General features: G+C 40.8%; 120 protein-coding genes, 1 other RNA gene and 1 riboswitch (2 of these 122 running past the window's edge). Of the genes, 12 read left to right on the top strand and 109 right to left on the bottom strand.

The window, feature by feature from the left end; translation table 11 throughout:
- Both AUO94_RS15500 and AUO94_RS15495 read right to left on the bottom strand, forming a co-directional pair.
- Positions 1 to 1485: the beginning of a dynamin family protein gene (locus AUO94_RS15500; RefSeq protein WP_058385080.1), read on the bottom strand. 2097 nt of this gene lie to the left of the window's left edge; the window shows 1485 of its 3582 coding nt (coding positions 1–1485); the start codon lies at positions 1483 to 1485; its stop codon lies off the left edge, out of view.
- Between the two features lie 283 nt (positions 1486 to 1768).
- On the bottom strand, positions 1769 to 2527 hold the full coding sequence (locus AUO94_RS15495) for an SDR family NAD(P)-dependent oxidoreductase (protein WP_058385079.1): 759 nt from the start codon (positions 2525 to 2527) through the stop codon (positions 1769 to 1771).
- Here AUO94_RS15495 and AUO94_RS17475 point away from each other — a divergent pair.
- Positions 2515 to 2664, top strand: a complete 150-nt coding sequence (locus AUO94_RS17475; RefSeq protein WP_169793184.1) for a hypothetical protein — start codon at positions 2515 to 2517, stop codon at positions 2662 to 2664. The genes AUO94_RS15495 and AUO94_RS17475 overlap by 13 nt on opposite strands.
- 41 nt (positions 2665 to 2705) lie before the next feature.
- Here the strand turns inward: AUO94_RS17475 and AUO94_RS15490 are convergent, their stop codons facing one another.
- The 8 genes from AUO94_RS15490 to AUO94_RS15455 all read right to left on the bottom strand — a co-directional run bounded on the left by AUO94_RS15490 (position 2706) and on the right by AUO94_RS15455 (position 12284).
- The gene (locus tag AUO94_RS15490) at positions 2706 to 4211 is read right to left on the bottom strand and encodes a carboxypeptidase M32 (protein ID WP_058385078.1); all 1506 of its coding nucleotides are present in this window, start codon (positions 4209 to 4211) and stop codon (positions 2706 to 2708) included.
- A gap of 53 nt (positions 4212 to 4264) precedes the next feature.
- Entirely contained in the window at positions 4265 to 6172 is a 1908-nt protein-coding gene (locus AUO94_RS15485; protein WP_058385077.1) for an ATP-dependent DNA helicase, read from the bottom strand.
- 53 nt (positions 6173 to 6225) lie between these two features.
- Complete coding sequence (locus tag AUO94_RS15480) at positions 6226 to 7359, bottom strand: THUMP domain-containing class I SAM-dependent RNA methyltransferase (RefSeq protein WP_058385076.1); 1134 nt, start codon at positions 7357 to 7359, stop codon at positions 6226 to 6228.
- Positions 7360 to 7611: 252 nt separating this feature from the next.
- Positions 7612 to 7991: RNase P RNA component class B (gene rnpB / locus AUO94_RS15475), an RNA gene on the bottom strand.
- Positions 7992 to 8039: 48 nt separating this feature from the next.
- Positions 8040 to 8333, bottom strand: a complete 294-nt coding sequence (gpsB, locus tag AUO94_RS15470; RefSeq protein ID WP_058385075.1) for a cell division regulator GpsB — start codon at positions 8331 to 8333, stop codon at positions 8040 to 8042.
- 65 nt (positions 8334 to 8398) lie between these two features.
- Positions 8399 to 9646: a ribonuclease H-like domain-containing protein gene (locus AUO94_RS15465; RefSeq protein ID WP_058385074.1), complete on the bottom strand. Its 1248-nt coding sequence runs from the start codon at positions 9644 to 9646 to the stop codon at positions 8399 to 8401.
- A 6-nt stretch (positions 9647 to 9652) separates the two neighbouring features.
- The gene (locus AUO94_RS15460; protein ID WP_058385073.1) at positions 9653 to 11923 is read right to left on the bottom strand and encodes a DEAD/DEAH box helicase; all 2271 of its coding nucleotides are present in this window, start codon (positions 11921 to 11923) and stop codon (positions 9653 to 9655) included.
- Positions 11916 to 12284: a YppE family protein gene (locus AUO94_RS15455; RefSeq protein ID WP_058385072.1), complete on the bottom strand. Its 369-nt coding sequence runs from the start codon at positions 12282 to 12284 to the stop codon at positions 11916 to 11918. The genes AUO94_RS15460 and AUO94_RS15455 overlap by 8 nt, the downstream gene beginning before the upstream one ends.
- Before the next feature lie 324 nt (positions 12285 to 12608).
- Here AUO94_RS15455 and recU point away from each other — a divergent pair, with 324 nt between their 5' ends.
- A complete protein-coding gene (recU, locus tag AUO94_RS15450) occupies positions 12609 to 13220 on the top strand; it encodes a Holliday junction resolvase RecU (RefSeq protein ID WP_058385071.1) in 612 nt (203 codons plus the stop codon).
- A 34-nt stretch (positions 13221 to 13254) separates the two neighbouring features.
- Complete coding sequence (locus AUO94_RS15445; protein WP_058385070.1) at positions 13255 to 15945, top strand: penicillin-binding protein 1A; 2691 nt, start codon at positions 13255 to 13257, stop codon at positions 15943 to 15945.
- A gap of 40 nt (positions 15946 to 15985) precedes the next feature.
- On the opposite strand, the gene AUO94_RS15440 is transcribed toward AUO94_RS15445, so the two are convergent.
- From AUO94_RS15440 to AUO94_RS15370, 16 genes are all read right to left on the bottom strand, one after another.
- Entirely contained in the window at positions 15986 to 16324 is a 339-nt protein-coding gene (locus tag AUO94_RS15440; protein WP_058385069.1) for a YpoC family protein, read from the bottom strand.
- On the bottom strand, positions 16299 to 16979 hold the full coding sequence (gene nth, locus AUO94_RS15435; protein ID WP_058385068.1) for an endonuclease III: 681 nt from the start codon (positions 16977 to 16979) through the stop codon (positions 16299 to 16301). The genes AUO94_RS15440 and nth overlap by 26 nt, the downstream gene beginning before the upstream one ends.
- 12 nt (positions 16980 to 16991) lie before the next feature.
- Positions 16992 to 17693 carry a DnaD domain-containing protein gene (locus AUO94_RS15430; RefSeq protein ID WP_058385067.1) on the bottom strand — a complete coding sequence of 234 codons (702 nt, stop codon included), beginning with the start codon at positions 17691 to 17693 and terminating at the stop codon, positions 16992 to 16994.
- Positions 17694 to 17722: 29 nt separating this feature from the next.
- On the bottom strand, positions 17723 to 19018 hold the full coding sequence (gene asnS, locus AUO94_RS15425; protein WP_058385066.1) for an asparagine--tRNA ligase: 1296 nt from the start codon (positions 19016 to 19018) through the stop codon (positions 17723 to 17725).
- 31 nt (positions 19019 to 19049) lie between these two features.
- Positions 19050 to 20249, bottom strand: a complete 1200-nt coding sequence (locus AUO94_RS15420; RefSeq protein ID WP_269465416.1) for a pyridoxal phosphate-dependent aminotransferase — start codon at positions 20247 to 20249, stop codon at positions 19050 to 19052.
- 5 nt (positions 20250 to 20254) lie between these two features.
- A complete protein-coding gene (locus AUO94_RS15415; protein WP_058385065.1) occupies positions 20255 to 20731 on the bottom strand; it encodes a cell wall elongation regulator TseB-like domain-containing protein in 477 nt (158 codons plus the stop codon).
- Positions 20732 to 20739: 8 nt separating this feature from the next.
- Positions 20740 to 20910: a YpmA family protein gene (locus tag AUO94_RS17120; RefSeq protein WP_071154477.1), complete on the bottom strand. Its 171-nt coding sequence runs from the start codon at positions 20908 to 20910 to the stop codon at positions 20740 to 20742.
- Positions 20911 to 20934: 24 nt separating this feature from the next.
- Complete coding sequence (dinG, locus tag AUO94_RS15410) at positions 20935 to 23694, bottom strand: ATP-dependent DNA helicase DinG (RefSeq protein ID WP_058385064.1); 2760 nt, start codon at positions 23692 to 23694, stop codon at positions 20935 to 20937.
- Between the two features lie 144 nt (positions 23695 to 23838).
- Positions 23839 to 24222 (bottom strand): aspartate 1-decarboxylase, encoded by a 384-nt coding sequence (gene panD / locus AUO94_RS15405; protein WP_058385063.1) that lies wholly within the window; start codon positions 24220 to 24222, stop codon positions 23839 to 23841.
- A gap of 3 nt (positions 24223 to 24225) precedes the next feature.
- Complete coding sequence (gene panC / locus AUO94_RS15400; protein ID WP_058385062.1) at positions 24226 to 25062, bottom strand: pantoate--beta-alanine ligase; 837 nt, start codon at positions 25060 to 25062, stop codon at positions 24226 to 24228.
- A 280-nt stretch (positions 25063 to 25342) separates the two neighbouring features.
- Positions 25343 to 26344, bottom strand: coding sequence for a biotin--[acetyl-CoA-carboxylase] ligase (locus AUO94_RS15395; protein WP_058385061.1), 1002 nt, complete (start codon positions 26342 to 26344; stop codon positions 25343 to 25345).
- Entirely contained in the window at positions 26322 to 27455 is a 1134-nt protein-coding gene (locus AUO94_RS15390; RefSeq protein ID WP_058385060.1) for a CCA tRNA nucleotidyltransferase, read from the bottom strand. The genes AUO94_RS15395 and AUO94_RS15390 overlap by 23 nt, the downstream gene beginning before the upstream one ends.
- The gene (gene bshA, locus AUO94_RS15385) at positions 27452 to 28594 is read right to left on the bottom strand and encodes an N-acetyl-alpha-D-glucosaminyl L-malate synthase BshA (RefSeq protein ID WP_058385059.1); all 1143 of its coding nucleotides are present in this window, start codon (positions 28592 to 28594) and stop codon (positions 27452 to 27454) included. The genes AUO94_RS15390 and bshA overlap by 4 nt, the downstream gene beginning before the upstream one ends.
- An 11-nt stretch (positions 28595 to 28605) precedes the next feature.
- A complete protein-coding gene (gene mgsA, locus AUO94_RS15380) occupies positions 28606 to 29010 on the bottom strand; it encodes a methylglyoxal synthase (RefSeq protein ID WP_058385058.1) in 405 nt (134 codons plus the stop codon).
- A 13-nt stretch (positions 29011 to 29023) separates the two neighbouring features.
- Entirely contained in the window at positions 29024 to 29824 is an 801-nt protein-coding gene (dapB, locus tag AUO94_RS15375) for a 4-hydroxy-tetrahydrodipicolinate reductase (protein WP_058385057.1), read from the bottom strand.
- Positions 29821 to 30159, bottom strand: a complete 339-nt coding sequence (locus AUO94_RS15370) for a nucleotide pyrophosphohydrolase (RefSeq protein ID WP_058385056.1) — start codon at positions 30157 to 30159, stop codon at positions 29821 to 29823. Before AUO94_RS15370 ends, dapB begins: the two co-directional genes overlap by 4 nt.
- 107 nt (positions 30160 to 30266) lie before the next feature.
- On the opposite strand from AUO94_RS15370, the gene AUO94_RS15365 reads away from it, so the two are divergent.
- Positions 30267 to 31133, top strand: coding sequence for a YitT family protein (locus tag AUO94_RS15365; RefSeq protein ID WP_058385055.1), 867 nt, complete (start codon positions 30267 to 30269; stop codon positions 31131 to 31133).
- 41 nt (positions 31134 to 31174) lie between these two features.
- Here the strand turns inward: AUO94_RS15365 and AUO94_RS15360 are convergent, their stop codons facing one another.
- The 36 genes from AUO94_RS15360 to AUO94_RS15185 form a co-directional block, all read right to left on the bottom strand.
- Positions 31175 to 31858 (bottom strand): zinc metallopeptidase, encoded by a 684-nt coding sequence (locus tag AUO94_RS15360; RefSeq protein ID WP_058385054.1) that lies wholly within the window; start codon positions 31856 to 31858, stop codon positions 31175 to 31177.
- Between the two features lie 55 nt (positions 31859 to 31913).
- A complete protein-coding gene (gene lhaT / locus AUO94_RS15355) occupies positions 31914 to 32525 on the bottom strand; it encodes a lipoprotein heptaprenylglyceryl N-acetyltransferase LhaT (protein WP_058385053.1) in 612 nt (203 codons plus the stop codon).
- A gap of 64 nt (positions 32526 to 32589) precedes the next feature.
- Positions 32590 to 33372: a menaquinol-cytochrome c reductase cytochrome b/c subunit gene (locus tag AUO94_RS15350; RefSeq protein WP_058385052.1), complete on the bottom strand. Its 783-nt coding sequence runs from the start codon at positions 33370 to 33372 to the stop codon at positions 32590 to 32592.
- Positions 33373 to 33410: 38 nt separating this feature from the next.
- Positions 33411 to 34085: a menaquinol-cytochrome c reductase cytochrome b subunit gene (gene qcrB / locus AUO94_RS15345; RefSeq protein ID WP_058385051.1), complete on the bottom strand. Its 675-nt coding sequence runs from the start codon at positions 34083 to 34085 to the stop codon at positions 33411 to 33413.
- 21 nt (positions 34086 to 34106) lie between these two features.
- Positions 34107 to 34610 carry a Rieske (2Fe-2S) protein gene (locus tag AUO94_RS15340; RefSeq protein WP_058385050.1) on the bottom strand — a complete coding sequence of 168 codons (504 nt, stop codon included), beginning with the start codon at positions 34608 to 34610 and terminating at the stop codon, positions 34107 to 34109.
- A gap of 140 nt (positions 34611 to 34750) precedes the next feature.
- Complete coding sequence (locus AUO94_RS15335) at positions 34751 to 35203, bottom strand: DUF2487 family protein (RefSeq protein ID WP_058385049.1); 453 nt, start codon at positions 35201 to 35203, stop codon at positions 34751 to 34753.
- 9 nt (positions 35204 to 35212) lie between these two features.
- On the bottom strand, positions 35213 to 35773 hold the full coding sequence (locus tag AUO94_RS15330) for a ReoY family proteolytic degradation factor (RefSeq protein ID WP_058385048.1): 561 nt from the start codon (positions 35771 to 35773) through the stop codon (positions 35213 to 35215).
- Between the two features lie 14 nt (positions 35774 to 35787).
- Entirely contained in the window at positions 35788 to 37041 is a 1254-nt protein-coding gene (locus AUO94_RS15325; RefSeq protein WP_058385047.1) for a tetratricopeptide repeat protein, read from the bottom strand.
- 77 nt (positions 37042 to 37118) lie between these two features.
- Positions 37119 to 38411: a 3-phosphoshikimate 1-carboxyvinyltransferase gene (gene aroA, locus AUO94_RS15320; protein ID WP_058385046.1), complete on the bottom strand. Its 1293-nt coding sequence runs from the start codon at positions 38409 to 38411 to the stop codon at positions 37119 to 37121.
- Positions 38412 to 38427: 16 nt separating this feature from the next.
- Positions 38428 to 39516 (bottom strand): prephenate dehydrogenase, encoded by a 1089-nt coding sequence (locus tag AUO94_RS15315; protein WP_058385045.1) that lies wholly within the window; start codon positions 39514 to 39516, stop codon positions 38428 to 38430.
- Positions 39513 to 39896 carry a chorismate mutase gene (aroH, locus tag AUO94_RS15310; RefSeq protein WP_058385044.1) on the bottom strand — a complete coding sequence of 128 codons (384 nt, stop codon included), beginning with the start codon at positions 39894 to 39896 and terminating at the stop codon, positions 39513 to 39515. Before aroH ends, AUO94_RS15315 begins: the two co-directional genes overlap by 4 nt.
- A complete protein-coding gene (gene aroB, locus AUO94_RS15305; protein ID WP_058385043.1) occupies positions 39893 to 40969 on the bottom strand; it encodes a 3-dehydroquinate synthase in 1077 nt (358 codons plus the stop codon). The genes aroH and aroB overlap by 4 nt, the downstream gene beginning before the upstream one ends.
- Positions 40970 to 40971: 2 nt before the next feature.
- Positions 40972 to 42144 (bottom strand): chorismate synthase, encoded by a 1173-nt coding sequence (aroC, locus tag AUO94_RS15300; RefSeq protein ID WP_058385042.1) that lies wholly within the window; start codon positions 42142 to 42144, stop codon positions 40972 to 40974.
- A 225-nt stretch (positions 42145 to 42369) separates the two neighbouring features.
- Positions 42370 to 42816, bottom strand: a complete 447-nt coding sequence (ndk, locus tag AUO94_RS15295) for a nucleoside-diphosphate kinase (RefSeq protein WP_058385041.1) — start codon at positions 42814 to 42816, stop codon at positions 42370 to 42372.
- Positions 42817 to 42901: 85 nt separating this feature from the next.
- Positions 42902 to 43876, bottom strand: a complete 975-nt coding sequence (gene hepT / locus AUO94_RS15290) for a heptaprenyl diphosphate synthase component II (protein WP_058385040.1) — start codon at positions 43874 to 43876, stop codon at positions 42902 to 42904.
- 17 nt (positions 43877 to 43893) lie between these two features.
- Positions 43894 to 44598 carry a demethylmenaquinone methyltransferase gene (locus tag AUO94_RS15285; RefSeq protein WP_058385039.1) on the bottom strand — a complete coding sequence of 235 codons (705 nt, stop codon included), beginning with the start codon at positions 44596 to 44598 and terminating at the stop codon, positions 43894 to 43896.
- Between the two features lie 5 nt (positions 44599 to 44603).
- On the bottom strand, positions 44604 to 45344 hold the full coding sequence (locus AUO94_RS15280; RefSeq protein WP_237150130.1) for a heptaprenyl diphosphate synthase component 1: 741 nt from the start codon (positions 45342 to 45344) through the stop codon (positions 44604 to 44606).
- Between the two features lie 112 nt (positions 45345 to 45456).
- Complete coding sequence (mtrB, locus tag AUO94_RS15275) at positions 45457 to 45678, bottom strand: trp RNA-binding attenuation protein MtrB (RefSeq protein WP_058385037.1); 222 nt, start codon at positions 45676 to 45678, stop codon at positions 45457 to 45459.
- Positions 45679 to 45700: 22 nt separating this feature from the next.
- Entirely contained in the window at positions 45701 to 46285 is a 585-nt protein-coding gene (gene folE / locus AUO94_RS15270; protein ID WP_058385036.1) for a GTP cyclohydrolase I FolE, read from the bottom strand.
- 345 nt (positions 46286 to 46630) lie between these two features.
- Positions 46631 to 46903 (bottom strand): HU family DNA-binding protein, encoded by a 273-nt coding sequence (locus tag AUO94_RS15265; protein ID WP_006829858.1) that lies wholly within the window; start codon positions 46901 to 46903, stop codon positions 46631 to 46633.
- A gap of 170 nt (positions 46904 to 47073) precedes the next feature.
- Entirely contained in the window at positions 47074 to 47784 is a 711-nt protein-coding gene (locus tag AUO94_RS15260; protein WP_058386878.1) for a hypothetical protein, read from the bottom strand.
- Positions 47785 to 47794: 10 nt separating this feature from the next.
- Entirely contained in the window at positions 47795 to 47998 is a 204-nt protein-coding gene (locus AUO94_RS15255) for a DUF2768 domain-containing protein (protein WP_058385035.1), read from the bottom strand.
- An 87-nt stretch (positions 47999 to 48085) separates the two neighbouring features.
- Complete coding sequence (locus AUO94_RS15250; protein ID WP_058385034.1) at positions 48086 to 49105, bottom strand: NAD(P)H-dependent glycerol-3-phosphate dehydrogenase; 1020 nt, start codon at positions 49103 to 49105, stop codon at positions 48086 to 48088.
- Positions 49106 to 49127: 22 nt separating this feature from the next.
- Positions 49128 to 50438, bottom strand: coding sequence for a ribosome biogenesis GTPase Der (gene der / locus AUO94_RS15245; protein WP_058385033.1), 1311 nt, complete (start codon positions 50436 to 50438; stop codon positions 49128 to 49130).
- Positions 50439 to 50531: 93 nt separating this feature from the next.
- On the bottom strand, positions 50532 to 51566 hold the full coding sequence (fni, locus tag AUO94_RS15240; RefSeq protein ID WP_269465412.1) for a type 2 isopentenyl-diphosphate Delta-isomerase: 1035 nt from the start codon (positions 51564 to 51566) through the stop codon (positions 50532 to 50534).
- A gap of 22 nt (positions 51567 to 51588) precedes the next feature.
- Positions 51589 to 52734 (bottom strand): 30S ribosomal protein S1, encoded by a 1146-nt coding sequence (gene rpsA, locus AUO94_RS15235; RefSeq protein ID WP_058385031.1) that lies wholly within the window; start codon positions 52732 to 52734, stop codon positions 51589 to 51591.
- A 68-nt stretch (positions 52735 to 52802) separates the two neighbouring features.
- Positions 52803 to 53393, bottom strand: coding sequence for a lysophospholipid acyltransferase family protein (locus AUO94_RS15230; RefSeq protein WP_058385030.1), 591 nt, complete (start codon positions 53391 to 53393; stop codon positions 52803 to 52805).
- Between the two features lies 1 nt (position 53394).
- Positions 53395 to 54069, bottom strand: coding sequence for a (d)CMP kinase (gene cmk, locus AUO94_RS15225; RefSeq protein ID WP_177167604.1), 675 nt, complete (start codon positions 54067 to 54069; stop codon positions 53395 to 53397).
- Between the two features lie 84 nt (positions 54070 to 54153).
- A complete protein-coding gene (gene prsW, locus AUO94_RS15220; RefSeq protein ID WP_058385029.1) occupies positions 54154 to 54843 on the bottom strand; it encodes a glutamic-type intramembrane protease PrsW in 690 nt (229 codons plus the stop codon).
- A gap of 81 nt (positions 54844 to 54924) precedes the next feature.
- A complete protein-coding gene (locus tag AUO94_RS15215) occupies positions 54925 to 55893 on the bottom strand; it encodes an asparaginase (RefSeq protein ID WP_058385028.1) in 969 nt (322 codons plus the stop codon).
- 67 nt (positions 55894 to 55960) lie between these two features.
- Positions 55961 to 56929 carry a YpdA family putative bacillithiol disulfide reductase gene (locus tag AUO94_RS15210; RefSeq protein ID WP_058385027.1) on the bottom strand — a complete coding sequence of 323 codons (969 nt, stop codon included), beginning with the start codon at positions 56927 to 56929 and terminating at the stop codon, positions 55961 to 55963.
- A 54-nt stretch (positions 56930 to 56983) separates the two neighbouring features.
- Complete coding sequence (locus AUO94_RS15205) at positions 56984 to 57742, bottom strand: metallophosphoesterase (RefSeq protein ID WP_237150129.1); 759 nt, start codon at positions 57740 to 57742, stop codon at positions 56984 to 56986.
- Positions 57743 to 57820: 78 nt separating this feature from the next.
- A complete protein-coding gene (locus tag AUO94_RS15200; RefSeq protein ID WP_058385025.1) occupies positions 57821 to 58453 on the bottom strand; it encodes a CBS domain-containing protein in 633 nt (210 codons plus the stop codon).
- 69 nt (positions 58454 to 58522) lie between these two features.
- The gene (locus tag AUO94_RS15195) at positions 58523 to 59293 is read right to left on the bottom strand and encodes a LysM peptidoglycan-binding domain-containing protein (RefSeq protein ID WP_058385024.1); all 771 of its coding nucleotides are present in this window, start codon (positions 59291 to 59293) and stop codon (positions 58523 to 58525) included.
- Between the two features lie 79 nt (positions 59294 to 59372).
- Positions 59373 to 60800 carry a RecQ family ATP-dependent DNA helicase gene (locus AUO94_RS15190; protein ID WP_058385023.1) on the bottom strand — a complete coding sequence of 476 codons (1428 nt, stop codon included), beginning with the start codon at positions 60798 to 60800 and terminating at the stop codon, positions 59373 to 59375.
- Positions 60797 to 61822 (bottom strand): YpbB family protein, encoded by a 1026-nt coding sequence (locus AUO94_RS15185; RefSeq protein WP_058385022.1) that lies wholly within the window; start codon positions 61820 to 61822, stop codon positions 60797 to 60799. The genes AUO94_RS15190 and AUO94_RS15185 overlap by 4 nt, the downstream gene beginning before the upstream one ends.
- Positions 61823 to 61928: 106 nt before the next feature.
- On the opposite strand from AUO94_RS15185, the gene AUO94_RS15180 reads away from it, so the two are divergent.
- Entirely contained in the window at positions 61929 to 62180 is a 252-nt protein-coding gene (locus AUO94_RS15180) for a ferredoxin (protein ID WP_006829841.1), read from the top strand.
- A gap of 228 nt (positions 62181 to 62408) precedes the next feature.
- Here the strand turns inward: AUO94_RS15180 and AUO94_RS15175 are convergent, their stop codons facing one another.
- The 11 genes from AUO94_RS15175 to AUO94_RS15125 all read right to left on the bottom strand — a co-directional run bounded on the left by AUO94_RS15175 (position 62409) and on the right by AUO94_RS15125 (position 73576).
- Positions 62409 to 62990, bottom strand: a complete 582-nt coding sequence (locus AUO94_RS15175; protein ID WP_058385021.1) for an ECF transporter S component — start codon at positions 62988 to 62990, stop codon at positions 62409 to 62411.
- Between the two features lie 144 nt (positions 62991 to 63134).
- A riboswitch (FMN riboswitch) is annotated at positions 63135 to 63267 on the bottom strand.
- 76 nt (positions 63268 to 63343) lie between these two features.
- Positions 63344 to 64534 (bottom strand): hypothetical protein, encoded by a 1191-nt coding sequence (locus AUO94_RS15170; RefSeq protein WP_058385020.1) that lies wholly within the window; start codon positions 64532 to 64534, stop codon positions 63344 to 63346.
- Positions 64524 to 65057 carry an RNA polymerase sigma factor SigX gene (locus AUO94_RS15165; protein WP_058385019.1) on the bottom strand — a complete coding sequence of 178 codons (534 nt, stop codon included), beginning with the start codon at positions 65055 to 65057 and terminating at the stop codon, positions 64524 to 64526. The genes AUO94_RS15170 and AUO94_RS15165 overlap by 11 nt, the downstream gene beginning before the upstream one ends.
- Before the next feature lie 46 nt (positions 65058 to 65103).
- Positions 65104 to 66885, bottom strand: a complete 1782-nt coding sequence (locus tag AUO94_RS15160; RefSeq protein ID WP_058385018.1) for an ATP-binding protein — start codon at positions 66883 to 66885, stop codon at positions 65104 to 65106.
- A complete protein-coding gene (locus tag AUO94_RS15155) occupies positions 66878 to 67594 on the bottom strand; it encodes a response regulator transcription factor (RefSeq protein ID WP_058385017.1) in 717 nt (238 codons plus the stop codon). Before AUO94_RS15155 ends, AUO94_RS15160 begins: the two co-directional genes overlap by 8 nt.
- 151 nt (positions 67595 to 67745) lie before the next feature.
- Positions 67746 to 68930: a c-type cytochrome biogenesis protein CcsB gene (gene ccsB / locus AUO94_RS15150; protein ID WP_058385016.1), complete on the bottom strand. Its 1185-nt coding sequence runs from the start codon at positions 68928 to 68930 to the stop codon at positions 67746 to 67748.
- Positions 68927 to 70585, bottom strand: a complete 1659-nt coding sequence (locus tag AUO94_RS15145; protein WP_058385015.1) for a cytochrome c biogenesis ResB family protein — start codon at positions 70583 to 70585, stop codon at positions 68927 to 68929. The genes ccsB and AUO94_RS15145 overlap by 4 nt, the downstream gene beginning before the upstream one ends.
- 13 nt (positions 70586 to 70598) lie before the next feature.
- Positions 70599 to 71159, bottom strand: a complete 561-nt coding sequence (gene resA, locus AUO94_RS15140; RefSeq protein ID WP_058385014.1) for a thiol-disulfide oxidoreductase ResA — start codon at positions 71157 to 71159, stop codon at positions 70599 to 70601.
- 91 nt (positions 71160 to 71250) lie between these two features.
- Positions 71251 to 71982, bottom strand: coding sequence for a pseudouridine synthase (locus tag AUO94_RS15135; RefSeq protein ID WP_058385013.1), 732 nt, complete (start codon positions 71980 to 71982; stop codon positions 71251 to 71253).
- 252 nt (positions 71983 to 72234) lie between these two features.
- Positions 72235 to 72825 (bottom strand): SMC-Scp complex subunit ScpB, encoded by a 591-nt coding sequence (scpB, locus tag AUO94_RS15130; protein ID WP_058385012.1) that lies wholly within the window; start codon positions 72823 to 72825, stop codon positions 72235 to 72237.
- Positions 72803 to 73576 (bottom strand): segregation/condensation protein A, encoded by a 774-nt coding sequence (locus AUO94_RS15125; protein ID WP_058385011.1) that lies wholly within the window; start codon positions 73574 to 73576, stop codon positions 72803 to 72805. The genes scpB and AUO94_RS15125 overlap by 23 nt, the downstream gene beginning before the upstream one ends.
- Before the next feature lie 83 nt (positions 73577 to 73659).
- On the opposite strand from AUO94_RS15125, the gene AUO94_RS15120 reads away from it, so the two are divergent.
- Positions 73660 to 74220, top strand: a complete 561-nt coding sequence (locus AUO94_RS15120; protein WP_062429938.1) for a DUF309 domain-containing protein — start codon at positions 73660 to 73662, stop codon at positions 74218 to 74220.
- Here the strand turns inward: AUO94_RS15120 and AUO94_RS15115 are convergent.
- The 7 genes from AUO94_RS15115 to AUO94_RS15085 form a co-directional block, all read right to left on the bottom strand.
- Complete coding sequence (locus AUO94_RS15115) at positions 74161 to 74520, bottom strand: GNAT family N-acetyltransferase (protein ID WP_058385009.1); 360 nt, start codon at positions 74518 to 74520, stop codon at positions 74161 to 74163. The two genes, AUO94_RS15120 and AUO94_RS15115, sit on opposite strands and share 60 nt — an antisense overlap.
- A gap of 180 nt (positions 74521 to 74700) precedes the next feature.
- Entirely contained in the window at positions 74701 to 76023 is a 1323-nt protein-coding gene (gene lysA / locus AUO94_RS15110; protein WP_058385008.1) for a diaminopimelate decarboxylase, read from the bottom strand.
- Positions 76024 to 76169: 146 nt separating this feature from the next.
- Complete coding sequence (locus tag AUO94_RS15105; protein WP_058385007.1) at positions 76170 to 77474, bottom strand: pyrimidine-nucleoside phosphorylase; 1305 nt, start codon at positions 77472 to 77474, stop codon at positions 76170 to 76172.
- Positions 77475 to 77522: 48 nt separating this feature from the next.
- Positions 77523 to 78710: a phosphopentomutase gene (gene deoB, locus AUO94_RS15100; protein WP_058385006.1), complete on the bottom strand. Its 1188-nt coding sequence runs from the start codon at positions 78708 to 78710 to the stop codon at positions 77523 to 77525.
- Positions 78711 to 78777: 67 nt separating this feature from the next.
- The gene (gene xerD, locus AUO94_RS15095) at positions 78778 to 79680 is read right to left on the bottom strand and encodes a site-specific tyrosine recombinase XerD (RefSeq protein WP_058385005.1); all 903 of its coding nucleotides are present in this window, start codon (positions 79678 to 79680) and stop codon (positions 78778 to 78780) included.
- Between the two features lie 94 nt (positions 79681 to 79774).
- Complete coding sequence (gene fur, locus AUO94_RS15090) at positions 79775 to 80236, bottom strand: ferric iron uptake transcriptional regulator (RefSeq protein WP_008430965.1); 462 nt, start codon at positions 80234 to 80236, stop codon at positions 79775 to 79777.
- A gap of 104 nt (positions 80237 to 80340) precedes the next feature.
- On the bottom strand, positions 80341 to 80892 hold the full coding sequence (locus AUO94_RS15085) for an NUDIX hydrolase (RefSeq protein WP_058385004.1): 552 nt from the start codon (positions 80890 to 80892) through the stop codon (positions 80341 to 80343).
- Positions 80893 to 80971: 79 nt separating this feature from the next.
- Here AUO94_RS15085 and AUO94_RS15080 point away from each other — a divergent pair, with 79 nt between their 5' ends.
- Both AUO94_RS15080 and AUO94_RS15075 read left to right on the top strand, forming a co-directional pair.
- On the top strand, positions 80972 to 81874 hold the full coding sequence (locus AUO94_RS15080) for an aldo/keto reductase (RefSeq protein ID WP_058385003.1): 903 nt from the start codon (positions 80972 to 80974) through the stop codon (positions 81872 to 81874).
- Positions 81875 to 82368: 494 nt separating this feature from the next.
- Complete coding sequence (locus AUO94_RS15075) at positions 82369 to 84846, top strand: S-layer homology domain-containing protein (RefSeq protein WP_058385002.1); 2478 nt, start codon at positions 82369 to 82371, stop codon at positions 84844 to 84846.
- Positions 84847 to 85061: 215 nt separating this feature from the next.
- On the opposite strand, the gene AUO94_RS15070 is transcribed toward AUO94_RS15075, so the two are convergent.
- Together AUO94_RS15070 and AUO94_RS15065 are read right to left on the bottom strand one after the other, a co-directional pair.
- Positions 85062 to 85271: a DUF3886 domain-containing protein gene (locus tag AUO94_RS15070; protein WP_058385001.1), complete on the bottom strand. Its 210-nt coding sequence runs from the start codon at positions 85269 to 85271 to the stop codon at positions 85062 to 85064.
- A gap of 13 nt (positions 85272 to 85284) precedes the next feature.
- Positions 85285 to 86469 carry an acetyl-CoA C-acetyltransferase gene (locus AUO94_RS15065; protein WP_058385000.1) on the bottom strand — a complete coding sequence of 395 codons (1185 nt, stop codon included), beginning with the start codon at positions 86467 to 86469 and terminating at the stop codon, positions 85285 to 85287.
- A gap of 81 nt (positions 86470 to 86550) precedes the next feature.
- Here AUO94_RS15065 and AUO94_RS15060 point away from each other — a divergent pair, with 81 nt between their 5' ends.
- Together AUO94_RS15060 and AUO94_RS15055 are read left to right on the top strand one after the other, a co-directional pair.
- The gene (locus tag AUO94_RS15060; RefSeq protein ID WP_058384999.1) at positions 86551 to 87450 is read left to right on the top strand and encodes a hydroxymethylglutaryl-CoA lyase; all 900 of its coding nucleotides are present in this window, start codon (positions 86551 to 86553) and stop codon (positions 87448 to 87450) included.
- A 12-nt stretch (positions 87451 to 87462) separates the two neighbouring features.
- Positions 87463 to 88404, top strand: a complete 942-nt coding sequence (locus tag AUO94_RS15055; protein ID WP_058384998.1) for an alpha/beta hydrolase — start codon at positions 87463 to 87465, stop codon at positions 88402 to 88404.
- A 67-nt stretch (positions 88405 to 88471) separates the two neighbouring features.
- On the opposite strand, the gene AUO94_RS15050 is transcribed toward AUO94_RS15055, so the two are convergent.
- The 6 genes from AUO94_RS15050 to yneA all read right to left on the bottom strand — a co-directional run bounded on the left by AUO94_RS15050 (position 88472) and on the right by yneA (position 92607).
- Entirely contained in the window at positions 88472 to 88753 is a 282-nt protein-coding gene (locus AUO94_RS15050; RefSeq protein ID WP_058384997.1) for a hypothetical protein, read from the bottom strand.
- Positions 88754 to 88883: 130 nt separating this feature from the next.
- Positions 88884 to 89126: a YneF family protein gene (locus AUO94_RS15045; protein ID WP_058384996.1), complete on the bottom strand. Its 243-nt coding sequence runs from the start codon at positions 89124 to 89126 to the stop codon at positions 88884 to 88886.
- Between the two features lie 130 nt (positions 89127 to 89256).
- Positions 89257 to 91260 (bottom strand): transketolase, encoded by a 2004-nt coding sequence (tkt, locus tag AUO94_RS15040; protein WP_058384995.1) that lies wholly within the window; start codon positions 91258 to 91260, stop codon positions 89257 to 89259.
- A gap of 87 nt (positions 91261 to 91347) precedes the next feature.
- The gene (locus AUO94_RS15035; protein ID WP_058384994.1) at positions 91348 to 91581 is read right to left on the bottom strand and encodes a DUF896 domain-containing protein; all 234 of its coding nucleotides are present in this window, start codon (positions 91579 to 91581) and stop codon (positions 91348 to 91350) included.
- Between the two features lie 58 nt (positions 91582 to 91639).
- Positions 91640 to 92293 carry a YneB family resolvase-like protein gene (locus AUO94_RS15030; protein WP_058384993.1) on the bottom strand — a complete coding sequence of 218 codons (654 nt, stop codon included), beginning with the start codon at positions 92291 to 92293 and terminating at the stop codon, positions 91640 to 91642.
- Positions 92290 to 92607 (bottom strand): cell division suppressor protein YneA, encoded by a 318-nt coding sequence (gene yneA / locus AUO94_RS15025; RefSeq protein ID WP_058384992.1) that lies wholly within the window; start codon positions 92605 to 92607, stop codon positions 92290 to 92292. The genes AUO94_RS15030 and yneA overlap by 4 nt, the downstream gene beginning before the upstream one ends.
- Before the next feature lie 165 nt (positions 92608 to 92772).
- On the opposite strand from yneA, the gene lexA reads away from it, so the two are divergent.
- Positions 92773 to 93393 (top strand): transcriptional repressor LexA, encoded by a 621-nt coding sequence (lexA, locus tag AUO94_RS15020; protein WP_058384991.1) that lies wholly within the window; start codon positions 92773 to 92775, stop codon positions 93391 to 93393.
- Between the two features lie 60 nt (positions 93394 to 93453).
- Here the strand turns inward: lexA and AUO94_RS15015 are convergent, their stop codons facing one another.
- The 7 genes from AUO94_RS15015 to AUO94_RS14985 all read right to left on the bottom strand — a co-directional run bounded on the left by AUO94_RS15015 (position 93454) and on the right by AUO94_RS14985 (position 98641).
- On the bottom strand, positions 93454 to 94188 hold the full coding sequence (locus tag AUO94_RS15015; RefSeq protein WP_058384990.1) for a class I SAM-dependent methyltransferase: 735 nt from the start codon (positions 94186 to 94188) through the stop codon (positions 93454 to 93456).
- A gap of 88 nt (positions 94189 to 94276) precedes the next feature.
- Positions 94277 to 94471: a hypothetical protein gene (locus AUO94_RS15010; RefSeq protein WP_058384989.1), complete on the bottom strand. Its 195-nt coding sequence runs from the start codon at positions 94469 to 94471 to the stop codon at positions 94277 to 94279.
- A 60-nt stretch (positions 94472 to 94531) separates the two neighbouring features.
- Positions 94532 to 94963 (bottom strand): hypothetical protein, encoded by a 432-nt coding sequence (locus AUO94_RS15005; RefSeq protein ID WP_058384988.1) that lies wholly within the window; start codon positions 94961 to 94963, stop codon positions 94532 to 94534.
- 145 nt (positions 94964 to 95108) lie between these two features.
- Positions 95109 to 95297, bottom strand: a complete 189-nt coding sequence (locus AUO94_RS15000; RefSeq protein WP_058384987.1) for a hypothetical protein — start codon at positions 95295 to 95297, stop codon at positions 95109 to 95111.
- A 224-nt stretch (positions 95298 to 95521) separates the two neighbouring features.
- Positions 95522 to 96856, bottom strand: coding sequence for a type I glutamate--ammonia ligase (gene glnA, locus AUO94_RS14995; RefSeq protein WP_058384986.1), 1335 nt, complete (start codon positions 96854 to 96856; stop codon positions 95522 to 95524).
- A 44-nt stretch (positions 96857 to 96900) separates the two neighbouring features.
- Entirely contained in the window at positions 96901 to 97287 is a 387-nt protein-coding gene (locus AUO94_RS14990) for a MerR family transcriptional regulator (protein ID WP_058384985.1), read from the bottom strand.
- A gap of 121 nt (positions 97288 to 97408) precedes the next feature.
- Positions 97409 to 98641 (bottom strand): methionine gamma-lyase family protein, encoded by a 1233-nt coding sequence (locus tag AUO94_RS14985; RefSeq protein WP_082707589.1) that lies wholly within the window; start codon positions 98639 to 98641, stop codon positions 97409 to 97411.
- A 109-nt stretch (positions 98642 to 98750) separates the two neighbouring features.
- On the opposite strand from AUO94_RS14985, the gene AUO94_RS14980 reads away from it, so the two are divergent.
- On the top strand, positions 98751 to 99356 hold the full coding sequence (locus AUO94_RS14980; protein WP_058384983.1) for a trimeric intracellular cation channel family protein: 606 nt from the start codon (positions 98751 to 98753) through the stop codon (positions 99354 to 99356).
- A gap of 350 nt (positions 99357 to 99706) precedes the next feature.
- Here the strand turns inward: AUO94_RS14980 and AUO94_RS14975 are convergent, their stop codons facing one another.
- The 14 genes from AUO94_RS14975 to AUO94_RS14910 form a co-directional block, all read right to left on the bottom strand.
- Positions 99707 to 100408: a potassium channel family protein gene (locus AUO94_RS14975; RefSeq protein WP_058384982.1), complete on the bottom strand. Its 702-nt coding sequence runs from the start codon at positions 100406 to 100408 to the stop codon at positions 99707 to 99709.
- Positions 100409 to 100717: 309 nt separating this feature from the next.
- Entirely contained in the window at positions 100718 to 101017 is a 300-nt protein-coding gene (locus AUO94_RS14970; RefSeq protein ID WP_058384981.1) for a rhodanese-like domain-containing protein, read from the bottom strand.
- 297 nt (positions 101018 to 101314) lie between these two features.
- The gene (hfq, locus tag AUO94_RS14965) at positions 101315 to 101539 is read right to left on the bottom strand and encodes an RNA chaperone Hfq (protein WP_058384980.1); all 225 of its coding nucleotides are present in this window, start codon (positions 101537 to 101539) and stop codon (positions 101315 to 101317) included.
- 10 nt (positions 101540 to 101549) lie between these two features.
- A complete protein-coding gene (miaA, locus tag AUO94_RS14960) occupies positions 101550 to 102506 on the bottom strand; it encodes a tRNA (adenosine(37)-N6)-dimethylallyltransferase MiaA (RefSeq protein ID WP_058384979.1) in 957 nt (318 codons plus the stop codon).
- Positions 102499 to 103419, bottom strand: a complete 921-nt coding sequence (locus AUO94_RS14955) for an alpha/beta hydrolase (RefSeq protein ID WP_058384978.1) — start codon at positions 103417 to 103419, stop codon at positions 102499 to 102501. The genes miaA and AUO94_RS14955 overlap by 8 nt, the downstream gene beginning before the upstream one ends.
- Positions 103420 to 103490: 71 nt before the next feature.
- A complete protein-coding gene (gene mutL / locus AUO94_RS14950) occupies positions 103491 to 105305 on the bottom strand; it encodes a DNA mismatch repair endonuclease MutL (protein WP_058384977.1) in 1815 nt (604 codons plus the stop codon).
- 4 nt (positions 105306 to 105309) lie between these two features.
- Positions 105310 to 107835: a DNA mismatch repair protein MutS gene (gene mutS, locus AUO94_RS14945; protein ID WP_058384976.1), complete on the bottom strand. Its 2526-nt coding sequence runs from the start codon at positions 107833 to 107835 to the stop codon at positions 105310 to 105312.
- 435 nt (positions 107836 to 108270) lie between these two features.
- On the bottom strand, positions 108271 to 108699 hold the full coding sequence (locus AUO94_RS14940; RefSeq protein ID WP_058384975.1) for a YlbF/YmcA family competence regulator: 429 nt from the start codon (positions 108697 to 108699) through the stop codon (positions 108271 to 108273).
- Between the two features lie 289 nt (positions 108700 to 108988).
- Positions 108989 to 109786 (bottom strand): TIGR00282 family metallophosphoesterase, encoded by a 798-nt coding sequence (locus tag AUO94_RS14935; RefSeq protein WP_058386876.1) that lies wholly within the window; start codon positions 109784 to 109786, stop codon positions 108989 to 108991.
- Between the two features lie 65 nt (positions 109787 to 109851).
- Positions 109852 to 111408, bottom strand: a complete 1557-nt coding sequence (gene rny, locus AUO94_RS14930; RefSeq protein ID WP_058384974.1) for a ribonuclease Y — start codon at positions 111406 to 111408, stop codon at positions 109852 to 109854.
- Positions 111409 to 111768: 360 nt separating this feature from the next.
- Positions 111769 to 112839 (bottom strand): recombinase RecA, encoded by a 1071-nt coding sequence (gene recA, locus AUO94_RS14925; RefSeq protein ID WP_058384973.1) that lies wholly within the window; start codon positions 112837 to 112839, stop codon positions 111769 to 111771.
- 174 nt (positions 112840 to 113013) lie between these two features.
- Positions 113014 to 114267 carry a competence/damage-inducible protein A gene (locus AUO94_RS14920; RefSeq protein WP_058384972.1) on the bottom strand — a complete coding sequence of 418 codons (1254 nt, stop codon included), beginning with the start codon at positions 114265 to 114267 and terminating at the stop codon, positions 113014 to 113016.
- Between the two features lie 24 nt (positions 114268 to 114291).
- The gene (gene pgsA, locus AUO94_RS14915; RefSeq protein WP_058384971.1) at positions 114292 to 114870 is read right to left on the bottom strand and encodes a CDP-diacylglycerol--glycerol-3-phosphate 3-phosphatidyltransferase; all 579 of its coding nucleotides are present in this window, start codon (positions 114868 to 114870) and stop codon (positions 114292 to 114294) included.
- Positions 114871 to 114920: 50 nt separating this feature from the next.
- Positions 114921 to 115343: the 3' portion of a helix-turn-helix domain-containing protein gene (locus AUO94_RS14910; protein ID WP_237150128.1), read on the bottom strand. It continues 444 nt past the right edge of the window; the window shows 423 of its 867 coding nt (coding positions 445–867); its start codon lies off the right edge, out of view; the stop codon is at positions 114921 to 114923.

The raw sequence follows: 115343 nt of genomic DNA, 5'->3' as shown, positions 1-115343 counted from the left end.
CATATCAATTTCCGTGTTAGCGTCATCTGTCAAACCTTCAAACTTTTCTTCTTGCGCTTTTTTCCAACCATCCGTTTCACGAATGAACCAACGCTGAACAGCCGTTGAAATACTTTTGGCAAAGTTTAGTACGGCATCCCCTGTTACGGAAGCTCCTGCTGGCGTTTGCTCTTTTACAACAGAAAACGGCACAGTAAAGACGATGTCATCAATTGCTAAAGATTCACTATCACTCAATAAATTAGCATCTTTCAACGAAGACTTCATCAACTTTTTTATGTGAGTGGTAATTTGAGACGAAACCGTCGAGTCAAGTCGCTCTTGTACGTCTTGCTGTCTTTTTTGGCGTTCTTCTTCAGTCTTTTTGCCACTGAACAGCATGCCAACTTTGAAGTTCGGTTGAACAGATTCCAAGTAGCTCGTTAGCGCATTACGTAGTTCATAAGGCATGATATTCGAGTTTTCCAGTAGTTCTTTGCGATTCTTTTCAAATGTCGCCTGCCAGCTTTCAAAATCCTGTACAGACATTCTACGAGATACTAATGCATGTTCTTTTTTCAAATCCTCACGCATTTCCCATTCTTGTGGATCTAGAACAGCTGAAAATGCATCCAGACGTTCTGCTTTTTCATCTTCTAAGTACTTAATGTGCTCATCTTTTAGCTGACTTAAAGCAGAAGCAGAAGCTTCGCTAACATGACCTTCCCAGTTTTGCATAGTTGAAGACACTAAAGACTTGACCTGTTCAAAATCATTCCCCGGAAACTCAAAATCTTTTAAAGACGTGAAGAAAATACCTTTAGGAACGACTCCCCAAGCTGCAAACGAATCGTGAACAGATTGTTGAAAATCCACAAAGCTCATTTCACTGTTCTGATGCTTATCAATTTGATTAACGATTAAATACAATTCCGTGTATTTCTGCAATTCTTTCGTGAAATTAAAATTCAATTCGGATTGAACATGGTTATAGTCCATCACATAAAAGACCATATCTGCCACGTGAAGAGCCGATTCTGTTGATAACCGGTGAGCGTCATCCGTTGAGTCAACGCCTGGTGTATCCATAACTGTGATGCCTTTTGGCAAAACAGAAGCCTGGTGCCCAATGTCAATTTGCGTAACTTCTCCGCTCTTACAAAATTCCTTTACCGCATTAAAATCGTAATTCTCAGGAAAGTAAACCGGCTTTTCGTTTCGCATATTCACAATCGCAAAATCCGTATCCGCTTTTTGGACATTAACGATGTTAGCACTGGTCGGAATCGGACTAGATGGCAACAAAGTCTCACCCGTTAATGCATTAATCATCGATGACTTGCCAGAGGAAAAATGTCCGGCAAAGCCAATGATAAAATTATTTTTCAAGATTTTTTTTGCAAATAAATGAGCTTTGGCCTCGCGTTCGGTATCTTCGTTATCTTTAAAAATCTGATAAAGGTGGGCCGTTTCAAGTAATTCTTTATGATGATCAACAACTGTCATTTAGAAATCTCCTTCTCCGCATACTATTATCTATCATATCATTTTTACGTGCGAACGAAAAACATCCTTCTCAATTTAGAGAAGGATGTTGCAGACTGCAGACAAAGTCTTATTAAACTAAATAGTGATGTATAATCTCCAACTGTGCTGGCCACTTTGCTTTTTGTGGGCTCAGCGCGGAGTCCTTGGCAACTAGCGCGACGTCCTGTCGCGCCAGTTGCATGACCCACATGCAGATAAAAAAATGAGTAAATATTCTTTTGTCTACAAGCTGTTGGTTTTCTTATGAAAATCCGTGGATAGACATGCCACCATCGACAAAAAGCGTTTGTCCAGTAATATAACTTGCTGCGTCTGAAGCCAAAAATACTACTGGCGACGCTACTTCTGGTAATTCTCCAACACGTTTCATTGGTGTTACTGCTAGGATGGAATCCAAGTATTCAGGATCACTTAGAATTTTTTCTGTTAACGGCGTTTTAAAATACCAAGGTCCGATCGCGTTGACACGAATATTTTGAGGTCCCCATTCCATCGCCATGACTTTGGTCATCTGAATAATGGCAGCTTTTGAAGCTGCATATATAACGCCAGTCTTCAAAGCACGGTCGCCTCCGACTGAGCTAATATTAATGATTGAACTGCCGCTGTTCATTTTTTTAACAGCTTCTTGTGAAAACATAAAGACACTTTGTGCGTTAGTATCCATGATTTTATGCCATTCCTCATCCGTTGCATCAGACAATGAAGAACGGATATTCATTCCGGCATTATTCACTAAAACGTCGATTGCTCCAAATTGCTGCACTGTTTTTTCAACTGCCGCTTGAATCTCAGTACGTTTTGTAATATCAGCAATCGTATAAGCCGTACGATCGTTGCCAATCTCCTGCTGCGTGTTTTGCAAATCTGTTGCTGTCCGGGCGACCAACATGACGTTCGCGCCTGCTTCTGCAAGTGCCACGGCAATCGCTTTTCCGATTCCTTTACCAGCACCTGTAACAATGGCTGTCTTACCTTCTAAACTGAATGATTTTAACATCGCTTATCGCCTCCGCTCTCATTATAATCAAAACATTCGCTATTTGTCCTGTTCTATATGAAATTGGCGTTTTCAAACCACTTCAATCAGCAGTGGAGCAGAAAAACATTGAAGGCATTGCCAGTCATCATGATTAAAAAAAGCAAAAACCGCCACGAAAATTCGCGGCGGTTGATGATTACATAGTGAGTTGATAAATTTTTGAATATTTTTCTTCAAGGTATTCCGCTAAATAATCTGCATTTAAGCCTTCCCCTGTAACGTCTTTTAAAATATCCATTGGCTTTTTAAAGGCACCATGACGATGGATATGACGAGTTAGCCATTCACGAATGGGCTCAATGTTTTGCTGCGCCAATAATTCATCGTAGTTTGGCAAGTCTTTTAGCATGGCGTTTTTAAACTGTGCTGCATACATATACCCTAGTGCATAAGAAGGGAAGTAACCAAAGCTTCCTCCCGCCCAGTGAACGTCTTGCAACACGCCTTCTGCATCATTCGTAGGTCGTACACCTAAATATTCTTCGTATTTATCATTCCACAGTTCTGGCAAATCACTTACTTGAAGGTCTCCATTAAACAAGCCTTTTTCAAGTTCGTAACGCACCATAATATGCAGTGCGTATGACAATTCGTCTGCTTCAATGCGAATTAATGACGGTTTGGATTCATTGATTGCACGAACATAGTCGGTCAGATTAACCTTGCTAAATTGGTCTGGCGCATATTCTTTCAATAAATTAAAGTTTTGCTGCCAAAAATATTCATTTCGTCCGATAAAGTTTTCGCAAAACAACGACTGTGATTCGTGCATGCCCATAGATGCACCAGTTTCAATAGGAAGACTTGCCAATGCTTCTCCGAGATTTTGCTCGTACATTGCGTGGCCTCCTTCGTGAATTGTACCGAACACAGCTGTTCGGAAATCATTTTCGTCATACTTCGTCGTCACCCGGATATCTTGGCGATTAATAGAAGTCATAAATGGATGCACCGTCTCATCCAGTCGACCGGCTTCAAAATCATAGCCTAACTGCTCGAGCATTTGACGGCTAAAATCTTGTTGTGCTTGTTTTGGAAAATAGTCGTATAAAAACGCCGTTTCCGGTTTATTCGATGAGGCTGCAATTTTTTGCAGCAATGGCACAATGCGTTCACGAAGTTTGCCGAACACTTCATCTAGAATTTCAGTCGTCATACCAGGTTCGTATTGATCGAGTAGCGTATTGTAAGGACTGCCGTTTTTCTCTCCCCAGTAACCGATCATTTTTTTTGTTGTACTAACTAGTTCTTCTAAATAGGGAAGAAACAACGAAAAATCCGAATCCGACTTAGCTGTTTCCCATACCGATTCTGCTTCAGATTTTAATACAACAAATTTCTTGTATTCCTCGGGAGGAATTTTTTTGCTTAAATCAAATTCTTTCCGCGCTTCTTCTACTGAACGACGGATAAATGGATCTAATGTTGCTTGTTCTGCTTCCAAAAGAGACAATAACTCACCGAATTCATCTGAAGTCGATAGGCTAAAAGCGGCTGCTGATAACGTGCCAATGCTTTCAGAACGTAGCTTTGTTCCTTTTTTGGGCGCACCTGTCCGCATATCCCAGTGCAATAACGCAATAGCTTCTTCGTAGCCTTTTATCTTACTAAAATGTTCAGTAAACTGCTTTTCAAGTGACAAACAAATCCCTCCAATGGTTGTTGAAATAAGTGTATCATAAGAAAACTGCTAACTTAAAAGTTTTGAGCCGGAACTGGCAAAATTGTTTCCCATAAATGTTCGACACGCAGTTCATCTTCGTTTAACAGTAAATGAATTTCGCCATGATCTTTAGACGTTCGGATCAAACGACCAATGCCTTGTTGAAGACGAAGCTGCATGAAAGGTAAATCGATTTCTTCTAACGGATTGTGGCTGAATTTGCGTTTTGCATCAAAAACAGGGTCTTTTGGTGGGAACGGCAAATCGACCATAATCACTTTCGTTAATGCTTCACCCGGTAGGTCGAGTCCTTCCCAGAGATGATAGGAACACAACACTTGGAATTTGCCATCTTGGAATTCTTTAACGACCGTCGACAGTTCACGATCGCCTTCAAATTCGATTGTATAGTGATGATCTAAAGGCAGAGATTTTTTGAAATTGTCCATATCGAATTTTGATGTAAACAATACCAATGTTTGGTCTCCTGTACTAAATAAATCATAGACACGCTCAAACTTCTGTTGCTGCTCTAGTGGATGTTTAAAGATTTTCATAACATCCTCGTAATCAAATGGAGACGATACTGAAAACGATTGGAATTTGTCGATGCCGAGACTATCTGACAGATAAGTAAAATCTTTTTGAATCGATAATGTAGCGGAAGAAAAAACAATTGGGGTTTTTCCATCAAACAATTTTTCGTCCAAAATATCAGTAACAAGACGCGGCATAATAATCAATGTCTCGATCTCGTCTTTTATTTCTAACCACGTTACAGCATCACCTTCTTCTACAAACAAACGCATCGAGAACGTATATTGTTCAAAATACTCTTCTGCTAAGCGCAGTTCATATTCAGGAATTGTAAACAATTCTCCTTCAAAAACGAATTCCTCCATCATTAAATCAATGTGGCGAACGAGCATGTTCCCGACTTTGACTAGTTCTGGATCTTTGGTAATCGCTTTGCGGTCTTCATCACTTTTTACTGTGTGAATGCGTAGCAAACGGAAAAATTCATTGTGAAGATCGATTGTTTGCTCAATCATGTTCAAGGTTTTTTCACGCATTCCATCAGAAAGAATACTTTCTGTCACGTCTTGAAGAGTGCTTTCTTGCACTTCATAAGTCAGTGCACGCTGCGCGGAGAATTCCAATAAATGACCCTCATCTAAAACAATTTGAGAGAATTCAGGAAGCAGTGGCGTCTGTCCTTCGCGTTTACGTGCTTCTTTTGTCCAAATATGCTCCATTAAGAAATCATGTGAACAAATGACCAAATCTGTTGCCTGCCGGTAATGATTGCGGTGGATGGTCTGCCCGCATTTATTGCGCATATCGCACGCATTACAGTTTTGAACCGGATGGTAATTTACTTGCTGCCATTCTTCATCCGTCACTTCTGGGTAACTTGAGCGTTCTCCGTACGGATAGGTATTTTGCATAGAAAACGTCTTATTAACGAATTCTGGCAAACTGTCTTCGATGTCATAAAGAAAATCAGCATCGCTACGCTTTTTTGCACCTTCTAAACGCTGCAAACATAAATACTGATCACGTGATTTTGCTAACCGGACATCGAGATTCAAGTCAAATAGATCATTTAAACGATCAACGTCTCCGCCTTTTTTCACCAATTGCTCGATTAACGTCTCATCTGCACATGAAATAAGTGCAGGTTTGCCCGTATAACGTGCGTAGGCGATGGCTGGCAATAAATAAGCCATCGTTTTACCTGTACCAACTCCTGCTTCTGCAAACAGCACTGATTTTTCTTTTAATGCTTGTTCAATTTGGAAAGACATAAAAACTTGCTCATCACGCAAATCGTATCCTTTTTCAGGCAGTATGTCATAAAATATATCGCCAATCCAGTCATTGAGTGATTCAAAGAACGTTTTATCCTTAGTTAAAGGGAATGGTAGTGGTTGTCTCATAAACTCTCCTCACAGAGAAACGGAAGAGCCGATGCCCTTCCGTTTCGTCTCATTTATTTTTTAGAACGTTCTCCCCAAAATTGGAAAAGATCCGTACGGATAAATCCATTAAATAATTTACGTTTTTTCGTTGCAGGTTGTCCGTAAAGTGTTTCAAAACGCCCCATCGATGACAGCATATAAACAGACCAAGTTGTGTGTTTTGCAAAGACACGTCCCATGTCTGCAATCATTTCTTCAATAATTTCAATTTCACCAATACGCTCTCCGTACGGTGGATTCCCTACAACAACGCCATTTTCTTCTGTTGCAACAAAGTCTTTGACCTGTCGCTGTTCAAAGTGAATCAAGTCTGAAAATCCAGCTTCGCGAGCATTTTCTTCTGCAATTGTCAGCATGCGGCGATCGATATCTGTCCCTGTAATGTTCAAGGGTTGATCATAATTTGCCAACTCTTCTGCTTCTGCACGGACTTCATCCCAAATTTCTTGTCCAATCCATGGCCATTCTTCGCTATCAAAGTCACGGTTGTAACCAGGCGCTAGATTTTGACCAATCATCGCTGCTTCAATAGCAATCGTACCTGAACCACAAAATGGATCTACGAAAGGACGATCAGGCGTCCATCTTGACAATTTCACAAGTGCTGCAGCCAATGTTTCTTTTAGAGGCGCTTCACCTTGATCTAAACGATAGCCGCGTTTATGCAAACCAGCTCCGCTCGTATCAATCGATAATTGAACTTTATCTTTTAAAATCGATACTTCAATTTTAAAACGAGGCCCTGTTTCATCTAAAAATGAATTGTGATGATAAGCTTTTTTCAAGCGCTCAACAATTGCTTTTTTAACGATTGACTGACAGTTTGGCACACTGTGCAAAGTAGATTTTACTGATTTCCCTTGAACTGGAAATTCAGCATCGAGTGGCAGAAATTTCTCCCACTCGATTTCTTTTGTGCGTTCAAACAACTCATCAAACGTGTAAGCATTAAATTCACCGGCAATAATTTTCACACGGTCAGCCGTACGCAACCATAAATTGGTTTTGGCGATATCTCGCTCATTTCCTTCAAAAAATACTTTGCCGTTCTCGGTTTCTGTTTCATAGCCTAATTCTTTTACTTCGTTAGCTACGATAGACTCAAGGCCCATTGCAGCTGTTGCGAGCAATTTAAATGTTGTCATAATGACTCCCTCTCCAGTTGTTCACTATTTCAGTGTTTGTTTTGTTTACCATTACAGCGTTATCGATTTATACAGTGTTTGTAAAATCTTAAATTGTACTATGTCATACCATTTAATAATAAGCGCCTTTCGATAGGCATCAAATTAAACAGCAGAAAATCTATAAATTTCTACTAAGCATTCATCTCATAATATGAAGAAAGGCTCCCCTGACAGGAGAGCCTTTAATAAGCATTTTAAGACCATGTGAAATTCTATAAGCCATGTTTTGTTTCCACGTACTCAAGCGGTTTGCACCTCGTACTAGTGGACAGCAACCATCTATCTGCAAACTTACGTCTGCCTCTTCATCAGTTCATTTCCTTCAGAAAAGTGCCCCTACCATAATTTGGGTTTCTCGCTCACGGGGTTTACCTCGTTCCACCTGTATAATTTCTTATACAGCTCCGTCACTGTGGCACCTTCAGGGTATTTAGGCCGTATCCGAAGACTTAGGCGTTCTACCCGCCGTCAGCTATTGCTAGCTGCCTCAGCTTATTGTTTCACTGAGCGCGATCACTACGGTCATCTCAGAACCGTGCGAGCATGGACTTTCCTCTCCAGCGAAAACGCTAGAGCGATTGCCAGAATTTCAAATGGCTTACTAAGTATACGCTACTCAGCACAATAAAACAATTGTTTTAGTTATTGTCTAATTTGTTGCCAAATACATGATTTTCTAGATGAGACAAGCGTCGTAGAATATCAAAATTTGTAGTCCCTGGTGCCGGTGTCGCTTGTTTTCTTGGAGTATTTTCCAATTCCGTCCGTAAACGTTTGTTTTCATTTTGAAGTTGTTCGATTCGTTTTGAGAAAGCTTCATAGTCCTGAATGACTTCATCCAAGAAATGATCGACTTCGTCTTGATTGTAGCCACGCATAGCTGTTTTAAAATCTTTTTCTAGTATGTCCTTAGACGTAAATTTATTTTCCATTTTAATCGCCCTTCCATAAAAAAACTACCTTATGCTAAGTATAGCATAAGGTAGTTTTTTCGTGCTCAGTCTTCTTCATTTTTTGGATTCTTTTTTCTCTTTTTCTCTTCTAAACGTGACTGTCTTTTGACAATATCCATAACGAGTGATTGTCGCACATGCGTATGTTCACTTGCTTGTTTTGCAAATCCTGCCATGATGATGGCCTGCTCTAAATCGCGTAATTGATGTTCATACAGTTTTGCCGTATGAATCCACGCTTCTACTTCGATACTGCCACGCAAATGAGGTGCTGCTTCTTTAAAAAGTTGGACCGCCTCTTCGTACTGACCCGCTCGTTTTTTCTGTATTGCTAGAAGATAACGGGCTAAAGCTGTAGATGCCCCTCTTTCAGCGGTGACATGCTCGAGGTATGCGGCACTTTGATCAAATTGCTTTAAGTCCGCATACCATTTACCAATATTTGTATAAGCGCCACTTGTTTCCGACTCCAAATCTTCCATTAATAAATTAGAAGACACAACATATAACGACACCAGCGATAAAATATCCAATTCATTATGATAAAGAACTTTTGCTAAACCGTCCGGAAATCCACTTTTGACGGCATCCAAGTAAATAGCCGGAATTAAATAGCCAGGCACATCGCCTTGTCGAGTAAAGCCCAGTTTTTCTTCTTCAATCGTGCTCAGCTTCATGCGGGCCAGTTCATTTTTCCAGATTCGTTTTGTACCGTGAAACAAATCAATTTGACGTGGCACCGGCAACTTCGGCAAAATTTGTCTGTGCATGGTCCAACGAGACGTCAGCTGCGGCCAATCAAAGCTTTTGCCGTTATAGGAAAAGATAATCGGATCATCCGTTTTCCACAACCCTGTTTCATAGAGAAACGCCGCTTCGTGGGAAGGATCTGGCATAATGTATTGCATCATTTCAAAATGATCACTGCGCTTAACTAACAAACCAATTAAAAAAATATAAGCACCGGTCCCACTAAGGCCTGTCGTTTCTGTATCAAAAAAGACAAGCGGATCCTGTTTGCTCAACTTAAAAGGATGATCAAAATCTGTATTCTCCCATGCCTTTAAGACGAGCTCAAGTTCATTCAAAATTACTGAACCGTGCTTGGTGTCAAACGGATAAATAATCTTCTTACGAAAGACAAATCCAAATTTGTTTTCTACAAGTTCTAGTCCAATTCCATTCCACTTATCTTCATTGAGCGGCCGTTCTGCTGCTTTATCCGTCTGTTTTTTTACAGGCTTCTTTTTTAGCATGCCTTTCATTTGGAGAAGTTTGTTTTCAAACGACATTTGTCTTCACCTCTCTTTGCGAAGCTCATTCAACAGTCGAATCACATGGCCTTTCATACTGACGGCTGCATCTTGTGCACCGATGCACGATGGACATCCGTCAAGACATGGACATTCTGAGACATGTTGCTGGGCTTTATCAAGCAACGGCTGCCACAGATCGTAAATTCGTTCACTGATCCCAATACCACCCGGATAAGAATCGTGTATAAAAAAAGACGGTCTATCGTTATGTGGTGACTTTACTTGGGGCACAACATGGACATCGCGGCGGTCGCATTGAACGAATATAGGAATAAATGACTCGATCGCATAGGCTGCTCCGGTCATTGTGTCCGATAACTCTGCTTCTGTGAAGTCTTCGGGTTTCGCAAAACTCAACCACGTTGACGACGTGTGAAGTTCTTCTGGCGGCAAGGAAATTGGTCCAGAACCAATGTTATCATGCGAATCAAAACGGATCTTTTTAAAAATCGTTGGCATTGCAAGTACCGCAATATCCCCATAAAACACTTCTGAACCGTTCATTTCCTTGTCTTTATCTTCACTCATCACTTTTAACTCTACTGCTAAATTGGCATCTGTGAAATAATCGACGTCGACTTCTCTGACATAGGCTTTCTTTTCTTCCCAGTCTAAAATTTCTACTTGAAATTGAGTACCTTGATGCAGATAAATGGCTTCTTCGTGCAATAATGTCATCGCACTAAAACGGTCCATTTCTCCAATTACACGTGTATCTGCAGGAACAGACTGATCGATGATGACGACATTTTCCTGTGAAGCAGAGCGCAGCGATATATCGTGCGCTGGGAAACGATCACTCATCCAGTGCCAACGATTTGATGTACGGACGAGTACACCTTCTTCCTGCAAATATTCGAGCAGCTCTTGAACTTCAAATTCTCCGTACTGGTCGTCGATTCGAAATGGCAATTCAAAAGAAGCGCATTTTAAATGATCCATTAAGATAATCATATTTTCTGGATGGATACGCGCTTCTTCTGGTGACTGATCGAGTAAATATTCTGGATGATTAATGATGTATTGATCAAGTGCAGTCGACTGTGCGACATAAATAACGAGCGACTCATCTTGACGACGTCCCGCTCGTCCCGCTTGTTGCCACGCACTAGCAATATTGCCCGGATAGCCTGTCATGATACACGCTTGCAACTGACCAATATCCACGCCAAGTTCCAATGCATTAGTAGACACGACACATTGAATGGATCCGTCACGCAATCCTTTTTCAATCGCCCGCCGCTCTGTCGGCAAATAGCCCCCCCGGTAACCTTTGATTGAATCATCTTGCAGTTTCATTTTGGTCACGGCTTGTAAATAAGTAACCAGCATCTCTACACGTACACGACTTTTCGCAAAGACAATGGTTTGAATGCCATTTTTGATCAAATGAGTAGCTAGATCTCGTACTTCTAGTATGGCACTTCTGCGGACACCAAAAGTTGGGTGGATAATCGGCGGGTTATAAAAAACAATATGTTTTTTTCCAGAAGGTGCACCGTTTTGGTCAATCAGCTCATGTGAACTGTTCGTCAAATTTTCCGCTAGCTCTTTTGGGTTGGCAATTGTAGCAGATGTACAAATAAAAACCGGATTGCTGCCATAAAACTCACAGATCCGTTTTAGCCTCCGAATAACATGCGCTACATGTGTCCCAAAAATGCCTTTGTACGTGTGCAGTTCATCAATCACTATATAATGAAGGTTTTCAAAAAGTGATACCCATTTTGTGTGATGCGGCAAAATAGCGGAATGCAGCATGTCTGGGTTCGTCATCACGATTTGCCCGGCTTTTCGGACCTTTGTTCGAATCGCTGGTGAAGTGTCTCCATCGTACGTATAGGACAAAATCGCTTCTTCTGTTTTCTCAATTAAATCATGCAAATCGCTTTTCTGATCCTGCGCTAATGCTTTTGTTGGAAACAAGTACAACGCTCGCGCACTCGGATCATTTAAAATTTTATGCAGCACCGGCAAATGATAACAATAAGACTTGCCTGAAGCTGTCGGGGTAACAGCCGTAAACGACTTGCCTGCCGTCGCCAAATCGAATGCTTGTCGCTGATGCGTATACAATTGCTCAATGCCTTTCTTCCGAAGAGCCGCTTTCAAGCTAGCGTGCATCTCCAGTGGAAAGTCGGCATATCGAGCTGGTTTTTCTTGTCTCGTATGCCAATGGACAATACGTTCCATCATGTCCGGTTGTGTTTTCCACTCTTCCATTAAGACAGGTAACGTTTTTCGCTTAATCATGTTTAGTGCTCTTTTCGTCAATGGCTAATATAAAAGTCTGCAGCGTATACTGTGCCGCTTGAATGGTTTGGATAAAGCGTTTCTTACTTGTTTCTTTATAAAAGCTTTGAACGAAAAACTGTGTCATGCCTTCTGCCGCTGTATCAATTTGAGGCTTATGAACATATTTTGGTCGCTCCTGCTGAATATATAGCAACGATTCTTTTTGCCACTCATTTATTTTTCCGTGCCAGAAATCGGCATAGGGTTTAACGTCTTCGTAAAAATCAGGAACCGCATCCATCTCACGCATTTCATAAAAGCGGTCTAGGCATTTTCCACATTCATCAAATAATGTAGAAGAGAGTTCTCTAACTGTCATTTTGCAATCCCTCCATTGCCATTAGTTTATCATATTCACTGAAACGACACGACTTTTATCGAACAGACATTCTTTCCTGTTGAATCCAGTCAAAAAATCTGGTATTGATAGAATAGAATAAGTTAACCATTTGTTTTCACTTGTTGCTTTTTTGCGAATCCATTTCTGGAATTTTCACTTTGGCGTCATTCGCTTAATCCTATTCTTCGCGTCTCTTTACTGCTTCACATAACCTGAAGTGGTAGATTTCGACTTGGTGAAACCTTTCATCATATCAGTCGTCTAAACGCTTGTGATATGATAGAGTAAGCGAGGTGTATCACAATGGCAATCAATTACCCGAACGGAAAAAAATTTGTTCCGTCAAAAAATTCAGCTGCTAAAGAAACCGGGACCCCCAAAAAGAAAAAAGATTTTTCCTTTAGTAACCGTGGTAAAACATTAGAAGATGAATTAAATGAAACCAATGATTATTATCTTCAGCTGGGGTTAGCGGTCATCCATAAAAAACCAGTGCCGCTTCAGATTGTCAAAGTAGAATATCCATCCAGAAGTGCCGCTGTCATTCGAGAAGCTTATTTCCAAGCTCCGTCTACGACAGATTACAATGGCGTTTGGAATGGACGATATATTGACTTTGAAGCAAAAGAAACCGAAAACAAAACTTCTTTCCCGTTGAAGAATATTCATGATCATCAAATTCATCACATGTCTCAAGTCGTTAAACAAGATGGAACTGCATTTATGATCATCCGATTTTCTTCTTGGCAACGATATTTTATCATGCCTTTTAAAGAACTTGAATTTTTTTGGAATCGGATGATCACAGGTGGAAGAAAATCGGTTACTTTGCAGGAAATAGAAGAAACTTCATTTGAAATAATACCTGGAGCATTTCCACGCATTAATTATTTGCCTCTTCTAAAAAAATTCTAACTAGTACTACTTATATGAAAGTGAGGAACCGATTTTGAGTGATAAACAAATTTCGCGTGAAGAACGCCGAAAAGCAATCGAACGCCAAAAAAAGACCAATAACAAAAAGAAAAAGAAATCTCCCGCAATAACATGGATAAAGCGTATTCTACTGGCGATCGTTGTCATAGGATTAGCAGGACTTGTGTTCGGCGCCTCTCTCTTTGCGTTCTACGCAAGCAGCGCACCTGAACTTGATGAAGAATTATTGCGTGATCCTATTAGCCCGACATTCTATGCAGCCGATGGCGAAACAGAAATCCCTTATATTACTGCTGAAAACCGTGAATATGTCAATTATGAAGACATTCCAAAAACGATGGAAGCTGCTATTTTAGCAACTGAAGACAATCGCTTCTATAAACATTCGGGAATTGATGTCATTCGCCTGGGTGGTGCAGTCATCGCCAACATCACTGGTGGTTTCGGCTCACAGGGAGCTAGTACCATCACTCAACAAGTTATTAAAAACTCTTTTTTAACGAATGACAAAACCTTGAAACGAAAAGCACAAGAAGCATATCTTGCTTATAAACTAGAGCAAGAATATGAAAAAGAAGAGATATTTGAGATGTATTTCAACAAAATTCTGATGTCTGGTAATATTTACGGTTTTGGCACAGCTGCTGAAACGTTTTACGGCAAACCCCTTAACGAGTTAACACTTGCTGAATCTGCGTTACTTGCAGGAATGCCGCAAAGTCCGAATGGTTACAACCCATTCAAAAATCCTGAACGTGCTGAAGAACGACGGAATGTCGTTTTAAGCCTAATGGAACAGCACGGGAAAATTACCACAGAAGAAAAAGAACAAGCTCAAACGGCAGTTCTGGCAGACTCATTGGTCCCTGAAGATCAACGCCAGCCTCAAACGGCAAACACTGAATATACGGCCTTTATGGAAATGGTCGAGGATGAACTCGAAGCATTAGAAGGCGATTATTCACTTGGTGATGGATTGACAATTTACACCACTTTAGAACCTTACGTTCAAACTAAAGTAAACGAAACAATGGCATCTGATTTGTTTTTCGATGATAAAGTTCAATCTGCTATGACGGTCGTAGATACCAAAACAGGTGGTATCAGCGCGGTCGGCGCAGCACGTGAATACTCAGGCGATGTGCGACATAATTTCGCGATTGCGAAAGACCGTCAAGTCGGATCTACTATTAAACCAGTATTGGATTACGGTCCTGCTATCGAATACTTGGACTGGTCTACTGGCCAAACAATTGTAGATGAACCTTCTTCTTATGAAGATGGTCAAGAAATCCGCAATGTTGATGGTCAATTTCTTGGAACTATGACTATCCGCGAAGCACTTTACCGTTCGCGTAATATCCCTGCTATTAAAACGCTACAAGAAGTCGGAACAGAAGATGCTGGAAAATTCATGAAAAATGTAGGACTTGAAATGGATAATATTTTTGAGTCTTCTGCACTGGGTTCAGCTGAATTTTCAACAGTAGAAATGGCAGGAGCGTTTGCTGCCTTTGGTAATGATGGTTCTTTTATTAAGCCTCATACGATTAAGAAAATTGTATTCCGTGACGGCTCAACCGAACAAGTCGTTGCACCCGAACCGGTACAAGCCATGAAAGACAGTACTGCATACATGGTAACGGATATGCTTAGAGATGTTGTCGATTTGAATGTGCCGGGCTCTACCGGTAAAGAAGTGGCGATTAACGGTCTGGACATGGCCGGTAAAACTGGAACAACTAACTATTCTGCTAAAGAACTTGGAGAGTACGGTTTAGACTCTAGTTCGGCACCAGATGTTTGGTTTGCAGGCTATACGACAGACTACTCCATTTCTGTTTGGAGCGGCTATCCTTCAAAGAAAACACCTATCGATACCGCATCAAATGAACGACTATTATCTCAACGTTTATTCAAAAATGTAATGTCACAAATTTCATCACCTGAAACAGCTCGTTTTGAACAGCCGGATTCGGTTACAGAACAAGTCGTTGAAATAGGCTCGGATCCATTAAAATTGGCCAGTGCTTTTACACCGTATAACTTAAGAAGTTCTGAACTGTTTGCACGTGGTACGGAACCAAATTCAGTATCACAACGCTATGTCGTGGAAGATTTAGATACCCCCACTCGATTACGCGCTAAAGTCAAAGATCAATCAGCTGAACTGTCTTGGAATTACGGAGATGACGATGTATCATTTGAAGTGTCCGTTGAAGTTAATGGTTCTCGCTCAGTTCTTAGCACCTCATCAAGCCAGTCTTATACATTTAATGGCCTTGAAGAAGGGAAAAGCTATACCTTTAGCGTTGTAGCCGTTAACAGCACGCAACGAAGCGATCCTGCATCGACTGTAGTTGAAGTTGCTGCTGCACCTGAAGAACCTGAAGAAGAGCCAGTCGAAGAACCGGTTGAAGAAGAGCCAGTTGAGGAAGAACCGGTTGAAGAAGAACCGGTCGAAGAAGAACCAGTCGAGGAAGAACCCGCTGAAGAAGAACCAGTCGAGGAAGAGGAACCAGCCGTTGAAGAAGATCCAATTGATGTTCCAGAAGATCCGACTGAAGAAGAAGAAAGCGAAAAACCGGCTGCCAATAATAGTGAAAACAACAATGCTACTAATGGCAATGACAATAATAAAGACCAAGATAAAGATAAAGATAAAGATAAAGATAAAGATAAAGATAAAGACGACTCCAACTAAAACAACCCCCCCCCTCAAATGCATTTGAGGGGGGGTTGTTTTAGTCATTCAAGCGTTTTAGTTCAATCCGTTTTCTTGCCAATATCTTCTTCAGTTCAGTAAACAGTTCATCCAATTGACGATAAGCCGCATACGTTCCAGAAGACGTCTTGATAAAGGTCAGGCGTTCCGAACCGTTTAACGGCTCAAACCCATCATCCTGTAAAGCATCGCGACAGTGAGATAGTAGACGCTGATACAATTCAAGACCTTCTTGGATGGTGACTTTAGTCTGCTTACTGCGCTGCTCATGCAAATTGGCCAGTTCCGTCGTGATTCGGAGCCATTCCAAAAAATACGGTGCCAGCTGCTCTTTAGTTAATTTCTGTGACGATTTCACGTTTAACAAGTCCTTTTTTTTGGCGTTTTTGGCCTTCACGGCAACGGTCAAAAAGTGGACAAATAGGACATCCTGGATTTTGTGATTTGCAGTGATACCGACCAAAGAAAATAATTTGATGATGTGTTTTAGACCAATCGTCTGCAGGTGTTTTTTTCATAATGGTTTCTTCTACCTGAAGCGGATTGTCTTTCCAACGGTTTAATCCCAGGCGTTTGGCAACCCGTTCAACGTGCGTATCTACTGCTAAAGCTGGAATACCAAACGCTACAGAAACAACGACGTTTGCTGTTTTCCGTCCGACTCCCGGAAGTGTCATCAGCAGGTCTCGATCAGCCGGTACGATGCTATCATAATCGGCGATCAAAATTTCACTAAGTGCTTGTATATTTTTAGCTTTATTGCGAAACAACCCAATTGAACGAATATCTTGTTGCAGTTCCTCCAAAGAAACCGAAACATAATCTTTTGGTACGTGGTATTTCTGAAATAAAGTAGCAGTCACACGGTTTACTAGCTTGTCTGTACATTGTGCAGATAACAGTGTCGCAATCAATAAATCAAAAGGATTGCGGTGCACCAATTCACAATGTGCCCCTGGAAACATAAGGTCCATTTCTTCTAGACAGGCTAGCCATTCTTTTTTTGACATCATCTACTTCACCTTCTAACTGCGGTCTTCCAGCCAATTGTAAAACTGAACTTTTTTCACAACGTTCTCTGTCGGCTGAATCCGGATATTTTTCTCCCTGAAAGAACTTGCGTGCTTCGTAACTTGAGAAGAAGTTTTGATATTTTTCTTTTTCCACTCGAACAAAATACGGTCGACATAACGCAAACTGATTTTTTGTGAAATAACCGCTTCTTTTAGCGCCATACGGATTACGTCTGGTGTATGACCATCATGATCCATCCACATAGAGATGGTTTCAATTTCCATCGGTGATAAGAAACGACCAAATTCTTGTTCAAACAGTTGGAAAATTTCTCCTTCTAGCTCTTTTTGCGTATTTTCTTTGATTTCATGCTGTACTTTATAGACACAGTCTAGTAACCGATCCCATAAAGGCTGCAACGAAATGACTTCTGTTAACACATCGCTTTCCGTCGTTTGTTGAATGGCTAAATAGCCTTGTTGCATCAATTTTTGTAGCATCGTCGTTACACTTTTTTGAGAAGTCATCATGCGCGCACCGATTTCATCTGGTGTTGGAAATGGGTTTCCAAGTTGCTGAAATGCTTGTATATGCATAAGCAACATAGCTTCTTCATCTGTAATCTTCAGTTCTTTATAAAACTGAAAAAAAAGCTGGGAAATGGTAACATTCCCCTGCTCAATCCACGTTTGTAGTCGATTAGGTTGTTTCATATCCCAACCACCTTTCTGTTTATTCGATTTTATGGGTATAACCGGTTTAGAAGACGAGGGAACGGAATAGATTCTCTAATGTGTTCAACGCCGCTAATCCAAGCTACTGTCCGTTCAAGACCTAAGCCAAATCCAGAATGCGGAACCGCTCCGTATTTGCTTAAATCCAAATACCAAGCATAAGCTTCTTCATCTAAATTATGCTCTTTAATCCGTTGCTTCATTAGCTCGTAGTCATGGATCCGTTCTGATCCTCCAATAATTTCTCCATAGCCTTCTGGCGCAATCATATCTGCACATAACACTACATCGTCACGTTCTGGATGCGGCTGCATGTAGAATGGCTTAATGCCGATTGGGTAATGCGTGATGAATATTGGCATATCATAGCTTTCTGCTAACGCCGTTTCATGTGGCGCTCCAAAATCTTCGCCCCATTTGATGTCATCAAAGCCATTATCATTTAGCCATTTAATCGCATCGTCGTAAGAAACGCGCGGGAATGGTGCTTTTATTTTTTCAAGTTTCGATACGTCTCTTTCAAGACGCTCCAATTCCAATTTGCAGTTGGTCAATACCGCTTGTACGATATGAGAAACATATTGCTCTTGTACTTCAAGGCTCTCTGCATGCTCTATAAATGCCATTTCCGGTTCGATCATCCAAAACTCGATTAAGTGACGACGCGTCTTCGATTTTTCTGCCCGGAAAGTTGGTCCAAACGAGAATACTTTTCCAAGTGCCATCGCTGCTGCTTCCATATACAACTGGCCAGACTGCGATAAATACGCATCTTCGTCAAAATATTTAGTAGCAAATAATTCAGACGTTCCTTCTGGAGATGAGCCAGTCAAAATTGGGGGATCTACTTTGACAAAGCCATTGTCATTAAAAAATTCATAGGTCGCACGAATAATTTCGTTGCGGATTTTCATAATTGCGTGCTGTCTACGTGAACGCAACCACAAATGACGGTTATCCATTAAAAATTCTGTACCATGTTCTTTTGGTGTAATCGGGAAATCTTTCGCTTCATGGATAACTTCAACGTCTGTAACAGCTAGCTCATAACCAAAGGCAGAGCGCGTATCTTCTTTTACTTCACCAGTAACATAAACAGACGTTTCTTGCGTCAACGCTTTCGCTGTAGCGAATAGCTCATCGCCTACTTCAGCTTTTACAACCACGCCTTGTACGAATCCTGATCCGTCACGCAACTGTAAAAATGCAATTTTACCACTTGAACGTTTGTTAGCGATCCAAGCTCCTAATTTAACTGTTTGTCCGTTATATTTAGCCATTTCGGCAATCGTAATTTTTTTCATCCAGCAATAGCCTCCAAAGAATAATGTTGTCTTAGTCTTTCCATTTTGATGTTACGAATTGATGAATCCGCTCTACCGCTTCTGTCAAAGTTTCGAGTGACGTGGCGTAGGACAAGCGAATCGTTGCATGCGCGCCAAATCCAGATCCTGGAATAACCGCCACGTTCGCTTCTGTCAATAACGCCGTTACAAAATCATCAACTGACGAATAGCCCGTTTTTTTAGCCGCTTCTGAAACGTCTGGCAACAGATAAAAAGCACCTTGAGGTCGCAATACTGTAAACCCTGGAATTGCCTGTAGTTTCGGATAAATCGCATTTAAACGCCCTTCAAAAGCCTGGCGCATTTCCTCTACTGCATCTTGTGGTCCATTATAAGCTTCAATGGCCGCATATTGCGAAGTTGTTACTGGGTTTGATGTAGAATGACTCGCCAAATCTGTCATTGCTTTGATCAATTTAGCGTCACCCGCTGCATAACCGATTCGCCATCCCGTCATCGAATGCGATTTCGATACGCCGTTGATTACTACGGTGCGATTTTTTGCATCTTCTGAAAGAGTCGCGATAGATGTGTGAACGATATCTCCGTAAACTAATTTTTCATAGATTTCATCTGAAACGATTAAAATATCAAATTCACGGCAAACTTCCGCTAACGCTGTTAATTCTTCTTTAGAATAAATCATTCCTGTCGGATTGCTTGGTGTATTAAGTATGATCGCCTTTGTCCGTTCTGTGATCGCTTCTCGTAACTGCTGTGGTGAAATTTTGTATTCCTGACTAGCTGTCGCCTCTATGTACACCGGAACGCCCTGTGCCAACTTGACTTGCTCAGGATAGCTAACCCAATACGGAATCGGAATAATCACTTCATCGCCTTTGTTCAGCAGAACTTGAAACAATGTATAAAGCACGTGCTTTGCACCAATGCCAACCATCACTTCTTTTTGACAGTAGCTCAACCCTTGATCTCTTTGCAATTTATGGATGATGGCTTCTTTAAGCGCCGGAAGTCCGCCTGCTGGCGTGTATTTTGTTTTTCCAGCTAGCATAGACTGATAAGCAGCTTCAAGAATATTTGCGGGTGTATTGTAATCCGGTTCGCCGGCGCCAAGTCCAATGACATCGACTCCTTGTGCTTTTAATTCATTTGCTTTTGCAGTAATTGCCAAAGTTGTTGAAGGTGTTAACGTTTGTACACGATTCGCTAAGTTGATCAATTTTTTCAGCCCTTTCACAAATTCAATATGCGTTTCCACCAAGTCCCATCACTTGCTGACAAATAGACATAGTTTAAACTGTCTTTTTCATCTAAAAAAGCAACTTCCCATACCGGTCCATCTTTTTCCATTCCTAGCTTAGTGTGCAATATTTTTTTGACAGCCATTTCATCCACGACAATTTCACGTGCTTGCTGAGCAGTAATTTCGTCTTTAAGAAGAGCTGCCTGCATTTTACCTCCGTCTTTTGGAACAAATACAGCGGTTAATTCACCCTTACTGTTTGTGCCAAGTACGGTGACGGATGCTTCAGTATTCGTATAGACGTAAGCACGCTCCACATCTTCAATCAATTGCTCGCTTTTTGCGCGATCAATGGCTAGTTGCTCTGTTTCTGAATACGGCTTATTGCCAAGAAATAAAACAAGAATGATGATGGCAACTGCCAAAAAAGAAAGAAAACCGAGTATGAATGTAATCCATTGTCTCATGTAATCACCTATGTTTTATATATTGTAAAAATTGCTTTGTCATTATTTTCTTTGTCGAGCGCTAGTCCGAACATTAAGTTCCTGTCTTTTAACGTTCGGTTCAAGGCGTCTACCACTTTATATAAATCTGCTTGATACGTAAGTTCCACTGTGGAGATTACTTCAATTTTTGATTCCATGTTTGCGCCCATCCTTTCATTATATCATTGCTTATTATACCAAGCTTCAATATCGGTTACCATCTTTTCTAAAGACACTTTGGATACTTTGACTTTTGGCAATGCACTTATAAATTCACGACCATAGGATTTCGTCTCAATTCTTCGGTCGAGCACAATAAACAAACCTTTGTCATTTTTTGAACGAATCAATCTACCGAAGCCCTGCCGTAAACGAAGTACCGCCTCCGGCAAAGCATATTGTAAAAATGGATTGATGCCTTCACGCGTGATAATCGCAGAACGCGCTTTGAAAATCGGCTCATCTGGAGACGTAAATGGCAAACGGACTACCACTACCGCGCGAAGTGCATCTCCCGGCACGTCGACACCTTCCCAAAAACTATTCGTCCCAAACAGCACAGACTTCTGGAAACGCTGGAAAGATTTCAATAGTTTCATCCGACTACCTGAAGAAATTCCTTGCGCAAATAACATGTAATCATTGAGTAAGCCGGTGTCTTGAATTAAATCCACTGTTTTGCGGAGCATATCCTGTGACGTAAACAAGACAAAACAGCGACCTTCTGTCACAATTACGGTTTGAATAACAGCATCTGCAACCGATTCGATGTACTCGTGCTGAGAAACATGCTGGATATCGGGCATATCTTCCACAATATAAACATGTGCGCCTTGATAAAAATCTTTTGGAGGTTCGAATTTTAGGATTGGCACATGCTGAGGTATGCCAATTTGATTGACGATAAAGCGTTCATTTGCCGGAACAGTCATCGTTCCAGATAACCAAATAACAGCTTTGCCTTCACGCGCAGGAGCCACTACTTTGTCGACTAAGGAAGCTACAGCAAATGGTCTCTTGTACAAGGACAAACTAGTCGGCAAACTTCTCAAATCCCCTTCAATCCAACTGACTTCTTCAATGACTGGAAAAACAAAAATTTCACTAAACTCCACTGCTTTAACCATCATTTCTTCAGTCCAATAGCGCCAGTCTGCTATCGTCAGTTGATCTTTCATGGTTTTTTCGGACAACCGTTCCGCTTTTTGTAAAATAAGCTGCGACAAATCGATCCATTCGTTTAAATAATACAACATTTCTGTGAAGCGACTGTCTGAAAGCGACAGTTCACTCAATAATGCAGAATTCTTTTTGTGTCGACTGTGGGCAAATCTAGCAGTAAATTCAGTAGCTATCAAGCCTGAAACCTCATCGAAAAGGGCTGTGAATTTTAAAAACAGTGACTCTAGTTTCAACATTTCTGGAACTGTTGAAAATCCAATCCGCTCTGCGGTTTCAAAAAGGGCTGACGCTAATTGTTTGTCGTCGAAACTGCCAATTTGACCAAAAATATATTTCCACTGCGTGTACACAAACGTTTTCTCGTGCTGCGACACTGCCGCTTGGACCACTTGATGCGCTTCATCCCAAATATAAGCACCTACATTGGTCAAAATTGTTTTTTTACTCAAATGCTGATTCAGTAAAAATGCATGATTTGTGACAATGATGTGTGCGTGTCTGGCCTGATTTAACGCAAACTCGTAGAAATCAGCTTTTCTTTCTTGCTTTGACAATTTGCGTATATGTGAACGACGAATTTTATCAACGACAAATTGGCCGCCACTGGATACGTTAATTTCATTTAAGTCACCTGTTTTTGTGGCTGTCAACCAGACTAGTACTTGCATAATCGTAAACGTTTCATCGTAAGATTCGTCATCACTTTGCAGCAATTCAACAAATCTGGTCAAGTCGATATAATGAGATAATCCTTTAATTAAAGAAATACGCACCGGCGAACCAATAAAGGCTTCGATCATTCGACCTTCTTTTGACACCAACTGATCTTGTAGATGTGTCGTATACGTGCTAATTAAAACTTGCTTACCGGTATCGAGTGCATAATTGACAGCTGGTAACAGGTACGCAATTGTTTTGCCCATACCGGTGGATGCTTCAATCACAACTTCTTTTTTTTCATTTAACGCATTTTCAATCGTCGCCATCATGTCATATTGGCTTGGTCGCTTTTCAAAATTCGGAAAGACCGTTTCAAGACCTTCACGCCAATCGCGTGGGATGGGGCTGTCGATCCTATCTTTCTCAAATATTGTTCTGGCTTTTAATGGTACGCCTTGGAACCGATCAAAATCATCTGATTGAGCGCTTCTTTTTTTCTGTGTCAGCTCAAAGAATAGCCTCGACAAATCGGACTTTAACTGGAAAGAACGTTTGTGAAGAAATGCCAACGTGTCATAAGGCAACGATTCCAAGTCATTTTTTGCACGTAAAAACAATAAAGCCGTTGCCATCGCATCATCGTCTGCACGATGAGCACTCTCGAGTGGAATGCCAAGTTCAGAAGTAATGTCCTGCAGCTTAAAGCTAAAAGCTGTCGGGTACATAAGTCTGACTAGTTCGACTGTATCCATCGTCAATCCTTGCCATTTTGACAATCCACTACGTTTTAGCTCGGCTTGCAAAAAGGGTAAATCAAAATTGGTATTGTGTGCGACAAAAATAGCATCTTGCATTTTTTCATAGATGGTTTCTGCATAATGCTCAAACGTCATGGCATCTGCTACATCTTCCTCTGTAATATTTGTTAAATCCTGTATAAATAACGGAATTGTGCGCCTAGGATTAATAAATTTTGTATATGTATCGGTAATTTCACCGTTTTCAATCGTTACCATTGCCAGTTGGATGATCCGGTCACCTTTTGCAGGGGAATGGCCCGTTGTTTCAATATCGACAACGACATACTTTTGCGTGTTCATCTTAGCCCCTCTTTCTTAGGTGATTGCCTAAAAAAATTGTAACATATCCTACCGCTTTCCGCTTTCAAGATGAAAATTCAATCTTCTTCGCTGCACTCTCAGGCAAAAGAAAAACAGCCCCGAATTTTTTCGGAGGCTGTTTTTTTACATGACGGTCGCTTCAGGTTCATAGTGAATGATTTCTTTGATTTGATTGTTGGTATCCATAATAGCAACAGTCGGTTTATGATCACGAGCATTGTCGTTCATCACATATGCATACGACAAGATAATCACGATATCTCCTCGTTGCACAAGACGCGCTGCTGCTCCGTTGACGCAGATCACACCACTACCGCGCTCTCCTGCAATGATATAGGTTTCAAATCGTGCACCGTTATTGTTGTTGACAATATGCACTTTTTCATTGGCTAACATGCCAACAGCATCCAGCAAATCTTGATCGATGGTAATACTACCAACATAGTTTAAATCAGCTTCTGTCACCGTCGCACGGTGAATTTTTGAATTGAGCATCATTCTAAGCATGGGTCAGTTCTCCTTTGGATTAAAAATAATGTTATCAATTAAACGCGCCTTTTCAAACTGTACCGCTAAAGCTAGAATGCCATCCTGCTGAATAGGAGTCGTTAATGTTGGGTAATCAAGTAATTCGATGTAATCGATTTTTCCAGATGTATGTTCAGTTAAGTAGGCAGTCATAGATTCGATTGGATCCTGTCCCTTTAGAAATGTGGCCTTGCCCATTTCCAATGCTTTTCTCAAGTGAGGCGCTTCGTTCCGCTCCGCATCACTCAAGTAAACATTACGAGAACTTTTCGCGAGGCCATCTTTTTCGCGAACCGTCTCTCCACGTCTTATGGCCATTGGAAAATTAAAATCTGTCACAAACGATTCAATAACCGCTAATTGTTGGGCATCTTTTTGACCAAAATAAGCCAAGTCAGCTTCTGTTAAATGAAATAACTTGGTAACTACTTTTAAAACCCCATCAAAATGCCCAGGTCTTTTCGCACCGCAAAGCACATCAGCTTGAGCGCCTGCAGATAGTTGAATTTGGCTTTCGCGCGGATACATTTCGTCAACGCTTGGCGCAAAAATAACGTCAGTACCGGCTCCTTCAGCAAGCTCTTGGTCTCGCTTTAAGTCTCTTGGATACCGATCAAAATCTTCGTTTGGTCCAAATTGAGCGGGATTCACAAAAATACTCATGACCACTTTGTCGTTTTCCGCTTTTGCTTTTTCGACTAGCGAAAGATGGCCTTCATGCAGAAAACCCATTGTTGGCACAAGACCTATTGTTTTGCCAGCTTTTTTGGTATCACGAACCCATTCTTTTAGTTCGATTACCGTCTGTAAAATCAACATTTTTTCTCTCCTCTCGGGAAGAAAACCATATAAAAAGCCCTTCTGCTAAAAAAAGACAGAAGGACAGTAAATGTACACTTGGTTTCCTCCGTCCCTGTCGTGAATCTGATCAAGGCAGAACATATTTATAAAGAATTTTGGGTGTCTTGCGGTTGTTCGGTGCAGTTCACGAGTGATACTGCCCGTTGAAAATACTATACCAGAATTTTTTAAAAAAGCATATTGTATGCTTCGCGATTAAATTATTTAAAGAGACTAGTGAAAAACCGACGTATCTCTATTATGGCGTCTTCCTAGATTCGTTAGTCATTTCAATATCAGCTGAATAAATACCATGAAGTTTACCGTCAGCGGTCCGTAATTGCAAGACGCCGTCATCGGTAATGCCTTCTGCGATGCCTTCAAGTGTCTGATTGGTCATTCGAGCTCGTACCGGCTGACCAATTGTCGTCGAATAGCTCTCCCATAAGATCTTCAGCATAGCGAAACCTTCTTCGATATACATGTGCGTATAGAGCTCCATGTAAAACAGCAAAGACTGAACTAATTTTTGACGATTTACCGCTTCTCCACTTTCCATTTTCAGTGAAGTCGCGATATCTTGTACCTCGGCATCAAAATCGTCTTTTTCTTGATTGATGTTTAAACCGATACCAATAATCAAAGCTTGAATCCCATCTGCGTCCGACTGTAATTCAGTCAGAATGCCGGTACATTTTTTGCCATTCAGTAAAATATCATTTGGCCATTTAATTTGCGGTTGCAGCCCTGTCACTTCTTCGATTGCCCGAACGACTGCTACGGCAGTTACGAGCGTAAATTGAGGTGCTTTTTGCGGTGCCACATCAGGACGCAAAATAATACTCATCCAAGCACCCTTGTTAGCCGCAGAGTCCCATTTCCGAGCCAATCTACCGCGTCCAGCTGTTTGCGTTTCTGTAAGCACTACTGTGCCATCAGGAGCACCTTCTTGCGCGAGTTGATGCGCAATGATTTGAGTTGATGCGCAACTTTCGACATATTCTATTTCTCGACCAATGCTCTTTGTTTTCAAGCCCGTTTGTATGCCGAGTGGTTCTAATGTATCTGGCAACATCACAATCCGATAGCCTTTTTTCTTGACAGATTCAATGCCGTAACCTTTTTCTTCAAGTTCTTTTATGTGCTTCCAAATTGCCGTTCTCGAAACACCCAATTCATCCGCTAAATGTTGACCTGATACAGCTTCACCATTCGACTCAATCAATCGTTTTGCTATCTTAAGCGTGACGGTGATATTCATTTTTAAACCAGTCCTTTATGAGTTCTTTGTCATTCTCCAATTCACCATAGACAATGAGCTTTTCCATTTTTTCAATCCATACTTTTAGCCAAGGACCTGATTTGTCACCGCTCCATTGCATTAAGTCCAGACCGTTTGCTGCGATATCAGACTTCGATTGAATCGGCAATTGCTGCTTAGCAGCTGTTAAGTTTTCTACATTGTCAGTTACTAAAGCGGCCATCTCCAACTGTTCGATTGAATAGTGGTAATACGTCCATTGGTCCCAAGTTTCGAGCTTTGTTAATTCCAAACTTTTTTCAATGAGTCTCTTTTCTTCATTGGAGAACCGGTATTCTTTAACAGCTGAAAACTGACGATTTTGCTGATGTAGCAGATAAAACCAACCAAACGTAGACGTACCATTCGATTTATAGGGTATCCAGTCTACTTGAAAAAGTTCGCCTGCTGGCAAAAATTTTGTTAATACCGAATCCCATAAATAAGCCATACTTTTTTGTGTTCTGGGATTGACGAATATTTTATCGATTTCTGACTTTAATCGCTCGACTGCAATTGCTTTGATTAAGCGTGCATGGCGACGGATCGAATGTAAAGTCTTCATATCGATTATGAAATCTAATTGTCCTGTAAAACGAATTGCTCTCAGCATACGTAAGGCATCTTCTTCAAAACGCTCATCCGGATTGCCAACTGCCCGAATGATTTGATTTTGCAGATCTTCTTGTCCGCCAAAAGGATCGATAATCTCCTGATTTTCAGTCATTGCCATCGCATTGATCGTAAAATCGCGACGTCGTAAATCTTCTTTGAGTGATAAGACAAATTCGACGGAATCCGGTCTACGATTATCAGAATAACCGCTTTCTGTTCGAAATGTTGTCACTTCAATACCTTCTCCGTCTAGCAGTACCAATACCGTGCCATGGTCGATGCCTGTATCCACCGTTCGTTTAAACAGCGCCTTTACCTGTTGTGGTAATGCAGAAGATGCCACATCGACATCTTGTGGTGCTTTTCCTAACAACAAATCACGGACAGCTCCACCGACTATATAGCCCTCAAATCCAGCATCTTTTAGCGTGTCAATTACTTTTATGGCCGTATTCATTGTTGCTCAGCCTTCATCATCAACTGTTCATATAAGCCTTCGTACTGTTCCAAAATTTTTGATGAATGAAAATGCTCAGTTACAGTCTCCAAAGCACCTTGTCGCAAATTTTGTAAATGCTCATCGTCACTTAACATACGGATCGCATATTGCGCAGCTTGTTGTGTATCTCCTAGTTCAACAAGGTAGCCATTATTTTCTGGATCAATAATTTCAGGCATCCCGCCGATATTGGAGCCAATTACAGGAACACCGCACGCCATCGCTTCGAGTAGAACTAAGCCAAATGCCTCTTTTTCAGACAACAACAGTTTAATGTCACTAATACTATAAAATTCAGCAAGGCCTTCGCGCTTGCCAAGAAATAATACGTGATCTCCCAACTCCAAATCCCTTACTTGCTGAATAATTCGGCTCATTTCGGGTCCGTCTCCTACTAATAATAGCTTGCAATCCAGTTGTTGGCGCACCAAAGAAAACGTCTCGACAACATCTTGAACACGTTTCACTTTACGGAAATTTGAAACGTGAATCATTACTTTTTCATTAGCACCGATGCCTAATTGCTCTTTTAGTTTCGTAGCATCTTGCGGGAAATATTCTCTTTCGTCAACAAAATTATAAACTGTCTCTATTTTTTTATTCGGTTTAATAAGATCATAGGTCTGTTCTTTTAATGAATCTGATACGGCTGTAACAATATCTGATTTTTCAATCCCGTAGCGAATTGCTTCTTTCAATGATGAATCAGAACCTAGTACTGTGATGTCTGTGCCGTGTAAGGTCGTTACAATCCCGATATTTGAGCCCGCCATGTCTCGCCCAAGAATTGCGCAGACGGCGTGTGGAATCGCATAATGAACATGCAAAAGATCTAAGTTTTCGTTTTTAATGACTTCAGAAATTTTGGTAGCCAGCGCAATATCATAAGGCGCATATTGAAATACGGAATACGTATTAATATCAACTTGATGATTAAAGATATTTGCATAGGTTTTATTTAGCCGAAAAGGAGTACTGGATGTTATAAAATGAACCTCGTGCCCTTTTTCCGCCAGCATCTTTCCTAATTCTGTAGCAATAACCCCAGACCCTCCAACTGTTGGATAGCAAGTAATGCCGATTTTCATTTTTCGCACAGTTCCCTCTCCTATCCTCTTCTTTCTCCGAGCAATCGCCAATCAATAAAACCATGTTGCAATCCTTTAAGTAAAACTTCAGCCGTTCCCATATTCGTAGCCAGTGGAATGCTGTAGACATCACATAGACGAATTAACGCTGTTACGTCAGGTTCATGGGGTTGGGCAGTTAATGGATCACGGAAAAAAATAATCATATCCATTTCATTTTGCGCGATCATTGCACCAATCTGCTGATCCCCTCCAAGCGGTCCTGACTGAAAACGAATAACCGATAAGTCTGTTTCGTCTATTACTCGCTGACCCGTCGTTCCAGTCGCATACAGTGTGTGCTGAGACAAAATTGACTCGTAAGCTGTAGCAAATTGGATCAAATCATCTTTTTTTCGGTCATGGGCAATTAATGCAATTTTCATGTCATCTTCCCCTTTAGTCGATTATATGTTCCAAGCCATAAATAAGCTCTTCTTTTTCCATTACGGTTTTGATAGATAACACAACGCCTGACATAAACGAACCTCGATTAAACGAATCGTGACGCAGCGTTAGCAATTGTCCCTCTCCTCCAAGCAACACTTGCTGATGAGCAACCAACCCCGGTAACCGCACGCTATGTATGCGCATGCCGTCATAATTAGCGCCACGAGCACCTGGCAGAGTTTCTTTCTCACGAATATGTCCTTGTTGATAGATTGGGCGTTGTTGTGAAATCAAATGAGCGGTCTTCATCGCAGTTCCAGAAGGCGCGTCTAGTTTTTGGTCATGATGCATTTCGATAATCTCAATATCTGGTAAATACTTAGCAGCTTGTTCAGCAAATTTCATCATTAATACAGCTCCAATAGCAAAATTGGGTGCGATGATGCAGCCTATTTTCGAAGCTTTAGAGAGCGTTTTCAGCTCTTCAAGTTGTTCATCTGAGAAACCGGTCGTCCCAACAACAGCACGTATGTTTAATTCTAGTGCTTGCTTTGTATGTTCAAAGACAAATTCAGGTGTCGTTAAATCGAGCAGCACATCCGGTTTGGTAATAGTGTACAGCTCTTGAAGATCGATAAAAACCGGTGCCGTATAATGAGAAGGAAATAAATTAGTATCTGCTAACGTGCGACCAATTTCTTTATAGTCTAAAACAGCAACTAGTTCCATTTCGTCGTTGTTCATAACCGTATGTACAGCTTCTTTGCCCATTTTACCTCTTGCTCCTGCAATTGCCACGCGAATTGTCATTTGACTTCATCCTTTCTTGTCCAACGATCTTTATCTCTACTAGAAAATTTCTCCATAACGCGGTCATGAGCCTTTGCCAAATCAATGTCCATCGAGTTTGCCATACAAATTAAAACAAATAAGACATCGCCCATTTCTTCTTCCATGCTGTTAGCAGCTTCTGAACTCTTCTTTTTCTTTGGACCGTATTGATGCATCACTTCTCTTGAAAGTTCGCCGAGTTCCTCTGTCATTCGCGCCATCATTTCCATCGGTTGAAAATAACCTTCTTTAAATTGTCCAATATATGTATCAACGTCTTGTTGCAGCTGTTTCATCGTTTTTTCACTGTTCATTTCATCACGCTCCTCAGTCAATCGTAAAGAAAACTAGAGATGTTGTCAAAACTCATCTTTTCAACGATAATACAGAAGTTGACATTCTTGAAAGGGGCTTGGATGAATTGAAAGAACTAAAAATTAAAAATATCTTTTTCATCGTTCTCGGTGCCGCTATTTACAGTTTTGGATTTGTTCACTTTAATATCCAAAACGAATTGGGAGAAGGCGGTTTCGCTGGAATTACATTGATTTTGTACTTTATCTTCCATTGGGATCCTGCATTGATGAACTTATTGTTGAATATTCCTCTATTCTTTATCGGATGGAAGCTCCTTGGCAGAAAAGTTTTCCTGTATACCATTATTGGAACAGTAGCTGTTTCTGTATTTTTAAAAATCTTTTTAATCTATGAAATTCAAATCAACTTACAAGATGATTTGTTTTTAGCAGCCTTGTTTGCCGGTGTTTTTGTGGGCATTGGACTTGGCATTATTTTCAGATTTGGAGGAACTACGGGAGGCGTAGACATTATTGCACGCTTGGCCCAAAAATACATAGGCTGGAGCATGGGCAAAACAATGTTTTTGTTTGATGCCGGCGTCATTATGCTGTCTTGGTTGACATTCCTCGATCATCGCTCCATGATGTATACACTCGTTGCTGTTTTTATTGGTGCACGAGTTATCGACTTTGTTCAAGAAGGCGCTTATTCAGGTCGTGGCGCTTTGATCATTTCAAATTCCCAAGAAGAAATCGCCAGTCGTATAGCCATTGAGATGGACCGCGGCATCACAATTCTTCGAGGGTATGGGCACTTTACAAAAGAAGAACGTGAAGTTCTGTATTGCGTTATCGCAAGAAATGAAATTGTTCGATTGAAGAGCATTATCAACTCTGTTGACCCTCATGCATTTGTGTCCTTAATGGATGTTCACGATGTGATGGGTGAAGGATTTACACTTGACGAAGAAAAAAGACCGATTGATTAATTTTTCTATATTAAAAAACGGCCCAAACGCGGGCCGTTTTTTTATGAGCGATTCATATTGGTGTAAATCAAAATTAATCTGGCAAGTTCAAGAACTGCAACTGCAGTAGCTGCGACATAAGTCATCGCTGCTGCACTCAATACTTTTTTTGCGTGACGTTCTTCTTCATTGCGAATGATGTTATGCGACAGCAATTGATCCATCGCTCGGCTAGAAGCATTAAACTCAACCGGTAAGGTCACTAACTGAAAGACGACTCCAGCAGCTAGCAAGACGATTCCAATCAGTAACGCCCCGCTCCACGCAGAAAAGAAACCAATCATAATAAAGATCCAAGACATATTAGATGATACATTAACAATTGGCACAAGACGATGACGCAGACGCAAGAACGAATAATCCTCCGCATCTTGAATTGCATGTCCAACTTCGTGAGCCGCAACCGCTGTTCCTGCAACCGATGCTTCGTGATAATTATGACTGCTGAGTGCTACTGTTTTTGTCAGCGGATTATAATGGTCACTAAGCAGGCCACGACTTTCTATGACTTTAACGTCTTGAAGATTATTAGCATCCAAAATGATCCGCGCTACTTGTGCGCCACTATGACCAGAAGTCGACCGAACTTTTGAGTATTTTTTGTATGTTCTTTTTAATTTGAATTGCGCCCAAATCGGGATGATTAGCAATAGGATAAAATAGAAGATATATCCGCCCATTCCCATGTATAAATCAACACCTCTTTCTTTCTACTTGATACGTTTATTTTACTTGGATTAGTCAATATTGGTCAACTGAAATGGACTGCTTTTTATTCAAACGAACGACATAAAAGGCGAAGCCGACACAAACGATTGATAGCCAGAAAGTAAAATAGCCAATTTGACTCGTGTACTCACTCAAGGTGCTATAAATTGGCATTTGGCCGAAAACATAATCAATAACGTCATTGTGCAGCGTCCACACAGCAGCCAGCGTCGCCGATAGCCAGCCAAAGCGATAATGCTCAATATACAGCACCGCTTGAAGCGCCATAGCGAAATGGGAGCCAATCAACATCCACCCAATCCAGCCGATGGAACCAACTTCCCAGAGCGTTAGTAAATTCATCGCCACTGCCCACAACCCGTATTTGATTAATGTAATAAATGCCAGCGCTTCAAACAAACGGCTTCGTTTACCAAAAATCCATAGTCCCAGAACAATGGTAAAAAACAAACTCGCGGTCGGGCTATCAGGAACAAAAATCAAAAAACGTGGCTCTGTTATTTTCAATTGCCAGCCATACCATATGTATCCATAAATTGTACCAGCTAGATTGACCAGAAATAGCAAAATCAAAAATGGCCGGTACATCAACCAAGCTGAAATTTTAATCGCGAAGGAAAGCATTGTTTTTCTTCCTTTCTAAGGTAGAAAAAAAGAGCCGGTTTCCCGGCTCTTTTTTTATTATTGATTATTCTGCTTCAAGGCCTGAAATAAATTCAGCTAAGACTTGCAGATCTTCATCTGTTCCATCCCAAGATGGAGGCATCACTTGAGCTCCATCTTTTTCGATACCATTGACAGCAATTTCAGCGATTTCTTCAGGAGTCAGACCAGTTCCAACAAGTGTTGGACCAACTGCTCCTTCTAAGTTATCGCCATGACAACTGATACATGCTGCACCAGCATAAACTTCATATCCTGGATCCGTTGTATCAATTTCGACTTCTTCCGTAATTTTACCTTGCGCTTCAGCAGCTTCCCAGTCGTGGTTGGCTACTGATTCCCATGTAAGGAAAATAATTGATGCGATTGCAAGAATCATAAATCCTGTAGGCAATGGGCGTTTCGAAGGACGTCTTTCCGGTCCACGGTCTAGGAATGGCGCCAACATAAGTGCACCAAAAGCAAGACCTGGAATGATGATAGCACCAACCACGTTAAATGGTCCGGAAGCAAATTGGTATTTCAGTAATTGGTATAAGAACAAGAAATACCAGTCTGGCAATGGAATATAAGCTGTATTCGTCGGATCTGCCTGTCCTTCAAGAGGTGACGGATGAGCGACAGTTAACAACAAATAACCGATTAAGAAGACTGAACCAATCATCCATTCTTTCAAAAGGAAGTTCGGCCAGAAAGCTTCTGTTTTACCAGGGTATTCGGAGTAATCTTTAGGAACATTCGGCTGACGGAATTCCAAACCTGGAACACGCGAATCTCCTACAAATTTCATCCCTTTTCCGCGATGCATAGTGTTCCCTCCTTAAAAAATCCTTGTTACGGAATGATTTATAGCGGTCCTGAAATACCCTGTCTTCTGATCATGATAAAGTGAGCAGCTAGCAACCCAAGCAAAGCTGCAGGCAAGAAGAAGACGTGGATAGCGAAGAATCGTGTCAAAGTCTGTGCACCAAGGATTGTTGAATCCCCAGCCAATAGAATTTTGATCGATTCACCGAGCACGGGTACAGATGCCGCAATTTCAATTCCAACTTTTGTTGCAAATAAAGCTTTCATATCCCATGGAAGCAAGTAGCCTGTGAAACTTAATCCAAGAATGACGCCGAATAACAAAACGCCAACTACCCAGTTCAATTCACGAGGTTTCTTATAAGAACCTGTAAAGAATACTCGTAATGTATGAAGGAAAATCATGACCACTACAAGCGAAGCTCCCCAGTGATGCATCCCACGCACAATTTCTCCAAAAGCAACTTCATTTTGAAGATAATAAACCGACTGCCAAGCATTTTCAATATCTGGCACATAATACATTGTTAAGAACATACCGGATAAGATCTGGATTACTGTAATGAAAAATGTAAGTCCCCCAAAACAATAAACAAATGCTGAAAAGTGGTGTGCGGGGTTTACGTGCTCAGGTACTTCATGGTCAGCAATATCACGCCAGATAGGCGTGATGTCTAATCGCTCATCAACCCAATCATATAACTTGTTTAGCACTGGTGTCGTACCCCCTAACTATTAAACTAGTGTGTTTTCTCTTACTGCACCGATAGCTACAAAGCCATCTTGTTCTTTCACTTGGTACTCATCGAGTGGTCCAAGCGGCGGTGTTCCTGCAATGTTTTGTCCGTTTTTCTCATAACGGCCTGCGTGGCATGGACAGAAAAATTGTGTCGGGTGTTCCGGAGAACCCGCCCAGTTCACTGTACATCCTAAATGTTTGCAAACAGGTGAAAGCGCGATTAACTTATCGCCTTCTTTATACACCCAAGCTGAATTCGTCACTTCAGATACATACCAAGCGTCTGTTTGTTCAAACGTAAAGTCGACACGTACTGGTTCTGCCGTGATATCAGCTACAGCTTGATCAGTTAAAACGTAGTCTCCGCCTTCATGTTGCTGAAGTATCGGGTCTACCGCAAAACGAACCATTGGCATCAACATTCCTGCTGCCATGAAACCACCTACACCTGTTAATGTGTAGCCTAAAAATTGACGTCGTGATACACGATTATTACTCATCCTTTTCCCCCCTCTAACATTCAAGGTCAGTCCAATGGACATACTCATTCAAATATAATTACTAGGACAACCTAATGATATATCAATCAAATCTTTAGGTCAATATCGCATTCAGCCTAATCATGCAGTTTGTGAACATTTCATGAATGATGTGACCATTCTTTTGTAAATAGCGGCAATACCTGCCTTAACTGGTCTTCCATCACCGAATTTTTAAAAGATTGATCCATATCTTCAATTGGAATCGCAGGTAGCCATAACACATTTTTTAGACTGTCAATGGTTCGCCACTCTGAATCTGTCGTCAAATAAAAAACGTGTTTGAATTTCGTATGTCCCAATTCTTGCGACAGTTCTTCAGCAATTCGTTGACGATTTGCTCCTTTGCCATAAGAAATGGGCGGGAACAAAAGGATCCGCCCTTTAAATTGTTTCTCTAATAAAGCAGTCAAGTTTTGTAAGTACTCAGAAGCTCCTGCACTCGATTTCATGCCTGCTTCACTTAAATCTAACTGAAGAAGTGGCACGACTGCTGTATCTATATAATCTTGTTGGCTCAAGTATTGATCTATCTCTTTTCCGATAAAATGCATAGCGCTTTTTCACTCTCCATCTTTTTTTATCGCTTTGAACGCTTTCAACATCGCGGACAATTCAAAAAAGCGGTCACGATCATCAGCGTCCAAGGCTTCATCAATTTGTTTGTAAATCGTTTCTTCATGGAACACGGACATGCTTTCCTCAAGAATTTTTTCAGCAATTTGACGATCTTGCTCGTTAACAGAAGCATCCTTAGGGATATATGGATTTTCTTCCAACACCGATAAATACATGCTAGGTGGAGGAATGTTCGGGAAATTCAATTGAATATATAAATGTTCGTCCGGATTGAGACGTAAATCGTGAAACGATTTCTCAGCATCCGCCGTCATCAAGTTGCCTTTGTAGAAACGAAACGGAATTTCTTTGGAATCGGTTGAAGACATGACCATTGCGCGCGGACAGTAATGCGCTTCTTCAACAAAATGGGTTTTCTCAAGCAAATCTTCGTTGCTCAACATATAATTGAGAATCCAAATACATTCACGTCTTTTCATTTTGTATGATTGCAGAAACCAACGGACAAATTGCTTTTTTTCACCTATCGACACTGAAGCGGTCATGAAACTTCCTCCTTTCAGTCAAACGACTGTTGCCAATCAAACCATTCTGGATTTTCTGGTTCTAATGCCTGTAGCTCTTTAATCATTTCGAGAGCAGCAGCTCTTTTTCCTTCTTCTATTAAAAATAATGCGTATTTCTTAAGGAAAATAACATCATCTTTAAAAGCTGGATAAGCTTTTTCATAATACACGGTCGCCTGCTCATAGTCTTCACTGCGTTCGTAAGTTTCAGCAATCATCGGATAAAGACCAGCCCAATCATCTCCACTTTCAATTACCATCTGCGCAAGTTCAAGAACTTCTTCATCCATCTCTTCGGCATGGAAGTAAGACACCAGCGTATAGATCGCTTCCATATATTCTGGATCTAATGCGATTGCCTGGCGTAAATGGCCAACACCTTCTGCTGATTTACCAAGTTTCATGGCAAGTTTACCTGCAAACAAATACAATTCCTTGTCAAATTCATCTCTAGTAATTCCTTCGTTTATCGCCTGATAGGCTGCCTGATAATCTTCTGCCATATTCAAGCTTTGTGCTTTTAATAAGTAAGCAGAAAAATAATCCGGATCAATGCCAATCAATTCGTCAAGCCGACGTACAGCCATGTCATACTGGCGTGTTTGAAAAGCTGCAAATGCTACTCCAAATAAAACGTCTGGCGTAGCTTGATCTTCCAACGCCTTTTCGTAGTACGGTAATGCCTCTTCATAAGCAGCTCCTGCACTGTAAACTTCAGCAAGTCTCTCTGAAAGATTGACTCCTTCAATGACAATTTGTTTTGACTCCAGTTCTTGATAAATTTTTGCCGATTCCAGATAACGGCCCGAGTCGAGAAGTAGTTCTGCTCTCGCTTGTTGCAGAAGCGGTTCATCAGGCATCAATTCAATCGCTTCATTTAAGCGACTTTCAGCAGCTTCTAGCAAGCCTTGAAGTTGGAACAAGTCCGCTAAAGTTACGAGCGCTTGGGCATATAATTCGTCGTCTTTAGACACTTCCATTAACGCATTTAACGCATCATCTTCGCGATCAGCATCAATCAGCAAGTTTGCTCGATCGATAACCAATTGCGCTTCTTCCGGAAAAATATATTGCAAATGCTCAAGTACTTTAATCGCTTCTTCTACAAAACCGATTTCTGCCAGCCATTCCGACAACCCGTATTGCTCATCAGGATTTCCCTGTAGCAAGTAGTCATCCAGTAATGTATTTAGAAGTTTGGGATCTCCTTGTTCGACTGCTTTTTGTATCTGTTCTATGTTAGCCATACTATCACCTATTCCTTCACATTCTCACTCTCATCCTACACGAAATCTTGTTATTATCATACTAAAAAAACTCCCCATCAGGAGAGTCTAGTTGTCAGTAAATTAAGTTGTTCAAAAAAGTTGGGGTAGGAAACTGAAATGCATTCAGCATCATCAATGACAACTTCGCTAGATGCTATTAACGCAGCAATTGCCGCCATCATCCCAAGGCGGTGATCGCCGTAAGAAGTCATTTCAGCACCGGTTAAAGCCGTTGGTCCATGAATGATCATGCCGTCTTCAGTCGCTTCAATGTCTGCGCCCATTTTCGTCAATTCTTTGACAACAGCAGAAATACGATCTGTTTCTTTCACGCGAAGCTCTTCAGCATCTCTGATCACTGTCGTTCCTTCAGCCTGTGTAGCAATAAGGGCGATCAAAGGAATTTCGTCAATCAATCGTGGAATCAACTCTCCGCCAATTTCAATTCCTTTCAATTTACTCGAATGAATTGTTACATCTGCGGAACGTTCTCCTAGCGTATCATGTTCTTCCAATTCAAAATTAGCGCCCATTTGTTCAATCACATCTAAAATACCTGTCCGCGTCGGATTAATCCCTACATTTTCTAGCGTCACTGTGCTCCCTTCAGTAATTAACGCAGCACCTATCATAAAGGCCGCAGACGAAATGTCACCCGGCACCTTCACATGTGCAGCCGTTAGCTTTTGACCACCTTCTAACTTAATCTGGTGGTCTTCACGTGTAATCGTAGCGCCAAAATGTTCTAGCATGATTTCTGTATGGTCGCGCGAAGCGATTGGCTCATGAATAATCGTTTTGCCATTTGCTTTTAATGCAGCCAATAAAATGGCGGATTTTACTTGAGCACTGGCAACTGGCAATGTATAGTCAATCGCCTTTAACTGTGTTCCTTGAACTGCTAAAGGTGTGTATTGTCCGTCTTCTCGCCCTCGAATATCTGCACCCATTTCGCGAAGCGGATCGATGATGCGTCTCATAGGACGCTTTGCAATAGACTCATCTCCCACTAAAATTGAATGAAAAGAAGTTCCCGCCAATAATCCAAGCATTAATCTTGTTGTCGTTCCCGAGTTCCCGGTATCCAAAACTTCAGAAGGCTCTTTCCAAGCATCTTCTCCTCTACTTTGAATGGTCACTAAGTCTTCTGTAATATTAATTTTTACACCCAGCTTTTTAAAACAGGAGATAGTACTTAGGCAATCGTCTCCCATAAGAAAACCTTCTACTGTCGTTGTCCCTGTTGCCATAGATCCAAACATAATAGCTCTGTGAGAAATTGATTTGTCCCCTGGAACTTGAATGGTGCCTTTTAAGGCTGGTTTTTTAAACGCTAAAGATAATACCACGGGCTTATCCGTCCTTTCAGGAAATATATGTATCGTATACAGTTCGAGTCATCATGCATTTTTGTGCGCGCGCACGATCTTCCGTTGTTTGGAAACTGATAACAAGAATACCAAATACGTCTTCACGCGTTTCCAAAATTCGAAGATTGACAATACTGATTTCTTCTTCTGCTAGATAGCCAGTTAACTCCGAGATAATACCCGGTATATCGGGTACATCGATATACAAATCGAATACCGAGAACATCGCACCATGCCCAGAAATCGGCAACTCGTCCCGTACTGTCTTAGCATGCGAGAAAAATTGTTGAATCGGTTCTGGATCATTTTTTTTAAGCATCTGTTTTAATTGTTCCATTTGCTCCATCCAATTATCCAACTGCTGAACAATCATTGTATTATTTTGAGTGGTGATATCTCTCCACATTTCGGGATTTGCCGAAGCGATACGCGTCGTATCCCGGAAACCACCAGCCGCTAGTTGTCGAGCAAAAGGAAATTTATCCTCTTGATCTAATTGATGAACCAGTGATGCTGCAATCAAATGTGGGAAATGACTCACTATCGCTGTCATATGATCATGCTCTTCTGCTGGCAATATCTTAATTTTCGCTTTGGTAACTGACAATAATTCCTTTAAAAATTGTAAACGTTCATCGTCCGTCGCGTTACCAGGTGTTAAAATATAATAGGCATTTTCAAATAACACTTCTTTTGCTGCTTCTACCCCACTCTTATGCGATCCCGCCATTGGATGACCGCCTATAAAAAGATGGTTCAAGCTTTTCGAAGATTCCATTATTTGTATTTTAGTACTACCCGTATCTGTCAAGATGACATCATCTTTCAACTGCCAATATTTACTTTGTTCCATTAACTTGATTGTAGCCCCTACGGGTGTAGCAAAGACGATAACATCAGCTTCTGATGCTGCTTGTTCAAGTGATGGCGGCGAACTATGTATGATCCCCATTTTAAAAGCTTTTCTAGCGGTCAATGGATCGGCATCGTACCCTGCCACATGGACATCCTGATTACGCTGAAGCGCTTTTGCGAGCGACCCGCCAATCAGGCCTAATCCAATAATTAAAATATGAGTTGTCACGTCGAACTCACCTGGCTTTTAGCAGATAAATCCGGACGCAGCTTTATCGCTTCGTTCAAATAAATATGGTGAATGTCTTGCTGACCCAGCACGGTATTAACGTGCATCATGACACGGATACATAGAGGCATACTCCCAGGAACGTCCATTTCATGTGTGCACATGACGGGTACATATGTCCATTCCGCAATTGTCCGAACAGCTTTCGCCGGAAAAGCAGATGAAATATCAGTCGTCGTCGAAATGATGACTGACGCAACATCATCTGGTTCAATATTGTTTTCTTTAGCCATTTCTAACACTAGCCGTTGTGTTTCTTTTAATACTTCTTCTGGCTGGTCTACAGAAACTGTAATTGCACCTCGTACTCCACGTATCATCTAATCACTTCTCCTATCTGTAAGACTAACTTTTCATAGGTTGCACGTGCGTGCTGCTCTTCAATTTGTTCTACAAACGGTTTGCCTGTGCGTTCAAGTAAAACAAAATTCAGTGTTCCTCTTGAAGATTTTTTATCTTTTTTCATATAAGGCAACAATGCCTCAAAATGAATTTCCTGTAGTAAATGAAGGGGATAGCCATTTGTACTAGACCACCTGATAAATCCAGCTAATTTACTATGCTCTGACAAGAGAAGAGCATAAGACATTCCAAGCACGACGGCTTCTCCGTGTGTAAGTTTGCCATAACCCAGATGTCCTTCTAATGCGTGTGCCAACGTATGACCAAAATTCAAGTATTTACGAATGCCGCCTTCAAATTCGTCTTCTTCAACAATCGCCGCTTTTACAGCAATGCCTTTTTCCAAATGGCGATTCAAATCGTCTTCTGTCATGTCTTTAAAGTTCTCAATAGCCAATAATTCATTCAACCACTCTTCATTAGATATAAAGGCGTGCTTGATCACTTCAGCCATACCTGAACGTACTTCTTGAACAGGTAAAGTTGCCAGCAATTTACTATCATACAAAACGGCTTTTGGTTGATAAAATGTACCGATCATATTTTTTCCTAACTTATGATTGATGGCTGTTTTACCGCCGACTGCACTATCATGAGCCAAAATCGTCGTTGGAAGCTGGATAAACGAGATGCCCCGCATGAAAGTCGAAGCAACAAATCCGGCTACATCTCCTGTCGCGCCTCCACCAAAAGCGAGTAGCAAAGAAGCTCTTGAGCAATTTTCGGAAAGCAGAAAGCTGTGACACGCCATAAAGGTTTCCACGGACTTTGCACTTTCTCCAGCCGGAATTGTTAACACACGAACGTCCCAATCTGTTAAATGAGCTAATAAATACGGTAAATGAAGCTCTGCCACTTGTTTGTCGACGATAACCACAATTCGATCGGCATTATCTAGCAAAGGGCGATAAGCATTTGCGAACAAATCGAAAGCTCCCGCACCGATATGAACCATATAAGGATGATTTGCCTCGACTCGCAATTGCTTCATTCTTAAAACTCCTTCGTGTATTCCAGGTAATTTTTTAGATTATCTACTAAGCGAGGCATTTGATCTGCGTCGAACTGATCCAACAATGCGTTTGCGACTTCCCATGCGACTACGTGCTCAGCAACAATCGAAGCTGCCGGAACGGCACAGCTGTCAGAACGCTCAATACTTGCTTGAAAAGGTTCTTTCGTTTCAATATCCACACTATTAAGCGGCTTATACAAAGTCGGAATCGGCTTCATTACACCTCTAACGATAATAGGCATTCCAGTCGTCATTCCGCCCTCGAAACCTCCGAGATTATTCGTTTTGCGTGTGTAGCCATTTTCTTGATCCCAAAGAATTTCATCATGAACTTCACTGCCTGGTTTTCTAGCCATTTCAAACCCTAGACCAAATTCAACCCCTTTGAAGGCGTTTATGCTCATAATGGCAGCTGCTAATTTAGCGTCCAGTTTCCGGTCGTAATGGACATAGCTACCAATTCCAGCAGGCATGCCTTCCACGATCACTTCTACTGTTCCACCGATAGAATCACCGTTTTTCTTGGTTTTATCTATTAAATCCATCATTTCCTGAGTCACCGTTGGATCAGCGCAATAAACAGCATCATTTTCAACAATTTCTCGAATTTCATCTACAGACTTTCCAAGGTAACTTTCTGGATTTACTTTAATTCCACCTATTTCAGTCACATGTGAAACAATTTTGATGCCGAGTTCAGCAAGTAACTGCTTTGCTACTGCACCAACTGCTACGCGTACCGTTGTTTCACGTGCTGAAGAACGTTCTAAGACGTTTCGAAGATCACGGTGACCATATTTCATACCGCCATTTAAATCAGCATGACCAGGACGTGGACGCGATAACTGACGCTTTACTTCTTCTGTATCCTCTATCGGCTCAATCCCCATAATCGATGTCCAATGTTTCCAATCGTCATTTTTCACAACTAAAGCGACAGGTGAACCTAAAGTTTTACCATGTCGAACACCTGACACAATTTCAACTGTATCTTTTTCGATTTGCATTCTTCTACCACGACCATGGCCGCCTTGTCTTCTTTTTAATTCTTTATTAACCATTTCTGCCGTTAAAGGCAACTGCGCCGGCAATCCCTCGATGATGGCAGTCAATTGCGGACCATGTGATTCTCCTGCTGTTAAATAACGCATTTACACTTTCTCCCTTCAACGTGCTAAAGTATTTATGTACCACTATACCACAAGGTATTTCTTCAATTCTATATGAAAATTAGATAAAGTGAAACTTCAATCAATTGAGATTTTTTTCCTTCATCACTTAAGCACTTCCAACCTAAAAAAAGAGCAGCCACATTTCTTGGCAGACTCTCAAGATAAATAAAAAAAAGCAGCTAGGCTGCTTTTTTAAAAATTGGATTAGTTAACCCAGTTGTTCATTGTTTTTTCATATGAAACCAATTCTTCTTCTTTGAAGAACAAGCCGATCTCGCGTTCTGCACTTTCAGCAGAATCCGAACCGTGAATCATGTTTTTGCCGACAGTAACTGCGAAGTCGCCGCGGATAGTTCCTGAAGCTGCATCTTTCGGGTTTGTCGCGCCCATCATTTGACGTGCAGTCAAAATAACGTTTTCGCCTTCCCAAACCATTGCGAATACAGGACCTGAAGTGATAAATTCAACCAATTCACCGAAGAAAGGACGCTCTTTGTGCTCGCCGTAATGCTCTTCAGCCAACTCAGTAGGAATTTGCATCAATTTAGCACCTACTAAATGATATCCTTTTTTCTCGAAACGTGCGACGATTTCTCCGATTACGTTGCGTTGAACGCCATCTGGTTTAACCATTAAAAATGTTTTTTCCAATGTAAACACTCCTCTATTAAAAGCTCGGGCATTTTGCCCACCTTAAAAAATACTATCATTGTCGAGTCATTTGTCAACCAACAACTTAAAAATTTCGTTTACCGATAAAGAATGCAATTTTTCGCATCGTTTTTACTCCTGGTCCTTTTGGCAAGAAAGAAAGTTCGCGTAACGCCTTCTGTAAGTATCGTTCACTCATTGCTTTCGCTTCTTCGATTCCGGAACTATTGCGAATGATTCCGACAATTTCCAATCGTTCATGGTCGGATAGTTCCTTATTCAAATTGGCTTTTAACAGTTGATAGATTTCGGGATCTTTCCGCGCACATAAAATAGGCAAGGTGATATTCCCTTGAATGAAATCGCTGCCCGCTGGTTTTCCAAGTTCTTCATCGGTAGAGGTAAAATCAAGAATATCGTCAATAATTTGAAATGACATGCCGATAAAATACCCAAAACGACGTAAATGCGCCGCAGTTTTCTCATCGGTACCTGAAACAAGCGCACCCAATTCACAGCTTGATGAAATCAACAACGCAGTCTTGCGCTTGATGCGACGGAAATAATCTCGCAAATTTTGATCTAATTTATACTTGTCTTGAATTTGAATAATTTCGCCTCTGCACACTTCTATCAACGTTTTAGATAATATTTCATGAACTCGCGGAGCTGTAATTTCAGTAATGCGTTCTAACGCTCGCGCCAAAATAAAATCACCTGTATACATCGCTACGCTGTTATTCCATTGTGCTTTGACTGTCGGTCGGCCTCTACGAATTTCTGAATCGTCAATGACATCGTCGTGCACCAGTGAAGCCATGTGAATCAATTCAAGCGGCACTGCCACTTGCTTCATCACATCAATATTGTAATCACCAAATTTTCCAGCAAGCAAAACAAAAACAGGTCGGATTCTTTTCCCTCCGGCCTGTAATAAATGAAGAGACGCATCATTTAAAAGGAGAGACTCGGAATCCACTGCCTGTTCCAATTCCTTCTCGATCATTTCTAGTTCCGGTCTAAGGTCGGAATAGAGCAATTTCAACTTCATCTTTTCCACTTAAAATCCTTCTCCCGCTAGTTTACTTTTTTTATTCCTAAATGGAGGGCGGCGGCGCCTCCTGTATAAGGCTTGTATTTTACTTTTTCAAATCCGACTTCCGCAAACAGTTTGGCTAATTGTTTCATGCCAGGGAACGATTTTGCCGATTCCTGTAGCCATGAGTATTCTTTGTAACTTTTAGCAAAAAGCTTACCAAATACCGGCATTATGAAACGGAAATACATTCTAAAAAATGGCTTGAATACGATATTTTCGGGTTGTGACGTTTCTAGACAAGCAATCATTCCACCTGGCTTTAAAACACGATGCATTTCAGAAAGGGCTTGACGGTAATCCGGCACATTGCGCAACCCAAATCCGATGGTCGCAAAATCAAAAGAATTATCCGGGTACGGCAGTGACATTGCATTGCCTTGGATCAGTTTGATTTGAGGCATATCTTTCGTCTTGTCGTGGCCAACATTTAGCATGTTTTGACTAAAGTCTAGTCCAACTACACGTCCTGTTTCACCTACTGCTTCGCCAAGCGCAATGGTCCAATCAGCGGTGCCACAGCAAACATCAATAGCTGCAGCTCCTTTTGGAACTTGCATTTTGTACATCGTATCTTCACGCCACTTGTTATGCTGTTGAAAACTAATAACTGAATTCATTTGATCGTAATTCTCGGATATTTTCTCAAATACTTCGTGGACTCTTTGTTCTTTCGTTTTAGGCATATCAGTCATCCTTCTCGGGTCAGCTGCTCAGCTCTATGCTGGTGCGGGGTTATTTGATGGAGCAAGAATTGTGCAAGTTCGTAATCCAATGAACACTCATCAATAGATTTCACTATCTTCTCGTGTAAGTTATCAAGTTTTTCCACTAGCCAGTGTTCTACATAATTTTTATGATTCAAGTTACTAGTTAATTCACGTAGAAAGTTGGAGTAGTTTTTAGACTGCAATCGCTCCAATTCATCGGCGTAACGTATATAAAGCAACGCCTGTTTTGCAAGTGATTCATATTCAGTGTAGCCGTAGAATTTATAAAAAGAAATTAGAAGTTCGGTTTCAATAATGGTGATGGCTTCTTCTACCTCTGCAATAGACCGGTCCATCCCTTCAAAAAAAGAGGTTTTCCGTTCGCTCACTTGAATGATAGCCGTTGCCAATTTCTGGACCATAGCAATATTCTTGCTATTGACCAACATTTGGTAATAAATTCCGCTATATAAATCACCAGCCAACACGGTCAATTGTTGCTCTTTGCTAATTGGGTTATCTTCTCTTACTTGATCGTGTGCATGCAAAGCCGCATAGACGATGGAAACCGTTTTTGCAGAGGATTCAATTTCTGCCGACCATGTTTTTCCACTGAAAAAAGGCAACAGTAAAAAAAACAAACGGGACTCTTTGACAGAGGGACCTTCTGTAAACTGATCGAGTGTCCGTTGCCGAACAGCATCTAAGACCTCGATTTCCATAGAAATAATTTTCGATTGTATTTGGTGTCCCTTCATACTGCTTGCTCCATTCATGATTTAGCCATACTATACTAGTATATCACAGGCAAAGCCTTGCCTTCAGCAATATCGTTTATTTTTTAGCTTCACTTTCAACGATACCGTGAGCAGAATGAATCTCCGCTTTGCCACGAATTTTCATAGCTGAAGTATGCTCGGTAAATTGTGCAATCATTACTTCGCCTTTATCTAATTTTTCAGTATGGTGAAATTTTGTGTCGTTACCTCGAGTTAATCCTATTACATTCACGCCGTCTTCTTGAGCGCGAATAACAATGTATTCTGTCTGAGCCATTTTAACACCCACTTTTTTAGTATTAGTTCATATTGATATATGTGATTACTTCAGAACGCTTGATCGTATCGGTTTCGAGAACTCCACGCGAAACAGCTGTTACCGTTTTTGCGCCTGGCTTCTTGATGCCTCTCATGGTCATGCACATATGTTCCGCTTCGACCATTACATATACACCATGTGGATTTAATGTTTCCATTAGTGAATCTGCAATTGTCGAAGTAATTCGTTCTTGAAGCTGAGGTCGTTTTGACACCGTTTCTACAGCACGAGCTAATTTACTTAAGCCTGTCACAATTCCGTCACGAGGAATATAGGCAATATGTGCTTTACCAAAAAAAGGAACAAGGTGATGTTCGCACATTGAGTAAAAAGGAATATCTTTGACCAGCACCAATTCTTCATGACCTTCATGAAACACCGTTTTAAAATATTCTTTTGGATCTTCTTTCAATCCAGAAAATACTTCTGCATACATCTTAGCTACCCTTTTAGGCGTATCCGCTAATCCTTCTCGGTCTACGTCTTCCCCAACTGCCTCTAAAATCATCGAGACCGCTTTTTCTATTTTAGCAAGGTCTACTTTTTGGGCTTTGACATCTATCATTTTACTTCCCCCTGTTGAAAACGAATCGGTTATTTGTTTTGGCAGCAGGATGGCTGCTGCTATTATTTTTATATGCGTTAGCAGTTCACTATTCAGCCTTAAGGGCTTTACCCATTAAGATTAAGCAATGCGCTTTATCGGTTTGTTAAGATGCCTTAATGTGCGGCTGAACACCGCCGCTTCGCCAAGGCGTCTTATGCTTGTCGGGTCTTGACGGCTTCCTGCGCTTTTCTCACATGAATCGTAGCACACGCACAGGTGTTTCGCAAAATCTTGGCTCAAAAAAAGGATGACTTTTGCAAGATTGTGTCTCGCAAAAGTCATCCTATGTACAGAGGCTAAAGCTTACTTCACTGCGTCTTTAAGCGCTTTACCTGGCTTAAATGCAGGAACTTTGCTTGCAGCGATCTCGATTTCAGCACCAGTTTGCGGGTTACGTCCTTTGCGGGCCGCGCGTTCGCGTACTTCAAAGTTACCGAATCCGATCAACTGTACTTTTTCACCTTTAGTTAAAGCGTCTTGAATCGTCTCAAATGCAGCGTCAACTGCTTTGGCAGCGTCTTTACGAGAAAGCTCAGCTGCTTCAGCAACAGAGTTCACTAATTCTGTTTTGTTCATGCTATTCACCTCCTCTCAAAGGGGATGCAACCATCAATCCTGTAAAAAGAGTATCACATCGAAAATCGCATAGCAACAACAAACAGCCCACTTATCGAATAAAACCACCAAATACTAACAAAATTTTCTAAAAAGCGGCTATTTCTATTAAAACGCGGCAAATCAATGTTTTATTCTGTTAAGAATATCGGTTCATTATTTTCATCTACGGTGTAAGGAAGTGAATAGGCAGGGACGACAGGATTGTCTTCATAAAGAATAAAACGAATATCCTGACCTGGTTTTAACTCACCCTTGTATTCTTGGAGTGCTGTAAAAAGATCCATGGCATAATCGATATAGACATCTCCATTACCAGTAATTACCATTGGCAAATTTCTTCCACTATAAGGGCTGACGACAGTCGGTTCCTCAGAAAAACCCATGGCTTCATGATTAAATTTATAGACATTGTCTGAAAGAATTTCAGCAATCGGAGCTTGTCCACCGTTAGCACTTTTTCGCACGTTCACAGATCTTATCGCTTCCGCAGCCTGTAAATCAACCAATTTTACCGTTGGATTTTCTTCAACGTCCATTAGAACATACTGAAAAACACCACCCGTTTCAAATGCATTTGTTGGTATTTCTGCAGTATACGTAGGAACAAGTTTCGAGAAATCCACCGGGTATTTGATGTATTGATCTATATCCATATCACGCGTTTTTATTGGTAATAAGCCACCCGTAGCGTCTCTATACTGATTTACTGCATTTTGCACAGTGATTAATTGATCTTCATAAGGAATTTGGTTTTCAGCTCGCTCATTTTGCGGATATCCGCAAGCTGTTAAAAATCCACCCACTAGCAAGAGCATCATAATCATTGCCGTTTTTTTCATTTTTCTCACCTCACGCGCCGCCTGTTGGGCCACTAAATACTGTGAATACCATGATGAAAAATCCTAGTATTAGCAAGATATAAGCAATTAACGCAAAAGTAAATTTAAGAATTCCGTTCTTCAGTTTATATCTGCTCAAGTAAATCATACCCATAGAAATCATCAAAAAAGCAATTCCAGCAAATGACACCCACATTTTATCTAAAGCACTCATAATTGCCCGCCTTTCGTAGTGTTTCAGTCAATAGTATAGCACAAAAAAAGAAGAGTCAGCCTTAAGCATCCTCTTCTTTTGTGACAATTAAAGCAAGTCTATCAAATCTTCCATTTCGTTCTTTTTCATGCGCCCCATCAACTTTCCAACTGCGTCATCTGTTGACACATTGTCAAAAAGAACCGCGTAAAGTGCAGCAGTAATTGGCATTGGTACATCATATGCTTTCGACAATTGATAAGCCGCTTTAGTAGTCCGGATCCCTTCAACAACCATGCCCATTTCTTCTAGCACTTCATCTAAAGACTTTCCTTTACCTAGCATATTGCCTGCTCGCCAATTACGCGAATGGACACTCGTGCAAGTAACAATCAAATCTCCCACCCCGGTCAAACCAGAGAAAGTTAAAGGTGTTGCTCCCATTTTCACACCGAGCCGTGCAATTTCCGCTAACCCGCGTGTCATAATAGCCGCTTTTGCGTTATCCCCAAACCCTAATCCATCAGTGATTCCAACTGCTAATGCGATAATATTTTTTAAAGCACCACCAATTTCTACACCAATTACATCCGTATTCGTATAAACGCGGAAATACCCATTCATGAACAAGTCTTGAATTCGAATGGCCGCTTCCGTATTCTCACAAGCTGCCGTAACAGTCGTTGGATGCTCTTGAACCACTTCTTCAGCATGACTTGGTCCGGACAGTACAACAACATCTTCAATCCATTGCTCCGGAATTTCTTCACGGATCATTTCGCTGATTCGCTTTAAAGAATCCGGTTCAATGCCTTTAGAAACGTGAACGAATAAGACTTTGCGATCAAGATTTTCTTTGATATCCTGGCAAACTTCTCGGATTGCTTTTGTGGGTACAGCCAAAACGAAGACATTCCCATGTGCTACAGCCTGTGGCAAATTGCTTGTCGCCTTTAAACTGTCTGGTAGTTGTATCTCTTTTAAATAGCGTTTATTTGTATGCTGATTAATTTCATCAGCTTGTTCCTGACGATGTGTCCAAAGCAGTAAATCATGGCCGTTTTGAGCAAGTACATAGCTCAATGCAGTTCCCCAGCTCCCTGCCCCAAAAACAGAAACTTTTTCCATAAGTTAAACCCACCTTTTTATCTTAAGTACGAGCTCTCGTTATAAGACGAAGAGGAGTTCCTTCAAAGTCGAAACTTTCGCGAATCCGGTTTTGCAAGAAGCGTTCATAACTAAAATGCATTATTTCAGGCTCATTTACAAACACTACAAATGTCGGTGGCTTAATGGCGACTTGTGTTGCGTAATAAACACGCAAACGACGGCCATTGTCCGATGGTGCTGGATTCATAGCAACTGCATCTTCTATAACTTCATTTAGAATGCTCGATTGAATTCTTCTTGAATGATTATCATTTACTTTGTTAACGATTTCTAAAATACTATGCACTCGTTTGCCACTAATTGCGGATACAAACATAATAGGAGCATAGTCAAGGAATAAGAAATGCTCACGGATTTTACGAGAAAAAACATTCATTGTTTTTTCATCTTTTTCGATAGCATCCCATTTATTAACAATAATAATTACTGCTTTACCTGCCTCGTGAGCATATCCAGCAATTTTCTTATCTTGTTCCTGAATACCTTCTTCGGCGTTCAAAACCACTAAAACAACATCTGAGCGTTCAATCGCACGCAATGCACGTAGAACACTGTATTTTTCTGTTGTTTCGTAAACTTTCCCTTTTTTACGCATTCCAGCTGTGTCAATGATGACATAAGGCTGCTCATTGTAGACGTACTGTGTATCAATAGCGTCGCGCGTCGTACCCGCCACTTCGCTGACGATGACACGTTCTTCTCCAAGAAATGAATTTACGAGAGAAGATTTGCCGACGTTAGGACGACCAATTAATGAGAATTTAATAACATCATCTGGATATTCCTCATCATCGTCTTGAGGGAAGTTTTTAGCTACTTCGTCCAGTAAATCTCCTAGGCCTAAACCATGGGATCCTGAAAGAGGGAAAGGTTCGCCCATTCCCAACGTATAAAAGTCATAAATCATATGGCGCATGTCAGGATTGTCAATCTTGTTAACTGCTAAAATAACTGGTTTTTTCGTCTTATATAAAATTTTTGCTACTTGTTCGTCTTGATTAGTCACGCCATCGCGTCCATTTACAAGAAAAATAATAACGTCTGCTTCATCCATAGCAATTTCTGCCTGCTGACGGATTTGTTCAAGAAACGGCTCGTCTCGAAGATCGATACCGCCTGTGTCTATAATATTGAATTCATGTGTTAACCAATCTGCCGAGCTGTAAATACGGTCACGCGTTACTCCTGGAATATCTTCCACAATTGAAACCCGTTCTCCTACCACGCGATTGAATATCGTGGACTTACCAACGTTCGGCCGGCCAACTATTGCTACTACCGGTTTTGACATAATCACTTCATCCTTCCACTTCTGATATGCCTATTATACACGAAAAAGGCGATGGCATCTGTTAAATGTCCATCCCCCTTATATGTGCAATATTCAGTTTTTCTTCACATTTGCATAGGATGCCGGATTAAAGCCTCTAGCGATGAGATATTGCGCTAATTCTCCCGTGATAACTGCTGGACATTTTTGCAAATCTACCAAGTTATTTGCTCCAAGAGCTGTCATCATCATTGCCAAGTCTTCATAGAGCGCATGTATATCATCGATTAGCTGTTTTTCGCCTTCTTGCATCGCCGTTTTTAAAAAAGCACCTGCAAGACCTACCGCATCAGCTCCCAGCATAAATGCTTTAATCATATCCTGTGCATTTTGAATGCCGCCTGAAGCAAAAACTGTTTTATCAAAAACACTCTTTACTTCTACAATTGCTGCTGCTGTCGGAATACCCCAGTCGTCAAAATAAGCCATTTTTATCCTGCGACGTTCATTTTCGATCAATGAAAAGTTTGTGCCGCCAAAGCCACTGACATCAATTACTGAAACTGCACTTCCCTTCAGTTTCTCCGCAGTTTCACGAGATATACCAAATCCTGTTTCTTTAACAATTACCGGAACATCAAGCTTCTCAGCAATCGCTTGTATGCGTTCAAGAGCTCCGCGGAAGTCACGATCTCCTTCTGGCATCGTCAGCTCTTGCACAACATTTAAATGAATCTGTAGTGCATTCGCTTCTATCATCTCGACTGCATCTTGCGCTTGTTGCACGGTCGCTTCGCTACCAAGGTTACCAAATAAGATACCATTCGGATTTTCTCTTCTAACAACCGTATAAGACTGCCGCTCATTCGAATCTTTAAGCGCAGCCATTTGAGATCCCACAGCCATAGCCATCCCGGTTTCCCGAGCAACTCTTGCCAACAGACTATTCAATTGTTGAGTAGCCCGTCCGCCACCGCCTGTCATCGCATTAATAAAAACAGGTGATTCTAAATTCAAATCACCTGTTTTTGGCTTTATGCACCTATTAGAAACCGCTGAGTTCGGTAAAGCTTGGTGAACAAATCGAATATCGTTAAACATATTTTTTTTACTTTGCCCTGTCGATAAAGCAAATTGTATATGATCCATTTTACGCTCAGCTCTTGACATATTATTCAGGTTTAAAACCTTTTAGTTTATCGCCGATCACATCACTAATTGAAAAACCAGAGGACTCTTCAGGCATTTCGTAATTCGAGAAATCTTGGTCACCCTGTTTTTCTTGTAATTCTTTAATACTAAGAGACAACCGCTTGTCCGCTTTATTGACTTCAAGTACTTTAACTTGCACTTCTTGACCTTCTGACAATTCTTCATTCGGCGTTGCGATGTGTTTGTGTGCAATTTGTGAAATATGAACAAGACCTTCTACACCCGGTAGAACTTCTACAAACGCCCCATAACTAACAAGACGCTTAACCGTTCCAGTATGAACAGAACCTTTTGGTGCTTTTTCATCAATCGTGTCCCATGGTCCAGGAAGCGTGTCTTTAATAGACAACGAAATACGTTCTGAATCCCGATCGACAGATAGTACTTTGACCGTAACTTCTTGACCTTCGGTTACGACATCAGAAACTTTTTCCACATGTTCATGAGACAACTGTGAAATATGGACCAAACCATCTACACCACCGATGTCAACAAAAGCACCGAAAGAAGCAATACGTTGCACTTTGCCTTTCAGCTCATCTCCAGCATGGATTTTTTCCATCACTTTTTCTTTTTGCGACTCTTTTTCTTTTTCGATAACGGCACGATGCGAAAGAATCAACCGATTATTTTCTTTTTCCATTTCTACAATTTTAAACGTCAATTCTTTTCCTTTATAGTCTTCAAAAGACTCAACAAAGTAATCTTCCACTAAAGAAGCCGGGACAAATCCACGGACACCTAAGTCGACCACTAAACCGCCTTTTACAACGTCTTTAACTTCAGCTTCAATAATTTCACCAGACTCAAATTTCTTCTCCAATTCGCCCCATGCCAGTTCGGCATCCACTTTACGCTTGGATAAAACGAAATTCTCATCTTCAATTTTTGTAATGATCAAATCCAGTTCATCTCCAACTTCTACCGAATCTGATGCTTTTTCAATATGCAGACTTGATAACTCACTGATTGGAATAATACCATCAAATGGTGCACCTTCAATTGTTACCGTGACTGCTTTTTCTTCTATTTTTGCTACTACCCCTTTGACGCGATCTCCTGTTTGGAAGTCACGGTTTTCCATCATATTCGTTTCCTCTGACATAAGTAGCCCTCCTTCACAAACTATCCACCTTCTATTTTATGCGAATTCTCTAATAAAAACAAAAATTATCACTTATTACTCGCATAGTCATTAAGAATATTCTGGATACTCGACATAATGGCTTCAGTTACCTCGTCGACTGAAGCTTTTCGTTCACGAAAAGGTGCCATGCGGATTGGCTCGCCATAAACTACGCGCACTTTTCGAAACGCTTTATACGGTCCGATAATTGCACAAGGCATAACGTCTGCATTGCCACGAAGTGCAAAAAAACCTGCTCCGCTAAGGCCTTTTTGTAATACTCCATCTGTCGAGCGTGTTCCTTCTGGAAACAAACCGACAACTTCTCCACTTTTCAATATTTTTAATGCCGTCCGAAGAGCTTCTCGGTCGCTCATTCCACGTTTTACGGGAAAAGCATTTACTTTCGGCAAAATTGATTTGAGTATCGGCGCATTGAATAATTCTTCTTTTGCCATGAAATGAACCGTTCTAGGAGCGGTCATTCCAACAACAGGCGGATCGAGTGCATTGATATGATTCGAACAAAGAAGAATGCCGCCTTCTTTCGGGAAATTCTCAATTCCGATTACTTCGAAACGATACAATGGGCTTAATACTGTTTTTACAAGTCCTTTTCCAACTGCATATAAGTTCACTTTACATCAACCTTTCTTCAGCCAATTTCAATATTTCTCCGGCTGCCTGATCAATTGTCAGGTTAGTTGTATCAAGAAAAATAGCATCTTCCGCTTTTCGCAAAGGCGCTACTTTGCGTTCACTGTCCATTTTATCCCGCATAGCTATTTCCGCCTGAAGCTCCTCAAGCGGAGTCAAAATATCTCTATTTTTGTTTTCTTCGAATCTTCTTCTTGCACGTTCTTCAACCGATGCCGACATAAATACTTTTAAAGCAGCACTTGGAAGGACATGCGTGCCGATATCTCGACCATCCATGACGACTCCGCGCCCTTCTGCTAATTGCTGCTGCAATTCAACCATCCGAAGACGAACCAGTTCATGAGCGGCCATTTGAGACACAGCTTTTGTGACATGTTGAGAACGAATTGCCTCAGTCACATCTTTTTTATCAAGAAATACGAGCTGTCCGTCTTCTGACGGTTGCAAATCAATTTCAGTTTTCTGTAGTAATTTACCGGCTTCTTCATTACTAGCCAAATTAATCTTCTCTGTTAATGCTTTTAATGTAATAGCTCGGTACATGGCACCGGTATCGATGTAAACATAGCCCAGTTTTTCTGCTACGATTTTTGCAATTGTGCTTTTTCCCGCAGCTGCTGGTCCATCGATTGCTATTTGTATCGGTTTCACCAAAATAGTCACCTCATCCTATGTATTCATCATATTTTAACATAAAAAAAAAGTCTTTATGTATAAGACTTTTCCTCGGTATTTACTTTACTCTTCTGACGGTATAGAAGAAGGATCTTCACCATAATGCGACATGGACAGTTGGTGAGCTTGTTTAACTTTCCGAAGACCAAACCACCATAAGAACAACATAAATGGAATAGCTCCGTATATAATATTATCATAAACATACAGGCTACTATTATATGCCAAGTGAAGAATTACCGAACTGACAAGTGCCCAACCAATCCACCGTCTGCGCTTATGGCTTTTACTAAATTTGGCTTTCCCAAAATAATAGCCCATGACAACACCAAATAACGCGTGGCTCGATACCGGCAAGAATGCTCGTATAAAAGCAGTCTCTAATCCGAACTCAAGTAAGTACAAAATATTCTCAATTGTAGCGAATCCAAGAGAAACACTCGCCCCATACAAAATTCCATCGTAAGGATCCTCGAAATCGACGTGACGATAGACTGCAATTAACAGGACCAACCATTTAAAAAACTCTTCAATTACACTCGAAAACAAAACATTTTGCATAAAGCTATTCGTAAAGACACCTTCAGCATTGAATACATATTGAACAAAAAGAATCGGGAACGTCAATACGGCTCCGTACACAAAACTTTGAAATATCAGTTTTGACGGTTCACCCGCAAATTGATCGCGCAAATACAAATAACTGAAAAGCGCCAGACCCGGGGCTATTGCTACAGTTAATAAAATGATCATACGCGTACCCCTTTATTCAGATTCCCCTCATTGTAACATGTTTACCTACATCATTTTCAGCTCTCTTTTAACGAATTACCGCTACCGATTAAAAGCATCTGCTTTCACATGTTCTTCGACTGACAATAAAACAGCGAGCTTGATGCGCGCTTTTTTACTATCGTAATCACTCCCTAAAATAACGCCACGATTTAACAAATCATGAGCACTACCTGGATAACTATAAACCGGATAAGTATTGCCTTCTTCAGCACTCGTTGTCAAAACGACCGGTATTCCTTGTCTTACAGCTCGATCAATTGCATCTACCATGTGCGGAGATACCTGCCCTCTACCTGCTGCTTCCAAAACAATCCCTTTTGACGGCCCTGCCACTAGCTGATCAATAACAAAACCATCTTGACCTGAATAACATTTAATAATATCGACCCGAGGCAACGACTTTGTTACAGCATGCACCTCATGGATAATTGGTTTTTGGTAAACACGTACCATATCGTTATCAATAATGCCGAGATAGCCATGCCCAAACGAATCAAAGCCTTGTAAATTACTGGAGTGCACTTTCTTCACATATTTCGCACTGTAAATTCGTTCGTTAAAGACCACAACAGCTCCAATTCCTCTCAGATTAGGATTTACTGCTACATAAATTGAATTGCGTAAGTTTGAATAGACATCGGTGCCAACTTCTTCAGGAGATCTCTGTGACCCTGTAATGACCACAGTCCGATCATCATCGATTGTCAGATCCAGAAAGTAAGAAGTCTCTTCCAAAGTATCTGTTCCGTGTGTGACAACGATTCCTTCAACTTCAGGATCTTGAAATTCTTGTAGAATCGCTTCTCTAACTGTCAACATCTGTTCAAAACCAATATGCATGCTTGGCAATTGGAATACATCGACTACTTTTACTTCAATTTCTTCTGGGAGTTGGCAAAGTTCCGCCAATTCTTTCCCTGAAATTGCACCAGACTCCAAAAGCCCATCAGAAATTTCCCGACTTGCAATGGTACCACCCGTTGTAATTAATGATACTTTTTTCTTCATCTTGAAACTCCCTTTCACGTTTGCAGTGTTTACTGTTCTTTAAAATCTATTTTTAAAAAAGGTCTATTTAAGGTCTATGTTCTTTTTCAGCAATCGCTTCTGCAATTTGTTGCCCATGAAAACGTCCATTTTCTATAAAAATTTCGTTGGCATTGTTGCCTGCAGCTATTACACCGGCAATATATAGATTGTCTATATCTGTTTCCATTGTTTGTTCATCAAAAGTCGGTCGACCTGAAATCGAATCGATGGAAATGCCCATTGATTTTAAAAACTGATGATCTGGATGATAGCCAATCATAGCAAAAACAAATTGGTTAGAAAGTGTTTCTTTTTGGTCATTGACTGTCAGTTCTACCGTGCTGTTTGTAATGCGATCCACCATTGAATCGAACAGCATCGTAATTTCACCTTTTCTCACTAAACCATCAAATTCCGGCAAAATCCACGGCTTGATACTTTTGGAGTAACTCGTGCCGTGATAAGATACTGTCACTCTACTACCAGCTTTATGTAAAGCTAGAGCCGCGTCTACAGCCGAATTTTTACCGCCGATTACTAACACATCTTGATCAAAATAGGGATGCCCCTCTTTGAAATAATGCATCACTTTTGGCAGTTCTGCCCCTTCAACTTCAAGCTTATTTGGCTGATCGTAATAGCCTGTTGCTGCTATTACATATTTCGCCTCGTATTGAGCTTTTGAAGTGACCACAGTAAATAGTTCATCTTTTTCAACACGTTCCACGATTTCGAACGGCCGCACTTTAATACCACTTCTTTTAACCACTTCCCGGTAATAAACCAAAGCTTGATTTCGTTTTGGTTTCCGTCCTTCTATAATAAAGGGCACATCGCCAATCGCTAGTTTTTCACTCGTACTGAAAAAAGTTTGGTGTGTTGGGTAATTGAAAATCGCGTTGACGATATTGCCTTTTTCAATAACTACTGTTTCCAATCCACGTTTCTTCAATTCGATTGCGGTCGATAACCCACAAGGTCCACCGCCAATAATAAGCGCATCTACATATTCCATTTCAAACCATCTCCTGTACTTTATTCTTAATTAAGAATAAAGGACTCTGCTACTTTATGACAATTTTTTATCTTTTCTAACTGCAGGCGTGATTGTTAGCACATGATATTCTGCCTGTGCACCCAGTCTCAAATGCAGAGTCGTCGTACCAAAACCATTACTGATTAATTCAATTCGGTCCTTCTTTATTTTCATTGAGCCCTTATCGAATAAACCGAATGGACCAATCCGAATTTGACCGCCGTGCGTATGACCAGCCAGCAACAAATTGGCTGAATATGGTCCTTTTACTTTCCAAAAGTCAAAAGGTGTATGTGAGACAAACAACACAGTATCGTTTTCTTTAACATTTTCGAAAGCATTTTTGAATCCGTTCGGTTTATAGGCAAAATGATCAAGTCCGACCAACCTCAACTGTTCATTGCCAAACAAAGCTACCGACTCATCCTCTAGCACAATTACATCAAATTGATTGAAAATTTCTCTGAGTTTATTTTCATCTACTTCCCGGTCGTTATTGCCCCACACAAAATACACAGGTGCACAAGCACGTAAGTTTTTTATGTTTTCTTGAACCCGTTCAAGCGGTACGCCTTTTTCTACTAAATCGCCGCCGATTACAATCACATCGACAGGAAACTTGATCAAGTCTGCTTTAATGACTCTCCTATGGATATCAGCAATAAAAAGAAGCTTGAACGGTTCGAATGCTTTGTCTGTGGGTAATTTAACCGTTTGCTGGATGAGCTTTTCTGCAAAGGCATTGCGCACCATCACTAGCAGAAAAGCGAGCGCTGCCAAAGCGATTTTCATTAAATATTTCATGTAATGATTCCTTTCACAAAGAACAAAAAAACATAAGCAAGGCTTATGTTTTTTTATCTTATTTTGCTATTTGTCTTCTGCGATGTCCAATACTCGGAAACCAGATTTCTCAAGCTCTTTGACAAAACGATCGATATTGTCTTTCTTTTTAATCTTTAGAACGATGCGACGAACCATTTTATTGGTTTCATCAAAAGTAACAAGTGAAATAACCGACTCTTTGTATTTCTCGATAATCTCTCCCAATCGTCCAATACGCCCTTCTGATTCTACTGAAGTGAACGTAATACGATAGCCTGACTGGTTCATCCCAAAGGCACTTTGTAATTGATTGACAATATCAAAGCGAGTAACAATTCCTAAAAATTGATGTTTTTCAACTACTGCAATAATTGGAAAGTCATTTAATTCCATTAATGCTTTTTCATAGACATCATTGATGCTCAAATAAGTGTCTTCATTCACGATTACATCGCTGACCTTAGTTGAGCTAATAAAATCTTCTTTTGTTTTTCCTGAATAGAAAAACGCACGATAAGCATGATACCAAGTGAAGATTCCTTTGTACTCAGTGCCTTCAACTACAGGCAAAGCATCAATTGTGTGTTTTTCTAGTAAATCAAAGCCTACTTGTACCGAATCGTCCATTTTAACTGCATAACATTTTTCTCTTTCAACCATTACACTTTTAACAAACATTTGCTCGCCCCACTTTCTATGATGTTACTGTTATTCCCTAATTACCTACTTGTTAATCCGTCGAATGGCTTAAGGTAAAACCAAAGTTTGACCCGGACTAATGCTATTCGAACTCAAGCCATTAGCTTGTTTGATTTTTTCTACCGCTGCTGCTGCTCCTGCCGCTCCGTAATTATTTACTGCAATACGGTAAAGCGTTTCGCTAGATTGTACTACGTAAGTCTTACCATTAGCACTTGGTATTTCCTCTTTTTTATCTGCTTCAGCTTGTGTTTCTTTTTTCGCCTGTGCTTCAGCTTGTGCATTAGCTTCCGCTTCTTTTTTCGCCTGTGCTTCAGCTACAGCTTTGGCTTCTACATCAGCTTTTTCTTTGGCGGCTACTTCTGCAGCAGCTTTAGCCTTTACTTCAGCTTGTGCTTTAGCTTCCGCTTCCGCTTTTTCTACTTTTTCTTTTTCAGCGTCGGCCTGTGCTTTTTCCGCCTTGGCTTTCTCAGCTTTGGCTTCTTCTACTTTGGCTTTCTCAGCTTTTTCTTTTTCTTCATCAGCTGCAGCAACAGAAGATTGGGATGGTTGGGCATTCATCTCAAAACTCACTTCATTTTCTGCAGGTTTGGCTGTCAATGAATCGTCGGGTTCAAATACGAAAGCTACATAAATCAGCAAAGAAACCGGAATTAAGATAAATATAAAAAATAATGCAGGCATCAAAAGATTTTTAGTTTTTTTAGTTTTGGGTTTTTGTGCCTGTCTCTGACCCGCTCTCGACAATGCCGAATTTTTGTCCACCGATATTTCCTGTCGATTCTTTTCAATCGACTCATGATAACTTTGATTCCCCATACATGACTACCCCTATCTGTACTAATATATCTATTATGACGAAAAAAGGCTCATTTGTAAATGACAGTTAATAAGATTCTTACATAGGTAATATTACACTTAAACGGTCTTGCCATTCAAGTGGCAATCGCTTTTCTTTCGGTGAAGAAAAGGCTTCAAAAATCTGATAATCAATTCCGTCGTTAACGCAGCAGTTGGTCGGTTTATCTATTAGCTGTTGATCAAAGCATTCGATGATATAACTCCGCAGACAAGTTTCGCGCGAAATCAATTCACGAATTTTTACCGCTTGTTGCCTTTTTCCTTTTCTCAGCAATTCCATTTGCTTGATAACACCATCTAAAGGCAACTTTGTTATCCAATAAGCGATTACTCGAAAAGCTGTCTCCCGAACGATTCCTTGATCGATTAAATAAGTCGCAGTAGCTCCTTTGCTATAAACTGCTTCTATCTCGTGCTGTGTTGGCAAATCATCCATCACTAAACTTTCGAGCAATACCTCGTCCCCTTGTGCATACAGTAAAGTAGCTAAAGCCGGTTTATCATCTCTACCAGCTCTTCCAACCTCTTGCACATATCCTTCGATAGAAGTCGGCAGTTGAAAGTGGATGACGTGACGAATGTTCGGAATATGAACACCCATGCCAAATGCATTTGTGGAGCAAATCCATTGCACTTCTCCGTTTTGAAATTGTTGCTGGACAAAAATGCGATCTTGGTGCTCCATACCCCCATGGTAAAAAGCTGAAGAAATTCCTTGCTCTGTTAAAAGCATAGACAGTTGCTGGGACTTTTTTCTAGTTCCTGCATAGATAATACCGGGACCATTAAACTTCTGAACAAATTTTTTCAAAAAATCTACTTTTTCACGACTGTCATCAAATTTTTTCAAATCATACACAATGTTTTTTCGATCCATCGGATGACAATACACAAACGGCTTTTTCAAAGCTAAATACTCTTTTATTTCTTTGGTGACTTTGTCCGTAGCAGTTGCCGTCAGTGCCAATACTTGAGGGGAATTCAAAAAAGGCAAAATTTCTGAAATCCGCAAGTAATCTGGTCTAAAATCAAACCCCCACTGCGAAATACAATGTGCTTCATCAGCAACTAGCAGCGAAATTTGTATCTGCTTTAATTTTTGTTTAATAAACGGTTGTACAAGCATTTCTGGGGATATAAAAATGAATTTATAAGAGCCGAGCTTAGACATAATTTTTTCTTTGTCTTCTGGCTTTAAAAATGAGTTGATGGCTACTACGGATTTCTCTCCCATTTTTTTTAATTGAACCACTTGATCTTGCATGAGAGACAATAAAGGTGAAACGATTAAGATACTTCCTGGTAAAACTTTAGCAGGCAATTGATAACAAATAGATTTGCCCATTCCAGTTGGCAGTAGCGCAATAACATCCTCACCTGCGACTACTCGCTCGATAATTTCGCGCTGACCAGGACGAAATGAAGAAAAACCATAGCTTGAATACAATAATTCGTCGAGATTCATCTTCGTTCCCTCCTAATCGCTAGCGCAAGACGTATTTGAAAATAACTGACTTCAGGTAAAAATTCTTTGATTTCACGTAATCTTTTCGTTTTTTGACGTCGGCTTTCGGCAATAATTGCCTCGTACTGTTCATGACCCACAAATGGGATATAGTTAAAATAAGGATCGTTCATTGCCAATTCGACCACATGATCTTCGATCGTACTGGTTTTTAATTGGCGTAGTGACGCAATTTGTTCCAAGCTAAATCCTCTTTCGAACAACTTTTCTGTGCGCTGCGCTGTTTCGGTCAAGGAAGACTGCTGAATAATGCCTTCCATGAGACCTACTATCAATTGAGGCTTGGACTGTTCGATCACTGCCATCCAACCATGCAAAGCTTCTACAGTCATCAATTGAACATCCAGTAAGGATAGTTTTTTAGAATCGGCAATTTGCTGCCACGTTAAGCCACTTATCGCAAAACCCGTTAAACGCTCGATCAAAATCATTTTATGTGTTTCAGAAATGTCCGTTTCGGCTAATGTAGTAAAGAGTTCTTTTTTAAACGCTTGAACTACAGCTAAATCACGAAACTGAATCCGTTGCAGGTATCTTTTCACCCAATTTTGCACTTCTTCATTACTGACAACGGGGTCAAAGCTTTTTACGCGTTGACTGACGTGGGACAAAGTTTGAACAATTAGTGACAAGCGACTAAAAAACAAATTTTCGTTCCCTCGGTATTTCCAACCATTCAACGACGACGGGGCAACACTTAACTTTAACGCTTTTTCGGATAGTTCAATAACTTGTTCATTTGCTAGTAAATAACCTTGCGAAAACAAGCCTTGAACTACTTGATCGTAAGCTTTCTTATCCAGTTTTGGCAACACGCCAAAATAAGGATAAAGGCCGAAATAACCAATATCCTGTATCGTCTGCCCAGACTTCTTTCCTTTTATCAAATGATAGGGAGAAGAGACGGTTCGCTGCCGATCGACAGTCTTCATAATGGCTAAAATGAGTTCAGTAACTAACAAGCTTGCTCCCCCTAACGGTTTTAGGTTGAAAAACTGTTCAAACACCTTTAGAATAAATACGATAGTATAACTGAACTTGTTCGGAGATAAAGGAGTGGAAAACAATATGGCTAAGTATACCATTGTCGACAAGGATACTTGCATCGCTTGTGGTGCTTGTGGTGCTGCTGCACCTGACATTTATGATTATGATGACGAAGGAATCGCTTTTGTTATTTTAGATAATAACATGGGAACAGAACAAGTTCCAGATGAACTCGAAGAAGACATGGAAGATGCATTTGAAGGCTGTCCAACAGATTCGATCAAAGTTGCAGATACATCTTTCGAAGGCGATCCGTTAAAATACGAAGACTGAATCAAAAAAGAAGGCGTACTGGAGGGATTCTCCAGTACGCCTTCTTTTAATTTGTGCTAATTCGAATTCCGTCAAATCTACACGGCTGTTTTCGCTTTTCTTTATCCAGACTCAACCAGCCAGATTTTAGGGTCACAAGCCACACTAGCTATGCGGCTGAAAAAATGCCGCTTCGCCAGTGCATCTTGTGCCCGTCAAATCTACACAGCTGTTTTCGCTTTTCTTTATCTATGATAAATAATAGGATCTTTGCTTTTCGATCCATGTGTGCATGCTGCTGAATACTAGCAGGACGACCGAAGTTAACAATAGACCTTTGATTAAGTTAAATGGTAATATCCCTAAGACAATTGTGCCAAATAACGCATTGCCCGTTTCAGCAGGCACATTTAAAAAGTACGTATACATTGGCAAGAACACAAAATAGTTTAAAACACTCATACCAATTGCCATAGTTAATGTTCCCACAGCTAAGCCAAAAATCATGCCTTTTTTATTCGCTACTTTGTGGTAGATGGCATAAACCGGAAGGATAAACAGCAAACTTGTTATAAAGTTAGCCATATGACCAACAGGTACACCTGTCGGACTTCCTGCAAAAAGCCAATCCAACACGTTTTTGAAGAATGCTACTAAAATCCCTGCAACTGGCCCCATCGTGATGGCTGCAATTAATGCCGGTACGTCACTAAAATCCACTTTCAAAAAAGCCGGTAATGCAGGTAGTGGAAAGTTAAAAAGCATCAATATAAATGAAATACTGCTTAACATCCCAATCACAATCATCGTTTGTAACTTTTTGTTCTTCATATTCCTCTCTCCTTGTCGTGATTCACCAGAAGAAAAGCTTGGACCCAACATTTACATATAAAATCCCTTAAGCACTAGTACTTAAGGGAGAAAAGGCACACTTAATAAGCGTTCCGTCTACATGTAAACGACAAACGTCCGCACCTTCACCTTCTCCCATCCAGACTATACTGTCGGCTTTGGAATTTCACCAAATCCTGCGTTTTACGGCTCGCGGGCTTATGAACAGAGTTCAATTACCGCCGGTAGGGACTTTCACCCTGCCCCGAAGATGAATCGATATTTTGTTATAGCCTAATCGTAGTATAAAAAAGAAGCGTTGTAAACAAATTTGTTTACAACGCTTCTTTTCCTTATTGTATTGGCCATTCTAATAAATTAGGCGCTAGTGGAACGGGTAATGGCTGAGTAAAATCAAACCCGTTCCAACTATCAGACTGCAACCCTTTTACTGCTATTTTTTTATCAAAAGAAGCTGCAGTCAACGCCAAACTTTCAATCATTCGAACTGCTTCTAAACGATCCATTGTTTCTAAATCGACTGAGCCCTCAAAATCAATTTGCACCAAATCTCCAGTTTCTGATAGTTGGAAATCCACATTCCGTGGAATTGTAGCACGATAAAAGTCGTTTGGGCTTTGCGCAAGCGCTTCGATTGCTTCAGTCGCTGAAGCGAAAAGTCTATCGTACCCTGGAGCGAGATAAATTTCGCCATTTGTCGTTGTAAATGAATAATAAGCGACTTCTCTCTGTTTTGGACTGATTGCTTCTACAGATCCTACCTGGGAAAATTCTGCTGCAGAACCATCTTCATTGACTACTGTAATTTCAGCGACGTCTGGAAAAGTCGCCGAAAGTGTATTGAAATACACGCCTATACTTGCAGAAGCCAAATCGTATTGGTGATCCTGCGGCAAGATGTGGCGTATTCCTTTCACCGTTTTTTCTAAATTACCTAGATAGGGGTGGTACTCATCAAAGCCTAATTGCGTTTCGTCAATATCGTCTGCATATTGCTGATACAATTCAAGCGATGATGGTATTAAATCTCCAAATGCTGCTGTTATCTGATTTTCTGGAACAAGAAAAGAAACGGGCACCACGTTAGCATTTTCAGTTAAGCCGATCGTCATTAATGTCTGGTTTCCAATCGTTTCTTCGTAAACTGAAGTTCGCAACACTTCATCTGCTTGCGCTACAGAAAATTGATTTGATTCTTCAGTGCCGGATCTTTCAGCTTCAGACGAACTATCAGCTTGCTCTGAATTGTCAGTTGATGTTGCTACTGATTCTTCATTTGAACTGTCCTTATTTTGAGCAGCATCCAAGCCATTTTGACCGATAATGGAGGAGACCAGCATACCAAAGGCAATAAATGCCAATGCCGCTACAAGCAAGGGCAACCATTTTTTCGGACGCTTTTGACCTTTCTTTTGATCAACCAGCTGACTGTAAATTTTTTCTTTTGATCGATTGTCTTTTATTGAAGGGAAATCATTCAACAAATCTTCGATGGATTTATCGGTCCATTTGTCATTTGACATTGTCGTCTCCCCCTTCCCTAGCTATTAATTTTTCACGTAATGCTTTTATTGCACGATGTTGTGTTGTCTTCACTTTTCCTTCAGTCCAGCCTAAAACTTCTGCAGTTTCTGCGATCGACAAGTCTTGAAAAAACCGCATTATGACGACCATTTTCTGATCTCCTGTACACGTATCCAATGCTTTATAAAGAAATATTTTATCTTCATTCAATAAGGAAACTTCTTCTGGGAGTTTTTCAGACGACACCAATTGTTGTGTTTCCCAATCAAAATACGCCATCGAATGTTTTGTGCGTACTGCTGTTTTCCGAAAATGATCGATTGCCACGTTTTTTGCAATCGAAAAAAGCCATGTCTTTTCTGAACTTCTTCCTTCAAAGCGATCGTATGCTCGAAAGGCACGAATATACACTTCTTGCATCAAGTCTTCTGACACATGCCTATTTTTCACCAGATAAATCAAAAACTGAAAGACATCCTGATGAAATTCATCGTACAGTCGATGGAAAACGGAGTCATTCAATATACTCCCTCCGTTCTTAAGATTAGTCGTCTTCGTCTTTAGAAAGTTACATATTTTTCAAAGGCAGTAGGAAGGCAAAAGAAGTTCCATGCCCTTCTAAGCTTTCTGCGTATATTTTACCTTCATGGGCTTGGATAATGTTACTAGCGATGGCTAAACCTAGTCCTGTGCCACCTTTTCCAAGTGTTCTCGCTTTGTCTGCTTTGTAAAAACGCTCAAAGACAAATTCTAAATCTTTTTTTGAAATACCTATCCCGTTATCATTAATTGAAATTTTTGCGTACTCCTGCTGTTGTTCGACACGAACTACGACTTGTCCGTTTGCAGGTGTATGTCGTATAGCGTTATCTATCAAATTTGTCATGACTTGTTCAATTCGGTCTTGATCCATCTCACTAGCTGCCCAATCATCGATTGTCGTTTCAAACCTTAATTGAACGTCGTTTTCTTTGGCAATTTGAGAAAACTTTAATGTCATCCGCTCGATTGCACTGTTCAACTGAACAATTTCTTTATAAAGTCGCATGTGGCCTGATTCCAAACGCGCCAAATTCAGCAAGTCAGTAATCAATCGACCCATCCGCTGCGATTCTTCGTAAATAATTCTGGTCATTTCACGTCGTTCTTCTTCCGATGCCCCAACATCATCTAAAATCGCTTCACTATAGCCTTGAAGCATCGCAATTGGTGTTCGCAACTCATGTGATACATTAGCAATAAAGTCTTCTCTCAGCTTCTCTAGGCGATGTTGCTCTGTCATATTGTGCAAAACAGCGACAGCTCCCCGTATCGATTCGCCACTATATAAAGGACTGAAACTAATGGCGTAATAAGCACCTTCAATTTCGAGTTCTTCTTCAATTTCTTCTTCTAGACCTAGTACATGGTCAAGCATATGAAGCATTTCAGGCGGCAATGGCTGCGCTTTAGTCGAACCATTTTTGAAAATCCATTGCTGCAGTAATTTTTCAGCCGGTGGATTGCTCAACAAGATGGTTTTATCTTGATTAAAAGTAATGACCGCATCGGCCATTGATGTCAGAATACTTGATAATTGTTCTTTTTCCTGATTGATCACTTCCACATGATGCTTTAATTGACGGCCCATTTGATTGAACGCTGTAGCCAATTGACCAATTTCATCACTAGAAGTTGCCTTGACTTTTGTATCAAAATTTCCTTTCGCTAACTCAAAAGCACCTTCTCGCATTTTGCGGAGAGGAGAGGTAATCCGTGAGGATAAAAAGAAAGCAAAAAATGTTGTCAATAAAAGTGCGATAAACGCTGATAGAAATACAATATTAGTAGTTCGTTCTGCAGTGCGGTCCATCACTTCCAACGATTGATAGATAAATACGACACCATGGCGGTCTTCACCAGTCTTTAACGGACTAGCCAAGACAATATACGATTCCAGACGATTTTGTTCTGTTAGTGAAGGCAGGAGCATTTCTTTCATCACTGTTTCACTTGTCTCAAACACTTTTTGAAAAGAGGGTTCATTTAATATTTTTTCTCGGGTTTCAGCGCCATTCAATCCGTCATGAATGTAATAGCTACTATCAAAAGGCTCTTCAGCAATTACAGCATTGGTTTCTTGCCCAATAATATCCTCTATAATTTCTAACGAACTGGTCACTTCTTCATGATCATTAAAAATATTCGCAATCATATTGGCTTCACTGTTCAACGCTTCTTCCACTGTTTCACTGTGATAGTTCCCCAAAAACTCTAAAAGTAGAACTGTCACAATAAAAAGGACAAAGGAAACGAGAAGCAGGATCGTAATCCACAGCTTCCCGACAACACTATTCCATATTCTATTCATTGCCGACCTCAAATTTATAGCCGACGCCCCACACAGTAACAATCATCTTCGCAGCCGATTCAGACACGCGATTCAATTTTTCGCGTAACCGTTTAACGTGTGTATCGACTGTTCTCAAATCACCAAAAAAGTCGTAATGCCAAACTTCTTTCAGCAAATGCTCACGGTCAAAAACTTTGTCTGGTGCTTTTGCTAAAAAGTACAATAATTCATATTCCTTTGGCGTTAAATTTACTTCCACACCATCAGCCGTGACACGATGCGCATCGTGGTCGATCGTAAGATGAGGGAAAACTACCAAGTCTTTTGAAGCAGTTGAATTGGATATCGGTGAATAGGCAGATGAACGGCGTAAAATTGCCTTAACACGCAATACCACTTCTCTAGGACTAAACGGTTTAACAATGTAATCATCCGCTCCAGCTTCAAAGCCTTCTACTCGGTTAGCTTCTTCTCCTTTAGCGGTAAGCATGATAATCGGTGTCATTTTTGTTTCACGCAATTCTGTAGCAACTTCTACACCGTTTTTTTCAGGCATCATTAGATCGAGCAAGATGCAATGATAATCTTTTTCCAAAGCCATTTCTAATGCTTGAACACCATCTTCAGCTTCTTCTACTAAGTACCCTTCACGTTCTAAATACATTTTCAGCAATCGTCGAATCCGCTCTTCATCATCTACCACTAAAATCGTAATCTCTTCAGACATGCTAACCCCTCCAACTTTCTTCTATATATGTATCATTGTAACGATAACTCTGTAAAAAATAAAGAAAAGCACCAGCATGTATCAACTCAGAACGCTCTAATTTACCTAATAAATAAAAAGCCTTTTCCGTTTCCGGAAAAGGCTTATCTGTTTATGCGTAAGAATGTAACCCGGCAATTATTAAGTTGACTGCTACCAAGTTGAACATGATGATCACAAAGCCAATAACAGCCAGCCATGCAGACTTCTCACCTTGCCATCCTTTACCTAAACGCAAGTGCAAGTATGCTGCATAGAATAACCAGGTGATCAATGCCCATACTTCTTTCGGGTCCCAGCCCCAGAAACGCGACCAAGCAATTTGTGCCCAAATCATGGCGAATATTAAGGCACCTAGGGTGAAGACTGGAAATCCGATAATTACGGCGCGGTAACCAATTTCATCCATCAGCTGCAGATTAACATTTTTAACGAATGGTTTCAGAATTGCAGCAATACGCTTTCTGAAAACCAGACGAATCAACCAATAAAGAACTGTCCCGACCATCACTGACCAAAGAACAGTCGTCAGTTTTGCAGCATCAACAATGGCGGGCGTTTCGACTAGTGGTGTCATCGCAGCGTCTGTTAACGCTTCGTATTCATTCATACCAAAAATGGGTGGCATTGTATATGTGATCGCGGCTTCTTTAGCTTCTTTATCGACATAATTAAATTCTGCTTCATAGCCTGTAACAGAAAAGAACGAACTAGCTAATACAAAACCAAGTACTAATACTAGTGAGTACATAATCGCTTCAAGCCAAAAGCGTTGCTTAGATTTCTTCGTAAGGTCTACTACCTTTAATAGGTAAATTAGACCTGCCGCGGCACTAATAGCTAAAATTCCTTCTGCAATAACAACCGTGCTGACATGAATTGCCAACCAGTTTGTTTGCAGGGCTGGAATAAGTGGACTAACTTCACTCGGGAACATACTAGCAAATGCGATGATCAGTAAAGCAACAGGCAGTACGATCATACCAAGAACCGGCGTTCTGTAGAGGAAGTACAAAATGACAAATCCACCAACTAACGTCATACCGAAAGCTGTTGTAAATTCAAACATATTGCTTAGCGGTGCATGGCCAGTTGCGCCCCATCTAGTAAAGAAATAGCCTAGATTGGCAGCAAAACCGATAAGGGTAATAATAATTGCAACATTGCCCCATCGTTTTTCCGATTTAAATGTTCCCTCTTTATTGCCTTTAACTGCTCCACCAAAAACGAATGTTGCAATTAGATAAGCAATAAATGCTACATATAATAGGTTTGAACTTATATCAGCTAATGTCATGACAATATTTCACCTTCCTTTTCCGCTTTCTCTGTTTTGTCGATTTCATCTTGCTGATCTGTGTAAGCAGGCAATGATGCATACTCAGCAACTTGATCAAGATCTTTCTTTAAGCCGAACCAGTTTTTATTGGTATGACCCGCAAGCAAGATCGTGCCATCCGCTTTCTGTTGAATCCAGAAACGTCGATGGTTAAAGTACATCCCCTGTGCCACACCAATCATGAAGATCAAACCGCCAAGACCAAGAATCGGCAAAGTGCTATCTTTCCGAACTGTAAGACCCGATACATCACGCGTTTCAACACTTTGGAAAGTCAGTTTAAAGTCATTTTCACCTAATGGTTCTACTGTATTTTGAATCGTAATGAAACTTGTTTCTCCTTCTGGTGTTTCAGGAGTAGTCAATTTCACCAAGAAGCCAGGATTGTTCGGCAATGGTGTTGCCGTTTGTGGTTCACCGTTTTCAAAGCCTGAAAAATCTGGGTAGTAACCAAGTAGTTCAACAGTCGAACCACCTTCAAGTTCGTAATTTTTTTCCGGATCAATCAAATCAATGGTCAGTTCACCAAGCGATTCTTCTGTTTTTTTGTTAGTCAAAGCAAATGTCATTGTTTTCAATTCATCCAAACGGTAATCCATTTGGTAAATCGCATAGCCATCGAATTTTAAAGGCTGGTTGACACGAATCGGAAATTCTTTAACAACCTCCTGGCTATCAGCTGCTCCAGGCAATGCATCTTCTTTCTTCTGATACAAAATAACATCCGTTTGATAGTTTTTCGCTACCGTACCTACACGATCTAAGGCTTCACCGAAAATTTCTTCTTCGCCTTCACCTGAATAAGTTTCAAGTTCGAAGTTTTCGCTTTCTAGGTAATAGCCTGGCACTTCAGGAATGGCTCTAGTTTCACCTTCACGCAGCCATAAACTCTCATCGATATAAAAACCAGGAATCATGCGCAACATAACACCAAACAAAAAGATAATTAGTCCAATGTGATTGACGTACGGACCCCATCTGGAATAACGGCCTTTTTCAGCCAGCAATCCATTTTTATCCGTACGAACATTGTACTTTAACTCTTTTAACTTTGTTTCAGCTTTTTGTAGCGTGTCTTCTGAACCAGGTCCCTCAGCGTAAATACGCTGTTTTTCCATAAAACTTGGATGACGCAGAACACGCTGTTTTTTTAGTGATTTGTAAAGCGGGACAAAACGATCTAAGCTAGCAATTACTAAAGAAATAGCAAGCATGCCCACTAAGGCGATAAACCAATAAGAACTGTATAAGTCATGAAATCCAAGAGCATGATAAACCCGCCCTATACTGCCATAAGTATCTGCGTAATAATCCTTTATTGTTGCTTCCGTATTTGCCGGAACAAACGCTTGCTGCGGAAGAATCGTACCAATTGCTGCTGCTACCAGCAAGATAACAATAATACTGACGCCCACTTTAACACTTGAAAAGAAGTTCCAAATTTTATCAATAATAGATTTGTTATACGTTTGTGAACGTCTTGCCGTTCCTTCATAACGCATGTCCACCAGTTTGCTCTTTTGATCTTTTTCAGTCAAAGACCGCCCGCACGATTCACAAAGTTTCGTACCCGGCGGATTTACATGACCGCATTGACATTGCAAATTCTCCATCCCAAAAATCTCCTTAGTCAGGTTTAATTTCTTCCATAAACCCTTCAATATCCTGTTCGGTCATTTCACCTGTAATGATGCGCTGAATATTTCCTTCCGGATTAACAAGCACTGTAGTTGGCAATGGCCTGATGTTATAGGCCGTCATCACACTTTTTGTTTTATCAATCACTACTGGAAAAGACAAGCCGTATTGATCCGCAAAAGATTGGACTTCAAAATCCGATTGAGCAATGTTTACTGCAAGCACTTGAACGCCTTGGTCTGAAAAGACATCAAATTGCCGATCCATAGCTGGCATTTCTTTCGCACACGGTTTGCACCACGTACCCCAGAAATTCAAAAAGACACCTTGACCTTCATAATCTGATAATTTGTGATTATTGCCTTCAAGATCTACTAAAGCAAAATCAGGAGCTTTATCACCGACTTTAAGTACACTGACATCTTCAGCTGTTGCACTGTTGTAGATGGTATAACCTATAGCAGCTATTAAAATCGCCAAAATTGCCGTTCTCATCACAGCTCGTCTTTGCTTCTTGTTGTTGTTTTTCTTCTTTCCTTGCTCATCCATGCTTGTTCCTCCTTCGAGGTATATTAGACAAACCTAATTATAACAAAGTTTAAACAGTCACAAGTCTGGAGTTTTGAAGGGTTTGTGAACGTTAGACGCGTTTGCCTGTATCCGCTAATACACGCAATAATTTGACTTCATGCGAAGAAAGTTCACGTGATTCACCAGCATTCAAGCCGTGTAGAGTTAGAAAAGCAAACTGCTCACGACTCAATTTCTGAACTGGGAAGCCAATTGCTTCAAACATTCTACGGACTTGGCGGTTTCTTCCTTCATGGATGGTAATTTGCACGATTGCCTTACCTGTCTTTTTATCACCAGACAGTAGCTTTACTCTAGCAGGTGCTGTCATGCCATCTTCTAGTTTGATGCCACGTTCTAGTTTTTTCAAATCGTCTCTTTCTGGAATCCCTTTTAAGCGAGCTACATACGTTTTATCAATTTCGAACTTTGGATGTGTCAGCATGTTGGCAAATTCGCCATCGTTCGTCATGATCAGTAAACCAGATGTATCATAATCTAAACGCCCGACTGGGTATATCCGTTTTTCAATATCTGTGAAAAAATCCGTGACAACTTTCCGATTTTTATCATCAGAAACAGCGGAAATGACACCACGTGGCTTATACAGCAAATAATAGACCTTCTGCTCTTTTTCAAGCTGAACGCCTTCTACTTCGATCTTATCTGAACTTGAAACTTTTACGCCAAGTTCTTTAATTGTTTTTCCATTGACTCTTACTTTGCCGTCCAAAATCAATTGTTCTGATTTACGTCTTGATGCTACGCCTGCGTGTGCAAGTACTTTCTGTAATCTTTCCATAAATAAGTTCACCTCATTAGTATTTTTTTCGAAAAGCGTACGCGCCTGATGAACACAGGTGCTGCAGCCAAACAAGCGAAAACGGAAATGTGTCTCGTTTCTTGTTTAACCGAGCCAAGCACTGCAAATGTATTACAATAACTCGATATGCCGTTCGTTCCTCTCGGAATTATGTCACATTTTCTGTAAAAGCGGAAGCGCTAAGCTCAAAAGAAAAGAAGACTGTCAATAACACAGCCTTCTAGAACAACCTTACACTTTTACTTCTTCTTTAAAGGCTTCTTGAAAATTCGTCATAAAAAGATCCGTATCTTCATCCAAATCATTTGCTGCTTCTTCAGGTAATGGTGGAAGTTCGTCTAAACTTTTTAATCCAAAATAATTTAAAAACTCGCTTGTCGTCCCGTATAAAATGGCACGACCGGTTCCTTCTACACGTCCTGCTTCTTGAACAAGTCCTTTAGCAGTTAACGTTTGAAGAGCTTTTTCGCTTTTCACTCCGCGTAAGTCTTCTACTTCAACTCGTGTAATGGGTTGCTTATAAGCAATTATCGCTAATACTTCTAACGAAGCTTGAGACAATGCTTGGACGGTCGGATTTTCCACTAACTTTTGAATTGTCTCAGCTACTTCTGGTTTAGTGACAAGTTGAAAGACACCTGCTAATTCCTTAAGGGCAATGCCACTGACAGAAGCGTCATAGCGTGAATGCAATTCACTAATACCCGCTTGCAACTCTTCATTGCTCACTTCTGTTAAAAATTGAAGCTGTTTTAATGTTAGGCCATCATCTCCTGCCACAAAAAGCAGCGCCTCTATTTTACTCGAAAGATTCGTCTTCATATTCCCACTTGTCCTTTCTGAGCTCCACCATCAAATCCGTGAAATTCATTTGTTGCTCTACTGCAATGACTTGACGTTTCATCAACTCTAAAATTGATAAGAACGATACCACCAATACAGTCTTATCATTTGATGGAAATAAATCACTAAAAGACGTACGACCTTTTGACAATTTTAATTGGTCGACAATAGCTGTCATTTGTTGTTTGATGGAAATTTCCTGACGAGTGATGCGCGCAGACAAAGGCGATTTTAACTGTTTCCGACGCAGCATCTTCTGAAAAGCCCCAAGCATATCATATGCATTCACATCAAGATCAACTTGCTCACCGGGAATAGTTGCTTGGATTTCCGATAAATCCATTGGTGCTTTCGTATAGATGGCGGAACGATTACTTTCTAACTCTCTTAAATTCGAGGAAGCATCTTTGAATTTACGGTATTCTACAAGTCGCGATACCAATTCTTCTCGTGGGTCCTGCTCATCAAAGTCATACTCTACTTCATCGAGCTCTCCTTCATGCACTGGCAGTAAGGTTTTACTCTTAATCGCAATCAAAGTTGCCGCCATAACAAGATACTCACTCGCTTCATTCAATTCTAGAACTTGCATCGCACGTATGTGTTCCATATACTGTGAAGTAATCTGTGAAACAGGAATATCGTAAATATCAATTTCCAAACGGTGGATTAAATGCAATAATAAATCAAGAGGACCTTCAAAGGCCTCCACTTTCACTTCGTAAGACATTACTATACCACCTGACTGTTTAAATACTCATCTATCCCAGTTAATGGGCAATTATTCTTTATTATAGTAGAAAGGGGATCAAAATGCATCCACTTCACCATCCGCTGTTTATTCAGTACATTATTAATTTTAATCAAGAAAAAGATTTTTTCGAATGCCATGAAGTCGGAGAAGATTATTGGAAGTCTGTTGCCCCGAAAGACAAATTACATCCCTTGACTGGCTGGATTCAATTAGCAGTCGGCATGTACCATTGGCGAAGAAGCAATTATCCCGGTGCACTGCGGTCGTTTATCCGCGCCAAGGTAAAGCTTTCAGCAGGAGGAGTTTGGGTTGACGGAGTTGATCATGAAAAGCTAATCGGTATTTTAACCGATTCGATTAAAGCTGTCACAGAACGCAAGCCTTTTGTCGCACAAGACATTCCTATTGTTTCAGAAAATCTAAAACAAGCAGTAGAATCCTATCGTTTAGAAAATCCGCTAACGCTGCAAGATCCTTATTTCCTCATGCATAAGCATAGACTTCGTGACCGATCTTCAATCATTAGTTTACGCGAACAAAAAAAAGGCGAAACCTTTAAATTAAAGGTCGCCTTTTTTTTCTGGACATTTTTTGAGAAACGCATCTGTTTCTTCCGTTGAAAGCATTTCTCGATCTTGCATTATACGCTGAATTTTGCCTATCATTTCACGACCGATTCCTTCTCCGCGATGAGAAGGGTTCACAGATATGTGATGGATGGTGAAAGTTTCTTCGCTAACTTCCACACCTAATAGCCCGACAAAATCATCCTCTTTTTTCCAAAGGAATAATTGCCAATCGGGGTTTTCCTCGTAAATATGCATCGTTTGTTGAAGCTTTTTTAACTCTCGTTCTTTCGGCATGAACGACATAAGCCCCATAGCAATTTTTTCGAATGATTTCTTATATCTGAATAACATAATTAAATCCCTCATTTTCGTCTAAAAGCGGCTTTTACCATATTACTATAGATCTCTTGATAACTCAAGAGAGCCTTCTTTATCCGCTAATGACATTTTCTGCAAAAAAGATCCAGTAAATAATCCCCCACGCCATCGCCATCGCTAGAATAAAAAGCAGTAAGATCAGGTTCCCTTTTTTCATCTTTGGACAGCCTTTTGAGAATAAGGTAAGTCTTGTTTGATCAAATCATCATTCGTTTCACGTTTTACAACGAGTTGATGATTGCCGTTTTCAACAAATACAACAGCTGGTCGTGCAATGCGATTGTAATTGCTTGCCATTGAATAACCATAAGCTCCTGTGCAGAAAACACTTAAAAGGTCTCCTGCTTCTACTAGTGGCAATTCAGCCTGTTCGATAAGTTTATCTCCTGACTCACAACATTTTCCAGCAATTGTGTATTGCTCGGTCATAGCTGCATTTGCTTTATTGGCAAGGAGCGAACTGTATTTCGCTCCGTACAAAGCAGGACGAATATTATCGGACATTCCTCCGTCAACCGCAGCATACTTCCGCGTTCCTGGAACTTCTTTTGTTGATCCAATCGTATAAAGCGTCGTTCCGGCATCTCCAATCAAGGAACGGCCTGGTTCAATCCAAATTTCAGGAATCGGATAACCCAATGCTTCAGAAGTTTGTTTCACGGTTTCAATCATTTTACTGACATAGACAGCTGGTTCAAGGGGTTGATCTTCTGCAGTATAGCGAATACCAAAGCCGCCACCTAAATTTAATACGGCACATGTATAACCGAATTGCTGTTGCCATCCAGCCATTTTTCGCAGTAATTTTTCAGAAGCTAACTGAAATGCACTCGTATCAAAAATTTGTGAACCAATATGACAATGTAGACCCATTAGATTCAAATATTGGTGATTATAGGTTTGCTCGAATGCCTCGTCAGCCTGACCATTTTTCAAATCAAAACCGAATTTCGAGTCTTCTTGTCCGGTCGTGATGTAGTCATGTGTGTGAGCTTCAATGCCCGGGGTGACACGCAACAAAATATTCATTGATTGCTTGGTTTGCTCGGAAAGTTTTTTTAGTAAGTCGATTTCGTAAAAGTTATCGACTACAATGCAACCGATTCCTACTTGAAACGCCATCTGCAATTCTTCCAGGCTTTTGTTGTTGCCGTGAAAATGAATTTTCTCAACCGGAAATCCTGCCTTGACCGCTGTGTATAATTCTCCGGCAGAAACCACGTCTAGCGACAGATTTTCTTCTGCTGCCACTTGATAGATTGCAACCGTCGAAAAAGCTTTACTGGCGTAAGCGACTTGATAGCCAATTCCGGCATCTATAAAGGTTTGTTGGAACGCTCTAGCGCGTTTACGGAATAATTGAATGTCGTAAACATAAAGTGGTGTGCCGTAATTCTCAGCTAACGCCACTGAATCGGTCCCACCGATCGTCAAATGACCTTGCTCATTAATTGTTTGTGTGCCATATAAATGCAAAAAAAGCGCCTCCTTATGATGTGTTATTCAAAGAGTTTAAGAAGAAAGAGCAGAATTATCCCCTACTATTCACTAAAAAAGCCTCTCTTCTAGTTTCACTTATGTATATGAAAAATCTTGCTGAGCAATTACCCAGCAAGATTTTGTCAATCGGTTATCAAAGCTGAAATCAGTTTGATTTTTTCAACCGGTCTACTTGTATATTCGATACTATTATATATCATTTTAGAACATTCTGCGAGCTCTTCTGTATTTGAATAAATTGTAGCAATGGCCTCGCCAGTTTTTACAAAGTCTCCAACTTTCTTATGAAGAACAATGCCAACAGCTAAATCGATAACCGATTCTTTTGTTGCTCTGCCTGCACCTAACACCATAGCCGCTGTGCCGATTTCGTCCGCTTCCATAAATGAAATATAACCTTCTTCTTTAGAGGGAACTTCTGTTATAAATTTAGCTTGTGGCAATAATGTGACATCATCCACCACCGCTGGATTTCCGCCTTGATCCTCAATAAATTGCTTGAGAACTTCCAAAGCTTGTCCGTTCTCAATTACTTTTTCCAGCATCGCACGTGCTTCTTCTAAGGTTGCGGCTTTACCACCAACGACAACCATTTGACTGCCTAGTACCATACACAGTTCGGTTAAATCTTCCGGACCTTTACCTTGTAATGTTTCGATTGCTTCTTTAACTTCTAAAGCATTACCAATCGCAAATCCAAGAGGTTGGCTCATATCAGAAATAATCGCCATTGTTTTTCTGCCTGTTGCATTGCCAATTCCAACCATCGCATGCGCTAGTTCTTTAGCGTCTTCAGGCGTTTTCATGAACGCACCTTCGCCCGTTTTAACGTCTAAAACGATTGCATCTGCTCCTGCTGCAATTTTCTTACTCATAATCGAGCTTGCTATTAGCGGTATGCTGTTAACGGTTCCCGTTACATCACGCAGTGCGTACATTTTTTTATCTGCTGGAGTCAAGTTACCACTTTGTCCAATTACCGCTAGTTTATGGTCATTTACTTGTTTGATAAAATCTTCTGTTGAAAGTTCAACATGAAAACCATCGATTGCTTCTAGCTTATCTATCGTTCCACCCGTATGACCTAGACCACGACCACTCATTTTTGCAACTGGAACGCCACATGCCGCAACTAAAGGTCCAAGAACCAATGTTGTCGTGTCTCCCACTCCGCCGGTAGAGTGCTTATCCACTTTAATGCCTTCGATTGCTGATAAATCGATTTGGTCGCCTGACTCTGCCATCGCCATTGTTAAATCTGCGCGTTCACGCTCTGTCATGTTTTGAAAATAAACTGCCATTAGAAAAGCGCTCATTTGGTAATCAGCGATGTCTCCATTTGTATAGCCAGTGATGATGAACGTAATTTCTTCAGTCGATAATTCGTTGCCGTCTCGTTTTTTTTCAATCAGGTCTACCATTCTCATGAATATTACCGCCTTCTCCATTTAGTTTTCATTTCAAATAAAACATACTTAACCATTTAAACGAGACAAAAAACTTTTTCCGAATTTAGGCATATCCACCGAAAAGTTCTCCGCAATGGTTGCGCCAATGTCTGCAAATGTCTTTCCTGTTTCAAGCTCTTGACCACCGCTAAAACGTGGTGAATAAGCTAAAAGCGGCACATACTCACGCGTATGATCTGTACCAGGGAATGTTGGGTCGTTGCCGTGATCTGCCGTAAGGATTAACAAATCATCTTGCTGCATGTTTTCCAACACTTCTGGAAGACGCACATCAAAAGCTTCTAACGCCTCCCCGTAACCTTGAGGATTTCTTCTATGTCCATAAAGTGCGTCAAAATCCACAAGATTTAAAAAGCTTAATCCATGAAAATCTTCTTTAACGACTTTCACTAGTTTATCCATGCCGTCCATATTGTCTTTTGTGCGAATTGCTTTTGTGACACCTGCACCGTTGTAAATATCATCGATTTTGCCGATAGCAATAACATCTTTGCCACCATCTTTTAATTCGTTCATCACCGTACGGTCAAATGGTGCTAGAGCATAGTCATGGCGATTTGATGTTCGTTTAAATGCTCCAGGCTCTCCAAGAAATGGACGCGCAATAATACGACCTACTAAATATTCGGGTGCTAATGTCAATTCACGTGCAATTTCACAAATCTGATACAGTTCTTCTAAAGGAACAATTTCTTCATGAGCTGCGATTTGCAATACAGGATCTGCAGATGTGTAGACAATAATTGCGCCTGTTTCCATATGTTGTTGACCCAGCTCGTCTAAAATTTCAGTGCCACTCGCTGGTTTGTTGCCGATTACTTTACGACCTGTCTTTTCTTCAAGTTGCTGAATTAACTCTTCTGGGAAACCGTTCGGATATACTTTAAACGGGGTATCAATGTTCAATCCCATGATTTCCCAATGTCCTGTCATTGTATCTTTTCCAACAGAAGCTTCTTGTAATTTGCCATAATAAGCAGCTGGCGAATCTACGTGTGCAAGCCCTTTCACGGGCACGATGTTGCCGAGACCTAACTTTTCCATGTTCGGCATCGTTAATCCGCCTACAGTTTCCGCAATGTGGCCGAGTGTGTCTGATCCTTTATCACCGTATGCTTCAGCGTCATGCGCTTCTCCAATGCCTACCGAATCTAATACTACTAAGTGAACGCGTTTAAATGGTTGGGTCGTCATAAGTATTCCTCCTTATTTTGCTTTTAGTTTACCACACTCTACCTCCTCGTCGGAAGTCAGACCTATTTTATGCGCGTGGATGGAATTGAGAATAAACGTCTTTCAATCGCGTCTTACTAACGTGTGTATAAATTTGAGTGGTAGAAATATCTGCATGTCCAAGCATTTCTTGAACTGCACGAATATCTGCTCCATTTTCCAGTAAATGCGTAGCAAAAGAGTGGCGCAACGTATGCGGCGTTAACTCTTTTTGTATGCCTGCTTTTTGTGCATGCTGCTTTAATAGTTTCCAAAACCCTTGACGAGTTAAGCGTTTACCTCGTTGGTTAATAAACATAGCATCGGTCTTTTCTCCACTCTTCAGTAAGTCGAGGCGACCTGTTTCCAAATACGTCTGACAAGATGTTAAAGCAGATTTCCCTAAAGGAATAATCCGTTCTTTCCCGCCTTTTCCAGTACAGCGAACAAATCCCATCGTCAGGTGAATATCTTCTACATCTAAATTGATGCATTCACTAATACGCATTCCACTGGCGTATAATAATTCCAACATCGCTTGGTCCCGTAATCCATTTGCTTTATTTGTTGCAGGTGCCTGTATGAGGGCATCCACTTCTTCAACAGACAGGATATTCGGCAGTTTCTTATCCATTTGGGGCATCTCTAGGTGAACAGTTGGATCGGTTTCGACAATTCGTTCACGAATTAAGAATTGGTGGAAAGAACGAATAGACGAAATATGGCGCGCTACTGTTCGCGGCGTTTTGGTTGTTTCTTTCAAATGACGTAAATGATTCACTATATGTACTCGTTCAATGTTGCTTAAGGATTGTAACTGCTCTACTTCTTTCAAATACTGAAGATAGACGTTAAGATCTCTCCTATAAGATGTTAATGTATTATCTGCTAGTTGTCTTTCAACTCGCAGAAAATGCACGTAATCGTCGAGTGCATCTTTACCAAAATTCATCCGTCTGCCTCCTTTATGTTTTGTATTTAAGGCAATCAGTCCCGTTTTTCCATACAAAAAGGACGGCCTACATGGGCCGTCCTCTAGGCATCTGTTATTCTGATGGATTTTGAGAGTTGCTGTCATTGCAGCGCCAGCAGATGCCATGGAAAGTAAGACGGTGGTCTTTAATTTGGAAATTCCAACGTTTCTCTACTATGTTCTCCACGTCTTCTAGGAGATCTTCCTGTATCTCATCTACTGCTCCACATTCTAGACAGACAAGGTGATGATGGAAATGCGCTGCGCCTTCTTGACGCAGGTCATAACGCGACACGCCATCGCCAAAGTTTATTTTGTCGACAATTTTCAGTTCTGTTAAAAGTTCTAATGTCCGGTATACAGTTGCCAATCCGATTTCCGGTGCAATGTCTTTCACTAAAAGATAGACGTCTTCTGCACTTAAGTGGTCTTCTTCATGATCCAACAAAACTCGAACTGTCGCTTCCCGCTGTGGCGTCAATTTGTAACTCGCAGCGTGTAGTTGTTTTTTTATCCGATCAATTCTGGTTTCCATGCGACGCCCTCCCTCAAACTGCCTCTATTATATCAAAAGGGAGTTCTCAATTACAACAATACTATTCACCCTTTAATTATAATCGTTATAAAGAGATAATGGTTTCAATTCTCAATTAACAAATGTTGCTTTGCCCATAAGACCGCGAATGCTGTTTTAGCATCATAAATTCGTTCGTCCGCAACCATTTGTTCTGCTTCTTCGATCGTTATTGCCATTAGTTCCACAAATTCATCGTCATCCAAAACCGCTCCATTTGTTGCTTTACTCAATCCTTCGGCTGCAAACAAATGAATAACTTCGTCGGCAAATCCTGGAGAAGTGGCGAAAGTTTGTATTTTCACCAACTTTTCAGCCGTGTAGCCTGTTTCTTCTTCCAATTCGCGCATTGCGGTAGTTTCAGGAGCTTCTCCTGGTTCTAACTTACCTGCTGGAATTTCCACAAGAGACCGTTCCAACGCTTTTCGGTATTGTTCAACCATAATGATTTTTTTGTCCGTTGTAATTGCGATAATAGCGACAGCACCAGGATGTTCAATCAGTTCTCTTTTTGAGGTGTGACCATTCGGAAGTGACACATCATCAACTTTTAAATTAATAATTTTCCCTTCGTATAACCGATTAGAATGGATCGTTTTTTCTTCAAATTTTTTCATGGGAATCCTCTTTTCATTTGTGGTTTCTCTGAAAGAAAGTATACCATATTAGATACGACAGACTAAACGAGGTGGAGAGATGAAGAAAAATTTATTAGGTACGAGCGGGATTAGAACAAGTGAAATTGGATTCGGCTGTATGTCCTTGCCAACAGACGTGAAAAAAGCAAGCCTGATCGTTGATGAAGCGATTGCTCAAGGTATTAATTATTTTGATACTGCGGATTTATATGACAAAGGAGTCAACGAAGAAATTGTGGGCAGCGTATTAACGCATCACCGAAAAGAAATTGTTTTAGCTACTAAGGTCGGGAACGAGTGGAACAACCATACAGGTGAGGTTAAATGGAACCCCACCAAGTCTTATCTTAAAAAACAAATTCACACGAGTCTGAAGCGCTTGCAGACAGATTATATTGATGTGTATCAATTACACGGTGGCATGATCACCGATGACGTTGAAGAAACCATTGAAGCTTTTGAAGAATTAAAAAAAGAAGGGTTGATTCGCGCTTATGGTATTTCTTCGATACGTCCAAATGTAATCAACCAATTTCTTGAGAAAAGCGACATTGCCTCCATCATGATGCAATATAGTTTACTAGATCGTCGCCCTGAAGAATTGCTGGACAGCATTGGTCAAGTTGGAACATCAGTCGTTACTCGCGGCACTTTAGCAAAAGGCTTGTTGACTGGCGAAGGACTCCAACGGGCTGGTAAAATGGACGGCTATTTGAGCTATAATGCAACCGAATTGAAAGACACTTTAGAAAATCTGCTGGCAGTTCATGACAATCTCCACGCTTTAGCGCTGCATAGTATATTGCAGCACGACACGATCAGTTCAGTAGTGGTAGGCGCTAGTTCAGCAGACCAGATTAAAGCAACCATCAACGCATACGAAACTTCGGTTTCCCCCGAGCAAATTTCACAAGCAAAAACGTTGACACGGCAAGATATTTACCAAGAACATAGAAAATAGTTAGTTTTTTGCAATTGAAGACTTCCAAATTTTATGATATTGCCACTATACAAATACTTAGAAAAAAATCCAAAAAAATTAGGCGTAGATTGCCCTTGCAAAAGAGCAATCTATGCCTTTTTGCGTTATTTCATTTTTTTTAGCGGGAAAAAACTCCATCACACTTATTGTTCTTTATCGCGGAAAGCTATACTCCTGTAAAAACACTAGGTTTTAATACGACTTTATATAGCGATCCCCAATTTTATAAAAACATTTTTTAAAAATCCTAATCCTCTTTTTAATGAATAGCCTTGACTTGTTTATTAAATTTTCTAAATATATGGAAAATTAAGTTGTTTTTATTTTATTTTTTGTTATTATGAATAAATAGGTTCACTAATCATAGTTAAAAAGAATAGTTATTCCTATAACCAAAGCACTTTATACTCATTTTTCAAGGAAACTTGAAAAGTTTATATAGCAAGGACAGCACCTATTAAGGAGGATGGAATATGATAAAAAAGATTTTCACTACTACAGCCGTTTTAGCTTTAGTTTTAACAAATGCTCCATTAGCAACATTAGCAGCAACTAGCTTGGAAGAACCATCGAATGTTAAACCGTCTGACTACGCAACAGATGTCAGCTTAAATCCCACTTTGGAAGCAATCGTTAAAGATTCTACCGGTGCTGGCATTAAAACGGTTGATTTTAAAAAAGGATATAAATATGACTTTGCCAACAGTAAGACGATGTCAGGCTTCACAAACGATACCGCTGACAATCCAATTTCTGTTGGCATTCAAACCGGTGCAACACCTTTAACGAAAGGACAAATTGATGCCATCGCAGCTAATGATGGCAAAACAACCGTTACAAAAAGTAGCAAAGGCTTTCCTTCACAACGCTTTGTCGTTGATGTATCCAAAGATTTGGCAACAGGCAATGCAATAGAGCTCTACTGGGAAGGTAAAACTTTATCAAGTGGCTTGGCCAACTTATCTGCATGGGACTATAAAGCCGGCACTTGGATTGCTTTAAATCAAGCACAAGGAAATTCCAAAGGACAAGAAATTATCCTATCAGCTGAAATTGATAAAGAACGATTCGTAAAAGATGGCAAAGTTCAAGCTATGGTCCATGACTCTGGGACTGTGACAAATTCTAAAGAAGAAGACTTTACGATGTTGTGGTTTACAGATACTCAGTACTATGCAGAAGATTATCCTAAAGTCTGGACTTCCATGACTGATTGGATGATTAAAGAATTTAATAAAGGAACGTTTGAATATGCAATGCATACTGGAGATCTTGTTAATCAATACGATAAAATCGAACAATGGGAAGTAGCGAAAACCAACTTAAACCGAATGGATGCTGCCAACATTCCCTATGGCGTACTCGCTGGAAACCGAGATGTTATGCCTGATCGAACACAAAAAATTTATGATTATACGCGCTTTGGTGAATATGCTGGTGTAAATCGCTTTAAAGACAATGCTTGGTTTGGTGAAGCAATGAACGAACAAAATCAAAATCATTATGATTTATTTTCATTCGGAGATCATGACTTCATCATGCTCTATCTCGGGTACGGAAAAGATGGAACAACTGAAACTGTCAATTGGGCTAACAAAGTACTTAAGCAATACGCTAATCGAAACGCCATTCTTGGTATGCACGAAAATATCAACTCCGTGGCACAGTATGCAACCGAGTCTGCAAGGATTATTAACCGAGAAGTAGTTAATCCCAACAAAAACGTTAAAATGGTTCTTAGCGGCCACCACCACGGGTCAAATTACCGTGTGAAAAAAGTACCAAATGAAGATGGTACGAGTCGCGAACTATTGGAAGTATTAGGTAACTACCAAGGGAATCTCGCTCCAGATCGTGGAGATGGTTATTTACGTTTACTGACATTTGATCCGACTGATGAAACACTTGATTTCGTTTCGTATTCTCCTTATCTTGAAGATACTAATTTCGATCAATTTGATCCTGATAAAGAAAGCTTTACGGCGAATTTTGATTTGGCCGATGTAAAAGCTAAAGAAAATCCAAGACAAATTGAAACAGATTACTTGGCTGTTAATATCTTCACCAATCAATCAATTGGGCAAGATAAAGAGTTGAAATCAGGCGAGAAAGCTTCTGTCGAATGGAAAAACCTTAGCAAAAACACAAACTATCAATGGTATATGAACATGACTAACAGCAATGGAGAAAGCAAAAATTCAACGATTTATCAATTTACAACAGGCACTAAAGATCCTAGTCCTAATCCGGATCCAACGCCTAATCCAGATCCAACACCTAATCCAGATCCAACACCTAATCCAGATCCAACACCTAATCCGGACCCAACACCTAATCCGGACCCAACACCTAATCCGGACCCAACACCTAATCCGGACCCAACACCTAATCCGGACCCAACACCTAATCCGGACCCAACACCTAATCCAGATCCAACTGGATTTACAGATGTACCAGATCGATATTCACTATCAGTAAACTACCTTCTATCAAAAGGCATCACAAAAGGATTAACACCGACCAAATTCGGCACAGACATGACGATTAAACGCGTTGATGCAGCCGTCATGTTAGCTAAAGCATTAAATCTTAAGACAACGGACATAAAAAAATCTAAATTTACAGATGTTCCTGAACGAGCTGCAAAATATATAGATGCTTTGAAAGCAGCTTCGATTATTAATGGTAAATCGGAAACTATGTTCGGTTCAGATTTAGACATCACGCGAGGCGAAACAGCTATAATATTGAAAAACGCCTATGAGTTAGAAGCCAGTAAAAACGGGACACATTTTACTGACGTATCTGACAGGTATGAGAAATCTGTTGCTGCTCTAGTAGAATATGAAATTACTAAAGGTCTAACAGCAACTAAGTTTGGGACAGAAAGTTCGCTGAAGCGTGGAGAATTTGCGATTTTCCTTTACAACGTTAATCATCTAGAGGATTAGGTCGCGTATATAAGGCGCTAGTTTATTGCTCAAAACTGAAATAGCACACCCGCTAGTTGCTCTTGTCATTAAGAGCAACTATGCGAGTGTGCTATTTTTCTTTTAAAAACTTGCATTTTTAGTAACTTTATTTAAGCAGCGCTTATTGGTATCTTCACAAAATACCCTGTAAATCTAACTAGCCAATCCTATAACAAGTGGGTTAGCTAGTTAAATTAAAACTTGTTTCCTTTGTCTCCGTGACGTTCTAACAATTCGGCAAACGACAGGTTTTTCTCGCGTTCCTTCCGCTCAAATAAGCGCCGTGCTTCTTTTTCTTCTTCTAGCGCCTGCTCTTCTTTAAGCAGTTCTTTTTTTGTTTCTTTTAGCCTTGACAACATGTCTTCTGAAAACATACTGTTAGATTCTTCTTTTCGTTTCGCCATCGATCTTCTCTCCTTATGCGCGTTTAATAATCGTAGCGATTCCCTGACCGCCACCGATGCAAAGCGTCGCAAGACCCGTCTTGGCATCGCGCTTGATCATTTCATGTAACAGTGTGACGAAAATACGTGTACCACTTGCACCAATCGGATGACCAATCGCAATTGCTCCCCCGTTAACATTTAGAATATCATGGTTAAATGCCAATTCGCGATCGACTGAAATCGACTGGGCCGCAAATGCTTCATTTGCTTCAATTAACTCGATATCCCCTAGAGACATGTCCGCTTTACTTAAAGCATTTTTCACAGCTTGAACAGGACCAATCCCCATAACAGATGGATCAACTCCCGCAGTGCCACTTGCTACGATTGTTGCAAGTGGTGTTAATCCTAATTCTTCTGCTTTTGCTTTCGACATAACTACAACTGCTGCTGCCCCGTCATTGATACCTGATGAGTTACCAGCTGTTACACTGCCCTCTTTTTTAAATGCCGGACGTAACTTCGCTAGTTTTTCTTCATCAGAAGAGCTCTTGACGTATTCATCTGTTTTAAAGATGACTGGCTCTCCTTTACGTTGCGGAATTTCTACTGGCACGATTTCATCGTCGAATCGTCCTGATTCGATCGCTGCAGTAGCGCGCGCTTGTGAACGAGCTGCAAATTTATCCTGTTCTTCACGTGTAATTTCATAGCGATCGCACAAATTTTCTGCCGTAACACCCATATGATAATTATTGAATGCACAAGTCAACCCATCAACGAGCATACTATCAACTAACTTCTGATCGCCCATACGGTAACCACTGCGAGCGTTTTCCATCAAATAGGATGCACGACTCATGTTCTCCATGCCACCTGCTACAACGATTTCTGCGTCTCCAGCATAAATTGCTTGAAAAGCCAATTGAATCGACTTTAATCCAGATCCGCACACTTTATTAATGGTCATAGCTGGTACATTTTCCGGTAGCCCTGCATGAATGGATGCTTGTCTTGCTGGATTTTGACCTAGTCCTGCCTGTAGTACATTCCCCATAATGACTTCAGAAACCTGATCTGATTGAATTCCTGCGCGTTCAATCGCTTCTTTAATCACAATTGCCCCTAATTGTGTAGCTGGAATGTCTTTGAGCGCCCCTTGAAACGAACCTACCGCTGTTCGGACAGCGCTTACAATAACAATTTCCTGTGACATTTACTTTTCCCCCTTGTTTGATTGTTTGCTAGTTGCTCTTTTATCCCTCTCCTCTATACAATGGAAAGTAGGGGGGATACTATGTTCAGTTTACCAAATAACGCAACGATTATCGAGGTTGGGCCGCGAGACGGTCTCCAAAACGAAGGGAAACTTGTTTCGACTGAAAATAAGCTCGAGTTTATAACCGCTCTGCAAAATGCTGGAATTCAAGAAATGGAGCTCACTTCATTTGTGTCACCAAAATGGGTACCTCAAATGGCAGACGCCAAAGAAATAGTCGCTCAGACAAAAAAAGTCGGTCGTCAGTTTGTACTAACACCCAATGAGCGAGGCGTCACTGCTGCACTTGAATCAGGCGCAACGTCTCTTGCTGTTTTTGTAGGTGTTTCCAATACATTTAATAAGAAAAATATTAATAAGACAACAGCAGAAAGTATGGCAGCGTTACAGCCATTAATTTACGACTTAAAAAAACAAGGGATTTTTGTACGCGCTTGTATTTCAACTGCCTTCTATTGTCCATTTGAAGGGGCTGTTGCTCCAGAAGCTACTTTATCCCTTTGCCGTCAGTTCGTGGAATGGGGAGTCGACGAACTAAGTGTTGCCGATACTATCGGCATGGCAACGCCAAAGGAAAGCTATGCTTTGTTCACTCAATTAGTGGAAGCTTTTCCGAATGTTTTAATGACTGCGCATTTTCACGATACTCGTAGAATGGCATTAGCTAATATCACAGCGGCTCTTCAAGCAGGGGTAACCCGCTTTGACTCTTCTGCAGGTGGTTTAGGCGGTTGCCCTTTCGCACCAGGAGCTACTGGCAATGTCGCAACAGAAGATGTTGTGAATATGCTTCATCAAATGGCTATTCACACTGGAATTGATTTGGATCTTCTGTGCAAAGCTATTGAAAAAATTGAGCCACACGTATCGAATCCCGTAACGACTGGTATGTATACATTGTATAAAAATAAGGGATAAGGGGTTTCTGCGATGAAAAAAAGATTGCTTTGGACTTCTGCTATCATTTCCAGTATTTTGACTGCTTCGGCTACCACTGCCGGATTAATTGCCAGCAACCGCTTAATGTATGTAAAGAAAAAAGATGATCAGCAAATTTTAGAAAGAGAAACGACCGCAAAACGTTACGACGATGTTTGGTACGCTAATGTACCAAAAAGTGAGCGATGGATCGAATCCAAAAATGGCTATCCCATCAAAGCTATTTTCTTGGAACCACATGATACCAACCGCTTTGTTATCATCTGTCATGGTGTCACTGAATCAAAAGTCAATTCTTTCAGATTTGCACGGATGTTCGAGCGATTAGGGTTTAACTCGGTTGTCTATGATCATCGGCGCCATGGTGACTCTGGAGGAAAAACGACTAGTTTCGGGCATTTTGAAAAAATCGATTTAAAGGCTGTCGTAGATGCATTAAAGCTGCATGTAGGTGAAGATTTGTTTTTCGGGATACACGGTGAATCCATGGGAGCCGCAACAACACTTCTTTACGGAGGTTTGGAAGATACTGCAGATTTTTATATTTCAGATTGTGCGTATTCCGATATTTATGAACAGGTGCTCCATGTTATGAGAACGACAACACCGCTTCGCACGACATTAGCTTTGCGGCTTGCAAGTCTTTTTTTAAAAATACGTGATGGCTATTCCATCGCTAGTGTGTCACCGCGGGAAACCATTAAGAACATAAAAAAACCTATTCTTTTTATCCATAGCATTCACGATGACTTTGTTTTGCCGAAAATGAGTGAAGAACTTTTTGCATTAAAGCAGGGACCAAAACAATTAAAACTGTTTTCAGAAGGGGCGCATGCACAGTCTTTCAATAAAAATCCTGAGGAATACGAAGAAACAGTCACCAAATTTCTAATGAAATACGACTTGCTAACACCCACATATAATGAAGCGTAGCCAATACCAGAGGATACTGCCCCTTCTTTCGAAATCTAATAAAAAGCACTCCGCGGAGTGCTTTTTATTAGATTTCTTTCTTTTTGTTCAGGATGAGCTTCATGCCAGCTTCTCCTTCTACGCCGATGAACAATTCGGTAATGGGGCCACTTTTCACAATACCGGTAACATGCAGCTCAATCGTAGCCAGTTCATAATCCGTCATATCCTTCACTAACTCCTGTATCTTATCCAATGACAGCGGAAACGCTTTTTTTATATTGGCGCTTTCCAGATGAAACTTCCCAGCCTCCTTATCATCTTCTTCAATAACCGGCAAGTAAAACATCAACTCTTCACGTTCATCCACTTGCAACGCCTCCTCTATTTTTAATCTCTAGGCTGCAGTAGACATGGTGTCTTCTAACTACAATACCCGTTTCTCTTCAAGTTAATGAACAAATGAAGACAAATAAAAAAAGCACTCCGGAGAGTACTTTTTATTTTTTAGCTGGTTTGCCAGGTTTCGTTGACGCTTTATTCATTTGAGACATCATTTGATTGATTTTTTTCTGAGACGGTTTTTGTCCCATTTGCATCATCATGATTCGTAGCATTTCTTCGTTGATTGGTGGATTATCTTGCAAATACTTCATCATATAGCGACGTGCGATAAAGAATCCAAGTGCAACACCTGCGAGCAAAGCCACGATAACGATTACGATCCAGATCCATGTATCCATTCTTGTTACCTCCTTCGTGTTGCGTAAATAAGTAGTACACCACATTGGATTATACTATAAAAAAAGAATCGTGACTATAAGTAGCTAAATAATTAAAAAATGGAAGCAACAAATGCTTCCATTTTTTATCTTACTGTTCGTTAATTAGGTTTTTCACTTTGCTTGCTACGTTTTCAACAGTGAATCCGAACTCTTCCATAATGCGCTCGCCTGGTGCACTTGCACCAAAACGGTCGATTGCTAGAATTTCGCCTTCATCGCCTGTGTAACGGTCCCAACCAAATGAAGTTCCCACTTCTATTGCAAGACGCTTTTTAACCGTTTTTGGAATAACAGATTGCTTGTATTCCTTGCCCTGTTTTTCAAAACGATCCCAAGAAGGCATTGAAACAACAGATACGTTGATACCCTCTTCAGCCAATTGCTTTTGTGCAGCTACAGCTAAACTAACTTCAGAGCCAGTTGCTAATAGCAATGCTTGCGGATTTTCAACAGGTGACACAACATAAGCACCTTTTTCAACTCCAGCTTCAGCAAGTTCGCCGCTGTTTTCTAGAATCGGCAAGTCTTGACGAGACAGCACCAGTAAAGTCGGTGTCGTTTTAGCCGTTAATGCTAAACGCCACGCTGCTTTTGTTTCATTCGCATCTGCTGGACGAACAACGCTCAAGTTCGGCATTGCACGAAGAGAAGCTAAATGTTCAACGGGTTCGTGAGTTGGGCCATCTTCTCCCACTGCCACACTGTCATGTGTGAAGACGTATGTTACAGGAAGTCCCATTAAAGCAGCTAGGCGAATCGCTGGACGAACATAGTCGCTAAAGACGAAGAACGTTCCACCAAAGACATGAAGTCCGCCGTGAAGAGCCATGCCGTTTAAAGCAGCACCCATTGCGAATTCGCGAACACCAAACCAGATATTACGACCTTCAGGATGGTCAGCGTCAAAGTCACCGCCGCCTTTGATGTTTGTTTTGTTAGACCCAGCAAGGTCAGCACTCCCACCAAAGAATGAAGGCACTGTTTTAGCGATTGCGTTAATCATGTCTCCAGAAGAAGCACGAGTTGCTTGTTTCTTACCGAAGTCATATGTCGGGAATTCCGCATCAAAGTTCTCCGGAAGTTCGCCGCGAATCGCCATTTGTAATTGTTCTGCTAGTTCTGGATGTGCTGATTCATACTGGCTGTACATGTCGTTCCAGTTAGCTTCAGCTTTAGCGCCCAACTCTTTCGTTGCTTGCTCAAACGTTTCGTATACTTCTGTTGGCACATGGAAATCCTCTTCAAATGTCCACTCGTAATGCTCTTTCGTCAATTTCATTTCATCTTCACCAAGTGGCGCTCCGTGTGAATCTGCTTTACCCGATTTGTTTGGAGAACCGTAACCGATAACCGTTTTAACTTCGATTAAAGTTGGTTTGTCTGAAGAACCTTTGGCTAGGGCAATTTTTTCAGATAGATCGTCCAGTTCGTTGCCGTCATCTACGCGCAAATAATTCCAGCCGTAAGATTCAAAGCGCTTTTGAACGTTTTCAGAGAAACTTTTTCCAAGGGGTCCGTCTAACGAAATATCATTACTATCATAAAGTACGACCAATTTATTCAGTTTCAAGTGACCTGCAAGAGAAATTGCTTCTCCGGCAACGCCTTCCATTAAATCACCGTCTCCGCATAGAGCGAATGTGTTGTGATCAATGATTTCTAAGTTTTCTTTATTGTATGTAGCCGCCAAATGACGCTCAGCCATTGCCATACCAACTGCCATACCAATTCCTTGGCCTAGTGGTCCGGTTGTCGCTTCAACGCCTACAGTGTGACCAAATTCCGGGTGTCCAGGAGTTTTCGAATCCCACTGACGGAAGTTTTTGATTTCATCCATTTCTAAACCATAGCCGCTTAGATGAAGCAAGCTATATAAAAGCATAGAACCATGTCCTGCCGATAACACAAAACGGTCACGGTTAAACCAATCCGGATTTTTTGGGTTATGGTTCATGTGTTTAGTCCACAATGTATACGCCATTGGAGCTGCGCCCATTGGCAATCCTGGATGACCAGAATTAGCTTTTTCAATAGCATCAATAGAAAGTGTACGAATTGTTGTTACTGCAAGTTGATCTGCGTGGGTTGACATAGTAACATCCTCTCTCAAACAAAAATTTAATCCTATTCTAGTTTAGTCAACAATAGGAAAGAATACAATGAAAAAGAGAATAAGTATTTAATTCAAATACTTATTCTCTCGAATATTTTTGACCTTTTCAGGAGTTACATCATTTCCTTCAGGATCAATTACTTTTACGTTTTCAATTGTACCGCGCATGGTTTTGCGAAATGTTTGCAAATACTCTTGGCGCAAAGAAGATTGTTCTTTTGCTTCTTCTTTAGACAAACCTTCTGTTTTAGACTTGCGAGACAATTGGTTAATACGTGCTAATTTTTCTGGTGATAACATAGACATCCACCTTTCTTCTTTTCATATCGTACAAAAAAAGTAAGATTTCTGCAATGTTTTAGTCTTCCATTAGTCGCTCGTATTCTTTAAAGCGACGATGAACCGTTGCCTTGCTGGCTTGATAACCAAACCCCTGTAGCGTAACAGCAATTTCACTGAACGTCAGGCCGTTAGACTTCAAACTTACAATTTGGTCAATAGGCAAATCAAGACGTTCGCGGCCTTCAGGATTTCCTTTTCCCTTTAGATTCTTTTCCGGCTTATAGCCATTATCCACAGCGCGTTTCATGCCCCGTTTAATTTTGGCATTATGTATCTTGCGCTGATATTCTTCTACGATTGCTAGGATTTCAAGCACCATATCATCCATATCATTTAATGCAATCGGTCCTTGATCTGATAAGGTATAAACCTCAACTTCGTACTTTTTCATAACATGTAAAAGCGCAATTCGCGCGTGTCCCCTGCCTAAACGTGTTTCGTCCTGAATGAAGACAGCATCAACTGGTTGTGTCTTGATGCTATTTAACATTTCTAGCAGTCCATCACGATCCATTTCATACCCACTATGTTGATCCGAAAATACAGCTTCAACTTTATAGGATTGTTCATATGCGAATTTCGTCAGTTCTTCTTCTTGTCTTTCTAGTGAAGACTCCTGCGTGTCTTTAGTTGTGCTAACACGACAGTAAATTAACGCGTTTTTTTTCATTCAGCATCACCTGCAAATTTAATGGTTTCATCAGGAGCAAACTTCAATTGATCACTGGGAATTTTAAGAGATTGCCCTGCAATAATTTTAGAAGTTGAAAGATTATTTTCTTTCATAATATCTTCTATCCACTCGTGATGAGGGGTCTTGCCGCTGAAGGATTCAGCTAATGTCCAAAGTGTGTCGCCTTCTTCTATTTCAACTTGGCTCATTTGTGCACTGTTTGTATTATGAGACACAATCGCGTAAAAAGTAAATACAATGATTAAAACAAAAAATGCAACTAGAAAAGAATTTTGTCGGATGGTTGTCAATTGAAACGCCTCCTAGGAATGTGTGTTCGGAATATATGTTCTCATATTAATGCGAACAAGTGTTTTTGTCAACAATAAAATTCGAACCTATGTTTGCATTTCATAGCCCGAGTTGGTATACTATTGGTAGAAATCAAGTAGAATTACTCAAATGAGGTGAAACTGTTGAAAAAAGTATCTAAACGCCAAGAAGATATTCTGACGTTCATAAAAGATGAAGTTCGCTTGAAAGGCTATCCACCGTCCGTTCGTGAAATTGGTGAGGCAGTTGGTCTGGCATCTAGTTCGACTGTACATGGCCATTTGGCACGCCTTGAAAGTAAAGGTTTGATTAGACGAGATCCAACAAAACCGAGAGCAATTGAAGTAATCAGTACCGATGAAGCACTTATTGATAAAAGTCCAGTGTTACACGTACCGTTGATAGGTAAAGTAACTGCCGGTATTCCAATTACGGCTATTGAAAATGTTGAAGAGTATTTCCCTCTTCCCCAAAGCTATGGCACAGAAGATGATCATATCTTTATGCTCGAAATTATGGGTGAAAGTATGATTGAAGCAGGAATTTTAAATGGGGATTACGTCATTGTTAAACAACAACAAACAGCTAACAATGGGGACATTGTTGTTGCCATGACAGCTGAAGACGAAGCAACCGTTAAACGTTTTTTCCGTGAAGAGAATTTTTTCCGACTGCAACCTGAAAACTCTTCGATGGATCCAATTATCGTTGATCAAGTTTCTATTCTCGGCAAAGTTGTCGGCGTTTATCGTCAAATTCAATAATATAAAAAACACCGAGAATATGTTCTCGGTGTTTTTTATATTATTATTATGTAAACAACTTTATTGTTTGCTGCAACTGAAAGCTAAAATAACCGGAATCCGCTTTCTTCTCTCGTACTCTTCTTGGTCTTCAAAGTATTGTCGATTGGGCATTCCTTCTTGAAGATCCGTGATGCTAAATCCCGCTTTTCTCAGCGCTTTAAAATAACTTTCAGTAGTGCGGTGATACTTGACTACTATTTTATCAATCCAAGGTTCTTGCCGCTCACCTTCTACGAAGTAATCGTCAACGATCCAGTTCCCTCTTTTTTCTCCTATTTTTTTACTCGCAAACGAGGATGTGGTTAGCGGATGTTGTACGCTAAAGACAAACTTTCCATCCTCTTTTAAAGAGGCATGAACATTACGAAACAATTCATCTATCTCTGGCAAGTAATGAATTGCCAAGCGTGAGGTCACATGATCATAATGTTCTTTTGGAAAATCGAACGACTCCATCGTTGCGAATGTCATTTCAGCATGTAAGCCCTCAATATTTTGTTGTGCGAGTTTATACATCTCTTCAGAACCTTCTACTCCGTGATAAAATTGCGCACCAGCTTGCAGCAGCTCTTGCCCAAACAAAGCATCTCCACATCCCAAATCCAATATCCGTTTGTTCTGCACCGTTCCAAGCAACTCATAGATGACTGGCTTTTCAATGCTATTATTTGGACTACCTACACGATTTCTTCTTAGTAGAAAATTTGCTAAAAAGTCCTTTTCTTCGTAAGCACTTGGTCCTTTAAAGTTCATCTTACTCCTCCTCTAGTTAACGTTTTGTTCAAAAAAAAGAGGCTACCGGAGCAGCACCTTCTCTGCAGCTAGTTTAAAAAGACATCTTTTAAGCTTCGCTGACTGTTATATGTTTAACTAAATTAATTGTAATGCGATGAATATTACCTGTTTCCATATTAGAAATTTCGTAAGTGCCATTGGATGGAATTTTGCTTAATGCCGACTCTTTATCCACAGCCTGAACCTTATGAACGATGGTGTTTCCTTGGTCAAAGTTGAACTCTACACGAAACGTCTTCATATAATGGCCTCCTCTAATCTAGTTACTTTGTCTTCGTGAACCAGTCTACCACATCTAAAGTTATTGCTGCTTGTATAATTCTTTATAAGCGATCACTTTGAGAGCTAGTAGTTCTTCTTCGTTTAGATCTTGTTCTAAGGTTTGAATCACTTCATCAACAGACATTGTGCCGTTTTCAATTCCAGACTTCATCTTAGCCAAATCTGTTATCCCAACTTTTTTAATGACTGTACCCGCAGCATCTCCAGCTGTTTGAAATGGTAACGGCTGGTCCTGTTGTTCTGCAACTTCCACTTGTTCTATGTATTCGAGCATTTTCGGATCACTTTCTACATACTCGATTACTTTTTCCATCTGACCATTATTCCGCATTTCTTTGGTTACTTCTGCAACCATACGATCTGCCGAAAAGTCTGGTCCTATGACATAAGCACCGATGCCTGCAACTGAAAAAAATATTAAAAAAATGATAATTGTCATTAAAAAACGCATAGCCGTCCCTCTCCTCCGTTTTAGTTTATTATAACAGTAGACGGATAGAAGTGTATAAAGTTACCAAAAAAGAAAAACCTTAATAGTGATTCTCTACAGAACCAAAATTAAGGCTACCTCTCTTATTCGCATATTCATTAATTAATCATCGTTTCCGCTGCTCAGCAATCCACCAATCAATATGTTCTAAATTAAATATAATGACATCTTTGTAGGCTTTGCGATGCGGAATCTTTCTTTTCGACATTAAGTCTGTAATCTGCTCTGCAGCCAATGGATAATTTACCGACTCCAAATAATTAACCAAATTTGAAAGCCCTTGTACTTTCCTCAATTTAATCCCCTCCCACAAAATCCTCCTTTTGGTTACCCAAAGGAAAATTCAGTACGAGTTACTAAATATTTAGGCTGCATTTTAGTATAACCTTTTTGCAGGTGCTTTAAACCTTTAGGATTTTATAATTCGCATTTTTTTGATTCGCTGGCAAACATATTTGGAGAAGAAGTTGTTTTCTGCAAAAAAACCGTTGGAGTCATAGAGCCCCAACGGTTTTCAACTTAATACATTTTCAAGTATTGCTCACGTTCCCAAGGATGTACACTTGTGCGGAACATGTCCCATTCAATTTCTTTCGCTTCGACGAAATTATTTAAAATGTGTTCGCCTAATGCTTTTGTCATAATTTCATTTTTTTGTAGCTCTTGTAGTGCGTTATACAAAGTGCTTGGCAGATCTTCAATACCGACTGCTTCACGCTCTTTTTGGTTCATCATGTAAATGTTGCGGTCTACTGCTTTTGGTGGCGTTAGTTTTCTTCTGATGCCATCAAGACCTGCACCTAATAGTACCGCCATTGCTAGGTACGGGTTTGCTGCTGGATCAACTGAACGTACTTCAACACGTGTAGACAAACCGCGTGATGATGGGATACGTACTAACGGGCTACGGTTTTGGCCAGACCAAGCGATATAACAAGGTGCTTCGTAACCTGGAACTAGACGTTTGTACGAGTTTACAAGTGGATTTGTTATAGCTGTATAGCCTTTAGCGTGCTCAATAATACCTGCGATAAACTGGTAAGCTGTTTCACTTAGTTTCAAGTCGCCCGCTTCATCAAGGAATGTGTTGCGGTCTCCGTCAAATAATGAAACGTTCATGTGCATTCCTGAACCACTTACACCGTACAATGGCTTCGGCATAAAGGTTGCATGCAATCCGTGTTTACGCGCAATTGTTTTAACAACTAACTTAAAGGTTTGAATGTCGTCACAGGCTTTTATTGCATCTGCGTATTTAAAGTCAATTTCATGTTGTCCTGGTGCTACTTCGTGGTGAGAAGCTTCAATTTCAAAGCCCATCTCTTCAAGTTCTAGAACGATATCGCGTCGGCAGTTTTCGCCAAGGTCCATCGGTGCTAAGTCAAAATAGCCGCCGTGGTCATTTAGTTCTAGTGACGGTTCGCCTCGTTCATCAAGTTTGAACAAGAAAAATTCTGGCTCTGGTCCTAGGTTAAAATGCGTAAATCCTAGCTCTTCCATTTCTTTTAATACGCGTTTTAAATTGGTGCGCGGATCTCCAGCAAATGGCGTGCCGTCCGGGCTATAAATGTCACAGATTAAGCGCGCTACTTTCCCTTTGCCTGTAATCCATGGGAACACTGCCCAAGTATCAAGGTCTGGGAATAAATACATATCCGATTCTTCGATGCGTACAAATCCATCGATAGAAGATCCATCAAACATCATTTTGTTATCGAGTGCTTTGTCCAATTGGGATGTCGGTATTTCAACGTTTTTGATGACTCCAAGAATATCTGTAAATTGCAGACGAATAAAATTAACGTTCTCTTCTTTTACTAATCGGTGAATGTCTTCTTTTGAATACTTGCCCATGTTCTCTTCACTCTCCTATGAATGTTTTATGTAAGCCCATTTCTTTAATGGAAGAAACGGGATAAATCACCTTGTCTAAAGCCACCAAGTTCGAAGGGTCGAGCTTGATGTTTCAATTGTTCACGCAGCAAATTTCGCAACTCCGCGTCACTTAGATTTTTTGACTCTACCTGATTGTTTTCAGGCGAGTTTTTTAACTCGTATAATTTCTTAATGCCGGCGATATTAAGTCCTTGATCCAAGTAGTCCTTGATTTCAAGTAAAGCATCGACGTCGTTTAACGAAAACATACGCTTATTCCCATCGGTACGGGCAGGGCTAATTAACTTGTGCTCTTCGTAATAACGGATTTGTCTAGCAGTAAGTTCCGTCAGCTGCATAACTATACTGATTGGAAGAAGCGGCATCGTCCGTCGAACCCGGTTCGTCATAAGTTTCACTCATTTCAAGTAGTTATTACTTTTACAGCATATATCATGTTAGATTATTTGTCAAACATACGTTAAGTTTCCTTACATTAAAATTCCCCGCATGCAATATGCGAGGAATCGATTAGATTAAGTTAGCTTTTTTCAATACGTCAACCGAGTTTAAAACGGCAATTTTAACGTGTTCATAGGTAAGTCCACCTTGTACAAACGCCGTGTACGGTGGCCGAATGGGACCATCAGCTGTCAGTTCAATGCTGGAACCTTGCACAAACGTTCCTGCTGCCATAATGACATCGTCTTCATAACCTGGCATATAAGCCGGTTCCGGTTTGAATTGCGCATTGACTGGCGAACTCGCTTGAATCGTTTGGCAAAAAGCAATCATCTGCTCAGCCGTTTGAAACGATACCGATTGAATCAAGTCTGTCCGCTTGTCACTCCAATGAGGCGCGGTAATCATTCCCGCGTCTTCTAAAAGTGCTGAAGTGAAAATTGCCCCTTTTAATGCTTGAGAAACAATATGTGGCGCCATGAAAAACCCTTGATACATATCGGGTAGTGCATTGAGTGACGCGCCTGCCTCTCCTCCTATACCCGGCGACGTCATGCGGTAACCACATTTTTCAACCAGATCGGCTCTACCGGCGATGTAGCCACCAATTTTAGCGAGTCCACCTCCAGGATTTTTAATCAGAGAGCCCGCAATCAAATCCGCGCCTACTTCAATCGGCTCACGCGTTTCCACAAACTCGCCATAGCAATTATCAACAAAAACAATGGCTTGTGGCTTTATGCGACGAATACCCGCAATCATGTCTTCGATTTCTTCTATCGTAAAGGAAGGTCGTGTGTCATAGCCTCGCGAACGTTGAATGGCGATGACTTTGGTCTTGTCATTTATTGCTTTTTCAGCTGCTAGCCAATCAATTTTATTGTTAGCGTCCAGATCAGTATGCTGGTAACTAATACCGAAGTCTTTTAGCGATCCCGTATCCTTGTCACCGCCTGAGACAATAGAATCTAATGTATCGTAAGGCTTACCTGTTAGATAAAGCAGTTCGTCTCCTGGTCGCAATATACCGAATAACGAAATGGTAATGGCATGGGTTCCAGAAATAATTTGCGGCCGAACGAGAGCCGCTTCCGCTCTAAAAACATCCGCATAGACTCGCTCAAGCGTATCTCGTCCTTCATCGTCGTACCCGTAACCGGTAGATGGATTAAAATGATGGTCACTAACGCGCTGGTTATGAAAAGCCGTTAATACTTTCTTTTGGTTTATGTAAGCTGTTTCGTCAGCCAATTCGAGCTGTCTCTTGATAATTTTTTCTATTTTAGTAATTGTAGTAAACATGTAATTCTCCATTCTCTTGAATTTCTCTTTTCTATTATGCGGCATGACTTGAAATAGCGTCAAATTCTGCTACAATTCATAGAGTTGCATGTTGAGGAGGAATAGCTCTATGGCTTGGGAAGTACTGAGCGCCTTCGGTACGATTGCTTTTGCAATATCCGGCGCAATTATTGCCATGGAAGAAGAATACGATATTTTTGGTGTCTATCTTCTCGGCGTTGTCACAGCCTTTGGTGGCGGTGCCATTCGAAATTTATTGATCGGCGTGCCTGTTTCGGCGCTATGGGAACAAGAATTCATGTTCCAACTGGCCTTTGCATCGATCACGATTGTCTTTTTGTTTCCGCATAAACTGCTTGGCCACTGGAATCGCTGGGGCAATTTTTTTGATGCTATCGGATTGTCAGCGTTTGCTGTTCAAGGAGCCATTTATGCTGTTGAACTAGAATTGCCACTATTTGCAGTTGTTGTAGCAGCCGTACTTACAGGTTCTGGCGGAGGAATCATTCGTGATTTACTAGCAGGAAGAAAACCACTTGTGTTAAAATCTGAAATCTATGCGGTTTGGGCTGCATTGTGCGGATTGTTCATCAGCTTTAATTCAGCATCTTCTGACCTTATGCTTTATTCGTTATTTGTGCTGATCACAATCCTGCGAATTTTGTCCTATACTTTTAAATGGAGATTACCCGCTCGTAAAATTCAAATCTCGTAGAGGGATGTACAAATGCTGGATCATTAAAATCAAGATAGTGGAGCTTGACTGTAAAATGAAGAGCTGAAACTCCATACTTTTCAAATACAAACAAACCACACAGCAAAAACGCTGTGTGGTTTGTTTGTATTTGTTATGCGATTGTCTCGCCGTTCCAGGCAGTCATGCCGCCTTCAACGTTGATGGTCTTCATATTTTTTGATTCCAAACCTTCAATAATATTTTTTGTCCATCTCCCAACATCAATAATTAAAAGCTGAGCAACTTTGATTAATCATAATTAAAAAGGCGGAGAAAGCTAGAAAAAGGACGAAAAAAGAAGCATTGGCTTAAGATGCTTCCAATTGATGCTATTTAAGTTCTTTTCTCTTTAAGTACATTCGAACAAATTCTATATCTTCTTTAGTCAGATTTTCAATTTCTTCGATAGACTGAATTATACCTAGGATTTGTTTATCGTGGTTCACTTCATTTTTATTACTGAAAAAGCTTGTAATTGCAGAAGTTAATGTACCAATAATTCCGATACCAACTAACATCAATACAACGGCTAATACTCGTCCAATTGGTGTCTCCGGAGAGATATCTCCATATCCGACAGTCGTAGTAGTTACAACAGCCCACCAGAGTGCATCACCAAAAGTATTTATTGAAGGTTCAAGTAACACAATTGGAATAGGGATTAAGAATAAAAGAACCATCGAAATAATCAATACTTTGTCCAAGCCATTCGTCCTCAACAATTTATAAACAGGAGTTAGATATCGTGAACCTATTCCGATTAAACGAATCACACGGAACAAACGTACAATACGCGCTGCTCTAAAAATAGAATCGAAAGGAACAATTGCAACCAGTTCAAAGGGATGTTGTTTAATATAAGTCCATTTGTTTTCTGATCTTATTAATCGAATAGTATAGTCGAGTACAAAAACGAACCAAATACCCCAATCTAATTTCATAAAATTTTCATTTTCCGAAAAAGCGAAGAACAAAGATATCAATACCAATACAAACATAAAAATTTCAAATATGATTACACTTTTCTTCATTAATTTACTCCTCACATTCAAAAATCAATTATTTTGGTAAAGAACAACTTTAGAAAACAAAGTATCACTCCTTGGGTCGTTTTAGTAAATTCGGTACAACTTATAAGTTTGGGTTTTTATAGAGGTTTCACCTATTAAAAAACACCTAATTTCGTAGGTTCAATAACCTGTCGAATTTAGGTGTTACTCATTGTTTTAAAACCCATCTAAATAGGTGCTAAGAGGTAGTCTGTTAAGATGGTTAATTCGATTTTTGCGATTTAAAACTGAACAGATTAGCAAAAACGCTGTGTGGTTTGTTTGTATTTGTTATGCGATTGTCTCGCCGTTCCAGGCAGTCATGCCACCTTCAACGTTGATGGTCTTCATATTTTTTGATTCCAAAATGTCACAAGCCATTTCACTCCGACGACCCGCACGACAAACCAGATGATAGTCTTTGGTTGCATCTAGCTCTCCGCTACGCTCTTCCACTTCACCGAGCGGAATGTGTTTAGCCCCTGGAATCATTCCAAAAGCCACCTCGTCTGCTTCACGAACGTCGATGATGTGTAACTCTTCTCCAGCTTCAACTCGTTTTTGCAATTCATCTGCTGTAATAGTCTTCATAAAGACACCTCCCGAAATTTAAATCGAATTCACTTCAAAATGCTATACCTCAACAACATAACTGTCAACCCGAGGAGCTGGGCACCGGAGCTAGACAACCCGAAAAGCGTAGGCAGCCTTGTAGATTCGACGGGCTTAAGACACACTGGTGAAGCGGCGTCTTTTGCCGCACAGCCAGAGTGGATTAAGACCCTAGAATCTGGCTGCTGGAGCTAGACAACCCGAAAAGCGTAGGTGCTCGTTTAGCTCTGACAGGCATAAATCAAAAAACCGGCCCGCACCTACAGTCTGACTTTTTTACTCTTCGTGTTCAATCGCTACAGCTTTTGACGGAGAAAACGTCGAAATTGCATGTTTGTAAATTAACTGTTGTTTGCCATCTGTTTCGACCAGCACCGTAAAATTATCATAAGATTTAATGGTCCCTTTTAATTGGAAGCCATTAAGTAAGAAGACCGTTACATAAATATTATTTTTACGCAGTTGATTTAAATAGACATCCTGAATATTAACTGGTTTCATGTAAATCCCCCTATTTCTCTGTTTGTGTTTGATTGGCCATCAGTTTATCAATTCGACAGTTTCTGTCAGTTTCCTGCATAACCACTGTTATTTCATGGAGATTTTTTTCGAGATCAGCCAGTGCATCGATCCAGAAAATCGGTAGTTTGTTTTTAAAATAAGTAAATTGCCTTTTTGCGTATTTGCGTGAGTTTTGCTTGAGTTTTTCGATTGCTCGTTCAAAACTTTCTTGTTCATCCAAATAAGCGTAAATTTCTCTATAGCCAATGGCTTGAATAGACTGAACGTCGCGTATGCCGCGTTGCCGTAAGGCTTGCACTTCTTCGATCAAGCCGCGTTGCAACATCGTCTCCACTCGTTGATTAATACGTTCATACAGGATGTCTCTTGGCATGTCTAATCCAATGATGACTTCATTGTACATCGGCGACAACGCCAAATTCCGGTCTCCTTTTTGCTGACCACTCATCAAAATTTCAACCGCCCGTATGACACGCCGCGTGTTGTTCGGGTGAATGTCTGACTGCGGATCCAACTTTAACAATTTGGCATACAGTTGTTCAGGACCCGTTTGTTCTAGTTCCTTGTTTAACTCATCTCGTAGTTGTTGGTCGACAGGCTGTTCTGAAAATCGGTAATCAAAGAGTACGGCCTGCACATACATCCCTGTTCCCCCGACAATAATCGGCAGCTTTCCACGCGAGCGAATTTCAGCAATTTTCTCCCGCACTAAGAATTGGTATTCTGCAACTGAAAAACTCTCGTCCGGCTCTTTAATATCCAGCAAGTGATGAGGAATTCCTGCCATTTCTTCAGGTAAAATTTTCGCTGTCCCAATCGTCATATCTCGGTAAATCTGCATCGAGTCCCCGTTGATAATTTCTCCGTGTAACCGCTTAGCTAATTCAAGGCTCAGCGCAGTTTTCCCAGATGCCGTAGGTCCAACAATGGCCACCACATCAATCATTTCCGCACATCCAATCTCCAATTAACTCAAAATAATCTTTTCGATTAAGTTCGTTGAGCAATTCATGCCGACCTTGTTCTGCTAGGTAAACTTTAACGTTAGTCATCCCTGCTTTGTTGAATTGTTTGGCTGAACTGAAAACACCCTCACCGTTATTTCCGACAGGGTCCATCGCACCGCTAATAAACAAAACCGGCAAGTCTTTTCGAATTTTGGCGATTTCTTCAGACTTATTCAATGTTGCAAGCCCGGAAAATAAATCAATGTAAAACTGATTAGTTGATTCAAAACCACACCAAGGATCTGCTTCGTATTTCGCAACAGCCTCTTTATCTCGACTCAACCAAGCGTAAGACGAACCTTCTTCTGCGAAAGGTTTATTAAAATTGCCAAAAGTCAATTTCCCAAGCGCTTTGCTAGGTTCTTGCTTTCCTTGTAATTTTGCCGATGCGACCGCTACAGCCATTCCGACTTTACCGGAAATGCCAGGATTTCCACCAGTACCGGATAATACGATACGACTGATTTCTTCACTGTGCAATTGCATGTAACGACGAGCCACAAAGGACCCCATACTATGACCGAATAGCAGCAATGGCAGATTTCCCGTTGCCTGCTGGATTTCAGCAATGACGGTATGCGCATCTTCCACTACTCGTTCAAAGCCGCTATCATCTGCAAAGTAACCTTGAATCCCGTTCTGTTCTGCCGTTTTCCCGTGTCCACGTTGATCATGTGCAGATACCACAAAGCCGCGAGACATTAAGTATTCCGCGAACTCTTCGTAGCGACCGATATGTTCAGCCATCCCGTGGATAATATGGATATGGCCAATCGGATTTGGTGGTTCGTAACGCGCATAAAAAAGTTCATGTCCATCAGAAGCATTCATGTAATTTTTGGTTACCTGCATCGTTTACACCCTTCCTCACTACACGTATTCTCTATTCATACCCGAAACGCTGGCAAATTAGACGCCAACTTTTAATTCATTACACGTTTGAACATTTTCTCCACATCGTATGTCCTGAAATGGATAATGACAGGACGACCGTGCGGACAAGTAAAGGGTTGTTCTGCTTGTTTCAAATCTACCAGTAACCGTTCCATATCGTGTTTCTGCAAAAAATGATTTGCTTTAATCGAGCGTTTGCAACTCATCATAATGGCTGCATCTTCCCGCAATTTCTTAATATCTACTTTTCGCTCGTTCAAAATCTGTTCGATCAAATCTTCAATAACTTCCTGTTCAAATCCTTTCGGAAACCAAGTGGGGTATTCCCGAACAATAAACGATGTATCGCCAAACACTTCTAAAAATACGCCACTATCAGCCAAAACAGCTAAATGGTCTTTTAACCTCAACGCTTCATCTCGACTGTAATGGAATGTTAACGGCAACAGTAAAGTTTGTCGTTCATTGCTGTCAATATCCCCTACTTTTTCACGAAAGTATTCGTATTTGATGCGTTCTTGTGCTGCATGCTGATCAATCAAATAAAAACCATCATGGCTTTGCGCCACAATATAAGTGCCATGAATTTGGCCCACTACTTCCAATTCGGGAAATTGAGGGCTTTCTTGTTGTTCCTCGTGTTCTGCTAATGGTGGCAATTCTTCAATAAATGGCGTTCCACCTTGAAGTGGCTCTTCTTGTCGTTGAACAACTTCCGTTTCGTGTTCAACGGGTAGCTCTGACCATTCTTGTGCGGGTAACTGTTTTGTTTCTTGAACTGTAAACGAACTTTTCCAGAGATCTAATTGTTTAGTCGGCGCTTGTTTGACGGGTTTTGGTTGATCGATAATCGGTGCACGCACAACTGAACTAATCGTGCGTCGAATCGTTTCATGGATCAATTCCATCAATTCTTTTTCTTTACTCAAACGAATTTGTTGTTTTGATGGGTGGACATTGACATCTGTCAAATAAGGATCCCCTTCAATATTTAATACGACAATTGGCTGCCGCTCAAGCGGCAAGAACGTATGATACGCCTTATGAACCGTGTTGGCAATCGCATAATGCTTGACCCAGCGTCCGTTTACAAACAATGAAATATAGTTTTTATTGGCACGGGTGATTTCAGGAAGTGACGCATAGCCCGATACTTTATAGTCATGTGACTGTCCCTCGAACGGAATCATTTTCTTAGCAATCGCAACACCGTAAATGTCGGCTAATACGCGCTTGATTTCTCCACTGCCTGAGGTTTGCAGAATCACTCTGCCGTCATGCATCAGCTTAAAAGCAACACCTGGATAGCTCAGCGCAAAACGGTTCAACAAATCGATGGTATGACCCAATTCTGTCTGCAATGTTTTCATGTATTTTAGCCGTGCAGGTGTATTAAAAAACAATTGATCGATTTTCATATCCGTTCCTTTTCTAAGAGACCCCGCGCGTTGCTCGGTTAAACGTCCGCCTTCCATTTGCACAAAAGTTCCACTCGCACCATTTGATGTATGCAAAGTTACTTTCGAAACTGAAGCGATACTCGCTAGTGCCTCACCTCGAAACCCAAGTGTCCGAATCCGGAATAAATCATGCTCATTGGCAATTTTACTTGTGGCGTGTCTGGAAAATGACAACAATGCATCATCAGCATCCATACCTGCACCGTTATCAATAATTTGAATAGAGGTTAGCCCTGCTTCGATGAGTAACACTTCGATGGCTGTGCTTCCAGCATCGATGGCATTTTCCACTAATTCCTTAACGACCGAAGTCGGCCGTTCGACGACTTCACCCGCGGATATTTTATTGGATAGAGGTTCGTCCATCAATCGAATGATGCCCATTTTCTCACTCCTTAGCCGTTAACTTTTGTTGCAAATCGTTAAGCATCTGCAAAGCTTGAAGAGGTGTCATTGCGGATACTTGAACGTCCTTAATGGTCTGTAAAATTTCGTCTTTTTCTGTATCTGCATCATCAAAAAATGATAATTGCTCGATTGTTGTAGGCTGCTTCTTTTTATCTTCTTCAAAGGTTTTGAGCAATTCACGTGCACGGGCAAGAATGGGTTCTGGTAGATTCGCCAGTTCAGCAACATGAATCCCGTAACTCTTGTCTGCTGGCCCTTTTTTCACTTTATGAAGAAACACGACTTTACCCGATTGCTCCATTGCCGCGACATGGACATTATGAAGCTTGTCCAGCGAATTTTCCAATGCCGTCAACTCGTGGTAATGCGTAGAGAAAAGTGTATTGGCACCAATTTCTCTATGAATGTATTCAATCATCGACTGCGCTAATGCCATGCCATCGTATGTTGATGTACCGCGACCGATTTCATCAAACAGCAATAAGCTGTTTTTTGTCGCATGTGTAATCGCATATTGCGACTCGAGCATTTCGACCATAAAAGTACTTTGGCCTGACACTAAGTCATCGGCTGCTCCAATACGCGTAAAAATTTGATCAACAATTGGCAAATTTGCAGATTCAGCAGGAACGTAACTGCCAATTTGCGCAAGCACAATCGTTAGCGCTACTTGTCGCATATACGTACTTTTCCCCGACATGTTGGGCCCTGTAATCAACAACATATTTTTATCTTCCGCAAGGACACAATCATTCGGTACATAATGTTGCTTATTGAGCATTTTTTCCACAACCGGGTGACGCCCTTCTATAATCGATATTTCTGTCGATTCATTAAATTCAGGTTTGACGAAACGGTATTTTTCTGCCACATTAGCAAAACTCAAAAAGACATCCAGTCCACTGAGAGAAGAAGCAAGTCGTTGAATACGTGAAATGTATTGTTTGACTTCCTCTCGAATCGCCACAAACAACTCATATTCAAGTGACAAACTTTCTTCTTCAGCCGTTAAGATTAACGCTTCTTTTTCTTTCAGTTCAGGAGTCGTATAACGTTCTGCGTTAGCGAGCGTTTGTTTGCGATCGTAGCGTTCTAAATCAGCTAAATGCATATTGGCTTTAGAAATTTCAATATAATAGCCGAAAATGCGGTTATAGCCAATTTTTAACGATTTAATGCCCGTTAATTTGCGTTCTCTTTGTTCAAGCGCGGCAATCCAATCTTTGCCGTTACGCGAAGCATCTCGGTATTCATCAAGCTGTTGATGAAAGCCGTCGCGTATAACGCCGCCTTCTTTTGAAGACAATGGGGGACTTTCGCTAATCGCTTGCAATAGTTCACAAACTTCTATGCAGCGGTCTAGTTTGCCACTAAAGTCCTGCAACGCTAAATTGCCGGAATTCGCTAATTCTTCAATGAGCACAGGAACTTTCTCAAGGGAACTTCTAAGCTGTGCTAAATCACGTCCACTGGCGCTACCAAAGGCAATTCGACCGGATAGGCGTTCCAGGTCATAAACTTCTTTTAATAGCCCCTGAAGCTCTACACGCACGAAATACTGGTCAATCAATGCCGCTACCATTTGCTGACGCTCTTCAATCATTCTTTTGTTTGCTAGTGGCTGATGCAACCACTGCTTTAGCTTTCGGCTCCCCATCGCCGTCATGGTTTCATCTAGGAGCCAAAGCAAGGTCCCTTTTGTTTCGCTGCCCCGAATCGATTGCAATAATTCCAAATTCCGCTTTGAATGAAAATCGATACTTAGTAATTGATTATTTTCTTTATAGGAAAACGCTTGGATGTGATCAAGTGATTGTTTTTGCGTGCGAGAAATATATGTCAGTAACCGATGACTGCTCATCCGCAAATCTTCCGGACAGTCAGCGACTTGTTCTGGTGATAGCGGATAGGCATTTTCCATCGTCTCAATGGATAATACCAGTCCTTGTTCTTCTTCAGTCAGCAAAACGAATAATTGCTCTGAAACGACCAGCTCGCGAATATTCAAAGATTGCAATTCCTGCAACAAAGCTTTTTCCGTCCCCATTATGTACGTAGCTGTTGCTTCACCTGTGCTGATATCGACATAGGACAAACCAAATCCATCAGCAAGTTCGTCAGCTGCAGCTAAAAAGACGTTCGATTTAGAGTCAACGCTTTTTCCTTCTGTATGAGTACCCGGTGTAATTAACCGGACAACTTCACGCTTCACAACACCTTTTGTTAGTTTTGGATCTTCTACTTGTTCACAGATGGCCACTTTATGACCTTTTAAAATCAATTGGTCGATATAGTTTTTTGCTGCATGATGAGGAACCCCGCACATCGGAATTCGGTCATCCCCAGTTCCACCACGGCTAGTTAAGGTAATTTCTAGTATTTGCGACGCTTTAATCGCGTCATCGTAGAACAACTCATAAAAATCGCCCAAACGGAAAAATAAAAAAGCATCCAAGTATTCAGATTTCACTTGAAAATATTGTTGCATCATCGGTGTCGGTGCCATATTAAAACCTCTTTCAAATCGATTGTCGTTTTTCTATTATACCAAAAATACAGCTGGAAAAGAAAAAACTGAAAGAGCTTTGGCTCTTTCAGTTTACTTCTGTTTACCTACGTTTTAATTCGGGCTTGCATTTAGCTCTATCGGTCGGAATGTTTTATGCCGTCGGGACTAAACGGTCGTTTATGCTTTTCTTTGTCCAGCTCCAGTGCCCAGTCCCTCGGGGTCTTAAGACAGCCCGGTCAAGTGGCACAAACACGCCACATGCCCTGTCTGTCTTAAGCCTGTCGGGACTAAACGGGCACTTATGCTTTTCTTTGTCCAGCTCAAGCGACCAGTCCCTCGGGTCATAAGCCACTCTGACTACGTGGCAAAGTACGCCACTTCTTCAGAGCGTCTTATGCCGTCGGGACTAAACGGTCGTTTATGCTTTTCTTGTTACCCGCAGCTTCCTGGTTTGTCGTTGCGGACTTTTGATCCGGTTTCGCCGCGCAGCAAGTCGCCGCCTGTTTCAGTAATGATGTTATTTGTTACTTGGTTGGCAATGGCGGTTGAAACCATCTGCAATAAAGAATTGACGTCGCTCTGTGATTGTTTGAATTCTTGAACAATCGGCACAGCGTCGATTTCTTCTTCAATTTTCGTGATTTTTCCTTCGATCAATGTCAACGCGCGCTCTTTACCATACGCCTGGAAATTGACTGCTTGTTTCTGCAAACTTTTCAGGCTGGCAATTTTTTCACGAATTTGCTGGTTTTCATTAATTTGTGCTTCTGCACGTTTAAAGAAATCCACTTCTTCTGTTGCCGCAATCATATCTGCTACTTCGCGCGCTTTTGCGACGATTTCTTGTTTTGTATACGTCATTTTAAGACACCCATTTCCTGGTCTGACACGACTTCTATACTGTCATCGCTCAACGACCATGTTTTAGTTTCAGTCAGTCACTTTATTTTTTAGGCACAAAACCTACCTCGACGTCTAAATACATCGAACCGGATTTTTCCCTTTTGCGAGCAGTTTAATCGATTTAAAGAATTTGCAACAGATTTCATAACGAAACTTGTTTTAAACGCTACCTCATTATACTGAAAACCAGGCACGCACTTCAAGGTGTCTGCTTGAATTGTCGGAGTTTCGTCAAGAAGTTGAAGGTTTAGCCTTGGAATGGATAATCTTCATTGATATATATGCGTTCAAAACTAATCGCTTTCCCTGTTTGGTCGTCAACTTCAGTGAAAAAGCCACTGACTACTGAACGTCCACGCTTTGGTACTTCGAAACGTGTTGGCATATTGGTCTTGAAACGATAAAGTACAGCTTCTTTATTCATTCCCAAAATTTCATCATACGGTCCTGTCATCCCCACATCTGAGATATAGGCAGTACCGTTTGGCAAAATGCGTGCATCGGCAGTTTGAACATGGGTATGCGTCCCAACAACAACTGAAGCGCGGCCATCTAAATGCCAACCCATCGCGATTTTTTCACTTGTTGCTTCAGCGTGAAAATCTACAAATACGAGCGGTGAAATGGCTTTAGCTTCAGCCATTAGCTCATCCACTTTTTGAAATGGATCTTCATGCGGCGGCAAGAACACACGACCATGCAAATTGATGACCGATAAAGTTTGGCCATTTTTTGTAACAGTCGCCATGCCACGTCCCGGTGCTTCGTCTGAGAAGTTAGCTGGACGGATCAAGTAATCGACTTCATCAATAAAATCAAAAATTTCTTTTTGATCCCATGTATGATTGCCCATGGTTACCATATCTACTCCCATAAACAAAAGATCCTGGTAAATAGCCTTGGTAATGCCGCGTCCAGCTGCTGCGTTCTCGCCATTCGCAATGATAACGTCTGGTGAATACTTTCTTTTCAGTCTCGGTAAATACGATTCAAGTGCATCTCTTCCAATGGATCCAACAATATCTCCAATAAATAAAATTTTCACAAACTCACCTTTTTCCATAAGAAAAAGGCTTCTTTGAATAGACATTCATCGAAGCCTCACCCTTATTATTTTGCGTATTCAACTGCTCTTGTTTCTCTAATAACCGTTACTTTGATGTGACCTGGATAGTCTAACTCTTCTTCAATCCGTTTCCGAATGTCACGAGCAAGACGATGTGCCGTCATGTCATCAATTTGTTCCGGACGAACCATGATGCGAATTTCACGTCCTGCTTGAATCGCGAATGATTTCTCCACGCCTTCATACGACTCGGAAATTTCTTCAAGTTTTTCTAGGCGACGAATGTAGTTTTCCAATGTTTCACTTCTTGCACCTGGACGAGCGGCAGACAATGCATCTGCTGCTGCGACGATGACCGAAATGATGGAAGTCGCTTCTGTGTCACCGTGATGGGAAGCAATACTGTTAATCACTACAGGATGCTCTTTGTACTTCGTTCCAAGTTCTACACCGATTTCAACGTGGCTACCTTCTACTTCATGATCGATGGCTTTACCAATGTCATGTAGAAGTCCAGCACGACGAGCGAGGGTAACATCTTCTCCAAGTTCAGCTGCCATTAAGCCTGACAAGAATGCTACTTCCACAGAGTGCTTCAGCACATTTTGTCCATAACTTGTACGGTAGCGAAGGCGTCCAAGAATTTTGATCAAGTCAGGATGCAAGTTGTGCACGCCTACGTCAAATGTCGTTTGTTCACCAATTTCACGAATTTGCTCATCCACTTCACGTCTTGACTTCTCAACCATTTCTTCGATACGCGCCGGATGGATACGGCCATCTGATACCAGTTTTTCTAGAGCCAATCGCGCCGTTTCACGGCGAATTGGATCAAATCCTGATAGAATAACCGCTTCTGGTGTATCATCGATGATTAAATCGATTCCCGTAAGAGTTTCAAGCGTACGGATGTTACGTCCTTCACGCCCAATGATACGCCCTTTCATCTCGTCGTTTGGCAAGTTCACTACTGAGACAGTCGTTTCTGCTACATGGTCTGCTGCAAAACGCTGCATCGCCAAGGACAAAATATTTTTTGCTTTTTTGTCTGATTCTTCTTTGGCGCGAGCTTCGGCTTCTTTCATCATTACCGCAATATCTGTTGAAAGTTCTTTTTCAACATCCTGTAAGATGATCGACTTGGCTTCTTCGCGTGTCAAAGAGGAAATACGTTCCATTTCAACTTGCTGCTGATGAACTAACTCTTCAGCTTTGCTCTCCATCTGTTCAATATGCTGTTGTTTTTCTACGAGTGCTTCATCTTTACGCTCTAGACTCGCTTCTCTTTTGTTTAATGCATCATCTTTGCGATCTAAATTTTCTTCTCTCTGCAACAACCGATTTTCTTGTTTTTGAAGTTCAGATCGGCGTTCCCGAATATCAGATTCTGTTTCAGTACGCAATTTGTGATTTTCGTCTTTTGCTTCCAAAAGGGCTTCTTTTTTCTGCGCTTCGGCTTCTCTCTTTGCATCTTCGATGATCTGCTCTGCAGAGTTTCTCGCACCTGCCATTTTGGACTCATTTGATTTTTTCATTACAAAATAACCAACAACTACACCGACGATGATACCAAGCAAAGCGAAGATGATCGCGTTATCCATTCGGACACCTCCTCTTGCTATTAATTTTTTTCGTTTTAAAGAATAATAATGAAACTTTTCTTATCACTGCAACAATTTAAAAATTAGTAAATTATACAATTTTAATTGTATAGCTGGACTTATGTCGTGTCAACCCAGGAAAAGCGGAAGCGGTCGTTCAGCTCTGACAGGCAAGTGATGGCTCAAAGGTAGTTTGGGCCATCACTTTGCGACAAAGCACAAGAGGCTGCAGGAGCAGTTTAGGTTTAAGCTGCCCAACTTTTGTATGACCTTAAGCAGCTTACGAACCGAAGAGTTGGTCGATGGAGCTACACAATAGAAAAGCCGCCAAGCATAGCTTGCGGCTTTTTCTTTCTTATTCTACTTGCCTGATGAGTCGTCTTCATCCATCAACAAGTTAAAATCTTCTGCTGTATCTTTGTTTCCAGCAATTGTATAAGTTGCTGCTTCCATTCCAGAAGATTCACGAATTTTATTAGAAATTTCATTGCGAATTTCTGGATTTTTAAGCAAGAATTGCTTAACATTTTCACGACCTTGACCGATTCTTTCTTCATTATAAGAATACCATGAACCGCTCTTTTGAATAATTTCCATGTCAGAACCGATATCGACAATTTCACCTTCTCGTGAAATTCCTTTTCCGTACATAATATCAACCTCAGCTGTACGGAACGGTGGAGCTACTTTGTTTTTTACTACTTTTATTTTTGTTCTGTTACCGATAATTTCAGTTCCCGATTTCAATGCTTCTGCACGACGGACTTCTAGACGGACAGATGAATAGAATTTCAACGCACGACCACCAGGAGTGGTTTCTGGGTTACCGAACATCACACCAATTTTTTCGCGAATTTGGTTAATGAAAATAACGATTGTATTTGATTTGTTGATGACACCAGACAATTTACGAAGAGCTTGAGACATTAAACGTGCCTGTAACCCCATATGAGAATCGCCCATTTCGCCTTCAATTTCAGCTTTTGGTACTAATGCTGCTACTGAATCGACAACGACGATATCAACTGCTCCACTTCGAACAAGTGCTTCGGCAATTTCAAGTGCTTGCTCGCCAGTATCCGGTTGAGAAAGCAATAATTCATCAATGTTAACACCTAAATTTTTTGCGTAAACAGGATCTAATGCATGCTCTGCATCAATAAACGCTGCTGTTCCGCCTGTCGCTTGAACTTCGGCAATAGCATGAAGAGAAACTGTTGTTTTACCTGAACTTTCCGGGCCGTATATTTCAATGACACGCCCACGTGGATATCCGCCTATTCCTAACGCTGTATCCAATGCCAAAGAACCACTTGAAACGGATGATATATTACGGTCGGTTTTTTCTCCTAATTTCATGACAGAACCTTTACCGAATTGCTTTTCTATTTGTTTTAACGCCATATCTAATGCTGCTTTACGATCGCTCAAAAGAAATCCTCCTCTAAATGAAAACCTATTTTCTATCTGTCTCTATTATACTAGCTTATTGAGAAATACACAAGAAAAAAGCGAACGTTTATTCGTGTTTGTTTTTCAGAATTTTATTTTTAAATGTCTTATATAGAGCATTTCCCATTTTTGACTAGAAAAAAACACGCAAAATTAAATTTTGCGTGCGTCTTCTTCAGTTAATATACGAATTACATAATGGAGTGCCAATTTAACAGCCCGCAAACGATTGGTATTGCGCATACCGGACAACTGAAGACGGTATGACTGAGAACCTTGTTTAGTGGCAATGCCTATCCATACAGTACCTGCTGGCTGATCCCCGTGTGCATCTGGTCCTGCTGCACCAGTCAGTGAAACGCTAATATCCGTTTTGAATTTTTCTCGTACAGCTTCTGCCATAGCCAATGCCGTTTGTTCACTAACGACTCCATATTCAGCAAGCAATTCAGCTGACAGTCCAAGCTGGTGAACTTTCATTTCTTCATTATAGGTAATAACGCCGCCGGATAGCACTGCACTCGCACCTGGTACTGAAGCCAATTCAGACTGGAAGAGCCCAGCAGTTAAACTTTCTGCTGCTGAAATTGTCTTCCCTTGTTCAGTTAGTAGCTCGATTGCTTTGGAAGCTAGCGAATCGTTATCGTAGCCATAAAGGTAATCGCCCACTACATCTAAAATTTCATCTCTAGCGCCATTGATCAATTGCCAAGCTTCTTCTGTCGTATTGGTCTTAGCTGTAATGCGCAGCGTTACTTCTCCATCTGCTGCCAATGGTGCGATCGTTGGGTTTGTTTGCTTATCAAGAATAGAATGCAATCGATCTTCTAGTTCAGCTTCACCGATGCCGTAAAAACGCAATACATGCGATAAAATGACATCTGCTTTGTTCAATAAATGCGCGAGCTTTGGCTTTGCTTCGAATTGGAACATGGGCTCCATCTCTTTTGGTGGACCAGGCAATAAGATATAAACACGGTCTTCTTTTTTGTACATCATACCTGGTGCCATTCCATTATAATTGACGAGAACTTCACTATCTTTTAAAACCAATGCTTGTTTTTTATTGTTTTCGGTCATTGGACGCCCTGCACGTTCAAAAAAAGCAACGATTGAGTCGAGAGCTTCTCCATTCATTTCGAGCGTTGTGTCTAGGTGTTTAGCGATAGACTCTTTTGTCAAATCGTCTTTAGTTGGACCAAGCCCACCTGTGAATAAAATAAGGTCGGCGCGGTTTTCCGCTATAGTAATGGCATCTTCCAAACGAGCGGCATTGTCGCCGACTACCGTGTGGTAATACACATTAATACCGAGTTCTGCTAAATGATTGGATAGAAAACGAGCATTTGTATTGGTGATTTGACCTAATAACAATTCTGAACCGACAGCAATAATTTCTGCGTTCATCTATTCAATCCCCTTTGGATTCATTTATTTTGAAGTCATTAAGGCGCGGCGGTTGGCGTAAAAATAATCCCATCCAGACCAAACTGTGAAAATCAACGCGATATAAAGCATGATTTGACCGAATGGCAAGCCGACTAAAACAAAAATCGTATCATGTAGCAACAAAGCAGAAATTGCTAAAATTTGAGCTGTGGTTTTGATTTTTCCTAAACCGCCAGCTGCGACAACTTCACCTTCGCCTGCCAATACTAAACGTAATCCTGTAACGGCAAATTCACGGCTAATGATAACAATCACAATCCATGAAGCTGCAAATCCAAGTTCAACTAAAATAATCAAAGCAGCTGAAACTAACAGTTTATCAGCTAAAGGATCTAAAAATTTCCCGAAAGTTGTGACTAGGTTATATTTACGTGCATAAAAGCCATCCACCCAATCGGTTAACGATGCAAAGATAAAAATAAGTCCTCCGACAAAATGAGTAACGGGCATTTCAGCTCCAAAAAGTGTCATTGTGCCCCAATCAAAACCGGCCAACATAACCACCATGAAGACGGGAATCAATAAAATCCTCGAGATGGTAATTTGATTTGGTATGTTCATTAGTGTTTCTCCTCTCGAACTTTCGTAAAAAATAGCCACTCTAAAGATGGCTATTCGGCGCCTGTAAATTGAATAACGATATTTTGGGTTTGTAGTTGCTGCTTGTACTCAATCTCTTCGCCGTTCAACGTCAATGTAATATTCGAATAGTCACCTAAGCGTAACCGAACAACATCCACTTCCGACAAATCGATTGCTTCTGTTTCACCAGATTGCATCACTCGTGCTCTCGAACTTAATTCTTTCTGGTTTTGATCAGTGGCCGTAACCCAAGATGGTCCATCAGCCACTATTTCTAACTGAGGATTTGACGGGCCCTGCCATGAGTATGTGGTTGTATCTCCTTCAATTTCTCCACTAGAAAGAACCGCTTTCGACACTTCAGGCTCTTTTTCTTCTTTTTCTGCAGTCGCCTTTTCTGTTTCTTCCGGTACAGGAGCCACAGATTCTTCATAGGGAACACCGCCATCGCT

Origin of the sequence: Planococcus kocurii, assembly GCF_001465835.2 — a bacterium.
GTDB lineage: Bacteria > Bacillota > Bacilli > Bacillales_A > Planococcaceae > Planococcus > Planococcus kocurii.
This window is presented reverse-complemented; position numbering and strand designations above follow the sequence as displayed.

Excerpts from the sequence above, each read along its gene's own strand:
- rpsA (WP_058385031.1), bottom strand. The coding sequence starts at position 52,734 with ATGTCAGAGGAAACGAATATGATGGAAAACCGTGACTTCCAAACAGGA.
- pgsA (WP_058384971.1), bottom strand. The coding sequence starts at position 114,870 with ATGAACATACCAAATCAAATTACCATCTCGAGGATTTTATTGATTCCC.
- AUO94_RS15415 (WP_058385065.1), bottom strand. The coding sequence starts at position 20,731 with ATGAGACAATGGATTACATTCATACTCGGTTTTCTTTCTTTTTTGGCA.
- AUO94_RS15200 (WP_058385025.1), bottom strand. The coding sequence starts at position 58,453 with ATGTTTGTTAAAAGTGTAATGGTTGAAAGAGAAAAATGTTATGCAGTT.
- AUO94_RS15135 (WP_058385013.1), bottom strand. The coding sequence starts at position 71,982 with ATGGAAAGATTACAGAAAGTACTTGCACACGCAGGCGTAGCATCAAGA.
- AUO94_RS15105 (WP_058385007.1), bottom strand. The coding sequence starts at position 77,474 with ATGAGAATGGTAGACCTGATTGAAAAAAAACGAGACGGCAACGAATTA.
- AUO94_RS15250 (WP_058385034.1), bottom strand. The coding sequence starts at position 49,105 with ATGGAAAAAGTTTCTGTTTTTGGGGCAGGGAGCTGGGGAACTGCATTG.
- AUO94_RS15330 (WP_058385048.1), bottom strand. The coding sequence starts at position 35,773 with ATGACCGCTTCAGTGTCGATAGGTGAAAAAAAGCAATTTGTCCGTTGG.
- ccsB (WP_058385016.1), bottom strand. The coding sequence starts at position 68,930 with ATGACATTAGCTGATATAAGTTCAAACCTATTATATGTAGCATTTATT.
- AUO94_RS15120 (WP_062429938.1), top strand. The coding sequence starts at position 73,660 with ATGCATCCACTTCACCATCCGCTGTTTATTCAGTACATTATTAATTTT.
- AUO94_RS15215 (WP_058385028.1), bottom strand. The coding sequence starts at position 55,893 with ATGAAGAAAAAAGTATCATTAATTACAACGGGTGGTACCATTGCAAGT.
- AUO94_RS15190 (WP_058385023.1), bottom strand. The coding sequence starts at position 60,800 with ATGAATCTCGACGAATTATTGTATTCAAGCTATGGTTTTTCTTCATTT.
- AUO94_RS15030 (WP_058384993.1), bottom strand. The coding sequence starts at position 92,293 with ATGAAAAAAAACGCGTTAATTTACTGTCGTGTTAGCACAACTAAAGAC.
- AUO94_RS15255 (WP_058385035.1), bottom strand. The coding sequence starts at position 47,998 with ATGAGTGCTTTAGATAAAATGTGGGTGTCATTTGCTGGAATTGCTTTT.
- recU (WP_058385071.1), top strand. The coding sequence starts at position 12,609 with ATGGCAATCAATTACCCGAACGGAAAAAAATTTGTTCCGTCAAAAAAT.
- AUO94_RS15280 (WP_237150130.1), bottom strand. The coding sequence starts at position 45,344 with ATGGAAATCGAGGTCTTAGATGCTGTTCGGCAACGGACACTCGATCAG.
- glnA (WP_058384986.1), bottom strand. The coding sequence starts at position 96,856 with ATGGGCAAGTATTCAAAAGAAGACATTCACCGATTAGTAAAAGAAGAG.
- deoB (WP_058385006.1), bottom strand. The coding sequence starts at position 78,710 with ATGACGACCCAACCATTTAAACGCGTTCACTTAGTAGTATTAGATTCG.
- AUO94_RS15175 (WP_058385021.1), bottom strand. The coding sequence starts at position 62,990 with ATGAAGAACAAAAAGTTACAAACGATGATTGTGATTGGGATGTTAAGC.
- AUO94_RS15325 (WP_058385047.1), bottom strand. The coding sequence starts at position 37,041 with ATGGCTAACATAGAACAGATACAAAAAGCAGTCGAACAAGGAGATCCC.
- miaA (WP_058384979.1), bottom strand. The coding sequence starts at position 102,506 with ATGATTGATGTGGTGGCCATTGTTGGACCTACGGCATCTGGGAAAACT.
- AUO94_RS15485 (WP_058385077.1), bottom strand. The coding sequence starts at position 6,172 with ATGAGACAACCACTACCATTCCCTTTAACTAAGGATAAAACGTTCTTT.
- folE (WP_058385036.1), bottom strand. The coding sequence starts at position 46,285 with ATGATAGATGTCAAAGCCCAAAAAGTAGACCTTGCTAAAATAGAAAAA.
- gpsB (WP_058385075.1), bottom strand. The coding sequence starts at position 8,333 with ATGGAAAATAAATTTACGTCTAAGGACATACTAGAAAAAGATTTTAAA.
- mutS (WP_058384976.1), bottom strand. The coding sequence starts at position 107,835 with ATGGCACCGACACCGATGATGCAACAATATTTTCAAGTGAAATCTGAA.
- AUO94_RS15265 (WP_006829858.1), bottom strand. The coding sequence starts at position 46,903 with ATGAACAAAACAGAATTAGTGAACTCTGTTGCTGAAGCAGCTGAGCTT.
- AUO94_RS15155 (WP_058385017.1), bottom strand. The coding sequence starts at position 67,594 with ATGTCTGAAGAGATTACGATTTTAGTGGTAGATGATGAAGAGCGGATT.
- AUO94_RS15080 (WP_058385003.1), top strand. The coding sequence starts at position 80,972 with ATGAAGAAAAATTTATTAGGTACGAGCGGGATTAGAACAAGTGAAATT.
- aroC (WP_058385042.1), bottom strand. The coding sequence starts at position 42,144 with ATGCGTTATTTAACAGCAGGAGAATCACATGGTCCGCAATTGACTGCC.
- prsW (WP_058385029.1), bottom strand. The coding sequence starts at position 54,843 with ATGATCATTTTATTAACTGTAGCAATAGCCCCGGGTCTGGCGCTTTTC.
- AUO94_RS15115 (WP_058385009.1), bottom strand. The coding sequence starts at position 74,520 with ATGTTATTCAGATATAAGAAATCATTCGAAAAAATTGCTATGGGGCTT.
- AUO94_RS15035 (WP_058384994.1), bottom strand. The coding sequence starts at position 91,581 with ATGTTATCACCAGAAAAATTAGCACGTATTAACCAATTGTCTCGCAAG.
- AUO94_RS15480 (WP_058385076.1), bottom strand. The coding sequence starts at position 7,359 with ATGACAACATTTAAATTGCTCGCAACAGCTGCAATGGGCCTTGAGTCT.
- AUO94_RS15170 (WP_058385020.1), bottom strand. The coding sequence starts at position 64,534 with ATGTCAAATGACAAATGGACCGATAAATCCATCGAAGATTTGTTGAAT.
- AUO94_RS17475 (WP_169793184.1), top strand. The coding sequence starts at position 2,515 with ATGATTTTAACATCGCTTATCGCCTCCGCTCTCATTATAATCAAAACA.
- AUO94_RS14985 (WP_082707589.1), bottom strand. The coding sequence starts at position 98,641 with ATGTTTACTACAATTACTAAAATAGAAAAAATTATCAAGAGACAGCTC.
- AUO94_RS15350 (WP_058385052.1), bottom strand. The coding sequence starts at position 33,372 with ATGCATCGCGGAAAAGGGATGAAATTTGTAGGAGATTCGCGTGTTCCA.
- mutL (WP_058384977.1), bottom strand. The coding sequence starts at position 105,305 with ATGGGCATCATTCGATTGATGGACGAACCTCTATCCAATAAAATATCC.
- AUO94_RS15070 (WP_058385001.1), bottom strand. The coding sequence starts at position 85,271 with ATGGCGAAACGAAAAGAAGAATCTAACAGTATGTTTTCAGAAGACATG.
- tkt (WP_058384995.1), bottom strand. The coding sequence starts at position 91,260 with ATGTCAACCCACGCAGATCAACTTGCAGTAACAACAATTCGTACACTT.
- AUO94_RS15495 (WP_058385079.1), bottom strand. The coding sequence starts at position 2,527 with ATGTTAAAATCATTCAGTTTAGAAGGTAAGACAGCCATTGTTACAGGT.
- hfq (WP_058384980.1), bottom strand. The coding sequence starts at position 101,539 with ATGAAACCAGTTAATATTCAGGATGTCTATTTAAATCAACTGCGTAAA.
- der (WP_058385033.1), bottom strand. The coding sequence starts at position 50,438 with ATGTCAAAACCGGTAGTAGCAATAGTTGGCCGGCCGAACGTTGGTAAG.
- AUO94_RS15055 (WP_058384998.1), top strand. The coding sequence starts at position 87,463 with ATGAAAAAAAGATTGCTTTGGACTTCTGCTATCATTTCCAGTATTTTG.
- AUO94_RS15160 (WP_058385018.1), bottom strand. The coding sequence starts at position 66,885 with ATGAATAGAATATGGAATAGTGTTGTCGGGAAGCTGTGGATTACGATC.
- AUO94_RS15335 (WP_058385049.1), bottom strand. The coding sequence starts at position 35,203 with ATGCATTTTATCGGAAAAGAGATAGATCAATACTTGAGCCAACAAGAT.
- AUO94_RS14980 (WP_058384983.1), top strand. The coding sequence starts at position 98,751 with ATGGCTTGGGAAGTACTGAGCGCCTTCGGTACGATTGCTTTTGCAATA.
- AUO94_RS15285 (WP_058385039.1), bottom strand. The coding sequence starts at position 44,598 with ATGCCTAAAACGAAAGAACAAAGAGTCCACGAAGTATTTGAGAAAATA.
- AUO94_RS14920 (WP_058384972.1), bottom strand. The coding sequence starts at position 114,267 with ATGAACGCAGAAATTATTGCTGTCGGTTCAGAATTGTTATTAGGTCAA.
- AUO94_RS15015 (WP_058384990.1), bottom strand. The coding sequence starts at position 94,188 with ATGAACTTTAAAGGACCAAGTGCTTACGAAGAAAAGGACTTTTTAGCA.
- fur (WP_008430965.1), bottom strand. The coding sequence starts at position 80,236 with ATGGAAACCAGAATTGATCGGATAAAAAAACAACTACACGCTGCGAGT.
- AUO94_RS14970 (WP_058384981.1), bottom strand. The coding sequence starts at position 101,017 with ATGAAGACTATTACAGCAGATGAATTGCAAAAACGAGTTGAAGCTGGA.
- AUO94_RS15065 (WP_058385000.1), bottom strand. The coding sequence starts at position 86,469 with ATGTCACAGGAAATTGTTATTGTAAGCGCTGTCCGAACAGCGGTAGGT.
- AUO94_RS15125 (WP_058385011.1), bottom strand. The coding sequence starts at position 73,576 with ATGTCTTACGAAGTGAAAGTGGAGGCCTTTGAAGGTCCTCTTGATTTA.
- AUO94_RS17120 (WP_071154477.1), bottom strand. The coding sequence starts at position 20,910 with ATGGAATCAAAAATTGAAGTAATCTCCACAGTGGAACTTACGTATCAA.
- AUO94_RS15005 (WP_058384988.1), bottom strand. The coding sequence starts at position 94,963 with ATGCGTTTTTTAATGACAATTATCATTTTTTTAATATTTTTTTCAGTT.
- AUO94_RS15210 (WP_058385027.1), bottom strand. The coding sequence starts at position 56,929 with ATGGAATATGTAGATGCGCTTATTATTGGCGGTGGACCTTGTGGGTTA.
- AUO94_RS15390 (WP_058385060.1), bottom strand. The coding sequence starts at position 27,455 with ATGAATACGGCCATAAAAGTAATTGACACGCTAAAAGATGCTGGATTT.
- AUO94_RS14990 (WP_058384985.1), bottom strand. The coding sequence starts at position 97,287 with ATGACGAACCGGGTTCGACGGACGATGCCGCTTCTTCCAATCAGTATA.
- scpB (WP_058385012.1), bottom strand. The coding sequence starts at position 72,825 with ATGAAGACGAATCTTTCGAGTAAAATAGAGGCGCTGCTTTTTGTGGCA.
- AUO94_RS15085 (WP_058385004.1), bottom strand. The coding sequence starts at position 80,892 with ATGAAAAAATTTGAAGAAAAAACGATCCATTCTAATCGGTTATACGAA.
- aroH (WP_058385044.1), bottom strand. The coding sequence starts at position 39,896 with ATGATACGTGGAGTACGAGGTGCAATTACAGTTTCTGTAGACCAGCCA.
- asnS (WP_058385066.1), bottom strand. The coding sequence starts at position 19,018 with ATGAAAAAAATTACGATTGCCGAAATGGCTAAATATAACGGACAAACA.
- AUO94_RS15455 (WP_058385072.1), bottom strand. The coding sequence starts at position 12,284 with ATGACAGTTAGAGAACTCTCTTCTACATTATTTGATGAATGTGGAAAA.
- AUO94_RS15195 (WP_058385024.1), bottom strand. The coding sequence starts at position 59,293 with ATGGGGAATCAAAGTTATCATGAGTCGATTGAAAAGAATCGACAGGAA.
- dinG (WP_058385064.1), bottom strand. The coding sequence starts at position 23,694 with ATGAACACGCAAAAGTATGTCGTTGTCGATATTGAAACAACGGGCCAT.
- fni (WP_269465412.1), bottom strand. The coding sequence starts at position 51,566 with ATGGATCATATACAATTTGCTTTATCGACAGGGCAAAGTAAAAAAAAT.
- lhaT (WP_058385053.1), bottom strand. The coding sequence starts at position 32,525 with ATGCTTTCCTTCGCGATTAAAATTTCAGCTTGGTTGATGTACCGGCCA.
- AUO94_RS15360 (WP_058385054.1), bottom strand. The coding sequence starts at position 31,858 with ATGGGAATGGGCGGATATATCTTCTATTTTATCCTATTGCTAATCATC.
- panC (WP_058385062.1), bottom strand. The coding sequence starts at position 25,062 with ATGTTGATTTTACAGACGGTAATCGAACTAAAAGAATGGGTTCGTGAT.
- nth (WP_058385068.1), bottom strand. The coding sequence starts at position 16,979 with ATGATGTCAAAAAAAGAATGGCTAGCCTGTCTAGAAGAAATGGACCTT.
- mgsA (WP_058385058.1), bottom strand. The coding sequence starts at position 29,010 with ATGAAAATTGCATTAATTGCCCATGACCGAAAAAAAGATGATTTGATC.
- AUO94_RS15075 (WP_058385002.1), top strand. The coding sequence starts at position 82,369 with ATGATAAAAAAGATTTTCACTACTACAGCCGTTTTAGCTTTAGTTTTA.
- xerD (WP_058385005.1), bottom strand. The coding sequence starts at position 79,680 with ATGAATTTTGGTAAAGATGCACTCGACGATTACGTGCATTTTCTGCGA.
- AUO94_RS15430 (WP_058385067.1), bottom strand. The coding sequence starts at position 17,693 with ATGAAACAACCTAATCGACTACAAACGTGGATTGAGCAGGGGAATGTT.
- AUO94_RS15460 (WP_058385073.1), bottom strand. The coding sequence starts at position 11,923 with ATGATTAAGCGAAAAACGTTACCTGTCTTAATGGAAGAGTGGAAAACA.
- aroB (WP_058385043.1), bottom strand. The coding sequence starts at position 40,969 with ATGAAGCAATTGCGAGTCGAGGCAAATCATCCTTATATGGTTCATATC.
- mtrB (WP_058385037.1), bottom strand. The coding sequence starts at position 45,678 with ATGGCTCAGACAGAATACATTGTTATTCGCGCTCAAGAAGACGGCGTG.
- dapB (WP_058385057.1), bottom strand. The coding sequence starts at position 29,824 with ATGACAATTCGCGTGGCAATTGCAGGAGCAAGAGGTAAAATGGGCAAA.
- AUO94_RS15205 (WP_237150129.1), bottom strand. The coding sequence starts at position 57,742 with ATGAAAATCGCTTTGGCAGCGCTCGCTTTTCTGCTAGTGATGGTGCGC.
- AUO94_RS15010 (WP_058384989.1), bottom strand. The coding sequence starts at position 94,471 with ATGAAGACGTTTCGTGTAGAGTTCAACTTTGACCAAGGAAACACCATC.
- AUO94_RS14975 (WP_058384982.1), bottom strand. The coding sequence starts at position 100,408 with ATGAAGAAAAGTGTAATCATATTTGAAATTTTTATGTTTGTATTGGTA.
- AUO94_RS15045 (WP_058384996.1), bottom strand. The coding sequence starts at position 89,126 with ATGGATACATGGATCTGGATCGTAATCGTTATCGTGGCTTTGCTCGCA.
- AUO94_RS15145 (WP_058385015.1), bottom strand. The coding sequence starts at position 70,585 with ATGGAGAATTTGCAATGTCAATGCGGTCATGTAAATCCGCCGGGTACG.
- AUO94_RS15465 (WP_058385074.1), bottom strand. The coding sequence starts at position 9,646 with ATGTCGTTTGAAAACAAACTTCTCCAAATGAAAGGCATGCTAAAAAAG.
- AUO94_RS15180 (WP_006829841.1), top strand. The coding sequence starts at position 61,929 with ATGGCTAAGTATACCATTGTCGACAAGGATACTTGCATCGCTTGTGGT.
- AUO94_RS15060 (WP_058384999.1), top strand. The coding sequence starts at position 86,551 with ATGTTCAGTTTACCAAATAACGCAACGATTATCGAGGTTGGGCCGCGA.
- AUO94_RS15370 (WP_058385056.1), bottom strand. The coding sequence starts at position 30,159 with ATGAACAGTGAAAAAACGATGAAACAGCTGCAACAAGACGTTGATACA.
- AUO94_RS15395 (WP_058385061.1), bottom strand. The coding sequence starts at position 26,344 with ATGAATATCACCGTCACGCTTAAGATAGCAAAACGATTGATTGAGTCG.
- AUO94_RS14940 (WP_058384975.1), bottom strand. The coding sequence starts at position 108,699 with ATGACGTATACAAAACAAGAAATCGTCGCAAAAGCGCGCGAAGTAGCA.
- AUO94_RS15260 (WP_058386878.1), bottom strand. The coding sequence starts at position 47,784 with ATGAAAAAAACGGCAATGATTATGATGCTCTTGCTAGTGGGTGGATTT.
- panD (WP_058385063.1), bottom strand. The coding sequence starts at position 24,222 with ATGCTTAGAATGATGCTCAATTCAAAAATTCACCGTGCGACGGTGACA.
- resA (WP_058385014.1), bottom strand. The coding sequence starts at position 71,159 with ATGGATGAGCAAGGAAAGAAGAAAAACAACAACAAGAAGCAAAGACGA.
- AUO94_RS14955 (WP_058384978.1), bottom strand. The coding sequence starts at position 103,419 with ATGCAGGTAACCAAAAATTACATGAATGCTTCTGATGGACATGAACTT.
- AUO94_RS15340 (WP_058385050.1), bottom strand. The coding sequence starts at position 34,610 with ATGAGTAATAATCGTGTATCACGACGTCAATTTTTAGGCTACACATTA.
- rny (WP_058384974.1), bottom strand. The coding sequence starts at position 111,408 with ATGGATAACGCGATCATCTTCGCTTTGCTTGGTATCATCGTCGGTGTA.